A 112810-nucleotide genomic window follows, 5' to 3' on the forward strand; every position below is an offset into this window, starting at 1 on the left:
CTTACGTGGTTGCGTCCTCCGGCCGCATCCGTGCCGGTGTCAGTGCTCGATCGGGTGCATGACGGCGACCGGGCTGTGCGCGTGGTGGGCGAGGGTGAGGCTGACCGAGCCGAGCAGCAGACCGGCGAACCCGCCCCGGCCCCGCGAGCCGACCACGGTCAGCGCGGCGCCCTGGGAGGCCTCGACCATGCTGTGCTCGGGGTTGAGGCTGCGTACGGCGCGGGTTTCGATGCCGAGGCCGGGGTGCTCGCTGAGCAGGCGGCTGGTCGCGGCGGCCAGCAGCCGCTGTGCGCCTTCCTCGGCGGCGCGCTCGGCCTCGGCCTGCTGCGCTTCGCCGCCGGGGCCGAGGTGGAACCACGGCTGCGGCCAGTAGACGTGCACGATGATCAGGGGCACGTCGCGGCCGGCCGCCTCCTGCGCGGCGAAGATCAGTGCGGCCTGCGCGGCGGGAGATCCGTCGATGCCGACCACGACGGGTCCGGCCGGCTCCGGCTGCACCGGCGCGGCCTCGTCGTCGGAGCCGGTTCCGGCGGGGCGTACGACGATGACGGGCCCGTGGGCGTGTGCGGCGACCTGGGCCGACACCGAGCCGAGCAGCAGTTCGGCGAAGCCGCCGAGGCCGCGGCAGCCGACGACGGTGACCGCCGCGGTGCGGGACCGCTCGATGAGCGCGGCGGCGGGGGTCTGGGTGAGCTGCTCGGCGTACACCTCGCCGAGCGAGGGCTGCTGCTTGCGCAGCGTCTCGACCAGTTCGGCGAGGTCCGCGTCGATCGCGGCACGGGTCGCGGACTCGTCGAACCAGGCCTCGGCGAGCGCGACGGTGCCGTACCCCCACATCGGGCTGACGTAGCAGTAGAGCAGGTGCAGGGGCGCCTCGCGGCGGGCGGCGAGGGCGGCGGCGTGGTACGCGGCGGCGTGGCTGGACGGGGAGCCGTCGACGCCGACGATGACGGGCCGGTGGGTGCTCATGGGAGGGCTCCTGTTCCGCGAGGGTGTGTGCCGTACCCCCAACCCTGTCGCTCGCGGGGCGGCCCGGTCAGTGCCGCCAGGCCCGCGTGGGCGGGCCCTTGGTCCCGTCCGGTCGTCTCACGGGAGGCGGCGTCCGGGCCGGACGGCGCCGGTGAGGACCGCGGTCACGGCCCGGTGCACGGCCTCGGTGGTGGGCGGGGTGCCGGTGCGGTCGGCGTGCAGCAGGTGCACGGTGCCGATCAGCATCGCGGCGAGGGTGTCGGTGTCGACATCGGAGGCGAGGCGGCCGAGTTCGCGTTCGGCGGCCAGGTAGCGGCCGATCATGATCGCGGCGTCGGTGAGCACCGGGACGCCCGCCGGCCAGGCGTCGCGCAGCCGGGCCCGCAGCTCGTCGCGGTAGCTGACCAGGGCGACGATCGCCACCGCGGCGGAGCGGAACAGGCCGGTGAGGGCCGCGGTGAGGTTGGCGTCGACGGTGTTCGTGCCCGCCGTTTCGAGCAGGGCCGCGGCCTGCGGGTCGAGCCGGCCGATGCGGTCGAGCACGAAGGCGGCGAGGAAGTCGTCGAAGTCGGCGAAGTGGCGGTGCAGCACGCCCTTGGCGACCCCGGCCTCGGCGGTGAGGGCGCGGCTGGTCAGGGCGCTGGGTCCGTCCCGCAGCAGGATGCGCTCGGCGGCGTCGAACAGCTGCTCGCGGATGTCGCGCAGGGCCACTCCGGTCGGTGCCACCGGTTCTCCTTCGGGTTGACGAGTGGGCGCTCGCCCACTCATAGTGGGCACATGCCCACTCTACCGCCCGAGCCCTCGTCCGACGCCCTGCGCCAGGTCGCTCAGTCGTTCGGCACCGACGCGGCCCGCTACGACCGGACCCGCCCGCCGTACCCTGCCGAGCTGATCGCCCGCATCGTCGCGGCCAGCCCCGGACCGGCGGTTCTCGACGTGGGCTGCGGCACCGGCATCGCCGCCCGGCAGCTGCGCGACGCGGGCTGCACGGTGCTCGGCGTCGAGCCGGATCCGCGCATGGCCGAGACGGCCCGCGCCGGAGGCATCCCGGTCGAGGTGGCGACGTTCGAGCAGTGGGAACCGGCCGGCCGCGTGTTCGACGCCGTGGTCGCCGGGCAGGCCTGGCACTGGGTCGACGCCGAGGCCGGAGCCGCCCAGGCCGCACGGGTGCTGCGGCCCGGCGGCCTGTTCGCCGCGTTCTGGCACGTGTTCCAGCCGCCACCGGCCGTGGGCGAGGCCTTCGCTGCGGCGTTCCGGCAGGCGGCGCCCGCGGCACCGGTCGACGTGTCGCTGCTGAGGCAGCCCGCCGACGCGTACCGGATGATGTGCGACCGGACCGCCGCCGGGCTTCGCGCCGCGGGCGGGTTCAGCGCGCCGGAGCGGTGGCACTACCACTGGGAAATGCCCTACACGCGCGACGAGTGGCTCGCGCTGCTGCCCACGCAGGGACTGATGACCAGGCTCGCGCCCGAGCAGGTGGCGCGCGTGCAGGCGGACGTCGGGGCCGCGATCGACGCGATCGGCGGCGGTTTCACGATGGCGTACGAGACCGTCGCGATCGCCGCGAGACGCGAGGCGGCCTGATCGCGCTCTCGCTCATCCGGGTAGGGTGAGGGCAGGTGTGCCGGGAAGTCTGGTCGGCGATTCCGTCAGCCTGACCGGAGGAGCCCGGCCGTGAACGCACCCGCCCGCCGCAAAGTCATCTTCGGACGGGGCTCCTGGCCCGAAGCCCGCCGCCTGGCCGACATCCTGCGCCTGGAGACCGTGGGCGGAGCGCTCCTGCTGGCCGCCGCCGCCGTCGCCATGATCTGGGCCAACTCCCCGTGGGCACCCGCCTACGAGGCGCTGCGCGAGTACGAGATCGGCCCCGCCTCGCTGCACCTGCACCTGCCGCTCGGCGTGTGGGCCGCCGACGGGCTGCTCGCGATCTTCTTCTTCGTCGCCGGGCTGGAGCTCAAACGCGAGTTCGTCGCCGGCGACCTGCGCGAACCCGCCCGCGCGGCCGTTCCGGTGGCCGCCGCGGTGGGCGGCGTGCTGCTGCCCGCACTGATCTACACGCTGGTCAACCACGGTGACCCGGCCGCCCGCGCCGGATGGGCGATCCCCACCGCCACCGACATCGCCTTCGCGCTGGCCGTGCTCGCCGTCGTCGGCCGCAACCTGCCCACCGGCCTGCGTACGTTCCTGCTCACGCTCGCGGTCGTCGACGACCTCATCGCCATCGTGATCATCGCCTTCGTGTACACCGAGACCCTGCACCCGCTGCCGCTGGCCGCCGCGCTGCTGCCGCTGGCCGCGTTCGGGGTCCTCGTGCAGCGGCGGATCAGGTCGCCGTGGCTGCTCGTCCCGCTTGCCGTCGCCACCTGGGCGCTCGTGCACGCCTCGGGGGTGCACGCGACGGTCGCGGGGGTGCTGCTCGCGTTCACCGTGCCGGTGCTGCCGCGCGACCCGGAGGGCGGTGCCCACCAGGGGCTCGCAGCGCGGTTCGAGCACCGGTTGCGGCCGGTCTCGGCAGGGCTGGCGGTGCCCGTGTTCGCGCTGATGAGCGCCGGGGTGGCGCTGGGCGGCGCCGCCGGGCTGGCCGCGTCCCTGTCGTCGGGGGTCTCGGTGGGCATCGTCGCGGGCCTGGTCCTGGGCAAGGTCGCCGGTGTGCTGGCCGCGACCGCGCTGGTGGCCCGGTTCACCGCGGCGCGGCTCGACGACGGTCTGGCCTGGATCGACATCTTCGGCCTGGCGATGCTCACCGGCGTTGGGTTCACCGTGTCGCTGCTGGTGACCGACCTGGCGTTCGGCCCCGGGTCAGCGGCGGCGGGCGACGCCACGATCGCCGTGCTGGCCGGGTCGGTGGCCGCCGCCGTCCCCGCCGCCGTGGTGCTGCGCCTGCGCGACCGGGCATACCGCAAGCTGGCCGAGGCCGAGCGGGTCGACGCCGACCACGACGGCATACCGGACGTCTACCAGGTTCGGGCAGCTGAGCTCCCAGAACGCTCCGAGCCGGCGTAGAGCCAGGTTCTGTCTTGCGGCTCATGGGCGCGCGGCGCGACCGTGCAGCCGTGGATCCGCGGCTGCACGACGGACGGCGGTGCCGTGACCACCATCGATACAGTGCCGAACATGGCAGACACAGCGGTGACGATGACCGTCAAAGTGGGTGCGTTCAGGCACTCGTGGCACGCCCTGCACGTCACCGCCACAGTGATGACCGGCGGGTGGTGGTTCGCCGTATACGTGCTGCACGCCGTCCTTTGGACGCTGAACCGGGCCAGCGTGACACTGGAGATCCCGCGGGGCGGCCGGATCGAGTACCGCGACGGCTACCCCAACGTCCTCATGGAAGACGAGTACTTGACGCCGCGCTCAGCAAGGGAGCGGTTCATCACGTACGGCCCGTGGGTCATCCCCGCGGTGGTGGTCGCCGGACTCGTCACCATGCAACTGGCAAGCGGCTGAGCATTGCCGCAAACGAAGAACGTCACGGCGTCGACCACCAGCCCGTCCACCAACCAGGCGATTCATGACAACGGCAGGCGTGCCTACGGTTCCTCGCCGGCCGCGACGCGCAGCAGCACGTCGGCATGGCAGGGCACGGGGTTGCCGTAGGCGTCCGTCAGCGGGCACCAGCAGGCCAGGTCACGGCCGTGCAGGTGCTGCCGGATGGGCGGGATGAGCAGCGCCGGGTAGCGCAGCAGGTGCGCGCGGAACAGGCCGACCGCGTCGGCCCGGTCGGCTACGGGCCGGATCTCGTAACCGCCGGGCCGGTCGGCGTCACCGGGGTACACCCCGGGCGGAGCGCTGCCCTCGTACGGCTTCGCGTACCCGCCGGGGAACTGCTGCACCATCGCCCCGACCTCGAAGGGATTGCCCCACCGGGTCGGCCTGGTCACGATGACCGCGCCCTCAGGCAGCTGCCAGCCCTTCACCCGCCGTCGCTGGATCCGCTGCGGTGGCGTGCCGTCCTCGACTCCCATGTGTCCCCCCGCCGCCACCGTAGTCACGACACGGGCGCGGCCGCCACCGCATGCACCGTCCCAACATGTAATTCCTACTTGACCGATGGGATTTATAGGCTCACGATCTTCACGTGTCCGACCACTCCCCCGCGACCGCGCGGCGCGCCCGCACCATCCTGCTGCGGCTCGGCGCCGTCGTGCTGCTCGTCGCGGCCTGGTGGGCCGTCGCCGCCGCCGAGATCTGGCCGCAGGTCTTCGTGCCCGCTCCGCAGGCGGTCTGGCAGCAGTTCCTCGACACCGCGGGCCTGAGCGACACCGCCCGCCCCGGCTGGGCCGGCTACTCCCTGGGCGAGCACCTCACCGCCAGCCTGCGGCGCATGGCCCTGGGCTGCGCGTACGGCATCAGCGGCGGCCTGGTCCTGGGCCTGCTGATCGGGCTCGTCCCCGCGATCGACGCGGCGCTCGGCCCGGCGGTCACCTTCCTGCGCACCCTGCCGCCACTGGCCTACCTGAGCCTGCTGGTGATCTGGTTCGGCATCGACGAGGCGCCGAAGGTGTGGCTGCTGATGCTGGCCGCGCTGCCGCCGGTCGCGGTCGCCACCGCCGACGCGGTCCGCGGCGTCCCGGCGGACTACCTGAACGCGGCCCGCTCGCTGGGCACCCGGCGGCTGCTGCTGCCGTGGCGGGTGCTGCTGCCCGCCGCGGCGCCCGAGATCCTCACCGGGATCCGGCTGGCCGTCGGCGTCGCGTACACCACCGTGGTGGCGGCCGAGACGGTCAACGGCGTGCCCGGCATCGGCGGCATGATCCGCGACGCCCAGCGCTACAACCAGACCGACGTGGTGGTGCTCGGCATCATCCTGATCGGCCTGTCCGGCCTGGCCTTCGACAGCCTGCTCCAGCTCGCACAGCGGCGGCTCACGCCCTGGCGCGGGCGCATCTGACCCACCCATGAAGAGAGGATTCCTGTGAACCATTCTGTCGACCGCCGGCGCCTGCTGCTGGGCGCCCTGGGCCTGGCCGCCGCACCGGTGCTGGCGGCCTGCACCGGCGACGACGCCGAGCCCGCTGCCGGGAGCAGCGGCGGTGCGCCGAAGCAGCTGCGCATCGGCTACCAGCTCATCCCGAACGGCGACCTGATCGTCAAGGATCTGGGCTGGCTGGAGGCGGCCCTGCCGGGCACCACGGTGGTGTGGAGCAAGTTCGACTCCGGCGGCGACGTCAACACCGCCATCCTCGCCGGGAGCCTGGACATCGGCCTGGCCGGGAGCAGCCCGGTGGCCCGCGGACTGGCCGCGCCGCTGAACATCCCGTACGCGGTGCCGTGGATCTTCGACGTGATCGGCGACAACGAGGCGCTGGTCGTGAAGCAGGAGATCGCCGACCTGGCCGGGCTGGCAGGCAAGAAGATCGCCACACCGTTCTCGTCCACCTCGCACTACAGTCTGCTGGCCGCGCTGGCCGGGGCGGGCGTGCCGGACGGCAGCGTGAAGATCATCGACCTGGAGCCGCCGGAGATCCAGGCGGCCTGGCAGCGCGGCGACATCGACGGCGCGTACGTGTGGACGCCCGTCCTCGCCGAGCTGCGCAAGACCGGCAAGGTGCTGGTCACCAGCCGCGAGCTGGCGGGCAAGGGCAAGCTCACCGCCGACCTGGCCGTGGTGCGCACCGAGTTTCTGCAGCAGTATCCGCAGGTCGTCAAGGCGTGGATCCAGCAGCAGGACCGCGCCGTGAAGCTGGTCCGCAGCGACAAGACCGCCGCCGCGCAGGCGATCGGCCGCCAGCTCAACCTGGACGCCGACGAGGCGGGCGCCCAGCTGTCCGAACTGGTCCTGCTCGACGCCGCCGAGCAGGCGGGCGCCGACTACCTCGGCACCCCGGCCGCGCCCGGCAAGCTCGCCGAGAACCTGCACAACGCCGCGCAGTTCCTGGTCGGGCAGGGCAAGCTGCCGTCCGCGCCGGAGCTGGGCGTGTACCAGAAGGGCCTGGCCGTCCAGGCGCTGGCCGATGCCGCCGCGGCCTGACCTGCTCGCCGCACCCGACAGCGCCACCGCCACCGCGGTGGCGCTGTCCGGCGTACGGCACGAGTACCGCTCCGGCGGGCGGCGCATCCTGGCCCTCGACGGGATCGACCTGCGGCTGGCGGCGGGCGAGTCGCTGGCCGTGGTCGGCCCGTCCGGCTGCGGCAAGAGCACCCTGCTGCGCATGATCGCGGGCTTCCTGCGCCCGTCGCACGGGGAGATCCGGGTCGGCGGCGAGCCGGTGACCGGGCCGGGGCCGGATCGGGGCGTGGTGTTCCAGCAGCCCCGGCTGTTCCCGTGGCTGTCGGTGCGCGGCAACGTGGCCTACGGCCTGCGCGAGGCCGGCTGGGCGCGGTCCCGGCGGCGCGAGCGGGTCGAGCAGCTGCTGGAGCTGGTCGGGCTCGGCGACGTGGGCGGGCTGCGGCCGTACGAGCTGTCCGGCGGCATGCAGCAGCGGGCCGCCATCGCGCGGGCGCTCGCCCCGGATCCGGCGATCCTGCTGCTGGACGAGCCGTTCGCGGCGCTGGACGCGCTGACCCGCGAGCGGCTGCAGGAGGAGCTGCGCGGCATCTGGCTGCGTACGGGCAAGACTCTCGTGCTGGTGACGCACAGTGTGGACGAGGCGGCGCTGCTGGGCAGCCGGGTCGTCGTGCTCAGCCCGCGGCCGGGCACGGTGGTGCTGGACGAGTCCTCGGCGCTGCCACGGGTCGAGCAGGCGCGCGAGACGCCGGAGTTCGGCGCGCTGCGGACCCGGATCCTGCAGGCGGTGCGCGGCGAATGACGCTGCCCCCACCTCGTCTCCGTCCCTGGGCGAGGTGGGGGCAGCGGACCCGGGCGGCTCCGCTCCGCCCGGGAGTCCAGCGGGTCAGGTCCGGGCGACGCGCAGCACGCCCGTGACGTTGCCCTGGTAGTAGACGCCGTTCAGCGCCGTGCCGGCCGTCTGGATCGGGTTGACCAGCGCCGAGCCGAGCAGCACCTTGTCGGACACCGCGCCGGTGCGGGCGTCGACGGCGGCGAAGTAGAACGGGTCGAGTTCGCCGAGCACGCCGTCCTGGATCGCGGTGTAGAGCTTGCCGTCCGCCGTGGACAGCCGCGGCAGCGCGGCCGAGCGGGTCGCGGTCTCCCAGGCGACGTCGCAGCCGCTGCCGTCGGCACGCACGTCGACCCGGACGAGGCCGCCGGTGAACGTGGCGTCCTCGGGCACGCTCGGGCCCGCGTCCGGCGGCAGGGCCGGGTAGTCGTAGCCGTAGGTATTGGTGAGGAAGACGCTGCGCCCGGCGGCGACGGGCGCGTTCTCGGTGCCGCTGGCGGCCTGGGCGGTGAACAGCGGGCGGGTGCACACCGGTGCGCCGTCGGCGGTGCGCAGCACGATCAGGTTCATGCGCGGGACGGCGTTGTCGGTGATGGTGACGTACTCGGTGCCGGTGGCGGGGCCGAAGAACACGGGGGTGGCGCCGCTGCCCCAGCTGAGCTGGCCGGGTTTGCGGGCCGGGCCGCGGTCGTAGGCGTGGCGCCAGCGCAGCACGGGTGTGCCGGGGGTGTTCGCGTCGAACAGGTAGAGCGCGTGGTCGCTGGTGACGGCGACGCCGCCGGGCACGGTGGACAGGCTGTTGGCGATGCGCTCGCCCGCGGGCAGGCGGTACGCGTGCACGCCGCCGGTGGCCGGGTCGTAGACGCCGACGCCGCCCGCGGCGGTGACGAACCAGACCCGGCGGTCGTATCCGGCCAGCACCCCGACCACCGAGTCGGCGGCGTCCACGGCCGCGGCCAGCGAGACCTTCTCCACCACGCGCAGCGTCCAGATGCCGAACAGGCCCCGGCTGTGGGCGATGCGCAGCAGGTCCCGGTTGCCGTCGACGACCACGACCCGGTCGGCGTCGTCGAGGTAGGCGTAGACGCCGCCGAGCAGGTTGCCCCTGGCGATGGACAGGCGGGCCAGGGAGTTGCCACTGCCCCGGTCGAGCAGGTGCAGCGCGGGAGCCTGGCCGAGGATGTCGGTGCACAGCGCGAGCAGCTGCCCGTCGCCGCGGTGCAGCAGGGTCGGGCAGGCGGCCAGCAGGGTGGCCCGACTCGCGGCCAGTGGCGCACCGGCGGGGCCGGGCTGGGCGAAGGTCTTGGCGGAGGCGCTGTCGCCGTGGGTGCTGGCGCCGCCGGCCGGGGCGGTGGCCGGGTTCTGCGGGGCGGCCGGGCCGAACTCGGGGTATGCCCCGGCGGCCGGGGCGCCGGTGAGGGCGGCGGCCAGCAGCACGCCGATCACCAGCGGCGCGGCCGGGCGGGTGAGTCTCCGGCGCGAAATGGGGGTCAAGGTGCTGCTCCTGGAGTCGGCGGTCCATCCAGTGCGGACGGTCATCTCCTACTATCCACATAGACACAGTAGGAATACAAGACTCGTTGCCGAAATACCACTTATCCGATAGGATTTATAGCTATAGGGGTGATGGCCGTTCCGTCCGAACAGGAGTGCGCGGACCGTGCACATATCGGCGAGACACGACTACGCGATGCAGGCGATGCTGGCCATCGCCGCGGCCGGCGGCCGGCTGGTGAACACCAACGAGCTGGCCGCCCTGCAGGGCATCCCCGCGACCTACCTGCCCCCGCTGCTCTACGACCTGCGCCGCGCCGAGCTGCTGAGCAGCCGCCCCGGCAACGTCGGCGGATACAGCCTGGCCCGCGGCGCCGACCGGATCACCGTCGGGGACGTCATGCGCGCCGTCAGCGGCGAGCTGAGCAGCATCCGGGGCCGCCCGGCGCAGTCGGTCAGCTACGTCGGCGCCGCGCGGGCCCTGCCCCGGCTGTGGCGGTCGGTGCACTCGCTCACCGCCGAGCTGCTCGACGGCATCACCCTGCGCGACCTGCTCGACGAGCTGCCCGAAAGCGCCGCCGGGAGATGAGCGGCGCGGCCGGACCACCCGCGGGGCGGACGGTGGGCGATTCCGACGTCCACCGTCTCCCCTGCGGGCCCGCCCGGCCGCGCGACGTGCCTCAGACGGCGCCGACGACCTGCGACCGGCTCTCCGCCCCCGCGACCTCGGGCGCGACCCGCACCTGCACCTCGGACCCGGCGTGCAGGCCGAGGGCGAGGAACTCGTTGCGGTTGAGGGTGACCGTGACGGTCTGCTCCCCCACCGCCACCTCCACCCGGATCTCGAAGCCGATCCGCGTGATCCGCTTGACCAGCCCGGACGCCGCGCCCGGGTCGCTGCCGGGGGGCAGCAGCTGCAGGTCGTGCGGGCGTACGAGCCGGTCGCCCAGCTCCGTGACCGGGCCCAGGAAGCGCATCACGAAGTCGTTGGCCGGCCGGTCGTAGAGCTCGTCGGGCGAGCCGATCTGCTCCACCCGGCCCTCGTTGATCACGACGATCTCGTCGGCGACCTCCAGGGCCTCCTCCTGGTCGTGCGTGACGAAGACCGTGGTGACGTGGACCTCGTCGTGCAGGCGGCGCAGCCAGTCGCGCAGCTCTTTGCGGACCTTGGCGTCGAGCGCCCCGAACGGCTCGTCCAGCAGCAGCACGCTCGGCTGCACGGCCAGCGCGCGGGCCAGGGCCATGCGCTGGCGCTGGCCGCCGGACAGCTGCGCGGGCAGCCGGTCGGCGAACTGGGACAGGTGGACCAGCTTGAGCAGCTCGTCGACCCGCTCCCGGATCTCCGCCTTGGGCTTCTTGCGGATCTCCAGTCCGAACGCGACGTTGCGCGCCACCGACAGGTGCTTGAACGCCGCGTAGTGCTGGAACACGAAGCCGACGTTGCGCTTCTGCGGAGACAGGTTGGTCGCGTCGACGCCCTCGATCTGGACCCGGCCGGTGTCGGCCGTCTCCAGCCCGGCGATGATGCGCAGCAGCGTCGACTTGCCGCCGCCGGACGGCCCGAGCAGGGCGGTGAGCCCGCCGGACGGGATGCTGACGGAGACGTCGTCGAGGGCGACGAAGTCCCCGAACCGCTTGGAAACTCCAGTGATCTCGATGCTCAACGGTCTTCCTTAGGGCGGAGGGCGGAGACGACGATGATGCAGGCCACGGCGACCAGGGCGAGGAGGAAGGCGGTGGCGTACGCGCCGCCCTTGTCGAAGTTGAGGTACTTCTCCTCCACGACCAGCGTGGCGGTGCGGGTGTCGCCGAGCACGTTGCCGGAGACGACCTTGACCGCGCCGAACTCGCCCAGCGACCGGGCGAGGCTGAGCACGACGCCGTAGATGACGCCCCATTTGATCGAGGGCAGGGTGATGCGCAGGAACGTCTGCAGGGCGTTGGCGCCGAGGCTGCGCGCCGCCTGCTCCTGCTCCTCGCCGACCTCCTCCAGCACCGGCACGACCTCGCGGATCACCAGTGGCAGCGCCACGAACACGGTGGCCAGCACGATGCCGGGGGTGGAGAAGATGACCTGGATGCCGGCGTCCTCCAGGGTGGGGCCGAACCAGCCGGTGCGCCCGCCGTAGACGAGCACCAGCGACAGGCCGACCACGATCGGGGACACCGACAGCGGCAGGTCCAGCAGCGCGGACAGCCACCGCTTGCCGGGCAGGTCGTAGCGGACCAGCAGCATGGAGATGCCGACCCCGAACACCGTGTTGATCACCACGGCGATCAGCGCCACCTGCACGGTGAGGCTGAGCGCGTGGATGACGTCCGGGTCCTCCAGGATGCCGTTCAGGTTCTCCATGCCGTCGGCGAAGGTGTTCTTGGCGACCAGGTACACCGGCCACGCCACCAGGAAGAACAGGTAGACGATGACCAGCAGCCGGACCAGGTAGGCGCCGGGGCCGCGCTTGTTGCGCGACAGTGCTCGCTCAGCCACGCCGCACCAGCCTCCGCTGCAGGTAGTCGACCAGGATCAGCACCACGAACGAGATCACCAGCAGGATCGTGGCGACCGCCGCGGCGCTGTCGAGGTTGTCGTTCTCGATGCTGCTGAGGATGCGCACCGAGGTGACCTCGGTCTGGTTCGGCAGGTTGCCCGACAGCAGCACCAGCGAGCCGTACTCGCTGACCCCGCGGGCGAACGACAGCGCGGCGCCGGCCGCGATGGCCGGCGTCAGGCTGGGCAGGATGATCCGCCGGAACACGGTGATCCGGCTCGCGCCCAGCGACATGGCCGCCTCCTCGACGTCGCGGTCCAGTTCGGCCAGCACCGGCTGCACGGTGCGGACCACGAACGGGAGCGTGACGAAGAGGAAGGCCAGGAAGACCGCCTGGCGGGTGTTGGCGATGTCGATGCCGAGCGGGCTCTTCGGCCCGTACAGCGACAGCAGCACCAGGCCCGCGACGATGGTCGGCAGGGCGAACGGGATGTCGATGATGATCTCGAGGATGCGCTTGCCGAAGAAGCGGTCCCGGACCAGCACCCACGCGATCATGGTGCCGATGACGATGTTCACCAGCGTCACGGCGAAGGCGGTGCCCACGGTGAGCTCGATCGCGGCCAGCGTCTGCTCGGTGGTCACCGCCTCCCAGAAACCGGCCCAGCCGCCCGTCGTCGCCGTGACGACCACGGCGGTCAGCGGGATCAGCACGAGCAGGCTGAACCACAGCATCGCCACGCCGAACCCCAGGCCGGAGACCCGGGTCAGGGGGCGTCCATGCCGGATCGGCCGGCGGGTGACCGCCGGCCGATCCGAGGTGAGCGTCGTCGTCACTTAGCCTTGCCCGAGGCTGCGATGATCTTGACGATGATGCCCTCCTTCTCGTCGAAGAACTTCTTCGACAGCGCCGACCAGCTCTCGAAGTCCTTCGACACGGTCAGCAGCTTCTGCGGCGCCGGGAACGGGTTGTTAGGGTCCTTGGCACCCTCGACGCCCTTGGTGTCGACGCCCTCGATGATCGGCCGGAAGCCCTTGAGCGCGAACTGGCGCTGGCCGTCCTTGCTGAGCACGAAGTCCAGCCACTCCTTGGCCTTCGGGTCGGCGTTGGTGAGGATGGCGCCCGGGTTCTCGATCAGGATCGTGGTGTTCGGCACGACCCAGTCGAACTTCTCGCCGGCCTGGGTGGCCAGGATCGCCTCGTTCTCGTAGGCGAGCAGCACGTCGCCGGTGCCGCCGAGGAAGGCGGTGGTGGCGTCACGGCCGCTGCCGGGCAGGGCGACGACGTTGCCGAACAGCTTGGTCACGAACTCCGTGGCCTGGGCGTCGGTGCCGCCGTTGGCCGCGATGTGGCCCCACGCCGCCAGCGCGTTCCAGCGGGCCGCGCCCGAGGAGGCCGGGTTCGGCGTGACGATCTGGATGCCGGGCTTGACCAGGTCGTCCCAGCCCTGGATGTTCTTCGGGTTGCCCTCGCGCACCGCGAGCACCACGATCGAGGACGACACGATGCCCTTGTTCGGGCCGGCGTTCCACTCCTTGGCCACCAGGCCGGCGTCGACCAGGCGGGTCACGTCGCTGGAGACCGAGAAGTGCACGTAGTCGGCCTTGAGGCCGGCCACCACGGCGCGGCTCTGGTCGCCGGAGGCGCCGTAGGAGGTCTGGAACTTGACGCCCTTGCCCGCGTCGGTCTTGTTCCACTCGGCCGCGATCGCCTTGTTGGCCTGCTCGGGCACTGCGAACCCGACGATGTGCAGCGTGGCGTTGGAACCCGGGGTGCCGCTTTCCTCACCACCACCGCCGCAGGCCGACAGCGCCAGCACGGCGGCGACGGCGAACGCGGCGGTTGCTCTGATCCGGTTCTTCATGGGGAACCTGTCCTCCTCAGGGCGCTTTTGGGCGCACCGAACCCCGCCGGGGCCACCGGCGAGATCGGCAAACTTCGATGTAAGGGGGTTTGGCTATCTGGATATGACAGGGTCAGCCGGTATGCCTACGCAGCATCTATGCGGCGAATCGAATGCTTTCGGCACCCGGGCGGCATGGTCCGGCTCGACCACGAAACGAATATCCCACTAAACCGCTAGACTTTCAAGACTTTGTCAGCGCGACGACGTCGCCGTCCCGTCCAGGTCTGCCGAGCCGTCCAGCCGACCCCACCCGCCCGTCCGGACATCCCTGCTGCGTAACGGCTTTGCCCGCACGGCGCCGTCCACTCCCGACAGCGATGGCGCCGGGGTGCGACCCCGCGAATGTGATCGCCGTCTCGGCCAGGTCGGGACCTTTGCCCTGCTCACCGCCCCTGCCGTGGACGCGCGATGCCCGTTACGCCCCGGCCAGCCGTGCACGCTGTGCCAGCTCGACGTCACCGGCCCAGGATTGCCCGCTCGTCTACCTGGTCATGTCCGATGACGAGCTGCGCGACGGCGTACGCCGCGGCGGCGAGGCGGACTGAGCTTCAGCGCCACGGCTCCTCGGCGGCGCCGGGCTGCCGGTCGTGGTGGTCCAGCAGCCTGGACAGCAGCCCGATCAGCTGCTCGCGCTCCCCGGGCGCCAGCGGCGCGAGCAGCTCCTCCTGGCGCACGGCCAGCTCCTTCTCCAGCAGCCGCAGCTGCCGCCTGCCCTCGGCGGTCAGCGAGACGATGTTGCGCCGCCGGTCGGACGGATCCGGGGCACGCTGAACCTGGCCGCGCTCGGCCAGCTCGTTGATCGCCGCCACCATGTCGCTGAGGTGGATGCCACTGCGGCGGCCAAGCGCGGCCTGGCTGGCCGGGCCGTGTTCGGCCAGCGTCGCCAGCAGCCGGTAGTGGTAGCCGCGCGCGCCCACCGCAGCGAAGCCGTCGCCCACCAGGCGCTGCGCGTGACCAGCCGTCTGGCTGAGCAGCCAGCTCGGCAGGCTTCGCCAGCTCGGTGGATTCTCGTCGGCTCTGTCGTCCATGTGAGGAGTCTAACGAATCGTTCGGAAGCCGAACGATCGTGATAACGTTCAGAGCACAAACGTTAGTACGACAAACGTTTTGAGGCTGAACGACTTCAGGAGACGCCATGATCACGCCGTTTCACATCGACATCCCGCAGGCCGACCTCGACGACCTGAACGACCGGCTCGCCCGCACCCGCTGGCCGAACGAGGTCGCCGGCACCGGATCGCACTACGGCTTCCCGCTGGAGCGGCTCAAGACGCTGGCAGAGTACTGGCGCACCGGGTACGACTGGCGCGAGCACGAGGCCGGGCTCAACGAGCTGCCGCACTTCACCACCGAGATCGAAGGCCAGCGCATCCACTTCGTCCACGTGCGCTCGGACAACCCGGACGCCCTGGCGCTGATCCTCACCCACGGCTGGCCCGGCTCGTTCCTGGAGTTCCTGGACGTGATCGAGCCGCTGCGGCGCGACTTCCACCTGGTCATCCCGTCCATCCCGGGGTACGGCTTCTCCGGGCCGACCCACGAGCGCGGCTGGGACATCGTGCGGGTGGCGCGGGCCTGGGCCGAGCTGATGCGCCGCCTGGGGTACGGGCGCTACGGCGCGCAGGGCGGCGACTTCGGCTCGGGCATCTCGCTGGCCCTCGGCGCCATCGCGCCCGAACAGGTCGTCGGGGTGCACGTCAACTACCTCCCGACCCGCCCGGACCCGGACGCCGGAGTCGTGCTGTCCGCCTCCGACGAGGCGCGGCTGGACAAGGTCCGGCAGCTGATGGCCAACCGCCCGGCATACCAGGCGCTGCTGGCGACCACCCCGCAGACCATCGGGTACGCGCTGACCGACTCGCCCGTCGGCCAGCTCGCCTGGATCGCCGAGCGCTTCGCCCAGTGGACCGATCCGCGCACGCCGGTCGGCGACGACCGGATGCTCACCGACATCTCGCTGTACTGGCTGACCGCCACCGCGGCCTCCTCGGCGCGGCTGCACCGCGACGCTCCGCGCGGGATCCCGGCCTGCCCGGTGCCGGTCGGCGTGGCGGTGCTCCCCCACGACATCACGCAGTCGGTGCGGCCGCTGGCCGAGCGGCTGTACGACATCCGGCACTGGTCGGAGTTCGAGCGCGGCGGCCACTTCGCCGCGATGGAGGTGCCGGACCTGTTCGCCGCGGACGTCCGGGAGTTCTTCGGCAGGCTCGCCTGATCGGTCAGCTTTCGAGAAGCGCGGCGCAGGTCGGCGCGGTTAGCGTGACGGCCTGTCGCCAACCGAGGAGGGTCCATGAACTGGAACAGAGGCATCCGGCAGTTCCACCGCTGGACGTCGGTCGTCTTCACGCTGACCGTCATCGCCACCTTCATCGCCCTGGCACAGGAGGAGCCCTTGGTGTGGGTGTCCTACGTGCCGCTGCTGCCCCTGTTCCTGCTCCTGTTCAGCGGCCTCTACCTGTTCGCGCTGCCGTACGTCGCCAGGTGGCGGGCCGGGCGCTCGGCGGCCGCGAGCTGACCGGCGCGCCTCAGCAGACGGCCTTCTGGAACGGGGCAGGCATCGGCGGCGCATGGTCCGGGGTCATGTGCGCGGCGATCTGCCGGAACAGCAGGTCGCTGGCGTTGGGATAGTTGCCCTGGCAGTCGAAGGCGCCCGGCAGGTAGGTCACCGCGACCGAGATGCCGACCTTCTCGGCGGGCAGGAACGCCTCGGTCGCGCTGTAGCCGCCCAGCAGCGGGTTCTGCAGCAGCCAGCCGCCGGAGCGGACCACGCCCAGGCCGTAGTTGTACCCCTCGACCTGGGTGAAGCAGGAGGGTTTGCAGTTGTCCTGCGGGTGACCGAAGCCGAGCAGGTTCGGGTCGGTCATGGCGCGGTAGCTCGCCTCGGACAGCAGCGTTCCCTCCCCCACCGCGATCGCGGTCCGGGCCATGTCGTCGATGGTGGTGGTCTGGCTCGCGCCGTTCGGGGTGCCCCAGTCGGCGTTCCAGAACGTCGCCTCCTCGTAGAACCCGGTGCCCGCCGGGACGCCCAGCGCCTGGCGGCGCTCGGAGCTGAACGAGTGCAGCACCGGCTCGGGGATGGCTCCCGTGTTGTTCGCGACGGTCTCGCGCAGGCCCATCGGTCCCAGCACTTTCTCGCGCAGCAGCACGTCGAGCGGTTTGCCGCCGATCTTCGCGAGGATCTCGCCCAGGATCATGAAGTTGGTGTGCGCGTAACTCCAGTTGCTGCCGGGCGGGAACTGGACCGGCCGGGAGAACGCGTACTTCATCCGCTCCTCGAAGGTCCAGGACTGGAAGGGGTCGGCGTTGAAGGCCGCGTTCCAGGCCGGGTCGGTCTCGAAGTCGGGATACCCGCTGGTCTGGTTGGCGAGCATCTTCAAGGTGACCTTGCCCGCCTCGGGGAGGGCGGGCATCCAGCGCTCGACCGGGTCGTCGAGCTTGGCTTTGCCCTCCTCGGTGAAGAGCAGGAGCAGCGTGCCGAGGTACGCGAACGCGACGGCGCCGTTGCGGAACCGCATCGCGGTGGTGGCGGGCACGCCGTCCAGCGACTCGCCGAACGCCTGGCTGGTGATCACCTGGTCGCCCTTGGTGACCTTGAAGACGGCGGCCCTCAGCGAGCCGGCGGTCATACCGTCGCGGACGATCTTCGCGACCGCCTCCGCCTGCGGGCTGGGCGCCCCGGTCGCCTGGGTCGCCGCACCGGCGGGCGCCGTACATGCCCCGAGCAGGAGGGCGGCCGCGAGCAGCAACCGCGAATGAAAGTTCACGATTGAGGATATCTGCGCATTCGGCCCTAACGGGTGACAACCGGCGAAACGGATTCATCTCCCCGCTGGGGGTGTCCGCGCATGTCAGAGGCGTCAGGTCTACTGACCGGACGGCGCGGCGCCCTGCCGCCGTCCGATGTGTGAGGGGATCAGCGGTGGCCGACCTGAAAGACAACATCAACGACGCGAGCATCGCCCGGCTGGCGGCCGCCGTCAGCCGGGTGCACCCGGCGTTCCCGGCCGCGGGCTTCGCCGCCGCGGCCGCGACCGGGCTCGCGCCGCTGGCCCTCAAGCAGCGCGTATCCGTGGTCGCCGGCGCGCTCGCCGCACACCTGCCGCAGCCGTTCCCGCAGGCCGGGCGGGTGCTGCGGGAGACCGTCGCGGCGACCCCGCTGGACATGTGGAGCGCCTGGCCCGCCACCGAGTACGTCGCCGTGCACGGGCTGGGCCACCCCGACGACGCGCTCGACACCCTGTCCGCGCTGACCTCGCATGCCACGGCCGAGTTCGCGATCCGCCCCTACCTGGCCGCGCACCCTGAGCACACGCTGCGCCGCCTGCACGTCTGGGCCGAGGACCCCGACCAGCACCTGCGCCGCCTGGCCTCCGAGGGCTCCCGGCCGCGCCTGCCCTGGGCCTCGCGCGTGCCGCTGCTGGCCGATCCGCAGGTCACCATCCCGCTGCTGGACCGGCTGCACGACGACCCCGAGCCGTACGTGCGCCGCTCGGTGGCCAACCACCTCAACGACATCACCAAGGACCACCCGGACACCGCCCTGGCCACCGCGCGCCGCTGGGCCGCCACCGGCGGCGGCGCCGCCTGGGTGGTCCGGCACGCGCTGCGCTCCCTGGTCAAGCAGGGGCACCCGGAGGCCCTGGAGCTGCTCGGCTACGACCACGGCGCGGACGTGGCCGTCACCGGCCTGACCGTCACGCCCGGCACGCTGCCCATCGGCGGGCAGGTCACCATCGCGTTCACGCTGACCGCCGGGGCCGGGGCGCGGGCCGCCGTGGACTACGTCGTGCACCACGCGGGAGCCCGCGGGCCCCGTGCGCCGAAGGTGTTCAAGCTGACCACGGCCGACCTCGCGCCCGGCGTGCCGCGCGAGATCACCCGCCGCCACACCTTCCAGCACGTCAGCGTCCGGCGCCTGCACCCTGGCCCGCACCGCATCGACATCCAGGTCAACGGCCGTGTCCTGGCCGGAGCCTCGATCACCCTGCTCGACGGCGAGTGACCGCCGTTGCTCAGCCGGAGCAGCCGCCGCCCGGGTCGGCGGGCACGGCGAACGGGTTCACGGCGATCGGCTGCCGCCCGGACCGCTCGCGCAGGTCCGGCTGCGGCTCGTCGGGGGAGCTGAACACCAGCGTCGTCTGCAGGCGCACACGCGCCGGACGGTCAGCGGCCACGGCTGTCAACTCGGGCTCCTCGGTGGTCGGTCGGTGCCGCGCCCGTCTCGGTGCGGCTGGACGCGACCATACCCACCGGATGCGACAGATAACTCGGCTTTTTCGACCATCGGACGTCCGGCGGCCGGAGTTTGGGTTCCGTACCCTCGGGTAGGCGCCAGCCACGGCCGGTCCCTGTCCGCACCGGGACGGCCCTCTTGCGCGCGCCGCCCCCGGGAGTCAGCATGCCCACCTCCGACATCGCCCCGCCACCGACCTCCGAGGCGCTCGCCGAAGCCCGCTGGCAGGCGGGCCTGCGCTCGGTGCAGCAGCGGCTGCGCGCGGGCCGCGACCGCACTCCCCTGGTGCTACCGGACTTCGGCGACCAGCACGAGGAGGAGACCCCGGCCGACGCCGACCAGGCGGTCCCCTACTGGCTGCGCCTGGCCGGCGCGTGGGGCTGGCGCTTCCTCGTCCTGGCCGCCGTCGGCTGGGTGCTGCTGTCGCTGGCCGCGCGGCTCGCCCAGGTGCTCGTCCCGCTGGCCATCGCGCTGCTGCTGGCGGCGCTGCTCTCCCCCGCGGTGCAGGTCCTGCGCCACCGGCTGCGGCTGCCCGCCTCCCTGGCCACCGCCCTCGTGCTGTTCGGCGGGGTGCTCGGCGCCGTCGGCCTGGTCACGCTGCTCGTCACCCAGCTGATCGACGGCACCCCCGAACTGAGCGAGAACGCCTCGGCCGGCCTGCAGCAGATCCGCGAGTGGCTGCGCACCGGGCCGCTGCACCTGTCCACGCACCAGCTCGACACCGCCGTCGACGCCGGCGCCGCCTGGGTGCGCGACAACCGGCAGAACCTCACCAGCGGGCTGTTCGCCACCGCCGGCGCGAGCTTCCAGATCCTCGTCACCGCGATGCTGATCCTGGTCGTGACGTTCTTCTTCCTGCGCGACGGGCGGCGGCTGTGGCACCTGGCGATGATCGCCGTGCCGCGGCGCGCGCGGCGGCCGGTGCTGGAGGCGGGCAACGCGGGCTGGCTGACGCTGGTCGCGTACGTGCGGGCCACCGTCATCGTCGCGTTCATCGACGCGCTCGGGATCGGCCTGGCCCTGGTCCTGCTCCGGGTCGAGTTCGCGTTCGTGCTGGCCGCGCTCGTGTTCCTGGCGTCGTTCATCCCGATCCTCGGGGCGACCGTGTCCGGGGCGGTGGCGGTGCTCGTCGCGCTCGTCGACCAGGGGCCGGTCACCGCCGTGATCGTGCTGGCCGCGGTGATCCTGGTGCAGCAGCTCGAAGGCCACGTGCTCCAGCCGCTGATCATGGGGCGGGCCGTGTCGATCCACCCGCTGGCGGTGATCGTGGCGCTCGCCGCGGGCGTCGCCATCGCCGGCATCGTCGGCGCGCTGGTCGCGGTGCCGATCGTCGCGGTGCTCAACACCGCGCTGCGGCACCTCATGCAGGGCCGCCAGCCCGCCCCCGACGCCGTCGTCGTCAGCGCGGACCCGACCCCCTGACCCGGCCCGGCCACGCCCGGCCGGGCGGGGGCGAAGATCGCTGTCTCGTGTCGAAATGCTGAGTTCAGCCTGAGGTTTGGACACGGGACAGCGATCTTGCCCGGTGGGTGGGTGCCTTCGCCGCCGCAGCGGCGGGCCTGGTGTCAGGCCGGGTTCGGCCGGGTACGAGACCTGGCATGAGCGAACCGACTTTCACGCCGCCCGCGGAGGACTTCGAGCCGCCGCCCGAGGCGGAGCCCTTGCCCGAGCCCAAGGGCGGCGACCTGCCCGAGCACGCCCACGACCAGGACGGCGCGCAGGCCCGCGCCGAGTCCCCGAGGCGTGACCCGCAGGTGCCGGATGACCGGGACACGCCACCGCCGGGCATGGACGACTACGGCACCACGCCGGGCGGCCAGCGGCGCAGCGACACCCTGGACGACCGCCTGGCCCGCGAGGAGCCCGACTCGGTCGGCGAACCGCCGGACTGATCCCGCACATACGACGAGGGTGGCCCCGCCGGAGCAGGGCCACCCTCTCTCATCGCAGGCTCAGCGCGTGGCGCGCCTGCCGACCAGGTACGCCACCAGCACGGCCGCGGCGCCGACGGCCCACGGGGTGGGGTTGGCGCGGATCCGGTCGCGCAGGTCGCGGCCGAGGGCCTCCCACTGCTCGGTGCTGCGGGGCATCCGGTCGGCCAGGTCGTGCGCCAGCTCGGCGGCGTGGTCCTTGACCAGGCCCGCCGTCTCGACGGTCCGGTCCTTGACCGCCAGCGCGGCGGTGCCCGCCTCGTCCTTGAGGGTCGCCGCCTTGTCCGCGATCTCCCGCCCGGTGGCGGTCAGCGTCTGCCTGACCTCGTCCGCACGCTCGGCGACCGCCGCGCCGGCGTCGGTGGCACGCTGCGTGACCTGGTCGACAGCGGCCTCTACGTTCTTGTCCTTCGGTGGCATGACGTCAAGTTCCCTTCGCAGACTGTGGTGCGAACCCGATACCCGCCGATCGGGGCGCTAATCACCGGGCGGGCCACCAGCTCACGGTCCGGATTAGGCGCCGCCGCGGCGCGGTATGTAGCCGCCATGTCAGACCACCCCGAGACCTCCCCCTCCACGCCCCCGCCACCGGACGCGGGGCCCCGCAGCCCTGCGCAGTTCAGCCTGCGTTCCTGGTGGGCGGTGCTGCGCCGCACCGCCAAGGAGGCCGACACCGACAGCCTCCAGGTATGGGCGGCCGCGCTGACCTACTACGGCGTGCTGTCGCTGTTCCCCGGCATCCTGGTGCTGGTCGCCGTCGTCGGGCTCATCGACGACCGGCTCGTCGACGACGTGCTCGGCGAGGTGTTCCCGATCATGCCCGGCGCGGTGCAGGAGATCTTCACCGCCGCACTGGAGAACGTGCAGGCCAACGATGCCAAGGCCGGGATCGCCGCGCTCATCGGTCTGGCCGTGGCGATGTGGTCCGCGTCCGGCTACATCGACGCGTTCATGCAGGCGTCCAACGCCGTCTACGACGTGCCGGAGGGGCGGCCGCTGTGGAAGCGGCTGCCCCTGCGGCTCGCCGTCACGCTGGTCACCGGCGTGCTGCTGGTCGCCAGCGTGCTGATCGTGGTGCTCAGCGGCCGGCTGGCCGAGGCCGTCGGCGACGTGCTGGGCCTGCCCGGACCGGCCGTGACCGCCTGGCAGATCCTCAAGTGGCCGGTCCTGGTGATCCTCATCGGAGCGATGTTCGGGCTGCTGTACCGGGCCTCGCCCAACGCGCGGCAGGGCGGCTTCCGGTGGATCACGCCGGGCTGCGCGGTCGCGGTCGTGCTGTGGGTGGCGGCGTCGGCCGGTTTCGGCTTCTACGCCGCGCACTTCGGCTCGTACGCCGAGACCTACGGCAGCCTCGGCGGCGTCATCGTGTTCCTGATCTGGCTGTGGCTGTCCAACCTGGCGCTCCTGCTCGGCGCCGAACTCGACGCCGAGCTGGAGCGCCAGCGGGCCATCGCCGCCGGGCACCCGGCCGGGCAGGAGCCTTACCTGCAGATGCGCGACAGCAAGGCCGTCGAGCCCGGCGACAAGCAGCACCTCTGACCCGCCCGCCGGACCGCCCTAGCTCTCCCGCCGGGGCGGCTCGGCCGCGGGCCGCTCCGACTCGGCCGCGGGGACCGACTCGGCCGCGGACACCGGCTTGGACCGGGACATCGGCTTGGACTGAGACACCGGCTCGGGCTCCGACACCGGCTCGGGCTCGGACACCTCGGGCTCGGGTTCCGGCTGCCGCTGGTGCACGACCTTGCGCACCCGCTCCAGACGGCCCCGGCCGCCGACCGCCTCCATGACGGTCAGCAGCGCCGGGGCCAGCACCGAGCGCACCACGAACGCGTCCAGCAGGATGCCCACCGACAGCGCGAACGCCAGCTCCCGGAACGGCCGCAGCGGCACGATCGCGAGCAGGCCGAAGCTCACCGCGAGGGTGAACGCCGCGGTGCGGATGGCCCGCGCCGACTGCGGCAGGGTGATCGCCAGCGCCTCGCGCAGCGGCCGGTGCCGGGCCTCGTTCCAGGCCGGGCCGATACCGAAGATGTTGTAGTCGGAACCGAGCGCGACCAGCAGCACCGCGGCGGCGAACGGCACGTAGAAGGTCAGCCCGTCCGCGCCGAGGTGCTCCTGGAACAGCCAGGTGGTCGCACCGAGGGTGGCCCCGATGGCCAGCACGCTGCACGCCAGCAGCGCCAGCGGCGCCCACAGGGCCCGCAGGTAGAGCATCAGGAACAGCAGGTTCGCGGCGAGCGCTGCCAGCGCGATCCGGCCCAGGTCGGACATGGTCTGGTCGACGATGACCTTGGCGATGGCGGTGTCGCCGCCGAGGCTGAACCCGGTGCCGCCGAGCCCGGCGGCGTCCAGCAGGCCGGGCAGGTCCGCGTCCAGGCTGGTGAGGGTCCGCACGGCGGTCGCGCCGAGCGGCTCGTCGTCCAGCACGAGCAGGTAGCGGGCCGCGCCGCCGTCGGGCGACCGGAACAGGTTCAGCTCGGACGGGATGGCCCGGTCGGCCGGGCCGATGACGGCCGCCACCCCGGTCCGCTTCGACAGCTCCTGCTGCAGCCGGGTCAGCTGCTCGGTGCGGGCGGCCACGCCGTCGCCCTCCAGCAGCAGCTCGGTGGGCGACAGGATGCCCGCGGCGAAGCCCGCCTCGGCCTCGGCGGCGGCCTTACGCGCGGGATGGTCCGCCGGGAGGGCCTCGACGAACGAGACGCCCAGGCCCATGTGCCGGGCGGGCAGCGCGGCGGCGACCAGGCCGCCGACGCACAGCAGCAGCACCGGCAGTGCCACCAGGGGCCGGGTGAGCAGCCGGGCCCACCGGCCGCCGGTGTGCTCCGGCTGCTCGGCAGGGTCGGCGGTGGCCGCCCGGCGGCCCGGCGCCCACAGCGCGGCGCCCCCGAGGATCGCCAGCAGGGCGGGGACCAGCGTCACCGACACGAGCATGCCGATGAGCACGGCGACGGCCATGCCCGGCCCGAAGGCCCGGAACGCGGCCGAGTCCGCCACGATCAGCGCACCGGTGCCCGCGGCCGCGGTCGCCCCGGCGGTGGCGATGATCGGGGTGAACCGGGAGGCCGCCTGGCGGGCCGCCTCCAGCCGCCCCTCCCCCGCCGCCAGGCGCGTACGCACGCCGGACAGGTAGAACACGACGTAGTCGGTGACCACGCCGAGCAGCAGCGCGACCAGCAGCGGTTGTGTCTCCTGCGGCACCGGCACGCCGAACCGGCCCGCCAGCTCGCCGCCGACGTGCAGCGTCAGCATGATCGCGATCCCGGCCACGCCCAGTGCGAGCAGCGGCGCGACCAGTGACCGGAACGCCACCGCGACGATGACGAACACGGCCACGACGGTGATCGCCTCCAGCCACGGCAGCGACGACAGCACGATGCCGCCCTGCTCGACGCGGGCGGGCACGGAGCCGGTCACGCCGACCACGGCGTCGTCGGCGTCGTACTGCTCGGCGGCGAACTTCTGCGCGGCTTCGAGCTGTTCGGCGAAGCTGGCGTCGGGGGCGGTGAACAGCATGGTGATCACCGTGGTGCCGTTCTCGCGGGCGCCCGGCAGCAGCTTCAGCGTGTTCGCGACCGGGATCGCGGCGAGGATCGCGGTGTCCGCGAGCTTGCCCTCGCTGACCGCCTGGGCGCGGGCGACGGCGTCGGCCTGCACCGAGGCGGGCAGCCCGTTCGGGTCGCGCTGCACGATCGAGATCCGGCTCAGCAGCGGCAGGCCGAACCGTTCGAACGAGCGGACCTCGCTGCGCACCGCCGGGTTGTCCACCGACACGAGCTGCCCGAGGTCGCTGCCGCCCTGGCCGAGCGCGGGCAGGTACACCATCGCGGCGGCCGTGGCGGCCAGCCAGGCCAGCACGATCACCCAGCGCAGCCAGACCACGATCTCGGCGTACCACTCCAGCAGGAAGCTGGGCCGCCACCGGCTGCGCGGCATCGGTTCGGTGCTCATCGGGCGGCTCCTCGTGGCATGACAGTCCTCCCCACCGCGGCCCGGCCCACGCCGGTGCGGTTCTGTGCGAATAGAAGGCGGGCCGGCGGTACACGGCCCGCCGATGTCACTGCGGTGCCCGGCCGGGAGCCGGGCAAACGTGCCGCCCCGGCGGGCGGCGCGGAATCCGGGCGCGGACGCGATGGAGCCCGTGCCCCGCAGGGAGGCACGGGCTCCGCGACCCGGCGGGTCAGTCGGGCCAGCGGCCCGTCAGCGACTTGACCGCGTGCGCACCGCCGCGGTCGACGGCCGCCTTGACCAGGCCGAAAATGGCGCCCTGCACCGCCGCGGCGACCAGGATCTCGGCCATGCCCTTGGTCCGGTCGGTGGCGTGGGGCGCCTCGCGCGACCCCGAAGCCACCCGCCAGACCTGCTTGAACGCCGCACCCGCGATCGCACCGGCGAGCACGCCGCCGACGATGCCGATCGGCTTGTACATCACCGTCTGTTTGTTCATGGCGCGCCCATACCCGCCTGGCCCGGGTTCAGTCCACCCGGCCGCAGTGGACGATCATCGGCCAGGTTTCGCCCGGCAGCGGTCCGGGAAGTCGAGGGTCAGCATCAACGACCGGACGGAGCTGAACATGGGTGCGCTGGACGAGGCGAAGCACAAGGGCCAGGAGCTGCTCGGCAAGGCCAAGGAGAAGGTCGGCGACCTGACCGACAACCACTCCCTGCAGGCCGAGGGCCTGGCCGACCAGGCCAAGGCGAAGGTCAACCAGGCCGGTGACGAGGTCCGCGACGCGGTTCGCGGGCGCGACCGCGACGAGGACGACCTGCGCTCCGAGCGCTGAGCCCGGCCTTCCGCCACACGTGGCCCGCCCCTCGCCGGGGCGGGCCACGTTGCTGTTTGCCGGGTACTCGTGACGATCGGCGCGAAACGTCACGGGCGGCGGGCGGGGCGGGCCGCCGCCGGGTTTACCGGCGCGCCGATCGGGAGAAGTTGCCCGTACAAGATTCATCTGCCTGTGGAGGACATCATGCGACTCAACGAAGACGACATCGTCGCCTCGCAGGGACCCGGCGGTGAGGGTCCGGCCGACGCGGGCGCCGGTGAGCCGGCCGACCCGAGCGAGCACGACGGCGGCGCGGACGGCGGCGCGGAGACCGAGGGTCCGGAGGACGCCGGTGCCGGTGACAGCGTGGACGCCGACGAGCACGACGGAGGAGCAGACGGCGGTGCCTGAGCTGCTCGGGTACGCAGCGCCGGGCTCGCCGAGCCCGGCGCTGCGGCGCTGCGTGGGCGACCCGGACGGCTTCGCCCGGACGTACTGGGGACAGCGGCCGCTGCTGCGGGACACGGGCGGCTTCGCCGACCTGCTGGACCTCGACGCGGTCGACGAGCTGCTCAGCGTCCGCGGGCTGCGCACCCCGTTCCTGCGCGTGGCGCACGAGGGGCAGCTGGTGCCCGCCGCGCGGTTCACCGGCGGCGGCGGGCTGGGCGCCGAGGTGGGCGACCAGGTGCGCGACGACCGGGTGCTGGACCTGCTGTCCGCCGGGGCGACGCTGGTGCTGCAGGGCCTGCACCGGATCTGGCCGCCGCTGCAGGAGTTCTGCCTGGACCTTTCCGCGGAGCTGGGGTGCGCGGTGCAGGCCAACGCCTATTTGACCCCGGCCGGCAACCAGGGCTTCGCCACCCACTACGACACCCACGACGTGTTCGTGCTGCAGGTCGCGGGTGTCAAGCACTGGCGGGTCCACGAGCCCGTGCAGCCCGATCCGCTCGAACGCCAGCCCTGGGGCGGCTTCGCCGACGAGGTCGCCGCGACGGCGTCCGGCCCGGCCCACCTGGACCACGTGCTGTCGCCCGGCGAGCTGCTGTACCTGCCGCGCGGCTGGCTGCACGCCGCCGCCGCGGTCGACGCGACCAGCCTGCACATCACGCTGGGCCTGCGCCGCCCGACCCGGTACACCATCGCGCAGGCTCTGCTCGACCTGGCGTGCGCGGACCCGCAACTGCGCGCCGGGCTGCCGCTGGGCCTGGACCTGACCGACCCCGCGCAGCTGGCCCCGCATCTGGCCGCGACGGTGGAGGCGCTGCACGACATGGCGCGCAAGGCCGACCCGGCGGACGTCGCCCGGGCCCTGCGCACCGGGCAGTGGACGGCGCACCGCCCGGCCCCGGTGCGCCCCGTCGCGCAGGCCGCGTTCGCCGCCGGGCTGACCGACGGGGACCTGGTGCGGGTCCGCCCCGGGCTGCGCTTCACCTGTGTGGACGGACGGCTGGAGCTGCCCGGTGGCCGGACGCTGACGTTCCCAGCCGGCTGCCAGGAGGCGCTCGCGGCGGTGCTCGCGGGTCCGCCCGTACGCGTCGGCGAGCTGCCCGGCCTCGACGACACCGAGTCCCGGCTGGTCCTGGTGCGGCGGCTGCTGCGGGAGGCGGTCCTGGTCCCCGCCGGAGGCTGAGGCCGGGTTTGCCCGTCCCGGCGAGCGGGGATCCGGATGCCATGCATCTGCCCATCAATCACCGGCTCCGGCCGCACTGGCGCCTGCTGGCCGGGCTGTGCGGCGCGTACCTTCTGGCGTTCGGCGTGCTCGGCGTGGTGGCCACGGCGGGCCTGCCGCTGTTCGACCGCGCGGACACGCACGTGCTCGGCCTGCGGGCGAACCCGGCGTTCGCCTGGCTGTCGCTGCTGGCGGGCGGGGTGGTGCTGCTCGCCGCGATCGTCGGGCGCGACCTGGCCCACTGGGTGAACCTGGGCGCGGGCGGCCTGTTCCTGCTCGTCGGCCTGGCCATGCTCGCACTGCTGCAGACGCCGCAGAACGTGCTCAACTTCGAGGTGGCGACCTGTGTCGTGGCCCTGCTGATCGGCACGGCGCTGCTCACGGCGGGGCTCTACGGCAAGACCGGCACCCCGCGGGAGTCGGCGGCCGAGGAGGTCCTGCGCCACAGCACCCGGCCCGGTGACAAGTTCACCGTGCGCCCGGAGTCCGGCGCGTAGTCACTGCTGCGGCACGGGGCGGCGGATGGGCGACCATCCGCCGCCCGTTCCTTTTCCGCGGCAGAGGCACCCGGCCGCGAACCGATCGAGATATGAAAGATCACGTGTGGCGGGATGGTACGGCGGCGGACCTACAATTCGTGCACATCGCCGCACCACCGGTGCCCCGCGCCCGTCCGGTGCACTGCCCGCTGAGGTGAAGCTTGCCCGTCCACTTCGACCTGCTCGGCCCGCTGACGGTGTCGCGTGACGGCCGGCCGGTCCCGCTCGGCTCGACGAAACAGCAGCTCGTCCTTGCCGTGCTGCTGCTGCACCCGGGCGAGACGGTGACCGTCCTGGAGCTGACGGCGGCGCTGTGGAGCGGCGATCCGCCCGACTCCGCGGCGGCCAACATCCGCACCTACGTCCGCGGCCTGCGCCAGGCCCTCGACGGCGGCCAGGACGGCCGGATCCACACCACGGCCGGCGGCTACCTGCTGCGGGTGGACCCGGGCGAGCGGGACCTGGACCGCTTCGACGCCGCCGCGGCGCGGGGCCGGGCCGCCCTGGCCGCGGGTGACGCGCGCGGCGCCGCCGCGGCCATGGCCACCGCTGTGAGCCTGTGGCGCGGACCCGCGTTCGCCGGGCTTCCCCTGCCCCGGCGCATCGACGCCCGCGTCGCGCAACTGGCCGAGCGGCGGCTGCTGGCCGAGGAGGACCACGCCGAGGCACGGCTGGCGGTCGGCGAGCCGGCGGCGGCGGTCGCCGGGCTGCGTACGCTGCTGCACCGGCATCCGCTGCGCCAGCGCGCCTGGGCGCTGCTCATGCGCGGCCTCTACCGCACCGGTGACGTGTCCGGCGCGCTGGCGGCGTTCCGGCAGGCTCGGCTGGTGCTGGCGGAGGAGACGGGCATGGACCCCGGCCCCGAGCTGACCCGGCTGCACGACGACGTCCTGCACCACCGCCTCGACACGCACCCCGCCGGTCCCGGCCGCGGCGCGGCAGCGCGGCCGGTGTCGGGGCGCCCGCAGCAGCTGCCGCTGGCCGTGCCGGGCTTCGTCGGCCGCAGCGCCGAGCTGGCCCTGCTCGACGGGTTCCTCACCGGCCCGGCAGACCGCCCGGCCGGGGTGGACATCGCCACCGTCAGCGGCATGGCCGGCGTCGGCAAGACCACCCTGGCCCTGCACTGGGCACACCGGACGCTCCACCGCTTCCCCGACGGCCAGCTCTACCTCAACCTGCGCGGCTACGACGACGGCGACGCGGTCAACCCCGCCGACGCCCTGGTCACCTTCCTCGAGGCGCTCGGGGTGCCGATCGGCCGCATCCCGAGCAGCACCGACGCCCGCACCGGGCTCTACCGCAGCCTGCTCGCCGACCGCCGCATGCTCGTCGTGCTCGACAACGCCCGCGACGCCGCCCAGGTGCGCCCGCTGCTGCCCGGCGCGGGCCGGTGCGCCGTCCTGGTGACCAGCCGTGACCAGCTCGCCGGCCTGGCCGCCGCCGAGGCCGCCCGGCCGCTCACCCTCGACGTGCTGACCGAGCCGGAGTCCCGCAACCTGCTGCGCGGCCGCCTCGGGCCGGAGCGGCTCAGCGCGGAACCCGGGGCGGTCGCCGACATGATCGAGCTGACCGGCCGCCTGCCGCTGGCGCTGTCCATCGTCGCGGCCCGGGTGGCCGCCCGGCCGTCCTTCCCGCTCGACGCCGTCGCCGCGCAGCTGCGTACGTCCGAGGACCGGCTCGCCGCCCTGGCCGACGGCGACCTCCGCCGGGTGTTCTCGTGGTCGCACCGGGCGCTGAGCCCCGACGCGGCACGGCTGCTGCGGCTGCTGGGCCTGCATCCGGGACCGGACCTGACCGGCGCGGCCGCCGCGGCGCTGTGCGGGCGGTCCCGGGCCGAGATCGGCGCGCCGCTGCGCGAGCTGACCCGGCTGCATCTGCTCACCGAGCACCTGCCGGGGCGCTACCACCTGCACGACCTGCTGCGCACGTACGCCGCCGAGCTGGCCCGCGACGGCGAGCAGGAGGCGGAACGGCACGCCGCCCGGGGCCGCATGTACGACCACTACCTGCACAGCGCCCGCCCCGCCGCCGTGCTGCTGCAGCCGACGTGGACGCCGATCGAGCCCGAGCCCGCCCGGCAGCCGGGCACGTACGTGCCGATCGCCGACCGGGCCGCGGCCACGGCCTGGTTCAACGCCGAGCATCCGGTGCTGCTGCGGGTGCTGCGCCAGGCCGCCGAGACCGGCCACGAGCGGTACGCCGGGCAGCTGGCCTGGACGCTGGCCGCCTACCTCGCCCCGCGCGGCCTGTTCCAGGACCAGCTCACCGCCCAGCAGACGGCGCTGGCCGCGGCCGAACGCATCGGCGACACCGAGGCGCAGGCACTGGCCAGCCGGATGCTCGCGCGAGCGCTCATGCGGCTCGGCGACCACGACGCGGCCGAGCACCACATCCGGCGCGCGCTGGACCTGTACGGGCAGCTCGGTGACCTGGCCAGCATCGCGCTGGTGCTGCGGCAGTACACCGAGCAGTGCACGCGGCGCGGCCGGCTGGACGAGGCGCTGGCGCACAGCGCCGAAGCGCTGCGGGTGTCCCGGCTGATCGGCAACGACTACGCCGAGGCGCGCGCCCTGAACACGAAGGGCTACCTGCACGCCCTGAACGGCGACTACGTGCAGGCCGTGGCCGACTGCACGGAGGCGCTGGCCCGGCAGCGGCGGATGGGCGACCGGGTGGGCCAGGCCGCGACCCTGGACAGCCTGGGTTTCGCGTACCACCGCCTGGGCGATCCGGCCGAGGCGGTGGCCTGCTTCGAGCAGTCCATCGAGCGCTTCCGCGAGTCGGCGAACCGCTTTCACGAGGCCGAGACCCTCACCCGGCTCGGCGAGGCGCAGGAGGCGCTGTCCGACCTGCCCGCGGCGGTGGAGGCCTGGCGGAGGGCGGTGCGGATCTACGACGAGCTGGGCGACGCGGCGGCCGAGCCCGCGCGGCGGCGCCTGGCCGAGCTGACCGGGGAGGAAAGTGTGGCGCAGATCACCACACTCAGGTCCTCAAACGAGGGATAGACCTCGCCGCCGACATGTCGTGATCGCCCTCATACCCACCCTGGAGCGCCTTCCACCCCGGCCCTCGATCCCCCCTGAGCAGAGTGCCGTGTTCGGCCGCAGGAAAGGCCCCAGCACCCTTTTGATCTTGAATGTGTACGGGCGGCCGGACCGCGGCATCGTCACTACGGTGGCCCGCATGCCAGAACTGATCCTGCCCACCACCCGCCTGCATGCCGAGTTCCTGGAGTGCCACCAGGAGTGGGGTCCCGGCCTGCACGAGGACGGCTTCGGCCTCGGCCCCGGCGACGACGTGCACTCGCCCGAGGGCTTCGCCGCCTGGGTGCACGAGCGGACCCGGCTCACCCACCCCGCCGGAGCGCCCTGCCCGGACGAGCCGCACGGCTCACCCCGCTGGCTCGTCGAGCACGGCCGGGTGCTCGGCGGTTTCGCCCTGCGGCACCGGTTCGACCCGCTGCGCGGCCACATCGGCTACGGCGTACGCCCCTCCGCACGCCGCCGCGGCCTGGCCGCCTGGGCGCTGGGCGAGATGCTCGGCGAGGCGCGCGCCGCGCTCGGCGTCGACCGGGTGCTGCTGGTCTGCGCCGTGGACAACGTCGCCTCGGCCCGCACCATCGAGCGCAACGGCGGCGTCTTCGACGACATCCAGGACACCGAGCTCGGCTCGATCCGGCGCTACTGGATCGATCTGGTCCCGACCGCGTGAACGCCGGAGGCCGGGCCGCGCGGGCGGCCCGGCCCCGGCAGCGGTCACTCCGCCGGCGGCAGCGTGATGCGCAGGAACCGGGTGCCGGCGCCGCCCGGCGCGGTGCCGCCGGCGGCGATCCACACCGTGCCGCCCACGCCGGACGCGGCCGTGTACAGCTGCCCGTAGGTGCCGACCAGCACCGGCTGCACGTCGGCGATGTCGTCACCGTCGAGCGAGATCCGGTAGAGTCGGGCACCGGTCGCGCACGCGACGTAGACGACGGTGCGCACCACGGCCAGGCCGCCGCAGCCGCCCTCCCCGGCCGGGAACATGTACTTGGGCGCGACGAGGCTGGACGACGCACATCCGGCGCCCGACCTCGACTCGGTGCCCTCGCACATCGGCCAGCCGTGGTTGCCGCCCTTCACCACGAGGTTGGTCTCGTCCTCGACGGTGTCGCCGTACTCCTGCATCCACAGCTTTCCGCGCGCGTCGAAGGCGAGGCCGCGCGGATCGCGGTGCCCGTAACTCCAGATGTAGCCGCCGAACGGGTTGCCCGACGGCACCTTGCCGTCCGGGTTGAACCGCAGCACCTTGCCCGCGAGGCCGGCCATGTTCTGGGCCAGGCGCGGCACCCCGGCGTCGCCGGTGGCGACATACAGCTTGCCGTCCGGCCCGAACCGCAGCCCGCCTCCGTTGTGGACCTTGCCGCGCGGGATGCCCACGACCAGAGACTCCATCGAGCCCCCGTCCAGCCCTGCGGCGCGCAGGCGCAGCCGGACGATCCGGCTGTCCGTCGCCGTGGTCTGGAAGGCGTACACCCAGCGGTCCTTGGCGAAGGTGGGCGCGACGGCCAGGCCCAGCAGCCCGCTGTTGCCGGTGCCCACGGTGCCCGGCACCGTGCCCAGCGGCTTGGACTGTCCGGTGCGCGGATCCAGCAGCACGACCTCGTGCTGGTCACGCCGCGCGAACAGCACCGTGCCGTCGGGCAGCGGCGCGAGCGCGGAGACCGTCGCGGCGTCCTCGGCGACGACGCCGACCTCGCACAGCATCGTGCAGGACTTGCCCGCGGTCACCTCTATCCCCGCGCTGGGGGCCGACAGGTTGCCCTGCCCGTCGCGGGCGCTCACGTGGTAGCGGTGCCTGCTGTCCGGGGGCACCCCGAAGTCGGTGAAGCTGAACCGGTCGCCCGCGCTGCCCGCCACCGTGCCGACCTTGCCGCCGTCGCGGAACACGTCGTACGCCGTCACCCCGACGTCGTCGGCGGCCGCCTGCCAGGTCATGGTGACCGTGGTGCCGTCGGCCGTGGCCTTCACCCCGCCCGGCGCGGCGGGCGCCTTGGCGTCCGATCCGCACTCCGGCGGCGTCACCACGAGCGTCTCGCTCGGCGGCGACACGTTGCCCGCCTCGTCCTGCGCCTTGACCTGGAGCTGCCACTGCTGCGCGGGCGCCGCCTCGATCACCGCCGAGGTGTGCTCAGCGTCGATCTCGGCGAGCACCTGCCCGTCCCGGAGCACCGCATACCAGGTGACCTCGCGGTCGTCGGAGGAGGCGGCCCAGCTCACCGCGGCCGAGCGGCAGGTCGTCTCACCCAGGCTGACCCCGCCCGGCGCGGTCGGCGGCTGGACGTCCGGCGGCGGCTCCGGCCAGCGGACGATCAGGACGGCGAGCCCCACGACCGCGAGTACGAGCAACCCGGTGAGCAGCCGGGAGCCACCCGAGGAGGAGGCGATGGGCGACGGGGCGACGGGCGTCATGTCGGGAATGTAGCGAGGCCGGGACCCTTACACCAGACCCGCGAACGACCTTGCGGAAACGGATTTTCCGCCTCCGAAACCGGCGGGATACGCGCTGGTCAGGCCCCGTCCGGCCGTCCGAAGAGGAGCTCTGCGGCGGACTCCCACTCGGCCACCAGATCCGTCGAGCCGGGCGCGCGCAGCCACAGGATCTGCAGACCGTCCATCATCGCCGTGATCTGGCGCGCCAGCGACCCCGGCCGGTCGGTCAGCCCCTCGGCCAGCTCGGTGAACACGGCCAGGATCTGGTCCTGCCGGGCCACGAAGTAGCCGTGCGCGGGGTGACTCGGGGTCAGCGACTCGGCCTCCAGCACGGCGAACAGGCGCACGATCTCCGGCTGCGCGGCGTTGCGGCGGACCAGGGCCGCGCACATGCGCCGCAGGTCGACGCCCCGCCACCGGCGCCGGTCGCCACCGGCGAGCTGCCGCTCGTCGAGGCCCAGCTCGGCGGCCAGGGAACGGGCGTCCTCGGCGTCGCGGTGGTCGAGCACGGCGACGAGCAGGCCGTCCTTGGAGCCGACGTGGTGCAGCAGCCCCGGCACGGTCAGCCCGCAGCCGTCGGCGACGTCCTGCATGGACAGGCCCCAGAAGCCGCGCTCGGCGATCAGCCGGGTCGTCACCTCCATGATCTGGCGGCGGCGCTGCTCGGCGGGCAGGCGGGGGCGGTCCCTGCGGTAGGTCGGCGCGGCGTCGGCCACGGTCGCGGCACCATCCCTCGGCTCGGCTCTTGTGCGGCGGTATCGCCGTGGTTAGGTTACCCCATGGCTACTACCTACTAGGTACTAAGTAAGCCCGGAGAGGAACCCGCATGAGCCACGACCCGCGCCTGGCCCGCCTGAGCACCGCGGAGAAGGCCGCACTGACCAGCGGCAGCAACTTCTGGCACACCACCGCCGTGGGCGACGTGCCCTCGATCCTGGTCACCGACGGCCCGCACGGCGTACGCAAGCAGCCCGCCGGGGCCGACCTCGACCTGGGCGCCAGCGAGCCCGCGACCTGCTTCCCGCCCGCCGTCGCCCTCGGCTCGACGTGGGACGCCGAACTCGTCGGCCGGGTCGGCGCCGCGCTCGGCCGCGAGGCCCGCGCCATGGGCGTCTCCGTGCTGCTCGGGCCCGGCGTCAACCTCAAGCGCACCCCGCTGGGCGGCCGCAACTTCGAGTACTACGCCGAGGACCCGCTGCTCACCGGCGTGCTCGCCACCGCCTGGGTGCAGGGCCTGCAGAGCCAGGGCGTCGGCGCCTCGCTCAAGCACTTCGCGGTCAACAGCCAGGAGACCGACCGGATGCGCGTCAGCGCCGACGTCGACGAGCGCACCCTGCGCGAGCTCTACCTGCGCGCCTTCCAGCGGGTGGTGCGGCAGGCGCAGCCGTGGACGGTCATGTGCGCCTACAACCGGATCAACGGGGTGTACGCCGCCCAGCACCGCTGGCTGCTCACCGAGGTGCTGCGCGGCGAGTGGGGCTTCGAGGGCCTCGTGGTGTCCGACTGGGGCGCCGTGGTCGACCGCGTCGCGTCCGTGCACGCCGGGCTCGACCTGACCATGCCCGGCCCCGACGACGCTGGCGACCGCGCCCTGGTCCAGGCCGTCGAGCAGGGCGAACTCGACCCCGCCGACCTCGACACCGCCGCCGCCCGGGTCCTCGCGCTGGTCGACAAGGCCGTCGCCGCGGCCGACCCCGGAGCCACCTACGACCAGCAGGCCCACCACGCGCTGGCCCGCGAGGCCGCCGCCCGCGGCGTCGTCCTGCTCAAGAACGACGGCGGCCTGCTGCCCCTGCCCCGGCAGGGGGTCTCGCTCGCGGTCATCGGCGAGTTCGCCCGCACCCCCCGCTACCAGGGCGGCGGCAGCTCGCAGATCAACCCCACCCGGCTCGACGACGCGCTCACCGAGATCACCACGCTCACCTCGGCGCCGGTCGTCTTCGCAGCCGGCTACCAGCCCGACGGCACCGCCGACGACACCCTGCTCGCCGAGGCCGTCGCGGCCGCCCGCGGCAGCGACGTCGCCGTCGTCTTCGTCGGCACCGCACACGAGACCGAGGGCCGCGACCGCGACGACCTCGACCTGCCCGCCGCGCACCGCGCCCTCGTCGAGCAGGTGGCCGCCGCCAACCCGAACACCGTCGTCGTGCTCAGCAACGGCGCGGTCCTGCTGACCTCCCCCTGGGACCGGGCCGTGCCCGCGCTCGTCGAAGGCTGGCTGCTCGGGCAGGCCGGCGGCGGCGCACTGGCCGACGTGCTGTTCGGCGTGGTCAACCCGTCCGGGCGGCTCACCGAGACGGTCCCGCTCCGGCTCGCCCACCACCCGTCCCACCTCGACTTCCCCGGCGAGGCCGGGCACGTGCGCTACGGCGAGGGCCTGCACGCCGGATACCGCGGCTTCGACGCCCGCGAGCAGGAGGTCGCGTACCCGTTCGGGCACGGCCTGTCCTACACCACGTTCGGCTACGGGCAGGCCACCGCGACCGTGTCCGGCGACGTGATCGAGGTGCGGGTGCCCGTCACCAACACCGGCGACCGGGACGGCCGCGAGGTCGTGCAGCTGTACGCGAGCCTGCCCGGCTCGCCCGTCCGCCGCGCCCCGCGCGAGCTGAAGGGCTTCACCGTCGTCGACGTCGCCGCCGGGCAGACCGCCGAGGCCGTGATCCGCGTCGACCGCGCCGACCTGGCGTACTGGGACCCGCGCCTGGGCCGCTGGGCCGTCGAGGGCGGCGGGTACCTGCTCGCCGCCGGCGCGTCCTCCCGCGACCTGCGCGCCTCGGTGACGGTCGAGGTCACCGGCGACGACACCCGCGCGCCGCTGACCGGCGACTCGTCGCTGGGCGAGTGGCTGGCCGACCCGCAGGGCGCCGCCGTGCTCGGGCAGGCGCTCGCCGCGTCCGCCTCCGGCAACAGCGCGCTGGCGGCGATGGCGGCGGACCCGGGGGTCTCGCTGTTCCTGGCCAGCCTGCCGCTGAGCCGGCTGGCCAAGTTCCCGGGCAGCACCTTCGGCCCCGACGCGATCGAGCAGCTGGTCGCGGCGGCGAACGCGTAGGCCCGTTACCTCCCCCGGGTGAGGTCCGGGACGGAAAGCCGACTCAGCGGGCATGCGCCCCGGTCCGAGCGATAAGGCTGTTTTGTACACAGCCGGCGCCGTCCGGCCGGGAGCGTGCGGCCGCCTCCACCCTCGCGCGACGGGGTGGAGGCGGCCGGCACACCGTCGGCCGCCGGCACCGGCCCGGACGGGGGAGGGCATGTGAGCGGCTTGCTCGTCGGCACCGGCTGGGGCGGCCTGATCCGCCGCCGGGTGCGCGACTCCGCCGAGATCGCCGCGGTCCGGCGGGACTGGCCGGACCTGCATACCCACGAGTTCGTGGCCCCGCGCCTGACCGAGCAGGACGCCGTGCAGGCCGCCCGCGCGGAACTCGCGTACTGGTGGCGCAGCCCGCTGCGGCCCCGGCTGACCGTGGTCCGCATCAGCGCCAACGACTTCCGCATCCACCGCCACCGCCGCGACTGCCGCGCCCCCGACTGCCCCGTCTCCACCCGCCGCCCCACCCCCCGCTGACACGGGTCCCACCCGCCTCGCCCCGCACGCTTGATCGTCCGACTTGCCTGGCGAGCGGGCGTATCTTGCGCGCGCATTCGCCCATGTGCCTGGCAAGTCGAGCGATCAAGGCGCCGCGGCCGCGGGGCCGGCTCGGCGGCGGGCTGTCAGCGCCACGGTGGGGCTCAGGGCGATTCTGTGGTGTGGGTATGCGGGCGGCCGGGTGACTTTCCCCCGGCGGCCACGGTTCCAGCTGGACATCCGATGGCGTGACCGCGAAACTACTGTTAGTGAAAACGATTGTCAGTGCTACCGGCTCCTGCAGCTCGCGGCCTGACAGCCCGTTGGGCACGGTCGTGGCCGGACAGCGGTCACCCCGGCCCGGAGAGGGGCGGCGTCATGGCAGACGAACCGGAGCACGAAGGCATCGCCGACGTCCCCGCGGGCACCTGGATCGTGGTGAGCGGCGAGCAGGTCGGCGTCGGCGACGCGGTGACCGTCGACCTGGGCGAGCCGACGCGCGGCGTCATCTGCGACGTGGACAGCACCCGGGGCCTGCCGATGGTGCGGGTGCAGGGCGCCGCCACCACCGACGAACCGCTGGTGATGACCCCCGGCCAGATCATGGGCCGGGCCACCGACGGCGGCCGGTCCGGGCGTGGCTGACCCGTTCAGGCCGGATAGTCGGTGGAGACGGTGACGTCCGCCCAGGCCTCCGTCTCGGCGAGGCGGGCGTGCTCCGCCTCGCGGGCCCGCTGGAGGGCGTCGGTGCCGAGCAGCAGCCGCCGGGGCGGCTCGGCGGCGTCCACCAGGTCGATGAGGACCTGCGCGGCCCGCACCGGATCGCCCGGCTCGCTGCCCTGGTAGGACTCCCGGAACTGCAGGAACCTGCCCACGGTGGCCTGGTAGTCCGCCCCGACCGGCGCGGCCGTGCGCCCGGCCCCCGCCGACCACTGCGTCCGGAACCCGCCCGGCTCGACGATGGTCACCTTCACCCCGAACGGCGCGACCTCGCTGGCCAGCACCTCGGAGAACCCCTCCACCCCGAACTTCGCGGTCTGGTACGCCGCCAGCCCCGGCGTGCCGCCGACGCGCCCGCCGATGGAGGAGAACTGCAGCACGTGCCCGCGCCGCTGCCGCCGGAGCACCGGCAGCGCCGCCCTGGTCACGTTGACCACGCCGAACAGGTTCGTCTCCAGCTGCGCCCGGAACTCCTCGTCGGGTGTCTCCTCGATGGACCCGGAGACGGCGTACCCGGCGTTGTTGACGAGCACGTCCAGCCCACCGAAGGCGTCGACGGCCACCTGCACGGCGTCGCGGGCCGCGGCGGCGTCGGTCACGTCGAGGGCCACCGCTCGGACCCGCTCGCCGTGTTCGCGTACCAGCTCGTCGAGGGTCTCCGGGCGGCGGGCGGTGGCCACGACGTTGTCGCCGTGCGCCAGCACAGCCTTGGCGAGTTCATATCCGAACCCGCTGGACGTGCCGGTGATCAGCCAGGTCCTGGCCATGGTCGTCCCCCTTTCGCTCAGGTTCTAGGCTGGCCCAGGGAGGCCGTCGCGGGGCGGGATCGGCGATCTCTCCCAACCGGACGGGCAACTTTCCCGGAAATGGTGTCCATTGTCCATTTCGACGGGCTCCGCTGTTGGTGGATCTCTACAAAATTCGCTGTGCAGAGCTGATACGCACAGCGGTTACCTACTGGCGAGTAAGTGCGAAGGTTTAGAACAGGGACCCCGCCCCTGAATGGGGTCCCTGTTCGGTTCTTGGAGGCATACCCGGTGTTCAGTCGCATCGCCATCGTCAATCGCGGAGAGGCCGCCATGCGGCTGATCCACGCTGTCCGCGAGATCAACGCCGAGACAGGGGCGCCGCCGATCGAGACCATCGCGCTGTACACCGAGGCAGAGCGCACCGCCTCCTTCGTACGCGAGGCCGACGACAGCTTCTGCCTCGGGCCCGCCTCGGCGCGCCCGTACCTCGACCACGCCCTGCTGGAGCGGGCCCTGCTGGAGACCCGCGCGGACGCGGCCTGGGTCGGCTGGGGCTTCGTCGCCGAGGACCCCGCGTTCGCCGAGCTGTGCGAGAAGATCGGCGTCACCTTCATCGGCCCGAGCGCCGAGGCCATGCTCAAACTCGGTGACAAGATCGGTTCGAAGCTGATCGCCGAGGAGGTCGGCGTGCCGGTCGCGCCGTGGAGCCGCGGCGCCGTGGAGAGCCTGGACGCCGCCAAGCGCGCCGCCGCCGAGATCGGCTACCCGCTGATGCTGAAGGCGACCGCCGGTGGCGGCGGGCGCGGCATCCGCGTGGTGCGCAGCGACGCGGAGCTGGACGACGCGTACGACCGCACCAGCCTGGAGGCCAAGCGCGCCTTCGGCAGCGGCATCGTCTTCCTGGAGCGCCTGGTCACCGGCGCCCGCCACGTCGAGGTGCAGGTCATCGCCGACGGCCAGGGCACCGCCTGGGCGCTGGGCGTGCGCGACTGCTCCGTGCAGCGGCGCAACCAGAAGGTCATCGAGGAGTCGGCCTCCCCCGTGCTCGCCCCCGAGCAGATCAAGGAGGTCAAGTCGGCCGCCGAGCGGCTCGCCCTGGCCGTGGGCTACAAGGGCGCGGGCACGGTCGAGTTCCTCTACCACCCCGGCGACAAGATGTTCGCCTTCCTCGAGGTCAACACCCGCCTGCAGGTCGAGCACCCGATCACCGAGGCGGTCACCGACTTCGACCTGGTTAAGGCGCAGATCCACGTCGCCGCGGGCGGCCGGCTGGGCGACCGCGTGCCGACCGAGATCGGCCACGCCGTCGAGGCGCGGCTCAACGCCGAGGACCCGGACCGCGACTTCGCCCCCTCGCCGGGCCGGATCGTGCGGCTGACCCTGCCCGCCGGCCCCGGCGTCCGCGTGGACACCGGCGTGGCCGAGGGCGACGTCATCCCCGCCGACTTCGACTCCATGATCGCCAAGATCATCGCGTACGGGCGCACCCGCGAGGAGGCCCTCGGCCGCCTGCGCCGGGCCGTCGCCGAGACCACGGTCATCATCGAGGGCGGCGCGACCAACAAGAGCTTCCTGCTCGACCTGCTCGACCAGCCCGAGGTCATCGACGGCAGCGCCGACACCGGCTGGATCGACCGGGTCCGCGCCGAGGGCCGCCTGGTCTCCACCAAGCACTCCGGCATCGCGCTGGCCGCCGCCGCCATCGAGGCGTACGAGGACGAGGCGCTGGTCGAGCAGCAGCGGCTGCTGTCCACCGCGCACGGCGGGCGCCCGCAGGTGCAGCACAAGAGCGGCCGCCCGATCGACCTCAAGCTGCGCGGCACCGCCTACCGGGTGACCGTCGCGCAGATCGCCCCGCACCGCTACCGGGTCGGCATCGACGACAACTCCACGGTGGACGCCGAGGTCGAGCGCTTCGACGAGCACACCGGCCGGATCATCGTCAACGGCCGCCGCTTCCGCCTGGTCACCGACACGCACGGCCCGATCCACCTGGTCGAGGTCGACGGCGTCACGCACCGGGTGAGCCGCGACGAGGGCGGCGTGGTCCGCTCCCCCGCCCCGGCGCTGGTCGTGGCCGTGCCGCTGGAGGTCGGCGCCGAGGTCGAGGCCGGTGCGCCGGTGCTCGTGCTGGAGAGCATGAAGATGGAGACGGTGCTGCGCGCGCCGGTGAAGTCCCGGGTGCGCGAGTGCCTGGTCACCGTCGGCAGCCAGGTCGAGACCGGCGCCCCGCTGCTGCGCCTGGAGCCGGTGGGCGACGACAGCGCCGCCGAGGCCGCCGAGACCGACACCGTCGACCTCGACCTGCCGCAGGAGCCGGCCGGCCTGTCCGCCGAGGCGCGGGTCGCCCGCGGCATCGCCGACCTGCGCAGCCTGCTGCTGGGCTACGACCTCGACCCGCGCGACGAGCGCCGCGCCCTGTCGGCGTACCTGGCCGGGCGCGCCGAGCTGGGCCACCGCCCGATCGAGGCCGAGGTCGGGCTGCTGCAGGTGTTCGCCGACCTGTCCGAGCTGAGCCGCAACCGGCCCGCCGGTGAGGAGAGCCGGGCCGACACCCGGGTGCACAGCCCGCGCGAGTACTTCCACGCCTACCTGCAGAGCCTGGACGTCGACCGGGCCGGGCTGCCGGACACGTTCCGGCAGCGGCTGGCGCGGGTGCTCGCCCACTACGGCATCGAGAGCTTCGACCGTACGCCCGCGCTGGAAGAGGCCGTGTTCCGGATCTTCCTGGCGCAGCAGCGGTCCTCGGCCGACGTGGCCGTGATCGTGGCGCTGCTGCGGCAGTGGCTGACCGACCCGATGCCCGGCGACGAGCAGCGCGAGATGGTCAGCCAGGCGCTGGAGCACCTGATCTCCGCCACGCAGGTCCGTTTCCCGGTGGTCAGCGACCTGGCCCGCAGCGTCGTGTTCCGCTGGGCCGCCCAGCCGATGCTGCGCCGCAAGCGCGCCGAGGTCTACAACGACGTCCGCGCGCACCTGCGCCACCTCGACCGCAACCCGCACTCCGCCGACCGCGCCGAGCGCATCGCGCAGATGGTCGCCTCCCCGGAGCCGCTGGTCCGGCTGCTCGGCAAGCGCATCGGCCGGCCCGGCGCCGACAACGGCCCGATGCTGGAGGTGCTCAGCCGCCGCTACTACGGCACCCGCGGCGCCGACGAGGGCCGCTGCTTCGAGCAGGCGGGCCACACCTTCTTCACCAGTGACCACGAGCGCGACGGCGAGCGCTTCCGGCTCATCGCCACCGCCACCGACGTCAGCGCGCTGCCCGCGGCCCTGGAGGAGGTCAAGTCGCTGGTGGCCAACGGCACCGTCGCCGACGTCTACGTGACCTGGGCCGACCAGCCCGACACCGACACGATGGCGGCGAGCCTGCAGCAGAGCATCGACCAGGCGGGGCTGCTGGACGTGCTGCAGCGGGTCACCGTCTCGGTGGCCGGGCCGACCGGCACCGCGATGCACCACCACTTCACGTTCCGGCCGGGCGAGGGTGAGGACCGGGTCATCCGCGGCCTGCACCCGATGATCGCCCAGCGCCTGCAGCTGCCGCGGCTGGCGAACTTCAACCTCACCCGCCTGCCCTCGGCCGACGAGGAGGTGTACGTCTTCCGCGCCGTCGCGCCGAGCAACCCGGCCGACGAGCGCATCGCCGCGATGGGCCAGGTCCGCGACCTGACGCCGCTGCGCGACGCTGACGGGCGCGTCATCGCGCTGCCCGCGCTGGAGGGCATGCTCGACGGCTGCCTCGACGCGATCCGCCGCGTGCAGGCCCAGCGCCCGGCGCGCAAGCGCCTGGACACCAACCGGATCACCCTGTACGTCTGGCCGTCCAGCGAGCTGACCCAGGAGGATCTGCACGGCGTCATCCAGCGGGTGCTGCCGCGTACCGCGGGGGCTGGGCTGGAGCAGGTCCTGGTGCTCGGCCGCCAGCGCAACGCCGCCACCGGCCAGGTCGAGGACGTCGCGGTCGAGGTCTCGCTCGACACCGGCATGCGCATGTCGGTCACCGCGCCGACCACCGAGCCGATCGAGCCGATCGACGACTACCGGCAGAAGGTGCTGTCGGCCCGCCGCCGCGGCACCACCTACCCGTACGAGCTGACCGGCCTGCTGGCGGGCAAGGGCGGCACGTTCACCGAGCACGACCTCGACGACACCGGCGCGCTGGTGCCGGTCGAGCGGCCCAAGGGGCGCAACAAGGCGGGCATCGTCGCCGGTGTGGTGAGCACCCCGACCGAGCGCTACCCCGAGGGCGTGCAGCGGGTGGTGCTGCTCGGCGACCCGACCAAGGCGCTGGGCGCGCTGGCCGAGGCCGAGTGCGCCCGGGTGATCGCGGCGCTGGACCTGGCCGAGCGGATGCAGGTGCCGGTCGACTGGTACGCCCTGTCGGCGGGTGCCCGGATCTCGATGAGCTCCGGCACCGAGAACATGGACTGGGTGGCCGCGGCGCTCAAGCGGATCGTCGAGTTCACCCAGGACGGCGGCGAGATCAACATCGTGATCGCCGGGATCACCGTCGGCGCCCAGCCGTACTGGAACGCCGAGGCCACGATGCTCATGCACACCAAGGGCATCCTGGTGATGACGCCGGACTCGGCGATGGTGCTCACCGGCAAGCAGTCGCTGGACTTCTCCGGCGGCGTGTCGGCCGAGGACAACTACGGCATCGGCGGCTACGACCGGGTCATGGGCCCCAACGGCCAGGCCCAGTACTGGGCGCCTGACCTGCGGGCCGCCCAGGACGTGGTGATGGCCCACCACGCCCACGCGTACATCGCCCCCGGCGAGTCCGCGCCGCGCCGCGCCGTCACCACCGACCCGGCCGACCGCGACATCTCGGCGTACCCGCACTCGGCGCCCGACAGCGACTTCACCACCGTCGGGCAGATCTTCTCCAAGGAGCACAACCCCGACCGCAAGAAGCCGTTCGACATCCGCACGGTGATGCGCGCGCTGGTCGACCAGGACCACCGGATCCTGGAGCGCTGGGCGGGCATGGCCGACGCGGACACCGCGGTCGTGCAGGACGTGCACCTGGGCGGCATCCCGGTGACGCTGCTCGGCATCGAGTCGCGCTCGGTGCCGCGGCACGGGTTCCCGCCCACCGACGGCCCCGACACGTACACCGCGGGCACCCTGTTCCCGCAGTCGTCGAAGAAGGCCGCGCGGGCCATCAACGCCGCCAGCGGCAACCGGCCCCTGGTGGTGCTGGCGAACCTGTCCGGGTTCGACGGCTCGCCGGAGTCGATGCGCAAGCTGCAGCTGGAGTACGGCGCCGAGATCGGCCGGGCGATCGTCAACTTCCAGGGCCCGATCGTGTTCTGCGTGATCTCCCGCTACCACGGCGGCGCGTTCGTGGTGTTCTCCAAGGCGCTCAACCCGAACATGACCGTGCTGGCCGTGGACGGCTCGTTCGCCTCGGTGCTCGGCGGCGCCCCTGCGGCGGCCGTGGTGTTCTCCGCGGACGTCGACACGCGTACCGCCAAGGACCCGCGCGTGTCCGAGCTGGAGGCGCGGGTCGCGGTCGCGAGCGGCGGCGAGCGGGCGGCCCTGGCCGCGCAGCTGGTCGACACCCGGGCCACGGTCCGGGCGGAGAAGCTGGGCGAGGTCGCGGCCGAGTTCGACGGCGTGCACAGCATCCAGCGGGCGGTCCAGGTCGGCTCCGTCGACGCCATCGTCCGCCCCGAGGAGCTGCGCCCGCAGATCATCGCGGCCATCGAGCGCGGGCTCGCCTGACCGCCTGACCTGACCGAAGCTCCCGCCATGCCGTTCCAGCAGCATGGCGGGAGCTTCGTTCGCGGACGGCCCCGCGCTGTCGGAGTGCCTCTTTAGACTCCGCGGCCATGGTGACGGTGACCTTCGTCGACGAGACGACCGCGGGCGAACGCGGCACAGCATGGCATCTGGAGATCTTCGAGGAGCGGCTCACGCTGCGCGAGATCATCAGGCGGCGGGTGTTCCAGGAGGTGGCCGAGCACAACGCGGCCGGTGCCGAGGTGTTCCGCGGGCTGATCCAGCCCGGCGACACCGAGCGCGCCCTCAACGGCCTCGAGGCGAAGACCCACCGGCGCGTGGACGCGGAGAAGCAGTTCGCGCGGGCCGTGGAGGCGTTCTCCCGCAACGGGTTCGTGGTGCTCGTCGACGATCGGCAGGTCGAGGAGCTCGACACCGAGCTGCACCTCGGCCGCGACACCGAGGTCACGTTCCTCAAGCTCGTCCCGCTGGTGGGTGGCTGATGGCACCGACGGCGCAGCACCCGCAGCAGGTCGCCGAGCTGAAGCGGCGCCTCACCTCCGGCGACAGCGTCGCGGTCATGGAGCAGCTGGTGGTCCTCGCCGAGGCGAGCCACGGGGCCTGGGGATTCGGCGGTCCCTCGGTCAAGGACGTGTTACACCCGCTGCCCGGCCCGCGGAAGCAGGAGCTGCTCGGCCAGCTGCTCGACCAGGCCCGCACGGCACGCGGCGCAGCCGGCGCGGACCACCTGTTCGAGCTGGCCGAGTGGCTGGTGCGGCGGCTGTCCCTACCTGACCCCGGCGACGCAATAGCGCTGGTGCTGGAGGTAGAGGGGCAGCGGTGGATGTGCCATGATCCGAGCCTGGTCAGCACCGCCTGGGGTCTGCTCGACCTGGGCCGGGAGCTGCCCGCCGACTTCCTGGCGATGATGCGCCGCACGGTCACCGGCAGCTACCGCCCGAAGGAGTTCCCGGCGCTGCTCGCCAAGGTCCCCGCCCAGCCGCTGCTCAACCTCGGCGAGGCCTGGTCGGACCGGGTGCTGGCCGACGTGGCGGAGCTGGGGCAGCCGTGGTACGACCTGGTCGCGCATGCCGCGACCGCGACGTCCACGAAGATCACTAAGGCGTTCGAGGCGCGTGGCCGGGCACTGCTCGACGCCGTCGGCATGGACAAGGCTGCCGTCGTGCTGACCGGCTGGCTGTCCCTGGTCGGCCGCCCCCGCACCCGGCCCGTGGTGCGCCGCCATTACGACAGCGACGTCAACGAGCTGTTCGACCCGGTCAACGCGACCGTGCTGCGTGGCCTGATCTGGCTGGCGGGCCTGCTGCCGCCGCAGCCGGACCTGGCCCGGCTGCTGGGCGCGATCGTAGACACCTCGCTGCGCAAGGCGGCCGGGGTCGGCCCGCGCTCTCCGAAGATCGCCAACACGGCCGTGCACACCCTGGCCCGTGTCGACTCCGACGACGCGCTGGCGCAGATCGCGCGGCTCGCCGCCCGCGTCACCTTCAAGGGCACTCTGAAGGAGCTCAACACCGCGCTGGACACCCGCGCGGCCGCCCTCGGGCTGAGCCGCGCGGAGGTCGAGGAGCTGGCCGTGCCGACGTACGGGCTGACCGAGGTCGGCCTGCGCGTCGACCACTTCGGCGACGTGCGCGCCGAGACCACGGTCGGCGCCGACGGCGTACGCACCACCTGGTTCGCCGCCAACGGCCACCCTGTGAAGGCGGCGCCCGCCGCGGTGCGCCGCGACCACGCCGACGAGCTGCGCGAGCTGAAGGCGGCCGGCAAGGACATCGACAAGATGGTCACCGCCCAGTCGGAGCGGCTCGACCGCCAGTTCCTGGCCCAGCGCACCTGGACCTACCCGGCCTGGCGCGCCCGCTACCTCGACCACCCGCTGCTGGGCACGCTCGCCCGCCGCCTGATCTGGCTCGTCGGCGAGCAGGCCGTCGCCTGGTCGGACGGCGGCCTGACCACGGTGGACGGCACCGCCGTGACCCCGGGTGACGGGGCGGAGGTGCGGCTGTGGCACCCGATCGGCAGGCCGGTCGAGGAGGTGCTGGCGTGGCGGGAACGGCTGGAACGCGACCTGGTCGTGCAGCCGTTCAAGCAGGCCCACCGCGAGGTTTACCTGCTCACCGCGGCGGAGGAGAACACCCGGACCTACTCCAACCGGTACGCCGCGCACGTCCTGCGCCAGCACCAGTTCCATGCGCTGGCCGCCATCCGCGGCTGGCGCAACCGGCTGCGGCTCATGGTCGACGACGAGTACCCGCCGGCCACCCGGGAGCTGCCCGAATGGGGTCTGCGCGCCGAGTTCTGGGTCGAGGGCCTCGGGCAGGAGTACGGCGACGACACCACCGAGAGCGGCGCGTACCTGCGCCTGGCCACCGACCAGGTGCGCTTCTACGCCGCGGACGCGCCCGAGCACAGCGCGCACGCGGGTGGCGGCGGCTACCACCTGGGCTGGCGCGGCCGGCCCGGCGACGGCATCCCGCTGGAGCAAGTGCCGCCGCTGGTGTTCAGCGAGGTGATGCGCGATGTGGACCTGTTCGTCGGTGTCGCCAGCGTCGGCAACGACCCGACCTGGCAGGACGGCGGCCCCGACGGGCGGTTCGCCGACTACTGGGCCTCGTACAGCTTCGGCGAGCTGACCGCGACCGCGCAGACCCGCCGTGACCTGCTGCGGCGGCTCGTGCCGCGGCTGGCGATCGCCGACCGCGCCACCGTCGAGGACCGCTTCCTCGTGGTACGCGGTGACCTGCGCACCTACCGGATCCACCTGGGCTCGGGCAACATCCTGATGAGCCCGAACGACCAGTACCTGTGCATCGTCCCGAACCAGCGTGCCGACTCCGGGTCCGGCGGGGTGTTCCTGCCGTTCGAGGGCGACCGCGTGCTCGCGGTGATACTCAGCAAGGCGATGCTGCTGGCCCGCGACACGGCCATCACCGACCCCACCATCACCCACCAGCTCCGACGCTGACGTGCCACCCGAGCCGGGGCCGCACACAGCGAGCCCCGGCTTGACCGGAACCCGAGTCCGGAGTGGACGATGCCGTGTGGCCTGATCGGCGCCCATGTGGCGGACGCTCCATGATCGAAGTTCCCGCCATGCTGTCAGAACAGCATGGCGGGAGCCTCGATCAGGTAAGGGCGGGTGTCAGACAGGGCTGGTCGTGGTGGAGCGGGCCAGCAGGACGGAGCCGATCAGGGCGGCGTCCTGGGCGAAGGGCGACACCGAGACCTCCGGCACGTACGGCAGCACGGGCGTGATCCGCTCCACCAGCAGCCGGCGCACCAGGTCGCTGCGGGCCACGCCGCCCACCAGCACGATGCGCTGCGGGTCGAGCAGCAGGCAGCAGGTGACCACGTGCCCGGCCAGCGCCGCGACCCGGTCGAGCAGCGCGTCGCGCGCCACGCCGGGCCGCTCGGCCGCCTCGCACAGCCCGGCCGCGCCGCCGGGGATGCCCAGCGACGCCGCCAGCTCGTCGAGCGCGTGGCCGGAGAAGCGCCGCTCCAGCGACGGCTGCGGTGAGCCCGGCCAGTCGCCGCCGGTCGGCGCGTACGCGATCTCCCCGGCCGCGCCCTGGAAACCGGGCACGACCCGGCCGTTGACGGTCACCGCCGCGGCCACGCCGGTGCCCAGGCCGATCACCAGGCCCGGGTCGGCGTCGACGAGCGCGCCGCGCTCCAGCTCGGCGGCGGCGGCGGCGTTGAGGTCGTTGGCGACGCGGACCCGGCTGATGCCCAGCCGCGCGCGTACGGCCTCGGCCAGCCGCAGGTCCTCCCAGCCCGGCACGTTGGGCGCGAAGTCGATGCCGTGCTCGCGGACGATGCCGGGGGTGGCGATCCCGGCCGCCACCAGGGTGCCGCCGGTCTCCAGCACCATCCGCTCGGCCTGGTCCAGCGCCCGGTCCAGGGCCTGCGCGGCGCCGCGCGAGGCCAGGGTGGGCAGCCGGTCGGTCAGCAGCAGCCTGCCGTCGCCGGTGCTGACCCCCACGGCCATCTTGGTGCCGCCGAAGTCGATGCCGAGCAGGCGTTCGTGCTCGCCGGGCCCGGTGCTGATCGTCATCGTCACCGCCCGGCCGTCTCCGTCACCACGGCGGCCAGCGTCGCCTCGGCCGCGCGGATCCGCTGCCGCAGCTCCCGCGTCCGCGCCTCCACCCGCTCGAACGAGCCGCGCAGCAGCCGCACCTGCGCCCGCACCGCGTCCTGGCCGGGGCCGTCGGGCTGGGCCCGGCGCAGCACCAGCTCGGGGCGGTTCGCGGCGTCGATGAGGTCGGCGATCGCCGCCTCGGTCACGCCCTCCTGCACGCCGACCGCGTCGGCCGCCGCCCGCACCTTCTCCGGGGTCCAGGTGCCGGGCTCGCCCTCGCGCACCAGCCGCCCGACGATCGAGTGGCCACCCCGGAACGGCACCCCGTGCCGGGCGAGCGCGTCGGCGGCGGCGGTCGTCGTCGCGCCGCTGCGCACGATCTGCTCCGCGGTCGGCGTACGCAGCGGCTCCAGCTGCTGGAAAAGCCCGTCGAGCAGGCTGAAGAAGCGCTGCGCGCGGTCGTTGCTGTCCCACAGCCGCACCTGCACGTCGGTGGTGGCGTTGTTGGAGTCCTCCCACCACGCCGCGCCGACGTTGTTCAGCACCGACGCCGCGTCGGCGGCCGTCGCCCCGGCCATGGAGACCAGGTGCTCCAGCACCACCGGGTTGCGCTTCTGCGGCATGATGCTGCTGCCCTGGGTGAAGTCCGGCGGGGTGACCACCCACTCCCAGCTCAGCCAGTCCATCAGGGTGCGGGCCAGCCGCGCGCCGGTGGCCAGCGCCTGGGCGTTGAGGGTGCCGTTGCGCATCAGGTGGTCGGCTCCGGCGACGGCCTCGTACGAGTTGACGATGACCTCGTCGAAGCCGAGCAGCTCGGCCAACCGGCCCGAGTCGATGTCCAGGTCGGTGCCCGCGAAGGCGCAGGACCCCAGCGGCGAGCGGTTCAGCTCGTGCAGCAGGTCCAGGTAGGCCTGTGCCTGCCCGGCCAGCGCCTCGGCGTAGCCGGCCAGGGCGTGCCCGATGCTGGTGGGCTGCGCGGGGCGGCGGTGGGTGTACCCGATGATCACGGTGTCGGCGTACGCGTCGGCCCGGTCCAGCAGGACGGCCCCGGCGCTGGTCAGCGCGTCGAGCACGGCGAGCACCTGCTCGCGCAGGATCATCCGGAACACGCCCGCGTCCAGGTCGTTGCGGCTGCGGGCGAGCTGCACGTTCAGCTCGCCGGTGCTGATGCCGCAGGCCTCGGCCAGGCGCCGCTCCAGGGTGTAGTACACGTCCTCGACGCTGCCGTCGTACCCGAACTCCGCGGGCCGGTCGCCGTCGAGCACCAGCAGCCCCCGCAGCAGCTGGGTGGCCGAGGCGGCGGGGATGAGGCCCTGCTCGGCGAGCATCACCACGTGCGCCTTGCTGGCGTGCACCATCGGTCCGTACAGGTGCGCGGCGTGGTGCTCGAAGGCGACGCGGAGGTGATGCCGCTGGTAGACGGTCAGGTTCGGTTCCATCGGTGGCCTTCCGTTGAGGTTGCGGCGAGTGGTCAGTCGGCGCCGGGTGCCGTGGGCAGCGGCGCCGCGACCCACGCGGTGAGCAGTTCGGCCAGGCGCGCGGCGGCGAGCTGCCGCACCCGCGTCCCGGCCTCGGCGCCCGCCAGTGAGACGTGCCCGGACCAGCCCTGCCAGGGCTCGGGCCGGGATTCGATCAGGACGTAGGGGTGCGGGGTGTCCAGCCGGGGGCGCGGCGGCAGGTCGGCGGCCGCGTCCAGGTGCACCGCCTGCGGGTCGAAGCCGAGCACGGCGGAGGTCTCGTACGCGCCGCCGTGCCCGCGGGAGATCTGCTCGCCGAACAGCTCGGCGGTCTCGGCCGGGGTCACCAGCTGGAACCAGTTGGCCAGCAGCAGGCTGGCCAGGCGGCGGCCGGAGACCCACTCCATCGCGGCGCGCACGGTGGACATGTTGGCGTCGTGGCCGTTGACCACCAGCACACGCGGGAACCCGGCGGCCACGACGCCTTCGATGACGTCGCACAGGTAGCCGAGGGCGACCTCGGGCCGGATCGCGATGGTGCCCGGCCACGGCCGGGTCTGTCCGGGGCACGCGGCGTACGGCACGGCCGGGAACGTGACGGCTTTCAGCGGCGAACCGGCCAGCTCGGCGGCGAACCCGTCGGCGAGGATGAGGTCCGTGCCCAGCGGCAGGTGCGGGCCGTGCCACTCGACCGCGCCGACCGGCAGCACGGCGAAGTCGGCGGCGGCCGCGACGCGGGCCAGCTCGTGGCCGGGCAGGCGGGTGACGGGCAGCAGCCCGCCCCCGCGCTCCCAGGCCGTGATCAGTTCGTCCATTGCTCCGCCTGCCGTCCGCCGTTCTCCAGCCTGCTGGAGAACCACATCACCACGAAGATCAGGACGATCTGGAGCATGCCGTACGCGGCGGCGGTGCCCAGCTCGAAGGAGTACATCCGGTTGTTGATCGCCACCGAGATGGGGACCGTGGACGAGGTGTAGATGAGCACCGAGGCCACGAACTCGCCGACGCCGTGCACGAACGCCAGCAGCGCGCCGACGATGACGCCGGGCAGCATCAGCCGCAGCGTGATCGTGCGGAAGGCGCGCCACCAGCTCGCGCCCAGGTTGCGGGCCGCCTCCTCCAGCGTGGGGTCGACCACCGCCAGCGCCGCCGAGCTGGACCGGAACACCATCGGCAGGAAGCGCACGAAGTACGCCAGCGGGATGATCCAGAAGGTGCCGATCAGGGCCTGGCCGAGGCTGAACGTGCTGCCGGTGCTGAACGCCGAGATCAGGTTGATCGCGACCACGGTGCCGGGCAGCGCCCACGAGATCATCACGGCCATGTCCAGCAGGGCCCGGCCGCGGAAGTTCAGCCGCCGCACGGCGTAGGCGATGAGCACGCCGATGACCACGCAGCCGACGGTGGCGATGAGGCTCATCTGCACCGAGTTGAGGATCGGCTGCAGCGACTTCGGGTCGGTGAAGATCGTGATGAAGTTCTCCACCGTGTACGCGCTGGGGATCACCTCGCTGGTCCACGACCCGTCCTCGGAGAACGCCACCAGCGCGATCGTCGCGACCGGGGCGAGCAGGACCAGCGTGGCCAGGATCGAGGCGGCCAGCGCCAGCCAGCGCCCGAACGGGTTGAGGATCTCGCGCCGCTGGTGGGCCACGCCCTTGGACTGCGACCGGTAGCTGCGCCGCCCCTCGTACCACCGCATCAGCAGCAGGAACAGGATCGACACGATGCCCAGCACGGACGCATAGGTCGAGGCCATCGGCAGGTCGCCGTTGGTGCGGTTGATGTAGATCTGCATGGTCATGGTCTGGCTGACCCCGAACAGCAGCGGCGCGGTGTACGAGGCCAGCGACGTCATGAACACCAGCAGCGACGCCGACACCATGGCCGGGGTGAGCATGGGCAGCAGCACGGTGCGCCATACCCGCAGCCGTCCGGCGCCCAGGTTGTAGGCGGCCTCCTCGACCGACGGGTCCATGCCGGCCAGGGCCGCCGACGCCGCCAGGTAGAAGAACGGGTACATGGTGAACGTGTGCACCACCAGCACGCCCGCGATGTCGTCGAAAGCGAGCACCGGCCGCTCGGCGCCGAACAACTGCTGCAGCGCCCGCGGCAGGATGCCGATGTCGCTGTACAGCAGCTGGAACGCGATCGCGCCGATCAGCGGCGGCAGCGCGGCCGGGACCAGGATGAACGCCTCGATCAGGCGCCGCCCGGGGAAGGCGAACCGCTTGAGCAGGAACGCCATGCCGACCCCGACCACCCCGCACAGCAGCACGCTGGCCAGCGAGATGAACAGGGAGGTGAACAGCGACGCGCGGGCCACCCCGGACGAGGAGAAGAACACGGCGTAGTTGGCGGTGCCGTCCTCGCTGACGCTCTCCACGAACGTCGCCAGCATCGGCTGCACGACGTATCCCCACAGCACCAGCGCCAGGGGCGCCACGAGCAGGTACGGGAACCACGCCGAGCCCGCGCCCTCCCTGAGCCTGCGGTTCAGGTTCACGGCGAGCGCGCTCACGGCTTGACCACCCACAGCCGGTGCGGCGCGAGCAGCAGGCCGACCTGGTCGTCGATCTTGATGCCGTCGGGGGCGTCGACCACCGACACCATCAGCTCGTCGCCCGCGACGTCGACGGTCAGGTTGGTCGCCATGCCGGTGAACTCGATGCCGGTCACCTTGCCGGGCAGCGCGCCGTCGGCCGTCGGGCCGGCCAGCCGGACCTGCTCGGGCCGGGCCGACACCAGCGCGGTGTCGCCAGACTTGAGGCCGTGGCCCTCGGGCGCGCCGATGCCGATCCGGGCGCCGCTGGGCAGCCGCAGCTCCAGCCCGTCGGCGGAGGCCTCGGCCACCGGCAGCTCCAGCACGTTGCTGCGCCCGATGAAGCGGGCCACGAACGCGTTGGCGGGGCGGTGGTACACCTCGTGCGGGGTGCCGACCTGCTGCACCTTGCCGCCGTACATGACCGCGATCCGGTCCGACATGGCCATCGCCTCGGCCTGGTCGTGCGTGACGTACAGCGCGGTGGTGCCGGCCTCGCGCTGGATGCGGCGGATCTCGGAGCGGGTCTCCTCGCGCAGCTTGGCGTCGAGGTTGGACAGCGGCTCGTCGAGCAGTAGGATGCGGGGGCGGATGACCAGCGCGCGGGCCAGCGCGACGCGCTGCTGCTGGCCGCCGGACAGCTGGTCGATGCGCCGCGTGCCGTAGCCGGCCAGGTGCACCTGGGCCAGGGCCTGCTCGATCCGCTCGGCGGACGCGGCCCGGCCGATCTTGCGCACCTTGAGGCCGTAGGCGACGTTCTGCGCCACGGTCATGTGCGGGAACAGGGCGTAGTTCTGGAACACCATGCCGGCGTCGCGCTTGTTGGGCGCCAGCCTGGTCACATCCTGGTCACCGAAGTGGATCTGGCCCGCGGTGGGGAACGCGAAACCGGCGACCATGCGCAGGGTGGTGGTCTTGCCGCACCCGCTCGGCCCGAGCAGGGTGAAGAACTCGCCGGCGGCGATGGTGAGGCTGACGTCGTCGACCGCGGCGGCGTCGCCGCCACGGGAGAAGCGCTTGCTCACCGATCTCAGCTTGACGTCGATCATGGGGGTGGTCTCCTGCCGAGCGGGGCTGGACCGCCGCCGTGGGGGGACGGCAGCGGTCCAGCGGGGGGTGTTGAACCGGTCAGCCCTTGTTCTTGATCTCGGCGTTCCAGTGGTTGATCCAGGCGGTCTCGTTGGTGCCGATGACGGCCCAGTCGACGTCCATCGGCTTGAGGCCGAGCTTGGTCAGCCACTCCGGCTCGCCGGAGATCGCCACGGCCGGGATCTGGAAGAAGTCCTTGGCCAGCTCCGCGCGCAGCGCGTTGTCGTACAGGAACTCCAGGAACAGCTTGCCGCCGGTACTGTTGCCGCCCTTGACCAGCGCGACGCCGTCGACCAGCACGGGGGCGCCGGAGGCCGGCATCACGTAGCCGAACGGCATCTTCGACTGCTCCGACTGCAGCAGGATGTCCTGCAGGTTCCAGGCGCTGACGACACCCTGCTCGCGGGACATCTTCAGGTACAGGTCGGTCGGGTTGGCCGCGTACTCGACGGTGTTGGCGTCGAGCTTCTTCAGCCAGTCGTAGCCGGGCTGCGGGTTGGAGCCGTCCTTCGACAGCCGCTGGATCATGGAGGAGTAGATCGATCGCATGGTGCCCGAGGCGGCCACGTCACGGATGATGATCTTGTCTTTCCACTGCGGCTGGATCAGGTCGTCCCAGTCCTTCGGCGCCTGGTCGGGGGTGAGCGCCTTGTTGTTGTACATGATGACCTCGGGCAGCAGGATCTCCCCGAACCAGCGGCCCTGCGCGTCCTTGTACCGGGCGTCCATCTGCCCGGCGAAGGCTGGCTGCCACGCCTCCAGCAGGTCCTCGCCGGCACCGGCGGACAGACCCTGCTGGGTGCCGCCCCACCACACCGAACCCTGCGGGTTGCTCTTCTCGGCGCGGACCCGCTCGAGCACCTCCTGGGCGCCCATGTTCAGGACCTCGACCTTGTTCTTGTACTCCGGGTACTTGGCCGTGAACTTCTCGACCACGAAGTCGGTGACCTTCTTGTCCCGGGCGCTGTAGACGGTGAACTTCTCCGCCGCGGCACCGGAGGGCGACGCCTCCGGCTCGCCGCCTCCGCAGCCGGCCAGGCCGACGGCGACCACGGTGAACGCGACGGCGAGTGCCGTACGACGCTTCATGTAAACCTCCACGAGGGGAGCTGCCGAGGCAGCAGTGGATGGGATTCAGTTGGTTGCGGACTGGCGCACCGCCGCGGAAAGGGCGTAGCTGATCGCGCCGTGCAGCACCGCCTGGCCGCCGAGCACGGCCCGGCGCACCTCGGTGGGTGCGGGGACCTTCGCGGTGACCAGACCCTGCAGCTGAGCCAGGGCCGCGTCGTCGAGCTCGGCCGCGGCGCCGCTGAGCAGCACCCGGCCCGGATCGACGACACACGCGCAGGAGATGATCAGCCTGGCCCAGGCGTCGAGCACCTCGTCCAGATATGACCTGGCCGCCGCCGACCGTGCCGCGAGCTCTACCAGCTCGCGTACGGGCGACTCCGGCCGCCGGCCCGGGTTGAGCGAGACGAGCCGCTCGGCGATGGCGTTCGCCGACCAGAGCGCCTCGAACGGGCCGACCCCCCCGTAGGATCGATCGGCCGCGGCGAACAGGGGCATGAACCCGACTTCGCCGGCCGCGCCGCTCTTGCCGCGGCGCACCTTCCCGTCGAGGATCAGCCCGGCGCCGATGCCGTCGGCGACATGCAGGAGCAGCAGGTCGTCGACGTCCTTGCCGGCGCCGGCCACCTGCTCGCCCGCGGCCATGAGGTTGACGTCGTTGTCCACGACGACGGGAACCCCGAGGTTGCGCTGCACGGACTGCCCGATCGGCAGGGCCTCGACCAGGCCCACCGAGGGCGCGAGCCGGACGGCTCCGTCGGCGGAGACGCCCGGCACCGCGATGGCCACCCCGCACAGGGAGGGCCTGCTGCCGGCGACCAGTTCGAGAACGAACTGGCAGACCGTCTCCACCACGTCGCCGCCCATCCGCGCCGTGCGGTGGGCGATGACCACGCCGTTGCTGTCGGCGATCTCGCAGCTGATGCGCGGTGCCTCCAGGGACACCGCGGCCACGAGCTCGGCCCGCGGGTTGAACTCCAGCATCGTGCGCGGCCGGCCGTTGGTGCTGGCGCCCGGGCCGCGCTCGATCAGGTAGCCCTCTGCGATGAGGTTCCTCACGAGGGCGGTGAGAGTCGCCGGCGGCAGCCCGGTGCGCTCGGCCAGGTCGACCCGGGACAGCACCCGAGCCTCCCGAGCAGCCGATATAACCGACTGCCGCTTGATTTCACGCGAACGTTCCCGGCTGACCGGGCTCGTCGGCACCTTCTCCACGGCGATCACCGTTTCTTTCTAGAGATAAGAAAGTCCTGCGTCAAGTAACGAAAAGATCACGACCGCGGCGCCACCCGCACGCGCCCTGCCAGTGCAGGAGCTTCAGGGACCGGCCACTGTCGCGAAAGGAGCGTAGTGGCAGGGGTCTGCGGCGCGCAAAGGCTCACAAACAGTGCACATCAGCCGACGCACCGTCGCCCGATTTTTATCATCGCGAAAAAAGTACGACGCGAAGTCTTGACTCCGATTCGAACGGATCTCTAGCGTATCGCCGCAGAGACGCCCCCAGTCTCCGCACTTCTAGGCACAGGTACCACTCGCGTCTGTCCCATCTGGACGGACGGGCCACCCCTGCGTGGCAGTCACTGATTCTCGTAAATTTCTTATGAGAATTAACTGTTGGCTCCGTACCGAAGAGGTAACCGCCCATGCAATGGCGCACCAAAGCCATGTTCGCCGTCAGCGGCCTGCTCGCCCTAGGCCTGGCCGGCCCGGTCTACGCCGGCCAGAGAGCACCGCACAACCCCTCCCCCATCGACCTCGACGTGATGTTCATCGGGGCGCACCCCGATGACGAAGCCGGCCAGCTCGGCATGTTCGGGTACTGGAACGAGACGCACGACATCAAGGCCGGGGTCATCACGATGACCCGCGGCGAGGGCGGCGGCAACGCCGTCGGCCTCGAGGAAGGCCCCGACCTCGGCATCCTGCGCGAAGCGGAAGAGCGCAAGGCCGTCGGCTGGGCCGGGGTCGAGAACATCTACAACCTCGACGCCCTCGACTTCTACTACACCGCCAGCGCGCCGCTGTCGGAGCAGATCTGGGGCTACCACGAGTCGCTGTCGCGCATCGTGCGCGTGCTGCGCACCACCAAGCCCGAGGTCATCATCACGATGAACCCGTCGGCGACCCAGGGCAACCACGGCAACCACCAGGAGGCCGCGATGCTGGCGGTCGAGGCGTTCTACGCCGCGGCCGACCCGACCGCGTTCCCGGAGCAGATCACGCAGGAGGGCCTGCGGCCGCACCGCGTCGCCCGCCTGTTCCAGGCCGGTGGCAGCGGCACCGGCGCGAGCGGCCAGGCCTGCGAGACCTCGCCGTTCACCCCGGCCGAGCCCACCAACGTCGTCTTCGGCACCTGGACCGGCTACGAGTCGGCCCGCCACGAGGGCACCCGGTGGAACCAGGTCAACGTCTGGGCCCGCCGCGAGTACGTCTCGCAGGGCTGGGGCAACAGCGCCGACGCCACCACCAACCCGGCGAGCATCGGCTGCAACCGCATCACCATGATCGACAGCCGGACGCCGTACCCGGACCCGACCGCCGGCGGCACCGCGGCGCTGCAGGGCACGAGCATCCGCGCGCAGGGCGGCCTGCCGCTCGGCACCGAGCTGCACGTACGGCCGGGTTGGGAGGTCCTGTCGGGCGTCCCGTTCCAGGTCGACGTGAACGTCCGGGCCGGTGACACGCTCACCGGCGCGAAGGTGGACCTGGAGGTCCCGGCCGGCTGGTCCGTCACCGGCGGCCACACGTACGCCAAGCTGAAGGCCGGCCAGGAGAAGGTCGCCACCTTCACCGTGACCCCGGCCGCCGACCTCACCGTCGGCCGGCGCTTCCGGGTCAAGGCCACCATGACCACCGACAACGCCGGTTCCGGCAGCAACACCGGCCTGGTGCAGGCCACCGCGCCGGTGCGCGGCACGCTGGAGCCCCTGCCGGAGGTCGGCAACTTCCGCGAGTGGACCGTGGAGAACAACGTCCAGTCCCTGGACGCCCTGATCCCCTCGATCCTGCCCATCCCCAGTGGCGGCACCCGCACCGTGCGGGTCGACCTGAAGAACTACAGCAACGCCGCCCAGTCGGGCACGGTCGCGCTGCAGCTGCCCGCAGGGTTCACCGTCGCGGAGCCGTCGCGCTCCTACAGCGACCTGGCGGCGGGCGCCACGACGTCGGTGTCGTTCACCGTCACCAACTCCGACGCGTCCCTGCCGACCGCCAACCGGGCCCCCAACGACGGCGCGTACCAGGTGCGCATCGCCACCGGGTTCAACGGCGGCAGCGCCACCGAGAACGGCGTGTTCAACCTGGTGCCCGTCACCACCGTGCCCAAGGCCGCGACCGCTCCGGCGGTGGACGGCACGGCTGGCGCCGGCGAGTACACAGGTGAGGTCATCGACATCTCCACCCGCTGGGAGGGCTCCGCGGTCACCGCCGCCGACCTGTCCGGCACCGCCCGGGTGACCTACACCGACGACGCCCTCTACTTCCTGGTGGACATCACCGACGACGTGATGGGCAAGCCGCTGCTGGGCATCGACTGCAAGCGTCCGCGCCGCGCCGACAGCGTCGAGATCGGCATCGACCCCCGCAACGGCTCGGCGAACACCTCCACGGTGTTCAACGTGGCGGTCTTCCCGATCACCGACGACCCGGCCAACGGCAACCCGCCGTGCTTCGCCCGCGAGCGCGACAACCGCCAGGGCGGTCCCGCGACCGCACCCGGCCTGCAGGTCGCCTCGCACGTCAGCAGCCCGTACACCGGTTACCGGGTCGAGGTGAAGGTCCCGTTCAGCGTCCTGCCGGACAACGTGGACCCCGCCAAGATGGGCCTGAACATCCTGGTCAACGACTCGGACACGCAGGACCTGTCGACCCAGTCCCGGATCGGCTGGTCCACCTTCAGCGGCGTACGGGCCGACCCGTACCGCTGGGGCGTGGCGACGCTGCCCGGCCTGCCCGGCCTGGCCTCCGCGCCGCAGGCGCCGATCATGCCGGACACGGCCGCGCGCAGTGTGAACTCGCCGCAGACGATCCTGCAGTCGGCCGCCGACGGGGTCGCGCCCGGTGGCTGGACCGAGCTGGACGCCAAGACCCTGCGGATCGAGAAGGTGACCAAGCGCACCGGCTCGGTCGACGTCGAGCTCAAGTCGAAGGCCGCCGGCACCGCCCGGATCTTCATCTGGGACGGCTCGCAGGTCCTGGCCTCCGACGTGGTCACGCTCGGCCGCAACGCCAAGGCCACCGTGCGGCTGACGCTCGGCGCGGCCCTGCCTGCCGGGGCGACCCTGCTGGTGTCCTACGAGTCCGGCACCGGCACCCTCGGCGCCGCCGCCAAGCTCTGACGGCGCCTGACCAGCCACACCACCGATGAACGAAGCGCCCGTCATGCTGGCAGAACAGCATGACGGGCGCTTCGGCCGTGACAGCGCAGGTTCGCCTGGCCGCGACGTTCAGCGCGTCGTCACTCGCACCACGTACGACGAGGCGCTGTCGACCACGACGCGGTAGGTGATCTCCTGAATCTGGCTGTCGTCGTGGTACAGGGAGAATCCCGCCAACTCGCCAAGGTGGGTGAGATCGACCCCTTGACTGAGCTTCCTGCCCTGCAGAACATCCGCGATGCCACCCAGGAAGTTGGTCGCATCGCCGGGCGGCCGTGTCGGCGAGCGCACCGTCACATCGAGTTCGACCTCGTCCTGAACGCAGGTCCAGCCGGCCCGCTCCGCCGCTGCGGCGGCTGCTTCCAGTAGGCGCACCACCCGATCACGCTGCCGATGTTCTGCAGCGAACAGCGACTTCGCCTCGTTCTTCAAAGGCGGAAGGCCGCTGACGGCGAACATGACGGCCGGACGGTCCCCGGCACCGTCCGTGCCGGTGCGCTCCGCGTTCCACACGGCGTGATCGACCATCCACGGGGTCACCGGCCGGTGGAGCAGCACCGTGAGCTCATCCGCCACCCGGGTCACCAGATGACGAGCTTCCCTGGCATCGACGTGGCAGCCGTGCCGCGCGAGCCAGCGAAGGACCATCCGGTCTGGCTTGATCACGTCGTCGCGCCCGCAGAGCATCCACAGGTAACCCCGCCGCACGCCGTGCTGACCGTCGCCTGGGACATCGGCCAGCGCCCGCTCCACGCTGTCCCAGCGGGCCTGATCGGCCATCATCTCGGCTACTGCGGCGAGATCGCAGACGTCGTGGTCCACGAGTTTCCGGGCATACCTGAGGACAGCGTCCGCCTTCGGGATGCCTCCCCTGGCCGAGGTGAGCTGCCCGTTGGTGACCTGACGCAAGGCCGCCGCGGTGGAATAACGGGTCAGCAGAACCGGCAGAGGCAGCGGATCGGGCGGCAGAGGCTCGGCAGCACCGACCACTGGCCGCTCGTCACCGTTGGCATTCGCCACCCGGCGCACAAGCGGTTCCACAACCTCGTCATACCGGCTGGCGATCGACCAGACCGCGTCGATCACGCAGTACGAGAGGCTACGCCAACGCCGGTGTCGCGGAGCGGGATCAAGAGCGGCCACCGCAGTGACGACCTTGTCAAAGGACATGTCAGGCAGGATGCCCGAACGGCCACCTCGGCGGCATCGGCCACCAGGGCCCGGGTTGCTGACGCACCGATGCACTTGACAATGATCCTCCTCCACAGTGGACGATTGCCGTCGTGAGAATCCTTGTGATCGGCGGCAGCGGCCTGATCGGCGCACATGTGGCGGACGTGCTCAGCGAGCGCGGGCACACCGTCTCGACCGTGGCGCGCACCGCCCGGCCGGGCGTCGACCACGTGCTCGACGTGGAGACGGCGCCGGTCGAGCAGCTCCGTCCGCTGCTGGCGGGCCTGGACGGTGTGGTTTACGCCGCCCGCACTGACGAGCAGCGGCCACTGCGCAAGCCGATCCACCCCGCCTTCCGGCGGGACATGGTCGATCCGCTGGTACGCCTGTTCAGTGCCGCGCGCGAGGAAGGGCTGACTCGCGGCGTCGTCATGGGCTCGTACTACACGTACTTCGACCGGCTGCACCCGCAGTGGCGCCTGGCCGACCGCCACGTCTACATCTGCTGCCGCCTGGAGCAGGCGCGCGAGGCACGCGAGGCCGCCGGCCCCGGGCTGCCTGTCGCGATCCTGGAGCTGCCGTTCGTGTTCGGCCGGGCCGGTGACCGGCTGCCGAACTGGGCCGGTCCGCTGGACGGCTGGGCCAGGTCGCGAGCGCCGCTTGCCGCGCCGACCGGCGGGACCGCCGCGACCTCGGCGCGGAACGTCGCCGAGGTCGCTGTGGACGCGCTCGAACGGGGCAGCGGCGAGGACATCCCCATCGCCGACGAGAACCTCACCTGGCACGACATGATCAGCCGGATCGCGTCGGCCGCGGGGCGTCCCCGGCCGGTACGCCGCCTGCCGGGCTGGCTGGTCCGGGTGTCCATGCGGCTCGGGGCCGTGCAGCAGGCGCTCGCCCGTAAGGAGTCCGGGATCAACCCGGCCCACTTCGGCGATCTGCTGCTCAGCCCGCTGTTCGTGGAACCGGTGACGGGCCGCTCGCTGGACACCGCGATCCACGAGACGTTCCCCGAGAAAACACCACCCGCGTAGCGAGGCAAGACATGCGACCATTTTCGCCATGCAGCTGTTCGACGAACGAATCGTGGCACCGCGGGACCTCATGATCAGCGAGATCATGGTCAACAACAGCTGCTACTTCATCGAGCTTGAGCAGGCGTTGTTCGTGCGCAAGGGCGAGACACTGTGGCTGGACCACCTTCAGCCGGTCGTCGAGCGCCGGGACGGCACGGTGGCCCGTCCCAGGTCGACGTGGTCCACGGTCAAGTGGGCGTACAAGCTCCTGTGACCGCTGGCCGAGGTCGTCCCGGCCGGGGGCAGTACTTCGATCACGGGTGATGGGATACTCCCCCGATGACCGTTCCCGCGCGCCTCAGCATCGTGACGCTCGGCGTGACCGACCTCGGCCGCTCGACCGCGTTCTACCAAGCGCTCGGCTGGCCGCTGTCCGCCCGCTCGTCCGGCGAGATCAGCTTCTTCCGGACGGGCGGCGCGCTGCTGGCCCTCTATCCCACCGCGGAGCTGGCCGCCGACGCGCTCCTGCCGGCGCAGGACGTCACCGGCTTCCGGGGCAGCACCTGCGCCATCAACGTGGGCTCGGAATCCGAGGTGGACGAAGCGCTCGCCGTCGCCCTGGCGGCCGGAGCGGAGCTGCTCAAGCCCGCGCAGAAGGTCGAGTGGGGCGGCTACTCGGGCTACTTCGCAGACCCGGATGGGCACGCCTGGGAGGTCGCGTACAACCCGTTCTGGCCCCTCAACGACCAGGGTCTGCCCGAACTGCCGGAGCCTGCCCAGCCCGCGTGACCGCCCGTCCCGCCGGGCACGGGCTCAAGCCCGCCGACGCGCTCGCGCTGGAGCAGGGTGCGGTGATCCCGGCAGCTGAGCGGTGCGTGCGTGGCCGCCCCCGGCCCAGGCGCCGGGGCCGGCCACGCACGTGACGCAGGTCCGCCCTGTCAGACCGCGTCGCCCGCCAGCACCGTGCCGGGCCGCTCACCGGTTTCCGCGGACGGCGCCTGCTCGATGCGCGAGGAGCCCTCGTCCCCCTGCCAGTGGCGCAGCGCTTCCGACAGCGCGCCGAGCGCGTCGTGCAGGCGCCGCGCCCTGGCCCCCGGCTCGGCCAGCACCGCCTTCAGGGTGAGTCCGCTCTGCTGGGCGGACAGCACCGCCGCCGGGGGCGCCCCGTATCCGTCCTCGTACGCGTAGACGGCTTTGACCCGCTCACCGGCCACGACGGTCTCGCCGGCCCATACCACCATCTCCCGCCGCAGGACCGGCTTGAGCCACGGGAAGCCGGCCAGCCACCTGTTGTCGAACGCGATGGCCGCCTGCCGGTCGCCCTCCGTGGGCTGCGCGGCGGGCCGGCCCGCCGCGAGCACCGCCTCGGTGGCCCTGCCCAGCGCCGCGCTGATCGGGCTGGTGCCCTTGCGCAGCTGCACCGACCGCGGGGAGATCCGCAGCATCTGCCGGTGCCCGCGCAGGAAGAGGTGGTGACCCTGCCGGGTCAGACCGTGCTCGTCCAGCGCCAGCGACGACAGCACCAGGTCGTGGGCGTATCGGCCGTCGTTGACCAGCGCGTGGCCGGTGTGGTGGTCGCCGCCGCTCAGCTCGGCGTACCCGTTGGGGTGGTGGCTGTGCCAGAGCCCCAGGAACTCCACGTCCGGATGCTCCTGGATCAGCCGCTGGTACACCCGGAACTGGTACTCGTTGTCGGAGTAGTGGTGCACCGCCGACCGGTCCGCGAGCGGGCCGTCGTCGATGAAGCCGCCGACGACGATCCGCAGCTTCGCCAGCTCGCGCCGCCAACTGCGCGACGAGGCGTCGAAGTCGCCCTCGATCCACCCGACGAACTTGCCGCCGACCTCGTAGTCGGGGCTGGCCCCGATCTCGTCGCGGACACGCTCCAGCACGTCCTCGTAGAACTCCAGGATCAGCTCGCTCATGCCGCGCCCTCCGGCGTGGCGTCCTCCGGCGTGCCGCCGCAGTCGAGGTAGCAGCTGCGCTGGGGCTTCACGAGGACCCGGGTCGTCGCGTAGTGGTGCGCGAAGACGTCCTTCTCCGGCCGGATCCCCACGGTCAGCCAGTTGAACGACAGCCGCGGCACGTACGACGACCTGCCGCCCATGAGCACGCTCCAGGCCATGTGCGCGTGCAGTCCCGCCACGATCGCGATGTCGACGGGCAGGCCGGAGGTCACGAAGTCGGCGTTGCCGATGCCGTAGCGCTCCCGCCGCTCCTCGCTGGTGAGGTCGAGCGCGTTCTCCAGGTTCAGCTGGTTCGCGTCGGCGACCATCTGCATGCACGCGAAGCAGCCGGTGGCGCCCGGCGCGTACAGGTAGATCTGGCCGCCCACGCCCGTGCGCATCACCGAACCGGTCAGGCAGGGCCGCCGCAGCCGTACGCACTCGGCGTTGATCCAGCTGCGCACGGCGGGGTTGTCCACCGCGCAGATGACCAGGTGCGACCCGGCGGCCGCCGCCTCGAAGGCGTCCGACTGCTGCACGTCGGCGGCGTGCGCGTCGACCACGGCCGCCGGGTTGCGGTCCATGATCCAGTCGTGCAGCACGTCGACCTTGGGCCTGCCCAGGTCGGCGCGGCGGCCGGGGTGCTTCACCAGGTTGACCGGCTCCAGGACGTCCGGGTCGAACAGGTGCCAGCGGGCGATGCCGGCCATCGCCAGCGGCTGGAGCAGGGTCGCCCCGCCGCTGCCGAGACCGACCACGGTGACCGCCAGCTGGTTGACCGGCGAGTCCTCGAGCAGGTGCGCGATCCGTGCCGTGTCGAGCTTCTCCATCGTCGATCAGTGCCCCTGTTCGGTTCCGGGCCAGTAGCCGTTGTGCCGGTACACCTCGTACTTGTTCAGCCAGATCGCGGCCTTGGCCACCGCCACCGCCACCGAGTAGATGGGCCGCCACTGGTCGGGCCGCATGATGCACATGTTGCCCTCGACGTAGGCGTGCGGGCAGCTCTCGATCGCCCAGCCGTTCGGGAAGATCTTGGGCAGCCGGTGGGGGTAGTCCGACGGCAGCGCGACGTAGATCGCGTACTGCCGCCGCAGGTTCGTGGTGAGCTTGCCGTGCACCTGATAGGTGTTGCCGGACGCGGCCCACCGGAACTGCGGGAACGCGTTCGCGAGCCGGGCCTGCTCGACCGCCCACCGGTTCCTGCCCCGCAGGTCCTCGCCCAGGATCAGCAGCCTGCGCGGGATGACGAAGTCGACATTGGACATCTCACATGTCCGCTCGGTAGTCGCCCTGCACGTCTACCATCGCGAGACCGCGGGCGTTCGGATCGGAAGCGGGCTGGATCGTGCCGTCCTCGTTGATGATGATCGGCGTATCGTCCAGCTGCTCGTCGAGGAGCCGCTCGAGACGCTGCGTCTCGTTCATGTATTCCTCCTGAGGCTAGCTCCGGCCTCCCCTGCTGCCGGAGACGCGTTCGGCCTGAATGACTGCGCACACCCGGGCCACGGCGGCGGCCCCGCTCGGCCGGGCGCCGGGATCCTTCGCGAGCAGCTTGGCAATCAGCCGGTCCAGTGGGCCCGGCACCTCACGTCTGACGGACAGGACCCGGATCGGCGTCGCCGAACTGCTCCGGCGCCATGCGGGGAAGCGTGCCCAGCGCCATGTGCGGCGCGGTCATCGGGGAGAGCAGCCCGAGCCGGTCAGCCCAGCGCGGCGGACTTGCGCAGCAGCACCGAGCGTTCACGCAGGTTGCCGCACAGGCGTGCCGCCAGCTCCAGCTCGGCGCGCGCCTCGGCGGTGCGCCCGAGCCTGGCCAGCAGCTCCCCGCGCACGCTCGGCACCAGGTAAGACCCCGGCAGCCGGCCGGTCACCACCAGCTCGTCGACGATCTCCAGCGCCGGGCCGGGCCCCGCGGCCATCGCGACGGCCACGGCCCGGTTCAGCTCGACCACCGGCGACGGCGCCACCCGGCCCAGCGCCTCGTACAGCAGCACGATGCGCTCCCAGTCGGTGTCGGCGACCGACGGCGCCGACGCGTGGCACGCGGCGATCGCCGCCTGCAGCCCGTACGGCCCCAACCCGCGCCCGGCCGCCGAGGCGCGGCCCAGCGCGGCCAGCCCACGGCGGATCGCCGACCGGTCCCACAGCCGCCGGTCCTGGTCCTCCAGCAGCACCGGCTCCCCGTCGGGCCCGGTCCGGGCGGGGAACCGGGCGGCCGTCAGCTCGCACAGCGCCAGCAGCCCCGACACCTCCGGCTCGGCCGGCAGCAGCGCGGCCAGGGTCCGGGCCAGCCGGATCGCCTCATACGCCAGATCCCGGCGCAGCAGGCTGTCCCCGGCCGTCGCCGTCGAACCCTCCGTGAAGATCACATAGAGCACGCTCAGCACACTGCCGAGCCGCTCACGCCGCTGCTCGGCGGCGGGCAGCTCGAACGGCACGTGCGCCGCGGCGATCGTCTTCTTGGCCCGGGTGATCCGCGCCTGCACGGTGGGCACCGGCACCAGGAACGCCCGCGCGATCTCCTCGCTGGACAGTCCGCCGACCGCGCGCAGCGTCAGCGCCACCCGCGCCTCCGGCGCCAGCACCGGATGGCACGCGATGAAGATCAGCGAGAGGATGTCGTCGTCGATCCGGTCCGGGTCCCACAGCTCCCCCGACCGGTCGGCGGGCACCGTCACGCCCGCGCTGTGCTCACCCTCGCCGAGCCCGCGGGCCAGCATCGCGTACCGCTCGTCGCGGGCCGACCGCCGCCGGAACACGTCGATCGCCCGCCGCCGCGCGGTGGCCAGCAGCCAGCCCACCGCGTCCCGGGGCGCACCGTCGCGCGACCAGGACACCAGCGCCTCGGCCACCGCCTCCTGCGCGACGTCCTCGGCCAGCGCGAAGTCACCGGTGTAGCGGGCCAGCGCCGCCACGATCCGGGCGGACTCGATGCGCCAGACGGCCTCGACGGCCCGCCGCGCCGACTCGGCGATCAGCGGGCCGTCGGTGGCGGCGTCCATCAGAGCTGACCGGTCCGCTCGCGCCACGCCCGCTCCCGGATGATCCACTCGTTGTCCTGCGGGAACTCGTCGATGGTCGGCACCCGGCGGATCTCGCACTTCGAGCCGGCCGTCGCGGGCATCCGCTTGGCCCACTCCACGGCCTCCTCCTTGGTGGCCACGTCGATCAGGTAGAAGCCGCCGAACAGCTCCTTCGTCTCGCCGTACGGGCCGTCGGTCACCACCGGCGTCTCGCCGCTGTAGTCGACCACCACACCCTGGCCCGCGTCGTCCAGGCCCTCGGCGGCGACCAGCACACCGGCCCGGATCAGCTCCTCGTTGAAGCGGCCGACCGTCTCCAGCATCTCCTCGAACGGGGTCTCCATCATCTTCGCGAGCGACTCGTCCGTCGCGCGCATGATCAGCATGTACTTCGCCATCTCGGTTCTCCTTGCCGTTCGGGGCCGTCTTTCGACCCTCTCACCCCGAGGTCGAACAGGCCTCCCGCAGATCGACACGTCGCCCGGATTATTTTCGGGAGACTTTCCGCCCCGCCGTTTCCGCTGGTAGCGGCGCTGCAGTCAGCTCGGGGCCGCCGCGCCGACCAGCCGCGGGTGCATGTCCGGGAACGAGCCGTCACCGAACATGATCCGCGCCGCCGCGGCCCGCCCGGCGCCCGTTCGCAGGAACGCCACCGCGGCCTCCGCCGCCGCCACGGAACGGATGCCCGTGGACAGGCGGCGCAGCAGCAGCCGCCCCCGGAACCGGGCGCGCAGCGCGTTGCCGTCATACCGGCGCAGCACCTGCTCGTCGCCGGTGCGCAGGTAGTCGGCCGTGACCGCCGCGGCCAGCTCCGACATCCGCAGGCACGGGTCGAGCCCACCCGCCGTCAGCGGCGACACCGCACCGGCCGCGTCGCCGACCAGCAGCCCACCCGGGCAGGCCAGCCGCCGCAGCACCCCGCCCACCGGGATCGGGCCACCCCGGCGCTCGACCGGGCCGACCGGCGCGGCCCGTCCGGGTGCGGTCTCGGCGAACTGCTCCAGCAGGTGGCGTACGCCGCTGCGCATTGCCTCCGGGTGACCCGCGACCCCGACGTGTGCGTGCTCGCCGTCGTCGATGACCCAACCCAGGTAGCCGGGCGCGACCCTCGGGTCCAGCACGCAGTGAAACGCCGGCGACGTCGTGCCGGACGCGATGGGGTGAACCAGCTCGGCGCCCACCAGAAACCGCCGGTTGACGTCCAGCCCCAGGTCACGGGCCACCCGCGAGCGGGCCCCGTCCGCGCCGACGACGAACCGGGCCGCCACCGGCTCCGCACCCTCCAGCCGCACTACTCCCCCAGCCGTCCCGTCATAGCGCACGCCCAGCAGCACCTGCACCCCGGCCGCCTCCGCCGCGCGGTGTGCGTGCTCGTAGACGGCCGCCATGTCGGCCACCCGGTACTCGTCGCGGTCGCTGGCCAGATGCACCGGCGCTCGCCGCGACGGCGGGTAGAGCAGCACGTCGCGGACACCGGGCCCGAGCAGGTGGCCGGGCAGGTCGAAGTCGTCGAGGGTACGCCGCACGAAGATCCCCGTCGTACGGATGCCCGCCGCCAGGGACCTGCGCCGGTCCACCACCATCACCGTCAGCTCGCGTCCGGCGAGCAGCCGGGCCGTGTGCAGCCCGGCCAGACCCGCACCCACCACGAGCACATCCACTGTCCGCATGCCCAGCGACGGTAGGTGCGGCGACGGCCGTCAGCGGCGGTCAGCACGCTAACGGCCCGACATCTCCACAGCTCCGCCACAACCCGAAAAACGGATGTCACACCAGCTCAGGAGGCATGCGCTGCGGGCGCTCCCAGGTCACCGGCGATGCCGTCCCGGCCGGGCCGTCACCCGTTCGCGACGTCGTACGGCCCGCCAGCCGCGAGCAGGCGCTGCGCGCCGGGGTGGCCGTTCGCGGCGGCGGCCATGAACCACGGCTTCGCGGCCGCCAGGCCATCGGTCTCCTCGACCAGGCGGCCCAGGTCCCACTGGGCGCTGGTCAGCCCCGCCTCGGCCGCCTGCTGCAGCCACCGCCGCGCCCCGTCATGGTCGCGCCGCATCTTGAAGCCCAGGCCGAGGGCGTACGCAGCCTGCGGGTTGCCCGCCTCGGCCTGTGCCCGCAGCATCGCCTCGTGCCGGGCCGACCAGCGGTCGACGATCGCGGGCAGGGCGAAGCTCCACTTTCCGGTGGCCCAGATCGCGAGCAGGCCCGCGAACAGCCACAGCGCCCGGCCGACGGTGCCGGCCGTGCTGTCGACGCCGGTGAAGAACATGATCAGTCCGGCCACGATGAACAGCAGCAGGCTCACCAGCATCACGAGTGAGCTGGCATTGGCCCCGGGCGCCGAGTTGAAGGTCGCCGTCCTGCGCAGCACCCACCAGAACACCGGCCCGCCGAGGATCATCACCAGGGTCAACAGCATGACGGTGTCCATGGGGCTCCCTTTGACGTATGCCTGTTCAGACCGGACGACACCGGCCTGTGGAGAATCGCGGCAGGCCCTAGATTAGTGCTTGTCATCAATTTGCAACCAGCGAAGTGATCGTCCTTTTCGGCTGTGATGCCGCCGAGCCAACCGTGGCCACAGGCCCTGCCACCATGAGGACCGAGCAGCAGCGTTCGCCGTGTCGAACAGACCACGATATGCACTAACAGTTCTGACCAGCACGGACGCACCTCGGCCCGCTGAACGCGGTTGCCTGATCGGGATCTTGATGGCGAGGTATCCGGGTGACCAACGAGCAGTGGCCTCCGGAGTGGTGCCTGACCGCGACGCTGCCGCCCTACCCGTACCGCCCGGACGGCCCGTAGGGACACCTGCGCAGCCAGAAGATCTTCCCCGCCGGGGCGAAGCTCTATGTGATCGGGTTCGCGGGCATGGGCGAGACGATGATCGTCGTCGGGTACGCCCACGACCGGCACAGCCCGGTATGTTCGCACATCAAGACCAGGTATCTCGGCGGGCTCGGCTGGTCTACCGGCCCGCCGTCCTGCGGGCAATCCGGGTGGCGGAGATCGAGCATCCACGCGCCACCGACCGCTGGTGGGTCGACTTCCGTGGCGGGCCACCTACCAGACCGCAGACCCGGCATACGGCGAGCACCTGGCCCGGATAACGGCAAGATTGCAGCGAGCGCAGCACGGCCCGCCGGTGCCGCCGTCGGGCGAACGGTAGGCTGCGGCGGCGCCATGGTGATCGACGGCCTTCGCCGGTGCCGTGAACGTGCGGAATTGATCGCTGGCTTCAACCCGAGGCAAGCGCGGTGCAGAGGTGGGCTTCGGCCTTAGGGAGGGCAGCCCAGGACACGGAGCGGCACTGTCGTGCTAGGAGGACGTGATGGCGCGAATAACGCCGGGATGAAAAACCAAGTGTAGTAGTCCTCCCAGTAAAACACTCAATGTGAAGTAGATGACGAATCCACGCACACCCGTGTAGAACAAGTAGTTGAATAAGGCTATAAGGGTCGTGGCAGATATTATCAGCGTCAGGATTCCCAAGAGCCTTGTAGGACGCACTATCCACATAATGTGAGGCAGCGCGTAACCGGTAATTAGCCCGAGAGCGAACCCGCCGAGATGGAACGACGGAAAGCCGCCAACCTGAAATTGTGGCAGCTGTATGCGTCCTGCCACCGTAACGACATACAGTGCAAATACGACCAAGCCTGCCCAGAATCCTGCCCATCCCGACACTTTCGACTCGTGGTTCTTCGCACCACCTGGAAGCAGCAGAGCGATCACAAACAGCGCAAAGAGGATGCAAGGGATTATCCCCAGAATTACGATTCCGTAGACGACTTCCAACATCGCGCTCCAAGATTTGTGCCGCCCGGATTGCGTCATGTTTCCTACTGGCGCGCCCGAGACGTTCTGCCGGAATTGTATCCATCAGCGGTGTTGGTGCAGCGCAAAACAGGCACATGGGGCAGTGGCGGGCGGGTACCACGTTGTGCTATCGGGATTGATCAGTACAGCAGTTACAGCTCGCGGCCCGAACCCTCGCGCTCTGCCGTCAAACTTCATCGACAACCTGGTCCGACGGCGGGCCGTTGATGTCGTTTCCTGCGCTACTTCACACTCTGGACCGCCTGACCGAACCGGACGACGCGCACGACTACAGAGCAGCTGATCACCGGCAAGGTCTGGTCACGCGCGCAGCTCACCCGCGTCACGGGCGCGCTCGGGGTTCGTCGACGCCGACCTATTGTCATCGAGGCTCGACTGAGTGACAGTGGACCGCTGCGCGATTAAGGCTGCGCCCTGGTTGCACGCAGTGGACCAGCGCCGTGTTCAAGAATGTCGCCTGGAGAACTGCCGCTGGCGCTACGCGACCTTCACCGGGCTGCACGCCGCGGCAGACATCGCGCCGATCGGCTGTTTCCTGGCCGAAACCGTGTTCGACCGATGCAGCTATAAGTGCTGGGCATTTGACGGACGCCGACCCAGCGCGCTCGCAGTTGACCCACCCCCAGACGCATAGCGAGGGCGGCTGCCCCGTGACGGCAGCCGCCCTCTTCCCCCTTACCTCAGCAGGCGCCCTGGTCTGACCAGACCGCCCAGGACCCGGGCGCTCCCGGCTCGGCACCGGTCGACCACCAGGTCGCCTTCCACCGCCGCCCGTTGTGCGAGACGAGGTCGTCTGGCACATACGCGGTGGTGGAGCTCCATGCGGGCAGGCTGCCGCAGCCGCCACCACCGCCGGTCACGGTCAGAGTGAAGGTGGCGGTACGCGTCGCGGAGCTGCCCGCACCCGTCACCGTCAGCGTGTACGTCCCCGGCGCCGCGCTCGCCCCGACGGCGACCGACAGCGTCGCCCCGGCGCCCGAGGTCACCGACGACGGGCTGACCGACGCGGTCACCCCGGTCGGCGCGCCGGTCACCGACAGGTTCACCGTCTGCGCGCTGCCCGAGGTGGTCGTGGTGCCCACGCTCGCGCTGGTGGAGCCGCCGGCCGCGACGGTCGCGGAGGCCGGCGACAGCGACACGGCGAAGTCGTCGCCACCGGGCACGGTGGTGACCGTGACGGTGTACGTCGCCGTGTGCGTGGCGTTCGGCCCGGTGCCGGTGACGGTGACCGCCGCCGAGCCGGTCGCCGCCGAAGCGCTCGCGGTCAGCGTCAGCGTGCTGGACCCGCCGGAGGTGACCGACGACGGGCTGAAGCTGGCCGTCACCCCGGACGGCAGGCCGCTCGCGGTCAGGCTGACCGTCTGCGCGCTGCCGGAGGTGGTGGCGGTGCTGACGGTCGTGCTGACGCTGCTGCCGCGCTGCACCGTACCGCTGCCGGGGCTGACCGTCAGCGAGAAGTCGTTGCCCGGCGCAATGCTGCACTGGGCCTCACCGGACTGCGCGGGCACGCTGACCGCGTCCCAGGCCGCCTTCACCGTGCGGCACTCCGCCGACGACGCGCCGAACAGGTTCACGGCCGCGCGCAGCGTCGCCGTGCGCACGTTGACGTAGCGCCAGCTCGACGTCTTCAGGTTGAGCGCGGCCATGTAGATCTGGCCCGCCTTCTGGATGCCGATGCCGGTGACCGTCGAGCCGTTGCAGGTCGGGCTGGCCGGGTTGCCGCCGCCCCCGGCCGAGCCGATCGCGGTCAGGTAGAACCAGTGGTTGTTCGGGCCGGCCGCGGCGTGCACCTCGGTGTTCGGGATGGCCGAGCTGTAGCAGTTCGGGTCGCCGAGCGCCTGCGGGTTGTACATGTTGCGGATCGGGCCCTGCCCGACGAGGTTGACCTCCTCGCCGACGAGGTAGTCCGGCGGGTCGTTGGGGTTGTTGGCGTACGCCTCGGTGAGCGCGCCGAAGATGTCGCCCGTGGACTCGTTGATGCCGCCGTTCTCGTTGCCGGATCCGGCGCCACCGGGGGTGGTCTGGAAGATCGCGTGGCCGTACTCGTGCGCGACGACGTCGATCGGGGTGGCCTGGCCGGTGCCCGCCTGGTTGCGGCCGAAGTTGGTGTAGCTGCCGTTCCAGTACGCGTTGACCTCGGCGAGGCCGACCCGGGCGGGGAAGCCGCCGCCGCTGCCGTTGATGCCGTTGCGGCCGAGCCAGGAGCTGAGCATGTCCCACTCGCGCTGCACGGCATAGAGCGCGTCGACGCAGGCGGTCTCCAGGTTCGTGCCGGAGCCGTTGCCCCAGTTGTCGTCGGTGCCGGTGTACGCGGCGCCGTTCTGGCCGCCGCAGCGGATGCCGGGCCGGGTGTTGTCGGTCATCGACCAGGAGCTGCCGGAGCCGCTGGTGGTGATGCTGACCTGGCCGTTGTAGTAGCCGTTGCCGGTGCCCATGCGCACGTCGTCGCGCACGTCGAGCACGGCGGCCGTGTGCGCGTCGACGACGACGTGCAGGCGGCTGGGCGCACCGGCCTTGACGCCTTCGAGCACGACGGCGTACGCGAGCCGGTCGCCGCGCTCGCCCGCGTGCACGGCGAGCTGCGCCGGGGTGAGCTGCCGGACCTTGTCGAGCTGCTTGCGCGCGACGGTCTCGGCGCGCGCCGCGGTGATCTTCGGGGTGGTCGTGGTGAGGGTGACGCCGCGGCCGAGCGCGGAGGCGGTGTCGCGCACGGCGCCCTTGGCGTCGGTGACCACGACGGCGTCGCCGCCGAGCACGGGCAGGCCGCGGTAGGTGCGCTCGTAGGACACGTACTGGAAGCCACCCGAGCCGGACACGACGTCGCGGCGCAGGAAGGATTCGTCGGGGCCCTTGGCGAGGGCGTCGTAGCCGCTGTTCGCGGCGCGGTCGGCGGCGGCCGCCGCGAGCACGGCCGGGTCGGCGGCCGGGGCGGGTGCGGCGGCGGGACTGTCGATGGCGCCGGACACGCCCGGGATCACCAGGGCGAGGCCCACGGCCGCGGCGGTGGCCGCGAGCGTGATCCGTATGCCGATGGACTTCACGAGGACGGACTCCTTAGGAAGGGGTGTGCGGGGGGTGGTGGCCTGGGCGTTTCTCCAGGACGCCCAGGCCACCTGATGGGGAGGAACGCTTGCTAGCAGGAGCCCTTGTCGGCCCAGACGGCCCAGGACCCGGCCGCGCCGGGCTCGGCGCCGGTGGACCACCAGGTGGCCTCGTAGCGGCGGCCGTTGTAGGAGACGGTCGCGCCGGGCGCGTACGCCGTGGTGGCGCTCCAACCGGGCAGCCCGCCGCAGCCCGGCGGCGGGCCGGTCGGGCCCGCGGTCGGGGTGGGGCCGGTGCTCGGCGGGGTGCCGCCGCTGACGGTCAGGGTCAGGCCGTAGGTCTGCAGGATCTCGTTGACCGGCTGGAAGTAGGTGGTGCCGCCGGAGCTGCAGTTGCCCGAGCCGCCCGAGGTGACACCCTGCGCCTGGTCACCGGCGATGAGCGAGCCGCCGGAGTCGCCGGGCTCGGCGCAGACGTTGGTCCGGATCAGACCGGACACGGTGCCCTGGGAGTAGGTCACCGAGCTGTTGAGAGCGTTGATGGTGCCGCAGTGCCAGCCCGTGGTCGAGCCCGAGCGGCACACCGACGCGCCGACCCCGGCCGCCTGCGAACCGGCCACGGGCACCGTGCCCGAGTAGCGGTTGACCAGCGCGCGGGGCGTGTTCCCGGCGGCGGTGCGGACCCAGGCGTAGTCGTTGCCCGGGAAGCTGGACCCGGCGAAGCTGCCGCTGGGCTGGGTGGTGCTCGCGCCGGTGCTGCCGCAGTGCCCGGCGGTGACGAAGCCGCCGGTGACCGCGAAGCCGACCGAGCAGCGGGTGCCGCTGCCGATGTAGTACGCGTTGCCGCCGATGATGTCGATCAGCGGGCGCGGCTGCTCGGTGCTGACCTCGTAGCGCACGCTCGCGGCGTCGAGGCCGGCGGCGGCGGCCCAGGTGCGGGCCGCGTCGAGGGCGCCGTCGTGGTACATGACGACGACCTTGTTGGTGCGCACGTCCGGGTACCAGCCGGGCACCTGCTTGGGCGCGGCGGCGGCGCGGCGGTCGAGGCGGGCGGCCGCCGCGGCGAGCCCGGCCTCGCTGCGCTCGACGACGACCGGGACAGCACCGGCGGCCCGGACCCGGGCGCTGTCGGCGCGGCGGGTCACCGCGACGGTGAGCTGGGAGGCGTCGGTGTTGAGGTACGCGCCGCCGAAGCCGTCGCCGAGGACCCGGCGCAGGCCGTCCTCGGTGCGGGCGAACGCGGCCTCGCGGCCGAGCCGGGACAGCGCCTGCTCCGGGCTGACGCCCAGGGTGCGGGCGAGCTCGGCGACCATGCCGCGGTCGGCGTGCACGGGTGCGGCAGCGGGGGCGGTGCTGCCGGCCATCGCGGTCGGCGCGACGAGCAGGGCCGCGGCAAGCCCTGTCGCGGCAAGCACGGTAGTGATCAAAGTGGATCTGTTGGCCATGCCTGGAATCTAGGAAGACCACTGTTAACTTTGTACTATCGAATAGCTCATATTGTTTACGGTAAGTAAACCGGTGGACAGCCCTGACCTGCGCATCGATGATCGCGAGCATGCGACATGAGGACGTATGGGACGCCGAGGCCGCGCAGCGCTACGACACCCCGGGCACCGGCATGTTCGCGCCCGAGGTGCTGGAGCCCACCGTGGACCGCCTGGCCGCGCTGGCCGGTGACGGTGCCGCGCTGGAGTTCGCCGTCGGCACCGGGCGGGTGGCCCTCCCGCTGGCCGCGCGTGGCGTGCCCGTCTCCGGCATCGAGCTGTGCCAGCCGATGATCGAGCAGCTCCGCACCAAAGCGGACGAGACGGCGCTGCCCGTGGTGCACGGCGACATGGCCACCGCCGTCGCACCGGGCCGGTTCACCCTGGTCTACCTCGTCTACAACGGGATCTCGAACCTGCTCACCCAGGCCGAGCAGGTCGCCTGCTTCCGCAACGCCGCCCGCCACCTGGTCCCCGGCGGCCGATTCGTGATCGAGCTGTGGGTGCCCGACCTGCGCCGCCTGCCCCCGGGCCAGCCCGGCATGATCTTCGGCAGCGAGCCCGGGTACATCGGGCTGGACACGTACGACGTGCTGCGACAGCAGGTCGTGTCGCACCACTTCCGGTTCAGCGAGGGCCGCCAGGCCCGCGTGTTCCGCAGCCCGCACCGCTACGTCTGGCCGGCCGAGCTGGACCTGATGGCGCAGCTCGCCGGGTTCGAGCTGGAGTCACGGCACGCCGACTGGGCCGGGACGCCGTTCACCGCCGACTCGCGCGACCATGTCTCGGTGTACCGCCTCTCGCAGGCTGTCACAGGCGGCTGACATCATTCTGGGATGGGCAAGCTGATCTATTCCATGATCACGTCGCTTGACGGTTTCGTCAGCGACCGCGACGGCAACTTCGGCTGGGGCGCGCCGGAGCCCGAGACGCACGCCTTCATCAACGAACGCGCCCGCGCCTTCGGCACCTACCTGGTCGGACGCAAGATGTACGAGGTCATGTCGTACTGGGAGACCGCCGACGCCGAGCCGGACCAGCCGCCGCACATCCTGGAGTACGCGAAGATCTGGCAGGCCGTCGACAAGATCGTGTACTCGACCACGCTCGCCGAGCCGTCCACCCGGCGCACCCGGATCGAGCGGACCTTCGACCCGGACGCGGTGCGCGCGCTCAAGGCCGAGTCCGACCGCGATCTCACCATCGACGGCCCGACCCTCGCCGCGCAGGCGATCCGCGCCGGGCTGGTCGACGAGTACCAGCTGTTCGTCGGCCCGGCGATCGTCGGCGGCGGCAACCCCTTCTTCCCCGCCGACGTCCGTGCCGAGCTGGACCTGCTGGAGGAGCGCAGGTTCGCCAACGACGTGCTGTTCCTGAGGTACGCCGCCAAGCACGGAGGTTGACCACCTCATCCGGTGCCGGCGGCTGCCCGCGCCGGATGAGCTAGAGGTTGTCGATCCAACCCGGTCCCGAGGGGCAATGAACGCATGCATCGAGCCGGCAGGCGTCGATGAGGCCACGGTGGCGCTCGTCGGTCCCCGGGCAGTCCGGTTCGGCACACGTACCGGTGTCGTCCTCGTGCACCAGCACGGTCCCCTCGCACCGCACCGGGATCGGCGTTCCATCGGCCATTCGTCCCATTGAACGGCTCCTTCCCGCCGGATGCGCTGATCATCCCAGACGCGAGTGGTGCCCACCGCGACGAAGCCCTCGACTGCGCGACGCGCCATCGGCGGGCCGCCTACTGCCCCGACGCCCACCGTCAGGCGGGCGGGACGACCACGCTCCAGCCGATGGCACGGGCCGAGGCGACGCTGCTGGTCGCGGTCACTCCGGGCCACGTTCCAGCGGCCACGCCGCCGCTGTCGCCCGCGACGGTGGACAGCAGCCCGCCGCCGCTGCCGGTGGTCGAGGTGCGCGGGGTGACCGTGCCGGGCACGGTCCACGACCCGGTCGAGCTGAGCTTCTGCACCCAGTAGCTGACCACCGTCGAGCCGCCCGCGGCCACGGCCACCGCCGCGGTCGGGTGCGTGGTCTTGGTGGCCGTGTCCTCCAGCGACCCGGTGACGGTGACCGGACCGGCGCCGGAGTACGCGACCAGCACCAGGCTGGCCTTGGTGAAGGCGTCGAGCGTGGTGCTCACCGCCGACCCGGCCGTCCCGGCGGCCGCGGTGCGGGTGAACACCCAGGACCGCAGGTCGGTGCCGTCGCTGCGGGTGCCGAGCAGGGTCCACCCGGCCGGGGTGGTGGTGGTCGCGGCGCGGTTGCCGGACAGGAACAGCACCAGCGTGTCCCCCGCCTGCACGCTCGCGGGCACGGTCACCGTCGGGGTCATCGTGTTGGCGTCGCTGCCCACCGCCGCCCGGAAGGCCACGTTGCCGGTCGGCGGCGTCGCCGTGACGGTGACCGTGCGGGTCAGGCTGCCGGTGAGCCCGTCGTCGTCGGTCACGGTGAGCGTCACCGGGTAGCTGCCCGCCGCGTCGTAGGTGTGCGAGGTGCTCGCGCTGCTGCCCGTGGCGCCGTCGCCGAACGTCCAGGCGTATCCCGTCACGACACCGTCCGGGTCGGACGAGCCGCTGCCGTTGAACGTGCAGGCCAGCGCGGTGCAGGAGAAGCTGAACGCGGCGGTGGGCTCCTGGTCCGGCGGAGGCGGCCCGTTCGGGACCAGCACCGCCGAGTACGCCTGGCCGCCGCCTCCCGCCACGGTCACCCCGGTCAGGCCGGTCGCGGTGACCGCGCGGGTCCGGCTGGTGGTGGTGCCGTCGCCGAGCTGGCCGCTGGCGTTGTAGCCCCACGTCATGACGGTGCCGTTCGCCATCGCGGCGATGCCGTGGTCACGTCCGGACGCGATGGACACCGCGGAGGTCACCCCGATGACGGAGACCGGCCGGGTGCGGTCGGTGGTGGTGCCGTCGCCCAGCTCGGAGCGGTAGTTGCGGCCCCAGGACAGCACCTGCCCGTCGGCGCGCAGCGCGTAAGAATGGTGCGCGCCGCCGATGACCTCGGTGATCCCCGACGCGATGATCTGGACGGGTGACGTCCGGTCGGTGAGGGTGCCGTCGCCGACCTGGCCGTACTCGTTCCAGCCCCAGGCCCACAGCGAGCCGTCGGACAGTTTCGCCAGGCCGTGGTTGCGGCCGCCCGCGATCGACTCGACGCCGGTCAGCGAACCCACCCGGACCGGAGTGCTGCGGTTGGTCGTGGTGCCGTCGCCGAGCGCGCCGGTGTCGTTGAGGCCCCAGGCCGCCGCCCAGCCGTTGGCGCGGATGGCGTAGCTCATGTCCCGCCCGGCGGCGATGCGCACCGCGTCGGTCAGGCCCGACACCAGCACCGGCGAGCGCCGGTTGGTGGTGGACCCGTCGCCGAGCTGGCCGGTGGTGTTCAGGCCCCACGTGTAGACGGCGCCCGAGGCGGTGCGGGCCAGGGAGTGGTCGTGGCCGGACGCGACCTCGACGATGACGGGCAGGCCCGGCACGATCACGGGCGTGGACCGGTTGGTCAGGTCGCCGAGGCCGAGCTGCCCGAACGCGTTGCCTCCCCAGGTCCACACCCGGCCGGACGCGTCGAGCGCGACGACGTGGTCCCGTCCCCCGGCGAGCTGCACGAGGTCGGTGACGGCGGTGACCGGGCCGGCCGTGAGCCGCGACGTGGTGGTGCCGTTGCCGAGCTGGCCGAGGCTGTTGCCGCCCCAGGTGTACGCGGTGTAGGTGACGTCGGCGGCGTCGGCCGCCGTGGCGGCGGGCAACCCGACCGCGACCAGCACCCCGACCAGCACCGCACCCAGCTGTCTACGCATGCACGACTCCCGCCCCATAGGTCTGCGCGAATGCAATCACGCGCGGGCGGCCGGGCGGCAGCGTCGGTTCAGGTGGTCTTTTCGTCCGTGCATCCGGGACGGTCGCGTCGTCGGGCCGACCCGGAACGAGCGATCCGGTCCACTCCGGATGGACCGGACCGCCCGGCGGCGCTCAGCCGCGCACCAGCTCCCGCACCCGGGGCACGACCTCCTCCGTGAACCGCTGGAGCTGGTCCAGTTCGGACATCGCGGGCCAGAACACGAACGTGTCGAAGCGCAGCTCGCGTGCCCATCCGGCCAGAGTCTGCGCCCAGACCTCGGCCGGGCCGAACAGGCCCTTGCCGCGGTGGCCGCCGCCGATCAGGCCCAGCACGTTGTACAGGCGGCGCACGTCACCGGTCCCCCTGCCCGCGGCGACGGCGGCCCGGTCGATGAGGGCCTGCTTGGCGGGCACCTCCTCCGGCGGCACGTAGATGTTCAGCGGGCAGATCCAGCCGTCGGCCAGCTCGCCGATCAGGCCGAGCATGCGCGGTCCCTGCGCGCCCACCCACACCGGCACGCGGTGCGGCGGGACCGGGCCGGGCTGGTATCCGCCGACGCGGTGGTGCCGCCCGTCCAGCCCGATCGGGCCGTCCGCGTCCAGCGCCGCGCGCAGCAGCGCCAGCGCCTCGGCGGTGAACTCGACGGCCTGCCCGCCGCGTACGGCGTGGCCGCCCATCCCGGCGACCGCGTCCGGGAAGCCGCCGGAGCCGACGCCCAGCTCGACCCGGCCGCTGGTCAGCACGTCCAGCGAGGCGGCGGCCTTGGCCAGCATCGGGGCCGGGCGCAGCGCCAGGTCGGCCACGTCGGTGAGCAGCCCGATCCGCTCGGTGCGGGCGCCCAGGTGGGTGAGCGCGGTCCAGGTGTCCAGGTGCCCCGGCTGGTACGGGTGGTCCTGCACCGCGATCAGGTCCAGCCCGGCCCGGTCGGCGGCCTGGGCCAGCTCGGTCATCGCCGCCGGGTCGTGCGCGCCGGGGGTCACCGCGACACCGAAACGCAGCTGCTCAGCCATGGTGCGGCCACCTCTTCCAGGTCGCCAGCACGGGCGCCAGCGACTCCTCCTCGAACGCCAGGTGCTCCAGCAGGTGATCGGAGAGCGTGCGCAGCGCCGCCACCAGCTTCTCGCGTACCGCCCGGTCGTCGCCGCCCAAGGCGCGGGCCGCGCCCTCGACCTGGTCGAGCAGCCCGGAGACCAGCCGGTGGTCGGCCTCCAGGCGGTCGACGGTCTCCTTCAAATGGGGCGCAGAGCGGCGCACCGCGGGAAACAGCAGCGCGCTCTCCAGGCTGTGGTGGTGGTGCACCACCTGGCAGTAGGACAGGCAGTTGGCCTTGAGCTGGAACAGGGGGCCGCTGGACTGCAGCCGCCGGAGACCCTCCTGCAGCGCGGCGGCGGGCGCCCCGGCGGCGGCCTCGTCGGCCAGCCGGCGCACAGTCGCCAGATCGCGGCGCAGCATGTCGTGGATCCAGCGCAGCTCCGCCAGCAGCGGGCTCTCCGTTGATCGTGTTTGACTCACCGCCCCAGCTTGTCGTCGGCCCCGGCGCTGGGCAAACCGCTGGTTAGCTACTTACTATAGGTTAGTGACCACGGCTCAGCACTCCCCCGGCCTGCACCTCGACCACCCCAGCGACGCCGCCTGCCGCTCGTTCCAGCCCGTGCTGGAGCTGCTCGGACGCCGCTGGGTCGGCATGGTCCTGCTCGCCGGGCAGCGCGGCGCCCGCCGCTTCGGGCAGTACCGCGCCTTCGTGCACGGCATCTCCGACCGGGTCCTCACCCAGCGCCTGCGCGAGCTGGAACAGGTCGGCCTGCTCGAACGCCAGGTGATCCCCAGCACGCCGGTGCAGATCCTCTACGCGCCCACGGCCCGGGGCACCGAGCTGATCGACGCCATGCAGCCGCTGTTCGAGTGGACCGCCCGCAACCCAGGCGCCCTCGACAAGCTGCCGTGACGCCTGTCAGCCGCTGACGCGCCGCCCCGCCGGCGCCCGGGAGTAGGTTGCCGGGGTGACCGGCATCGACAACGGACAGTTCGCCACGCTGCTGCACGCCTACGGCCGGGCGGACGACACCCCGGCGCACCTGGCCGCGCTCGCCGAGCGCGACCCGGCGGGCCGCAGCGCGGCGCTGAACCACCTCTGGTCGGCAGTGCTTCACCAGGGGACGCCGTGGACGGCGACACCACCGGCCGCCGTCGCGATCGCCGGACTGGCCGGCGACCCGCGGCTGGCCGGCACCGAGGATGCCGAACTGCGGGCGGAGCTGATCCGCTTCCTCGCCGCCGTCGCCGAGGCCGGCCTGGTCCGCAAAGACCTCGACGAGCTGGCCCCGCCCGCCGGCTTCGACGTGAACGCCGCGCTGGCGGCGGCCTTCGGCGCCGACGACGAGGAGGCGATCTACGGCGACGAGATCCTCGGCAACGCCGTGTACGGCCGCGCGATCCAGGGCTGCCGCGACGTGGTCCCCACGCTGCTCACCGCGGCCACGACCGCGCTGGCCGACCCCGATCCGGGGGTACGCGCAGCGGCAACCCATGCCGTCGGCGCCTGCGGCAAGGTGCTGGACGCCACGAGGCAGGGTCGGCTGCTGGAGCAGCGCCTCGACACGCTCGCCGCGGCAGCCGGGCCGGACGAGCGCGCCGCGCTGGTGCTGGCCATGGGCGACCTCGCCCTCGAACCACGCGCCTACCTGGACGATCCGCATCCCGGCGTGCGCGCGTGTGCGGCGCTCGCGCCCATGCTCGCCGACGACCCGGCCGCCACCGCCGAGCTGCTCGCCGCGCTGGCCGACCCCGCCGCGACCGACACCTGGTTCGCGCACCGGCCGCCGCAGCTGCGCGGGCGCATCCGGTTCGCCCTCGTGCAGGCCGTGCTCGAACGGGTCCACGACGCGGACCGCCTGCTGCCGGTGGCGCTGGCCATCGCGCCGGTCGCGAGCCCGTACACCGTCCGCGAGGACTGGGGCCCGCTGCTGCGCGCCCTGTTTCCCGCCGGGACCACCGGCGAGCTGTCCCCGGTGCAGCGCCGCTACCTCGGCGCGCTCGTCCAGAACGCGGACCTGTGGGTTCCCGGCGACGGGACCGTCGGCCTGGAGATGCGCGACGCGGGCCTGCCGTACGACCGCGACGCGTGCCGACGCCTGGTTGAGGGCGGGGCACTCGGGTCGCCGCCCGGTTAGGTCGTCAGTCGCCGGTGCCGGAGCCGTCGAAACGTGCCTCGGCGGTCACCCGCGCCGCCGGAAACAGCGACTGCCAGTGCTCCTTGGCGCCCTCGACGGGGCCCGTGGTGGTGAATTCACTGATGCGCCGGCACCGGTAGGATCGCCCGCCGCGCAGTTCGAGGGTGAGGGTCGTCCGGTAGGACCGGAAGGCGATGTCCGGATCGTAGGGTGAGATCCTGGTGAGAAGACGGATGTTCCCGACATCTGCCACGGCGACCTGGTCCACGCGGCCGGTTACCGTACGCAGGCGAAGCTCCGGCGCCGTGCCGCTGACCGACCGGATCTCGATCACCTTCCGGCGGTCCCCTAGCCAGTAACCGAACCCGAGCAGCCCGACGAGCACTGCGCCGCCCGCCACCACCGAGCCGTGGACCGGCCAGCCGGTTACGGCCGCCAGCAGGCCGCCCACGGCGACGAGCGCGGTCACGGTGGCCCGCAGGATCCAGCGTCGCCAGTTCCGGCCCTGGTCTTGGGCCTGCCACAGCACTCCATCGGTCAGCGTCATTCGCCCATGGTCGCGAATGGAGTCAATCCGCCGCCGCCCGTGCATTCGGTGGCGCAGGACACGCGTGATCACCCGGGGCGGTGCCGCCGTCGCTCGGCGGGCATGTGTTCCAGCGCGACGGGCGGCACGAACTCGTCGACGAGGGTGCGGTGCCAGCGGTCGCCGGTGGCCCGCCGCTCGGCCCGGTCGGTGAAGCGGTAGCGGTACAGCAGCGCCCGCACGTAGGTCGGGGGCGCGTCGGGGAACGGGTTGTGGCGCAGCAGGCGCAGCACCGGCCGGTCGTCGGCCAGCAGCCGCCCGAGCAGCGTGAGCAGCCACGGGTGGGCGTGCAGCGGCGACATCGCGGCGAACCACATCAGCCAGTCCAGGCGCAGGTGGTACGGCGCGACCTGGGGTGGCAGCCGGCGGGGGTCGCCGGGTTTGCCCTTGAAGCCGTACTCCTGCCAGACGGTGTCGGGGCCGGGGAGGCGGTCGCGGGTGCCCTCGATGACGATCTCGTGCCGGACCTTGGTCACGCTGCCGAACGCGCCGTAGGTGTTGACCAGGCGCAGCGAGTCGAAGCTGGTGTTCATCAGCTGGTGCCGGGAGAACAGGTTGCGCGCCGGGCGGTAGCTGAGCACCAGCACCAGCACCACGACGGCCGCGACGAGGGCCACGAACCAGACCGGCCCGGGACCGGCGGCCGGGGCCGCACCGAGCAGCGGCGAGTAGTCGATCACCGACGCGGCCAGGATGATCGCCATCCAGTTGAGCCAGGAGAAGTTGCCGGAGGCGACCAGCCACAGCTGGGTGACCAGGATGATCGTGGCGGCCACGCTCGCCACGGGCTGCGGCAGGAACAGCCCGAACGGCACCACCAGCTGCGTGAAATGGTTGGCCAGCACCTCGGCCCGGTGCAGCGGGCGGGGCAGCAGGTGGAACAGGCGGCTCAGCGGGCCGGGCATCGGCTGGGTCTGGTGGTGGTAGTAGAGGCAGGTCAGGTCGCGCCAGCACCGGTCGCCGCGCATCTTGATCAGTCCGGCGCCGAACTCCAGCCGGAACAGCAGCCACCGCAGCAGCCACATCACCGCCACCGGCGCCCCGACCGAGGCGTTGCCCAGGAACACGGCGAGGAATCCGGCCTCGACCAGCAGGCTCTCCCAGCCGAAGGCGTACCAGAGCTGGCCGACGTTGACGATCGACAGGTACAGCGCCCACAGCAGCAGCCAGAGCGCCATCGCGAGCCACAGTGGAACGTGGTCGCCCGCCCCGGCCAGTAGGGCCGCCGACACGGCCACCCCGGTCCACGCCACCACCGCCAGGAAGCGGTCGGAGTAGTGCAGGTAGAAGACGCTCGGCGCCTGCCGCCACGGGATCCGGGCCAGGAAGCGCGGCACCGGGGTGAGCCCGTGGTCGCCCAGCAGCGCCCGGAACTGGTTCACCGCCACCAGGAACGCGACCAGGTAGATCGCGGCGAGGCCGCGCTGGAAGACCATCCGGCCCCACCACTGGTCCTGTGCGGTGAACCAGTCCATGGCTCAGCCGTCCGCCGGGGCCCGGATGCCGAACACGCGCCGCAGCGCCACCCGGGCGGCGTGGTAGCCGCACATGCCGTGCACGCCGGGGCCGGGCGGGGTCGCCGACGAGCACAGGAACACGGCGGGGTGGGCGGTGGCGTACGGCACGGGCGCGAGCGTCGGCCGCAGCAGCAGGTGCAGGCCGTCGCACCGGCCACCGGCGATGTCGCCGCCGAGGTAGTTCGGGTTGCGCCGCTGCACCTCGGCGGGCCCGGCGACCGCGCGGGCGAGCACCAGGTCCCGGAAGCCGGGGGCGAACCGTTCCAGCTGCGCCTCGATCGCGGCGGTGAGGTCGCCGTCCCAGCCGTTCGGCACGTGCGCGTACGCCCAGAACACCTGCTGCCCGGCGGGGGCGCGGCCGGGGTCCCAGCGGCCGGGCTGCGCGGTGATCAGGAAGGGGTGGTCCGCGGTCCTGCCCGCGCGCACGGCGCACAGTGAGGCGTCGATGTCGGCCATGCTCGGCCCGAGGTGCACGGTGCCCGCCTCGCGGCAGGCGGGCGCGGTCCACGGCACCGGGCCGGACAGCGCGTAGTCGATCTTGAATACGGCCGGGCCGGGTTGCAGGGCGCGCAGCCGCCGCCGGTAGCCCTCCGGCAGCATCCCCGCCGCCAGCGCGGCCAGGTGCCGCGGCACCACGTCCAGCAGGTACGCCCGCGCCCGGGGCAGCTCGTCGAGATGGCTCACCGGGCAGCCGGTCACCACCTTCCCGCCGAGTTCACGCAGGTACGCCGCGAGCGCGTCGGACAGCCGCTGCGACCCGCCCCGGACCATCGGCCAGCTCACGGCGTGCGCGGCCAGCGCGAACATCAGCGCGACGCCACCGGTCCCAACCGTGCGCAGCGGCGTGGGCACGTGCGCGGCCAGCCCGGAGACCAGCGCCCGCGCGTGCCGGCCGCGGAACCGGTGCGCCAGCAGCGCCGCCGGCAGCGCCCCGGGCAGCCCGAACCGGGCCAGCAGCAGCGGGTGGCGGGGCGGGACCGCCAGCGGCGGGCGCATCACGTCCACCGACAGCTCGTCCCAGCGGCCCAGGAACGGCCCGACCAGCCGCCGGTACGTGGGCCCGTCCATCCCGAGGGAGGCGGCCGTAGCCGCGACGGAGCGGGCGAGCGTCGCCGCCGTGCCGTCGGGGAACGGGTGCGCCAGCGCCACGTCGGGCTCCACCCAGTGCAGCCCGTGGCGCTCCAGCGGCCAGGCCCGGAACACGGGCGAGCCCGCGCCCAGCGGGTGCACCGCCGAGCAGGGGTCGTGCCAGAAGCCGGGCAGGGTCAGCTCCTCGGTGCGGGCGCCGCCCCCGACGGTGTCACCGGCCTCGTACGCGATCACGCGCAGCCCCGCCCGGGCGAGCGTCACCGCGGCGGCGAGCCCGTTCGGGCCGGTGCCCACCACCACCGCGTCGACGTCGAACCTGCCGGCAGCGCCCACCACGCTCCGCTCCGCTACGAGTGCCCTCGGTCCAGCCCTTTACCCGCGGCGTCCGGCTTTGACACCTGCGTTAGCCCGGCTCCGGCGCGCACACGCGGTTCCGGCCGGCGCGTTTGGCGTCGTAGAGCGCCCCGTCGGCGCGCTCGACCAGCTCCCCGGCGGTCCGCCCGTGCTCGGGATAGGCGACCACCCCGAAACTCGCGGTGACCGCCACCGACCGCTCCTGGTACACGGTGGCCATGCGCGCGATCGCCTGGCGCAGCCGCTCGGCGATGGCCATCGCCGCCTCGTGTCCGGCGCCGGGCAGCAGCACGCCGAACTCCTCTCCGCCGAGCCGGGCGGCCACGTCGTCGGCCCGCAGCTCCCGCTGCAGCACCGCGCCCACGTGGCGCAGCACCGCGTCGCCGCCGAGGTGCCCGTACTCGTCGTTGATCGCCTTGAAGTGGTCGAGATCCATGATCAACAGGGCCAGCGCGTCGCCGCCGCGTTCGGCACGGGCCAGGTCGCGGGCCAGGCTGGTGCGGAACGCGCGCCGGTTGTGCAGGCCGGTGAGCGCGTCGGTGGTGGCCAGGTCGGTGAGGACCGCGCGGCGCTCGGCGATGCGCTCCGCCATCGTGTTGAACGCGGCGGCCAGCTCGCGCACCTCACCTCGGGAGGACACCTCCGCCCGCACGTCGTACTCGCCCTCGGCGTAGCGGTGCGCCACCGCGGTCAGCCGCCGCAGATCGTGCACCAGGCCCCGGGACAGCGCCCAGCCGAGCGCCAGCGCGACGGCCATGCCGCCCAGCGCGGCGATGATCGTGTTCCGCCGGGCGGTCGCGCCCGAGTCGAGCAGGTCATGGGTGAGGTCGGTGTAGTCCAGCAGCACCGCGCCGACGATGCCGGCATCGGTCCGGATCGGCACGACCACCAGGCTGAGCACCTCCTGGCCGGCGTCGTGGCTGATCACGCGGGGCAGGCCGTCGCGGATGGTGGCCGCGATCTGGCCTCCGGCGTCCGCGCCGAGCTGCCGCGACTGCGCCTCGGGCATGGTCGCCGCCAGCACGTTGCGCCGCAGGTCGACGATCTCGATGTCCCCGCCCACGTGGGCCCGCAGCTCTTCCAGGTGCTGCCGCAGCCGGGCCGGGTCCGTCTCCTGCCCGCCTGCCGCGTCCTCGCCGACGTCGTGCGCGATCACCTCGGCCAGTTGCTGCGCCTCGGCCCGCGCCCCGCGGACCCCGGCAGCGCGCTGCTCCCGCTCGGCCAGCAGGCCCAGCAGCGGCAGCAGCGCCGCCAGCACCACGATGAGCAGGGTGAGCCGCGGGCCGACGCGGGCGAACCGGTCGCGCACGGTCGACGGCCGCGATGTGCCCGGAGACCAGGGCAGCCGGGTGAAATAGCGCCTGATGTCCGTTCTCATCGCGGGGTCCCCACCGCCGGGCACCGCGCTGAACAGCGCATACGGCAACAGTAGCGACCCGGCCGGACCCCGGCGCCCGGAGCGCCGGACGGATGACGCGCGCCCCGCCGGTGGTTACCCTTCGTGAGGGTCAAGCCGTTCCCGGTGGGAGGTGACGACCATGGGGGCTGCCGGTGTCAGGCGGGCTCGGGACGCGGCCCGTCCGGCGGCGCCGCCGGTCCTGATCGAACCCGGGCACGTCACGCCGCATCCGCCGGGTTGATCTACCGGTTAGGAGGTCGGAAGTCCCGGTCGCGGCGGGCACTTCGCTCCTGGCGACAGGAGCCGCCGTCGCGTGCACTGGAGCCACAACGTACGGAGGGACCGATGACCACATCGCACGGCGCACCGGGCGCCGCGTACGCGCAGGCCGCGGAGGCGGCCGGGCGCGCACCGTCGATCCACAACACCCAGCCGTGGCACTGGTCGGTCCACCCCGACCGGCTCGAACTGCGCACCGACCCCTCGCGCGCGCTGCCCGGCACCGACCCCGACGGCCGGATGCTGACCGTCAGCTGCGGCGCCGCGCTGCACCACGCGGAGGTCGCGCTGCGCGCCGCCGGGCATGACGTCGACGTGCGAATGCTGCCCGACCCCGCCGATCCCGGCCTGCTGGCCGTGCTGACCTCGGCGGCCGGGGCACCGGTCACGCCCGAGGCGATGCGGCTGATGCAGGCGCTGCGGCTGCGGCACACCGACCGGCGGCCCACCGTCGGCGTCGCGGTCACCGCCGAGCAGGTCGACGAGCTGCGCGAGATCGCCGGGCAGTACGGCGTGCACCTGCACCGGCTCAACCCCGACCAGGTCACCGACCTGGTGGTCGCCGTGTCGCGCGCCGAGGACGCGGCCGCCGCCGAACCCGCCTGGCAGGCCGAGACGGCGCGCTGGACCGGGCCGGACCGTCCCGCGGGGGCGGGGCTTCCGCCCGAGGTCATCCCCGACCGGCGGCCCGAGACCGACGTCGGCGAGCGCGACTTCGGCACCCGCGGCACCCTGGAGGTCGGCGGCGGGCACGACAAGGCCTCCACCTACGTCGTGCTGTTCGGCGACGACGACGACCGGGCCGCGTGGCTGCGCGCCGGGCAGGCCCTGTCGGCGGTATGGCTGCACGCGACCGCGCAGGGGCTCGCCGTGCTGCCGTTCAGCCAGGTCGTCGAGATCGACGGCACCCGGGCCATGATGCGCCGGATCCTGTCCCAGCTCGGGCACGCGTACATCGTGCTGCGGCTGGGGGCGGCCGACCCGGAGCACGGGCTGCCCGGCCGCACCCCGCGGCTGGCGTTCGACGAGACCACCAGCGTGGACGCCGGCGACTGAGCGGACGGGCGCGGTGTCAGCGCAGCGGGCCGTACACCGTGTCCCACGGCGCCGCCAGCAGCTCGCGGGCGGCTCCGTCCACGAGCTGCGGCGCACCGTAGGCGAGCGCCGCCTCGCGCAGCGCACCGAAGGCGGAGTCCCACGGCTCGGCCACCACGTGCTCGCCGTCGCCGTCCACCACCCACGCTCCCGGCCCGCCGCGCAGCCGGGCACTGGCCTGGAGCACCGTGCCCAGCAGCCCGAGCCCGGATCCGACGGGTGAGTGCAGCCCCCACCCGCGTGGCTGTTCCGACCACCGCCGCCACGCGGCCGTGTACGCATGCCCGGCCTCGGGGCTCCGGGCCGCGGCCAGCCGGTGCGCCGTCGGCTCGTCCAGGGCCTGCCCGGCCTCGACGACCCGCGCCACCGCGGCGCCGTGCGCGCCGAACGGCAGCGCCGGGGACACCTCGGCCACCACCTCGACGCAGCTCGCATGGGTGTATCCGGCGCCCGGCACGATCCTCGCCGTGATCTCGGCCAGCGCCGCCACCTCCGGCTCCGGCTCCGGGGGCACGATCTCCACCTGCCACAACCGGCCCGGCCAGCGATTCACCAGCACACGGTCGGGCGCCGTGTACACCACCAGCCACGGCGGCCGGGGCGACGGCATGCGCACCAGCCCACCGGCCGCGGCCGAGCGCGCGTGGTCCGGGGCCGACTCGTCGATCCACAGGTAACCCGACACCATCCGCGCCTCCTCCGTCTCCGCCGACCCTAGGGAGCGGGGGTGATCCGCGCTATCCGTTTGCAGGTCGCGGCAGACGCGGCGTATCTTGGTCGGCGATGTGAGCCACTGACGCCATCCCGCACCCGCGACCGAGGCACCGCCCGGCGGGTGATCGAATCGACCTCGTCGGTGGTGTCCCATGTCTCATGCTCCCCTGCTCGCGCACGACCTCGTCCGTACGCTCGGCACCCGCCGCGTGCTCGACGGCGTCTCCCTCACCGTCGCGCCCGGCCGCCGGATCGGCCTGATCGGCGAGAACGGCGCCGGCAAGTCCACCCTGCTGCGGCTGCTCGCCGGCACGGACGAACCCGACTCCGGCAGCGTCACCCGCCCGGCCGACCTCGGCTTCCTGCACCAGGAGATGCCGTTCGACGCGGCGGCGACGATCGCCGACGTGCTCGCCGACGCGCTGCGCGAGGCCCGGCACGACCTGGCCGAACTCGACCGGCTCACCGGGGAGCTCGCCGACGCCGCACCGGACTCCCCCGGCTACGGCGAGCTGCTGGCCGCATACGGCGAGCGTCTCGACCATGCCCAGGAGCACGACGCCTGGGACGCCGACCGGCGGGCCGGGCTGGTCCTGACCGGACTCGGCCTGGGCGCGATCCCGCACGACCGCACGCTGGGTTCGCTGTCCGGCGGCCAGCGCGGCCGCCTCGCGCTGGCCGCGCTGCTGGTGCGGCGCCCGTCGGCGCTGCTGCTCGACGAGCCCACCAACCACCTCGACGACGCCGCGGCGGCGTTCCTGGAGGAGCAGCTGCGCGGCCTGCCCGGGGTGGTCGTGGTGGCCAGCCACGACCGGGCGTTCCTCGACGCGGTCTGCACCGACCTGGTCGACCTCGACCCGGCCGTCGACGGCCCGCTGCGCTTCGGCGGCAACTACAGCGCCTACCAGGCCGAACGGGTCGCCGAGCGGGAACGCTGGCAGCGCCGGTTCGAGGAGGAGCAGGAGGAGCTGGCCGAGCTGCGCCGCGCCGTGTCGGTGACCGCACACCAGGTCGCGCCCGGCCGTGCGCGCCGCGACAACGAGAAGATGGGCTACGGGCACACCACCGGCCGGGTGCAGAACCAGATCTCCCGCCGGGTCCGCCACGCCGCCCGCCGCCTCGACGAGCTGGAACGTGACCAGGTGCGCAAGCCACCGCAGCCGCTGCGGTTCCAGGCCCCGCTGGCGGCCGTGGCCGCCGACGGCACCCTGCTGTCGCTGCGTGAGGTACGGGTGCCCGGCCGGCTGGCCCTGGACCGGCTCGACGTGTCGGCGGCCGACCGGCTGCTGGTCACCGGCCCGAACGGGGCGGGCAAGTCCACGCTGCTCGCGGTCCTGGCCGGACGGCTGGACGCGGCGGGTGAGGTGCGCCGCCGCCGCGGCCTGACGGTGGGCCTGCTGGCCCAGGACACCGTGTTCGACCGTCCGGACCGGACCGCACAGGACACCTACGAGCAGGTGCTCGGCCCCGTACGGGCGGAGGCGGTGCCGCTGCGGTCACTGGGCCTGCTCGCCCCGCGCGACCTCGGCACCGCAGTCGGGGACCTGTCCGTCGGGCAGCGACGCCGGCTGGCCCTGGCCCTGCTGGTCGCCGACCCGCCCGAGCTGCTGCTGCTCGACGAGCCCACCAACCACCTGTCGCCCCGGCTCGCCGACGAGCTGGAGGAGGCCCTGGGCACCGGCCCCGGCGCGATCGTCGTCGCCAGCCACGACCGCTGGCTCCGCGACCGCTGGCCCGGCCGCGAGCTGAGCCTCGGCACGCCTTGATCGAAGCTCCGCCACGCCGTTTCGGCAGCGTGGCGGGGCTTCGATCCACAAGGCAGGTCAGCCGGCGGCGCGCTGGTAGCGGTCGGCGAGGCGGCGCAGGGCGGCGGACAGCTCGGGCGCGTCGTGCACGGTGAAGTCGGCGTCGAGCAAGCCGATCCACATCGCCATGGTCTCGGCGGTGTCCGCGCCGGTGGTGACCGCGCACGTGTGCTCGTCGATCACCTCGACCGAACCGGCCGTGGCGGGCAGCCGCTGCGCGATGACCTCGGCGGGCGCGTGCACCACGATGCGCGCCCGGTAGTGCCAGGTCGCGGTGGACACACCACGGGAGACGTAGGCGGCGAGGTCCTCGGCGGGCAGCGGGCGCGGTGCGAACCGGGGCCCGCCGGGCGTACGCGGCTCGATCCGGTCCACCCGGAACGTGCGCCAGTCGCCGCGCTGCACGTCGTAGGCGACCAGGTACCACTTACGCCCCCAGTTGACCAGGCGGTAGGGCTCGGCCTCGCGGCGGGTCGCGGTGCCGTCGTGGGCGCGGTAGTCGAACCGGACCCGCTCGTGGTCGCGGCAGGCCGCCGCCAGGGTGGTGAGCACCTGCGGGTCCACCTCCGGCCCGCGCCGCCGGGCCGGCACCGCCACGGTGTACGTCTGCAGCGCGTTCACCCGCCGCCGCAGCCGCACGGGCAGCACCTGCTCCACTTTGGCCAGCGCCCGCAGCGAGGTGTCCTCCACCCCGGCGATGGAACCGGCCGCCGCGGTGCGCAGCCCGACCGCGACCGCCACCGCCTCCTCGTCGTCGAGCAGCAGCGGGGGCAGGTTCGCCCCGGCGCCCAGCCGGTAGCCGCCGACGGCGCCACGGGTGGCGTGTACCGGATAGCCGAGGTTGCGCAGCCGGTCGACGTCGTTGCGCACGGTCCGGGTGCTCACCTCCAGGCGCCCGGCCAGCTCGGTGCCGGACCATTCGCGCGGGGTCTGCAGCAGGGACAGCAGTTTGAGCAGGCGGGCCGAGGTCTCCAACATGTTTTCGATTCTGCCGTACGCATTAGGAACGTACCGTTCCTAATGGCCTGACAGGGTCTACGGCATGGAGAACATCAGCAACGGCCGCCGCTGGCTCGGCCTCATGGCGATCCTCGCCGCGACCCTCATGAACCTGCTCGACTCGACGGTCGTCAACGTCGCCGCCCCCGCCATCCTGGCCGACCTGCACGGCACCTACGTCGATCTGCAGTGGATCGCCGCCGGATACACCCTCGCCCTGGCCGTGGGCCTGCTCACCGGCGGGCGCCTGGGCGACATGTTCGGCCGCCGCCGGGTCCTGCTCGTCGGGGTCGTCGGCTTCGTCGCCGCGTCCGCGCTGTGCGCTGCGGCCTGGTCGCCCGAGTCGCTCATCGCGGCCCGCATCGTGCAGGGCCTGTTCGGCGCCGTGATGATCCCGCAGGGCTTCGGGCTGATCCGGGACCTGTTCGGCCCAGCGGAGGTCGGCAAGGCGTTCGGGGTGTTCGGCCCGGCCATCGGCCTGTCCACCATCCTCGGCCCGGTGGTGTCCGGCCTGCTCGTCGACGCGGACGTGCTCGGCACCGGCTGGCGCATGGTGTTCGCGATCAACCTGCCGCTCGGCGCGTTCGCGCTGATCGCCGGGCTGCGTACGCTCCCCGCCGGGCGCGGCGTGATGCGGCCGCGGCGGCTGGACGCGACCGGGGCGGTGCTCGCCGCGGTGGGCATGTTCCTGCTGGTGTTCCCGCTGATGCAGGGCCGCGAGCTGGGCTGGCCGGCCTGGATCTGGGTCATGCTGGCCGCCTCGGTGGTGGTGCTCGCGCTGTTCACCGCCCACCAGCAGCGCCGTCGCGGCGCGGGCCGTACGCCGCTGGTGGAGCTGAGCGTGTTCGGCAAGCGCTCGTACACCTCGGGTGCGCTGTTCGTCCTGGTCTTCTTCGGTGCCATCGTCGGCTTCTCGCTCGCGGTCGGCCTGTTCCTCCAGCTCGGCCTCGGCCACAGCCCGCTGCGGGCGAGCGTGACCATGTCGGCGTGGGCGATCGGCGCGTTCCTCGGCTCCGGCTTCAGCGCCGGGGCCATGGCGAAGCTCGGCCGGCGCATCCTGCACCTGGGCCTGACCCTGATGACCGTGGGCCTGATCCTGCTCTACGCCGTGTTCACCCAGTACGGCCTGGGCGTCGGCGGCTGGACGCTGGCGCTGCCGCTGCTGGTGTACGGCCTGGGCATGGGAATGATCTTCGTGCCGCTGTTCGACGTGATCATGGGTGAGATCGCCGACCACGAGGTGGGTTCGGCCTCGGGCATCCTGGAGTCGATCCAGCAGCTCGGCGCCTCGCTGGGGGTCGCGGTGCTGGGCACGGTGTTCTTCGCCGCGGCGGGCACGACCGGCCAGGCGGCCGGGTTCCTGCTGGCCTCCGAGCGGGTCACCCTGGTCGCCATCGCGCTGACCGTGGCCGCGTTCGGCCTGGCATTCCTGCTCCCCCGCCACGCCCGCCGACCCGAGCGGCCCGCCGCGGCCGTCGCGGAGGAGCCGGTGGTCGCCGAGCTGCCGGAGCGGGAGCCCGCGCTGGTCTGAGTGCTGCGCTCACCGTGGGGGCGGCCCGATCGGGCCGCCCCCACGTCATTCCACCGGCGTATTCCGTGCGCCTGATCCTCCGCATACGATCTTCGCCGTGCTGACCCTCCCGATGCCGCATGCCCCCGCGCGACCGACGTCCGACCTGCTCGCGTGCTACCCGGACATGGCGCCGCTGAGCCAGGCACTCAAGGCCCGCGACTGGGCCGCGGTGGAGTCGTACTTCGAGCAGCTGCCCGCGGAGCACGACCCGTCGATCTCAGTGGGGCTCGTCGCGGGCACCAAAGGCGTCGAGACGTTCCTGCAGCAGCAGAGCTTCTCGCCGTTGCAGGGCACGCTGCTGGGAGCCCGCCTCGTCCGCCAGGGTTGGCAGGCACGCAGCGCCGCACGGGCCGCGCTGGTCACCCGGGCTGAGTTCGTCGTCTTCCACGAGCACCTGCATCGTGCCGACGCGCTGCTTTCGCAGGTGACCAAGGAGCAGCCGGGCAATGTGGCGGCCTGGACCGAGCGGGTGCGCATATCCCGCGGCCTGGGGCTGGGCATCAAGCAGACCCGGGCCCGGTACGAGTGGGCGGCGCAGGCCCGTCCGCACCCGTACATGGCCCAGACACAGCTGCTGCAGCAGCTGTGTCCCAAGTGGGGCGGGTCTCTCGCCGCGATGCACGCTTTCGCCCGCGAGTGCGCCGAGCAGGCACCCGGCGGCTCGCTCAACGCGGCGATCATCGCGGAGGCGCACTTCGAGCACACCGGCGAGGTACGCAGCAGCCGAGTGCTGCGGGATCAGGAGTACGTCGACCGCGTGCTCTGGGCGATCGCCCGGTCGGCGGGGCACCCCGACTTCCAGCCGGTGCACGGGTGGGTGAGCGCGCTGGGCTACCTCACCGCTGCGGCCTCGCTGGTGGGGCGGCACCGCGAGGCGGCGGAGCTGTTCAGCGCGCTGGGCAACCGGGTGAACCCGCACGCGCTGGACACGTCGACCTTCCGCATGTCCAGCGCCTGGGCCCGGATGCGGGGCCGCCGGCAGGGCGCGCCGCTGGTGGCCGTGTCGCCGCACCGCCCGGCCCCGCCCGTGCCCGCCGAGCAGCCCGTACCCGAGCAGGATCTGCCGGTGGGCCTGGCGCGCCCTGGTCGTGCCGTCGCGATCGAGGTCGCCCTGCTGACAGCATTCCTCATCGGCGGCGGCTGGTATCTGGGCAGCGCTGCGGGCGCGTGGACCCCCGAGGACGGCAAGACCGCGCAGTACGCTCTGGTCGCGCTGATGATCGCGCTGGCGGCGGGCGCGCTGCGCGTCTTCTTCGTCTTCCTGCTGCGCCTGCACCGCGGCCACTGGTGAGCCAGGCGCGGCTCAGACCGGGATGGCCAGCTCCGCAGCCAGGTCGTTGAGGTCGAGGTCGAGGACGCGGGCCAGGTTGGCAACGGTGAAGAAGGCGGGGGTCGCGATGACGCCCTGCTCGATCTTGCGCAGGGTGTCCAGCGAGATGCCCGCCAGCAGCGCCACCTCGGCGGCACTGCGGTCGCCGCGGGCGCGTTGCAGCGTGCGGCCCAGCGCCAGCCCGCGGCGGCGCTCCTCCTCGGTCAGCGGTGTGCGTACCATGGCACCGATTCTAATCATGGTATTAAAATACCACCCATGGTCATCCTGAGAACCGCCGCCGAGATCGCCGCCATGCGCGAGTCCGGCCGCATCGTCGCCCGCACCCTGTCCGCCGTCTCCGCCGCCGCCCGGCCGGGGGTACGCCTCGACGAACTCAACCTGCTGGCCGCCGACCTGATCGCAGCCGAAGGCGCCAAGCCCTCGTTCCTCGGCTACCACCCGCGCTGGGCGCCCATGCCCTACCCCGCCGTGGTGTGCCTGTCGGTGAACGACCACATCGTGCACGGCATCCCCGGCCGCCACGTGCTCGCGGAGGGCGACCTGCTCTCCGTCGACTGCGGCGCCCACCTCGACGGATACCACGCCGACGCGGCGGTCACCGTCGGCGTCGGCGCGATCGACGAGCACGCCCGCGCTCTTAAGGAGACCGCGGAGCGGGCGCTCGCCGCGGGCATCGCCGCGGCCGTGCCGGGCAACCGGATCGGCGACATCTCCCACGCCGTCGAGACCGCCGCCCGCGCCGCCGGTTACGGCCTGCCCGAGGGCATGGGCGGGCACGGCATCGGCACCCGGATGCACGAGGACCCGTCGGTGCCGAACACTGGCCGGCCGGGACGCGGTCTGGTGCTGCGGGAGGGCCTGGTCATCGCGATCGAGCCGATGCTGGTGGAGAGCGGCAGCGACGACTCCGTGACCGCCGCCGACGGCTGGACCATCCGCACGGCCGACGGCAGCCGCGCCGCGCATGCCGAACACACCATCGCGGTGACCACCGACGGTCCGGTCGTGCTCACCACTGCGTGAGCACGGCATACCTCGTTTGGCCGACAAGTTTCCCTGGAGTAGCTTGAGCGGACACGATCACGCTGGACCGGCGTATACGACGGGGTAACCGCACCAGCGGAGTCAGGCTTGGAGGCCGCAACATGACTTCGTACACCGTCACGATCACCCCCGACGACCCGGAGCTCGCCGTCACCACCGTCCGCCTCGACCTGGTGGACGGCGCGGCGACCGTACGCGAGCTGCGCCTGCAGCCCGGCAGCGGGGGCGGCCTGCGCCCGGGCGACCTCCCCGTCCTGGACCTCAACCAGCTGGTGCAGACCGTCATCGCCGCGACCGGCGGCTCGGCGGCGGCGCCCGCACCGGCCCCGGCAGGGCGGACGGCGAAGGCGCAGTCCGCAGCGGCTGAGGCCACGCAGACGGGCACCGCGCAGGCACCCGCGAGCGCGGCTCCGGCCAAGGCCACGACGACCGGCCGGGCCCCGGCGAAGGCAGCCAAGGCGGCCCGTTCCGAGGCCGCCCCCGCCAAGGCAGGCCGGGCTCCGGCCAGGCGGGCCCCGGCGGCCGGGGCGGCGGCCGAGGGGCGGGCGAAGGCCGACGCCGCGATGGCCGCCGTCACCAAGGCGAGCGCCGCGAAGGCGTCGGCGCGCCGCACCGCCCGGACGGCGGACAGCCCGGCGAAGGCCACCACTGCCAAGGCCGCTCCGGCGAAGGCCACGGCCCGCAGTGCGGCACCGGCGAAGGCCACCCGCAAGGCGGTCGCGCCCGAGGCGTCCGGCAACGGCGCGGGCACCGGCGCGGGCAGCCGGACCTACCGGCGGCTGCCGGACGACTTCGCCGAGGTGCTGCGCCAGGCCGGCAGCAGCGCCAGCGTCATCGCCGACCACTACGGCGTGCCGCGGCACACCGCGTACGGCTGGATCCGCACCGCGGGCCGCAAGACCACCGCTGCCTGACGCAACCGAATTGACGCCCGGCGGGTCGGGAAGTCGTCTCCCGGACACTTCCCGCACCCGCCGCCGGCACCGAATGGTAATAGTGCACACAACCGCCGTGGCCTCGTTCACAGCGCGCCGGCATCCGCACTGTCCAGGGACGACGCTGTAATACATCCGTCATCGAAGAACGATCGGCGGAGCTGCGGATATTCAAGAGACTTCACGGCCGCGCACCTTCCAGAATTCCTTTCACGCGCCACCGTGGCGCTCCCGAAAGGGCATACCGCGAAGGAATGGAAGTGCGGAACACCACCAGGCGGCTCGCGATCACGGCGACCACCGTCGTCGCATCGCTCGCCCTCACCCTGACCCCGGCCGCGGCCGGCGGCCCACAGGCCGATTCCGTCCAGGGCAGCCAGCTCGCCGCCACCGCGACCGAACTGATCACCAACCTCGACGCGATCGGCTGGCCGGCCGAGCGCGCCTACAACTACTACGGCACGCCGAGCCGCGTCACGCTCGGCACCCCGAACCAGCCGACCACGTACCTCAACGTGAGCCAGTGCGCCACGTTCGTGCGGCGGCTCATGTCGCACCGGTTCGCCTGGGCGACCAGCTCGTGGTTCACCGCCGAGTTCGGCGACAGCTTCCCCGACAGCGCGGAGTTCCACGACGCGTTCGCCGCCGATCTCGACCGGACCGACGACATCCCCGACATCCGGGGCTTCGAGCTGCACGTCTTCCCGTACTTCAACCTGGAGGCCGGGGACATCATGGCGATCCGGTACGACGACGGCTCGTCCGGCGGCAGCGGCCACATGGCGATCATCGGCACCGGCAGCCACCTCGTCGACGACACGCACCCGAGCTACCGCGAGTGGGCGATCCGGGTCATGGACAGCACGTCGTCGCCGCACGGCGTGCCTGCCGCGGGCCACGACTTCCCGGACACCCGCTTCTACCTCGACCCGCAGACCGGCCGCTGGACCGAGGCCGACGGCGCCGGGGCGGGCTGGATGTTCATCCGCACCGCCCGCGCCGACGGCGCGATCATCTCGCACAGCTGGAGCGCGGACGACGACACCTGGCACACCGTGGCCGACCGCCCGATCAACTTCGGCCGGATCGACCTGTACGCCTGACACACACAAGCGCCCGCCATGCCGTTGCAGCGGCGTGGCGGGCGCTCGCGCACGGTCACCCCTTGGCGCGTGGCGGCCTGCCCACCGGCATGATGGTGGCCAGCATCGTCGCGACGTGGCGCTCCTTGCCGTCCTTGACCGCGTACACATCGGAGCTGGCGATCACCAGCCGCGACGACGCCCGGATCACCCGGCCGCGCCCGACCAGCCTGTCCCCGATCGCGGGGGCGAGCAGGTGCAGCTTGTACTCCGCGGTCACCACGTCGCCGACGACCGAGGCCGCGGCCCAGGCGCACGCGTTGTCGGCCACGCACCCGACCACCGCGCCGTGCGCGAAGCCGTGGTGCTGGGTCAGCTCGGGGCGGATCGGCAGCTGCAGCTCGGCGATCCCCTTGCCGCACTCCAGGATCTCCGCGCCGAGCAGCGCGTTGAACGGCGAGGCCTTGATGACCTCGCGCATGATCTCCAAGGTGGCGACAGGGCGGTCGTCGATCGGTTCCATCGGTCCTCCGGGCAGGTCGAGGGGCGGGTTTGCAGGGTCAGGCCGGGGCGGGCGCGCGCGGCGCCCACAGGTCGAAGTCGGCGTCGAGGTAGCGGCGCCGGGCCGCGGCCCGCATGATCTTGCCGCTGCTGGTCTTCTGCAGCTGGACGGGCTTGGTCAGCACGATGTCGCCCAGCGCCACGTCGTGCTCGCGGGTCACCGCGGCACGGATCGACGAGACGACATCCATCCGGTCAGCTTCCCACAGCTGCTCGCGCCGGACCTCTTGAACCACGACCAGCCGCTCCCCGTCCGGCCCGGGGACCGAGAACGCCGCACAGCCGCCCTCCTGCAGCGCCTCGTGCGCGGCCTGGACGGTGAATTCGATGTCCTGCGGGTAGAGGTTGCGACCCCGAATGATGATCATGTCCTTGAGCCGGCCCACCACGTACAGCTCGCCTTCGAGCAGGAAACCCAGGTCTCCGGTACGCAGATACGCGTCCTCGTCACCCGCGAGCCGGCCGTGGAACGTCGCCGCCGTGGCCGCCTCGTTGCGCCAGTACCCCTGGGTGACGTTGCCGCCGCTGACCCAGATCTCGCCGATGTCGCCGTCGCCGCACGGCCGCCCGGTCTCCGGGTCGACGATGCGCACCCGCTGCCCCGGCGCGACGGTGCCCGACCCGACGAGCGTCTGGCCGCGACCGGGCTCGGCGGGCTCGTAGCGGCGGGCGGCGAGGGCGTCCACGTCGGCCTCGCACGTCCGCGCACCGCGTCCCGGACCCGCACCGGCGACCATCAGCGTGGCCTCGGCGAGCCCGTAGCAGGGGAAGTGCGCCTGCGCGCGGAAACCGACCGGCGCGAACGTCTCGGTGAACCGCCGCAGGGTGTCGTGCCGCACCGGCTCCGCGCCGTTGAACGCGATCCGCCAGCCGCTCAGGTCCACGTCCGGCAGGCCCTGCTTCTGGGCGCGGGCGACGCACGCGTCGTAGGCGAAGTTCGGGCCGCCGCTGGTGTGCGCGCGGTATCGGGAGACGGCCGTCAGCCAGCGCAGCGGCCACCGGATGAACACCAGCGGCGACATCAGCACGCTGGTCGAGCCGACGTAGAGCGGGTTGAGCACGTTCCCGATCAGGCCCTGGTCGTGGTAGAGCGGCGCCCAGCCGACGACGGTGGAGTCCGCGTCGTGGCCGAAGGCGCGCGTCATGTGCTCCTGGTTGGCGATCAGGTTGCCGTGGCTCACCATCACGCCCTTGGGCGCGGCCGTCGAACCGGACGTGTACTGCAGGAACGCGATGTCCCCGGCGTCGCACGCGATCGGCTCGAAGCCGCCGCCCGGGGCCGGGTCCAGCCGGTCCACCTCCAGCCAGGCCGCCGACGCGGCCAGCTCCGGCAGGTTGCGGCGGGCCGATTCGGCCAGGGTGCTGTCGGTGAGCACCACGGCGGGCGCGCAGTCGGCGATGACGCTGAGCGTGGCGTCCTGGATGCGGTGCTTGCGCGGCCGGTTGACCGGCACGGCGATCACCCTGGCCAGCAGGCAGCCGAAGTATCCGACGACGAAGTCCAGCCCCGGCGGGAACAGCAGCAGCGCCCGGTCGCCCGGCGCGCACAGCCCGGTCAGCCGCTCGGCCACCGCCAGCGCCCGCCGGTGCAGCTCGGCGTAGGTGAGCGCGGCCGCCTCGGTCTCGTCCTCGCCGAGGAAGACGTACGCCCGGCGGTCCGGCGTCCGCGCCGCGCGGGCGGCCAGGATCTCAGGAAACAACGGTGGCACGCGCACGGATCCCTTCGGCGATCGTCGCCGCGATCGCGACCCGGTGCTGCTGGTGGAAGAAGTGGTCGCCGGAGAACGTGTGGACCCGGAACGGGCCGTCGGTGTGCTCACCCCAGGCGTGCACCTCGTCGGCGTCGACCACGGGGTCCTCGGTGCCGACGAACGCGTCGACCGGGCAGCCGAGCCGGGGCTGCGGCCCGAACACGTACTCCTCGGTCAGCTCCAGGTCCGCTTTGATCAGCGGGACGGCGTACCGCAGGAAGGATCTGCTGCCCCCGCCGCTGAGGGTGCCGCCGGAGGTCTCCAGCGCGGCGGCGAACTCGTCGTCGGGCAGGCGGTGGATCTGCGGGCGGCGGGCGGGCAGCTGCGGCGCGCGGCGTCCGGACAGGAACAGGTGCACCGGCGGGGTGCCCGCCGCGGTCAGGTGCCGGGCCAGCTCGAACGCGATGATCGCGCCCATGCTGTGCCCGTAGAGGGCCAGCGGCCGGTCGAGTTCCGCGCGCAGCTGTGCGGCCAGCCCGGCCACCGCCGCCTCGACGGTACGCAGCGCGGGCAGCGCGGCCAGGTCCTCCCGGCCCGGCAGCTGTGCCCGCACCGGCAGCACCGACGGCGGGAACAACCCCAGCCAGCGGCTGAACGACCCGGCGCCGCCACCCGCGTGGGGCAGGCACAGCAGCGCGACGGGCGCATCGGACGGCTCGTAACGCAGCCAGCCCTTCATCGGCCGCCCCGCACGGTGACGGGCAGCGCCTTCAGGCCGCGGATGATGAAGCTCTGGTCCTGCCAGTCGAGGTCGCCGGAGGCGAGTTCGAGGTGCTCCGGACGCCGGTAGAGGGTCTCGAACACGACGGCGGCCTGCGCCTCGGCCAGCAGGCCGCCCAGGCAGCCATGCATGCCGTGGCCGAAGGCCAGGTGCCGCCGGGCGTCGCGGGTGATGTCGAACTCGTCGGGCCGGGCGAACACCTCCGGGTCGCGGTTGGCCGCGCCCAGGCACACCAGCACCTGGTCACCCGGTGCGATGCGCTGGCCGCCGAGTTCGACCTCGCGGGTGGCCAGGCGCTTGGTCTGCTGCAGCGGGCAGTCGTAGCGCAGCGCCTCGTCGACCATGCGCGGCACCAGCTCCGGCTCGCGGCGCAGCAGCTCATCCTGGTCCGGGTGCTGCAGCAGGGCCAGCAGCGCGTTGCCGATCAGCGACTTGGTGGTCTCGTTGCCCGCGACGAAGCACATGACGCAGACGAACACCAGCTCCTCGTCGGTGAGCCGGTCACCGCCCGCGGTGGTCGTGGCGAGCAGCCGGCTGATCAGGTCGTCGCCGGGCTCGGCGCGGCGGGCGGCGACCACCTCGTCCAGGGCCTTGGCGAAGGTGGCGACGACCTCGCGGACGTGCGCGAAGTCCTCGCTCTTCATCAGGCCTGGTTCGAGCAGGAAGCGCACGTCGTGGGTCCACTGCCCGACCTGGGCGCGCAGGCCGTCCGGCAGTCCCATCCAGTCGCACATGACGTCGACGGGCAGCCGGGCGGCGACGTCGGCGACGAAGTCCCCGCCGCCGTTTCGCCATACCCCGTCGATCAGCTCCGCCGCGCGGGCGGCGATGCGCGGGCGCAGCTGCGCCACGGCGGGGGCGGTGAAGACCCGGTTGACGATGCCGCGCAGCCGGGCGTGCTCCGGGTTGTCGGTGAAGACCAGCGACTTCTCGCCCAGCCGTTCGAGCTGGCCGACGTCGTCGTAGCCGAAGCGGGCGGCGTGCTGGCGGACCAGGCTCGGGATGAGCCCGGCGCCGAAGGTGCGGTCGTGCAGCACCTCGCGCACCTCGGCGTGCCGGGTCAGCACCCACATACCCATCGTCCGATGCACCGGTTTCGTTTCGCGCAGCTGCCGGTACGCCGGATACGGGTCGCGCCGGAACTCGGCGCTGAACGGGTTGAACCGGGCCTGGGCCGCCTGCACGCTCATCGTGGCGTCACTCCTCGCGCGTCGAACAGCCTGCCGCTGTACGGCCGGAACACCAGGCGCAGCAGGCACAGCTTGCCCATCCGGAAGCCGAGCGCGGACAGCTTGAGATAGCGCGTGTACCGGGCGACCGTCTCCGGCCCGGCCACCTCGACGGCCAGCTCGCGGTTGGCGCGCAGCCGCCGCCCCCACTCCTCCAGCGTGCGCGCGTAGTCCAGCCGCCCGTTGCTCACCGACTCGATCTCGAACACGCCCTCGGCGGCCTGCGCGATCTCGGCGAACGTGGGCAGGTCGGCGTTGGGGAAGATCTCCTGCTGGATGAAGCTGCTCGCATCCGAGGGCGACATGTTGGCGTACGCGATGGTCTGCAGCGACAGGGCGCCGTCGTCGTGCAGCCAGCCGCGGCAGCGCTCGAAGAACTCGCGGTAGATCCGCGCCTTCTCGGCAGGGGACTCGTCTGGCCGGGCGAAGTGCTCGAACGCGCCGATCGAGATGATGCCGTCGTACTTCTCGGCCGGCTGGTGGTGCATCCAGTTCTCGATGCGGACCTCGACGCCGGGCAGGCCCTGCGCCCGCACGTACGCCGCCTGCTCCTCGCTGAGGGTCAGCCCGACCGAGCGAGCGACGCCGTGCGTGGCGGCCAGCCGGTCCAGGATCGCGCCCCAGCCGCAGCCGATGTCGAGCACGTTGCGGGCCCGGGGCGCGCGCACCGCGTCGAGGTGGTGGCGCAGCTTGCGTTCCTGCGCCCGCTCCAGCGTGTCGTCCGGGCCGTCCCACAGCGCGCAGGAGTAGCTCAGCGAGTCGTCCAGCCAGAGCCGGTAGAAGTCGTTGCCGACGTCGTAGTGGTGCCGGATCGCGGCCGCCGCCTCGTCGGCGCGCTGCGCCTGGGTCTGCACCGCCACGGTCACTGCTCGCGTTGCTGCTGGATGGCCGTGTGCAGGTAGGCGCTCACGGCGTTGAGGGTCGGGTTCTCGAACAGCGCCTCGGGCGGCAGGTCGACGCCGTAGCGCTCCTCGATGTCGATCAGCAGCGACACGGCCAGCGCCGAGTCGAGGCCGAGCCGGTCGAAGTCGGCGGCGGGGTCCACGTCGGCCACCGGGATCTCCAGCAGCTCCGCCACGGCCTGGCGGCACCACGCGGTGAGGTCGTCCTGGGTCAGGCTGGCGATGTCGCTTGTGGTCATCTGCGGGTTCCTTACGCTGCGGCGTTGGCGGAGGCGGCACGGCGGTCGAGGCGCTTGGCCACCCGCCGGTCCTTGGTGGGCAGTTTCAGATCGGTGGCCAGCCCGGCCACGGCGAGCATCCGGATCACCCAGTAGCCGGGGTCCAGCCGATACCAGTCCAGGCCGAACGAGGGCGAGTCGGGGAACGCGTGGTGGTTGTTGTGCCAGGACTCGCCGAGGGTGAGCAGGGCGAACACGCCGCCGTTGCGGCTGTTCTCGCGGGATTCGTAGGCCTTGGTGCCGAACATGTGCAGGAAGGAGTTGATCGCCCAGACGATGTGCTCCAGGATGAAGATCCGCGCCAGGCCGCCCCAGAGCAGGCCGCTGACCGCGCCCTGCCAGCTCATGAAGACCAGGCCGCCGATGACGCCCGGCAGGACCAGGCCAAGCACGACCCAGTAGTAGTACAGCCGCGCGACGCGGATCAGCGGCTTGTTCTTCAGCAGGTCCGGTGCGTAGTGGACGATGTTCGGGTACTCGTGGCGGCGCATCCACAGAAAGTGCGAGTGCATCAGGCCGCGCAGCCGGCCCGTGAACCCGCCGCCGGACAGGTTGGGCGAGTGCGGGTCGCCCTCGCGGTCGCTGCACTCGTGGTGGCGGCGGTGCAGCGCCACCCAGGAGACCATGCCGCCCTGCCCGGCCATCGAGCCGAGGATCGCCAGCGCCGCGGCCACCCAAGGCTTGGCCCGGAAGGTGCGGTGGGTGAACAGGCGGTGGTAGCCGACGGTCACGCCGATGCCGGTGAGCAGCCACATACCGAACAGCAGCAACAGCTCGACGACACCGAACGGGTGGACCCAGAGGAACGCGATCGCGGCCGCCATCCCGAAGAACGGAAGGACGTCGAACAGGAGGAAGTGACGCCTTTGCAGGCGATGGATATAAGGATTGCTGATTGCTTTCTTACGATGGTCCGCCCCGCTCTCGACCACGAAGTCGGCATTGTGGGTGGCGAACACCGAACCGTCCTGCGCCATCTCAACCCCCGTCCCTGAGGCAGCCTTGAATATTGAGATGTTTCAGTGCAACAGGGAGCCATGCTAGGCGAGCCGTCCGGGCACCGCAAGACGATGTAGGGCCCTCGGCGTGCAAAAATGTCGTGAACAAACTCTCACGGGCGGCCTACAACCATAGACGCGAGCTGATGTAGTGCCTGGTCATGTGGCGTGTCGGCGGCGCCGCGCGAAGGCACGGTAAACCATCCGACACCGACCGTCCACGTTGGACCCGTGATTCACGCGGAATTCACCGGAGTGGCGATCCGGGCCGTGGTTCCCCGGTCGGTGAATCGTCACATGCGCATACGGTGGGCGCTATTCGAAACGGGACGGGTCCCCGGCCCCGACGCGCAGGATCTCCGGCTCGCCCTCGGACAGGTCGACCACCGTGGTGGGCTCGGTGCCGCACTCGCCCGAGTCGATCACCGCGTCGACCTGGTGGTCGAGGCGTTCCTTGATCTCCCAGCCCTGCGTCATCGGCTCCTCGTCGCCGGGCAGCAGCAGGGTGCTGGAGACCAGCGGCTCGCCCAGCTCCTCCAGCAGCGCGAGCGCGACCGGGTGGTCCGGGATGCGCACCCCGACGGTGTGCTTCTTCGGGTGCAGCATGCGCCGGGGCACCTCCCGCAGCGCCGGCAGGATGAACGTGTACCGGCCCGGCGTAGCCGCCTTGACCAGCCGGAACACCGAGTTGTCCACCTTGACGAACTGGCCCAGCTGCGCGAAGTCGCGGCAGACCAGGGTGAAGTGGTGCCGCTCGTCCAGCTTCCGGATGTCGCGGATGCGGTCGAGCCCGGCCTTGTCGCCGAGCTTGCAGCCGAAGGCGAAACAGGAGTCGGTGGGGTAGGCGATCAGCCCGCCCTCGCGCACGATGTCGACGACCTGACGGATCGCACGGGGTTGCGGGTTGTCCGGGTGCACGTCGAAATACCTGGCCACACGCCGAGAGTAGTACGCCGAGCCGCTGATGCGGGCCGCACACGCGAAGCGTCTTCAGCGCACCAGCGGCAGCACGTGCTCGCCGACCCGGCGCGCCTCCTCCAGGTGCGGCCACGCGGACAGGATGAACTCGTCCACGCCCAGCGCGGCGTACTCGCTGAGCCGCTCGGCGACCTCGGCGTAGCTGCCCACCAGCGCGGTGCCCGCGCCCTCGCGGACCAGGCCCACGCCCGCCCACAGGTTCGGCGCGACGACCAGGCTGTCGGCCCGGCCGCCGTGCAGCGCGGCCATGCGCGCCTGGCCCACCGACTCCATCTTCGCGAACCGCTGCTGGGCGGCGGCGATGCGCGCCGGATCCATTCCCGACAGCAGCCGGTCCGCCTCCGCCCACGCCTCGTCGGCGGTCGGCCGGGCGATGACGTGGATGCGCAGGCCCAGCCGCAGGCTGCGGCCCGCTGCGGCGGCCAGCGCCCGCATCCGGGTCACCCGCTCGCCGATCGCCGCGGGCGGCTCGCCCCACATCAGGTACACGTCCGACAGGCGCGCGGCGACCTGCTCGGCGGCCGGTGACGCACCGCCGAAGTAGATCGGCGGCGCGGGGTCCAGCGGGCCCGCCAGGCCGCCCGCCTCGACCCGGTAGTGGCTGCCCCGGTAGTCGAACTTCTCCCCGGCCCAGCAGCGCCGGATGACCTCCAGGCAGTCCGCCGTGCGGTCGTAGCGCTCGCCGTGGTCGAGGAAGTCCCCGTACGCGCGCTGCTCAGCCCCGTCGCCGCCGGTCACCGCGTTGAGCGCGAGCCGCCCGCCGGACATCGCCTGGAACGCCTCGGCCTGCTGGGCGATCAGCGTGGGCAGCGCGAAGCCGGTGCGGAACGCGACGAGCAGTTTCAGCCGCTCGGTGTGCTGGGCCACGGCCGCGCACACGATCCACGGGTCCGGGCAGGCCGCGCCGACCGGGGTGAGCGCGGCCGTGAAGCCGGAACGCTCGGCGGCGCGGGCCACGTCGGCGAGGTAGCCGATGGACGCGGTGCGGGTGTGCCGGGCCGCCCCGGCGGCGACCGTCGCGGACCCGACCTCGTGACCGTCACCCGAGGTGGGCAGGAACCAATGGAACTGGGTCATGGGACGGTCTCCTCGCTCAGCCCGGCACGCCATTCCTATATTTCCGACCGGCACGATAGCTTATGCGGCGCCCGGCGGCGACGACAGACCGCCCGGCGCTTGCAGCTCGTCCTGGCACCCCTGCGGCCCGGTCGCGAATGAAGCACAAGACAGTGCCTTCCGCTCAGATACCGCTTATTGGTGAACAGCACCACCAATGCCGCGGCTCACATCGGATACGCGCTAGAAAACGGACATCGAGCGCGGTACGTCGGAGACGGTTGACCGTCGATGCGGCGACCTGCATGGATACGCGGCGAAAGCCGGACGGCGGGACGCTGACCAGGGAAAACCTTTTCCAGAAGTCGTTAGCCTGGGATACGACCCCGAACCTGAGGAGGGACCGTGCCCCACGCTTCCCCACTCGACATGCTGGCCCGCGAACTCGCGGTGATCGACGCGAAAGCCGGCTGCGACCGCCTCGCCGCGATCCTGCGGCCCGACCCGCAGGCGACCTCGGTCGCCGTCGCCCACGGTGACCGGCTGGGCCTGGTGATGCGCCACCGCTTCGACGCCGCGGCGGCGGCCGGGCGGGCGGGCGCCGACGTGCCCGCCGCCGCCCTCGCCTACTGGCACCCCCTGCGGCTGCCCGGACGGACCACCGCCGTCGCCGCCTCGGAGCAGGTACACGCCCGCCCTCGCGAGCACCGCTATGACGACGTACTGGTCGACCTGGAGGGCGGCGGCCTCGGCGTGATCCCGGCGGTCCGGCTGTTCGACGTCGTCGCCACGCAGTTCGCCGAGCGCGCCCACTACGACGACCTCACCGGCCTGATCAACCGCGCCAAGTTCCTCGACCTGCTGATGGCCGCCTGCGCCGCCACCGAGCAGGACGGCGACGAGGTCGCGGTGGCGTTCATCGACCTGGACGGCATGAAACGCATCAACGACCGGCTCGGGCACCGCCAGGGCGACGCCGCCCTGGCCCAGGTCGGGCGCCGGCTGCGCGAGGCGACCCGGCCCGGCGAGGTGGCCGCCCGCCTCGGCGGCGACGAGTTCGCCGTGCTCTCGCGGTTCCCCCGCGACGGCGACCCCGCCGCCGTCGCCGAAGACCTCGGCCGTAGGTGCCTGCTGGCCATCACCGCCCGTGACGGCCGCGCGGACGCCGTGCCCCGCATGCGGGCCAGCATCGGCGTTGCGGTGACCGCACGGTGCGCCGATCCGCAGGCCCTCGTCGACACGGCCGACGCGCTGATGTATCGGGCCAAGCAGGCCGGCGGCAACCGCGTCGAACTCGAGGCGGAACCCTGCGCGACGCCGGCCCGCCCGTCGGCGGCCGCGGGCCGCGACCGGCTGGCCACCGCGCTCGAACAGGGCGAGCTGCGGCTGTACTACCAGCCGATCGTGCGGCTGAGCGACCACCGCGTCCAGTCGATCGAGGCGCTGATCCGCTGGCAGCATCCCGAGCACGGCCTGCTCAGCCCGGGGCGCTTCCTGCCGGCGGTGCACGAGGCCGGGCTGATGCCGCAGCTCGACGAGTGGGTGCTGCGGCGTGCCTGCACCGACCTGACCGGCCTGATCGCCTCGCTGGGCCATGCCGCCGCGCCCGACCAGGTCAACGTGAACCTCTCCACGTCCACCCTGGCCACTGCCTTCGACGACACGGTGCTCGCCGCGCTGCACGAGACCGGCCTGGCGGCGCACCGGCTGCGGATCGAGCTGCCGGAGGACGCCGAGCTGGAGGCGCTGTCGGCGGCCCGCGCACGGCTGGAGCGGCTGACCCGGCACGGGGTCCTGCTCACCCTCGACGACATGGGCGCGGGCTCCACCAACCTGCGCTACCTGTCCTCGCTCACGGTGCAGGGCATGAAGATCGACCAGGGGTTCGTGGGCGGCATGCTGCACAACTCCCGCGACCACGCGGTGGTCAAGCTGCTCACCGACCTCGGCCACGGCCTCGGCATGCGGGTGACCGCCGAGGGCGTGGAGAACGGCGAGCAGCTCGCGGCGCTGACCGAACTCGGGGTGGGCTTCGCCCAGGGATACCACCTGGGCATGCCGCAGCCGCTGCCGGAGCTGCGGCAGCGGCTCGCCCGCGAAGCCGCGGCGTCAGGTCCAGCGGTCGCCTAGCAGCAGGCGCCTGCCCCAGTCGTCGTACGGGATCGACTCGCCCGTGTACAGCGGATGGAACCACGCGAACGCGAGCACCACCAGCAGCACGTACGCGCCCGCGATGACCGCCCCGGCCAGCCGCCGGTTCTCGTCCGGCGGCCGGCCCGGCGGGTTCGTCATGATCGCGCCGAGCACGAACACCACGGCCAGGATCAGGAACGGCTCGGCGGGCATGGCGTAGAAGTAGAACATCGTGCGCTGGGGGTAGAAGAACCACGGGATCAGCGCCGCGCCCGCCATCGCCAGGATCGCCGCGGCCCGCCAGTCGCGGCGGGCGATGCCGAACCAGAGCGCCGCGCCCAGCGCGGGCAGGAAGCTCCACCACAGCAGCGGCGTGCCCAGCAGCAGCACGTCGGCCATGCACTTGTCGGCCCCGCACAGCGCGTCGCCGTTGCGGTAGAACAGCACCGGGCGGCCCAGCAGCAGCCACTGGATCGGCGCCCACTCCCCCGCCGACTGGTAGGCGTGCGGGTTGGTGGCCGTCGTGATCGCCTGGTGCGAGCCGTACGCCAGCTCGTGGTACTGCATGAGGTTGCGCAGCGCGCCCCAGACGGGCGGCTCGTCCTGACCGCTGTCGCGCAGCCAGTGCCGGGCGTAGCCGCCGTCGCCGGCCAGCCAGCCGCTCCACGACGACAGGTACACGGCCAGCATGATCGGCAGCCCCGCCAGCAGCCAGCCGATCTCGTCGAGCAAGGTGTCGCGGATCGGGTTGCGGACCCCGACGCTGCGCCGCGCGCCGACCTCCCACCACAGGATCAGTACGACGAACACCGGCACGAACGCCAGCGCCGACCACTTGACCGCCAGCGCGCAGCCCAGCAGCGCGGCGGTGGCCAGCCGCCACCACGGCACCGCGTGCGGCGGGCGGCTGCCGCGTCCGCGCCCGGCCGGGTCGCCGCCGCTCTCGACGAACCGCAGCCACCTGGCCCGGCGCTGGTCCCGGTCGCGCAGCAGCGCGCCGAACGCGGCGAGCACGAAGAACATCAGGAAGATGTCGAGCAGCGCGGTGCGCGACAGCACGAAGTGCATGCCGTCGAAGGCCATCAGGACGCCGGCCGCGCAGCCCAGCATCATCGAGCCGAACAGGCGCATCGCGATGCGGGTGAACATCAGCACCGAGACGGTGCCGAAGACGGCGGCGGCCAGGCGCCAGCCCGCCTCGTGGTAGCCGAGGACCTGCTCGCCGAGCCCGATGATCCACTTGCCGAGGGGCGGGTGCACCACGTAGCCGGCGGTGTTGTCCTTCTCGTTCCACTCGAAGCCCTTTTCCCACAGCCAGTGGGCGTCGGTGGCGTAGTAGGTCTCGTCGAAGATCTTGCCCGGCGGCTTGGCCAGGTTGTTCAGCCGCAGCAGGCCGGCGAGCAGGGTCACCAGGAGCGCGGCGGGCCAGGCGTACGGGTCCAGCACCGGTGGCGCGAGGCGGCGGCGCAGCACATCGGACACGGGCGTCGCGGAGGTGCCCGCCTGTCGGGGGCGCGGCAGCAGGACCGTACGGGGCATGGCCGCATGGTAGGCGCTCGTGATCCCGCCCGCCGCCCGGCGTCTCCCGGCGGAGGATAGAGAACGGTTACGCCACACGGCTTGTGTGATCGCCGACGCCTGCACTATGTTCTGTGCACTCAGCGGGGGGAACCGTTTACGAAAGATCGATGCAGCTCTGCCGTAAAGGACCGCGACAATGACCCTGTCCCGCCGTCGCCTGCTGCAGGCAGGTGGCGCCACCGCCCTCGGCACGCTCACCATTCCCGCCCTGGCGATGCCCGCGCACGCCGCCGACGAGTTCGACACCCTGCGCCTGCGCTACCGCGACTCCATCACCGGCACCGGATACGACCCGGCGAGCGAACCCTTCGCCTCCCGGCTGGCCGTCATCGGCGAGGTCGCCGCGCAGCGCCGGGCCGCCATGACGCCCGGCGCCGCGGCCCTCTGGCCCGACCTGCCGCTGAACGTCTCGTCCTCGCTCACCGCGAGCTACTCGCGGCTGCGCGCGATGGCCCTGGCCTGGGCGCTGCCGGGCACCGGCCTGACCGGGAACACCACCCTGCGCGGCGAGATCATCGCCGGGCTGGACCAGCTGCACGCGGCCGTCTACAAGCCGTCCACCACCTGGTTCGGCAACTGGTGGGACTGGAACATCGGCACCCCGCAGACGCTGCTGGACGTCATGGCCCTGCTCTACGACCACCTCACCGCGACGCAGATCGGCAACTGGCTCGCCGCCGTGGACACCTTCACCCCGGCCGTCGCGCCGCTGCTCAACGGCGGGGCGAGCACCGGGGCGAACCGGTCCGACGTGTGCCTGGTCATCGCCCGCCGGGGCATCGTCGGCAGGAACGCCGCGAAGATCGCCGCCGCCCGCGACGGGCTGTCCCCCATCTTCGAGTACGTGCGCACCGGCGACGGCTACTACGAGGACGGCTCCTTCATCCAGCACACCGTCGTGCCGTACGCGGGCACCTACGGCGCGGCGCTGCTGTCGGGCCTGGCCGGGCTGTTCGGGCTGCTGGCCGGATCGACCTGGGCGGTGACCGACCCGCGCCGGCAGATCGCGTTCGACGCGATGACCCGCTCCTGGGCGCCGTTCGTCTACAACGGCCTGATCATGGACTGCGTCAGCGGGCGCGGGGTCAGCCGCGGCCTGTCCGTCGGCGACGCGCTCGGCGTCCAGGGCGACGACCACGTACGCGGGCACGGCATCACCGCGAGCTTCGTACGCATGGCCGACGCCGCCTCGCCCGCCGAGGCGACTGCCTGGCGGGCCATGGCCAAGGGCTGGATCCAGCGCGAGTACTGGGGCAACCTCGCCGACGACCCGGTGCTGAGCCTGCCCTCGCTGGCCGCCTGCCTGGCGGTGCGCGACAACGCCGCGATCACCGCGGCCCCCGAGCCGGTCGAGCACCGGCTGTTCGCCGCGCAGGACCAGGCGGTGCACCGCCGCGCGGGCTGGGCCGCGGCGATCGCGATGTGCTCCAAGCGCACCACGTACTACGAGACCGGCAACGGCGAGCACCTCAAGGGCTGGCACACCAACAACGGGATGCTCTACCACTGGGGCTCCACCTGGGGCAACGGGCAGTACTCGGACGCGTTCTGGCCGACCGTGGACCCGTACCGGCTGCCGGGCACCACCACGTCGAAGAAGGCGCTGGCCGACGGCGCGGGCGGGACGTGGGGCGCGCCCGACCCGGGCACGAGCTGGGTGGGCGGTGCGAGCGACGGCGTGTTCGCCGCGCTCGGGCAGGACACCCGTGGCCTGCAGTCGACCCTGCAGGCGAGGAAGTCGTGGTTCTGCCTCGACGACGGCATCGTCTGCCTCGGCGCGGGCATCAGCTGCACCGACGGCACGCCCGTCGAGACCATCGTGGACAACCGCAACCTCGGCGCCGGCACCGGCGTCCAGCCGCTGACCGTGAACGGGACCGCGCAGCCGACCACGATCGGCTGGTCGGCGACGCTGACCGGGGTGAGCTGGGCGCACAACTCGTTCGCCGGCATCGTGTTCCCCGGCGGTGCGACGGTCAAGGCGCTGCGCGAGAACCGCTCCGGGAGCTGGTCGCAGATCAACACGGGCGGCACCACCGAGATCCTCAGCCGCAAGTACCTGACGCTCTACGTCGACCACGGCGTCGACCCGACCGCGGGGTCCTACCGTTACATCCTGCTGCCGGGCGCCGACACGGCCACCACCGCGGCGCGGGCCGCCGCGCCGACCGTGACCGTGCTTGCCAACACCGCGAACGTGCAGGCGATCAGCGACACCGCGACCGGTGTGACCGCCGCGAACTTCTTCACCGCGGGCACCGCCGGGCCGATCACGGTCAGCGCACCCTGCTCGGTGCTGATGCGGGAGTCAGGCGGGCAGCTCAGGGTCACCGTGGCCGACCCGACCCGGGCCGCCACCACGATCACCGTGACCATCGCCCGCAGCGGCTACGGCACGGCCTCCGGCGACGGGCGGATCAGCGTCACCGGGCTCAGCCCGATCACGCTGGTGGCCGAGGTCGGCGGGGCGCTGGGCGGCAGCCGTACCATCACCTTCGGCAGCGGGGCCGCGGTCACCGGCGGGCAGCACCTGTCGCTGTCCCCCACCGCCGACGCCTACGTCCGCGACGGCGGCTACGCCACCGTCAACTACGGCGCGGACAGCACACTGGTGGTCAAGAACGACGCCGCCGGGTATGCCCGCCGCGCGTACCTCAAATTCGACCTGACCTCGCTGCCCGCCGCGCCGAAACGCGCCGTGCTCTGGGTCAGCGGCAACACCTCCGACTCGGCCGGCACCCACACGACCGTGTCCGCGTACGCCGTCAGCGCCGACGGCTGGACCGAGGGCGGCGTCACCTGGAACACCGCCCCCGCGCTCGGCAGCCTGCTGTCGACCGCGCCGCTGTGCCAGGTCGCCGACTGGATCCCGCTGGACGTGACCGCGTTCGTGCAGGCCCAGCACGCGGGCGACCGGACCGCCACGATCGCGCTGTGGCAGGCCGCCCCCGGCCGCGCGACGGTCCTCAACAGCCGCACCAACTCCACCCGCCCACCGTTCCTGCAGGTGGTCACCGGTTGAGCGGTGCCGGCATGCCCGCCCTCCCACCTGCGGGACGGCGGGCATGCCGATCGGTCAGGTCGTGGCGACGCGCTGCGGCTGCGTACGCCGCGAGGGCAGCAGCGCGAGCGCGAGCCCGAGCAGGGCGCTGGCGCAGCCCGCCACCAGGAACAGCGAGAACACCGGCTGGCCCAGCCACTCCCACAGCGGATGCCAGCGCGGATGCGGCTCGCCGAGGTGGTGTTCCACCATGAACGGCACCGTGAAGAGCACCGGCAGCCACCACAACCCCATCGTCACGCCGAACAGGACGTTGACCGGGACGCGCACCGGATGCGGGGCCTGCGTGCGGCGGCTCGCCCAGCCGAACAGCAGCCAGCCCATGGCCGCGCCGAGCAGCCCTCCGACGACGGCGGCGGGCCACACGGCGGCCGGGGTCGTCCGGCTCAGGCTGACCGCCAGGTAGGTGCTGTCGGCGTGCTGCTGGGGGTAGAGCTCCAGCTCCAGCGTCGTGTTCCCGCGCTTGGCGAACAGCCTGGTGTCCTGCGGGATCGTGGCCGGATCGCACGGCGGGCCGGCACACCCGTACATGTCGTTGTGCGTCGCCGGGTACACGGTCCAGCCGCCGTCGCGCAGCCGCTGCTCGGCCAC

99 protein-coding genes and 1 pseudogene (1 of these 100 cut by a window edge) are annotated in these 112810 nt (G+C 72.7%); 43 read left to right on the top strand and 57 right to left on the bottom strand.

Annotated elements, in window-relative coordinates:
• Positions 1-39 precede the first annotated feature (39 nt).
• Positions 40-969, bottom strand: coding sequence for a universal stress protein (locus Cba03nite_RS27345; protein WP_203752022.1), 930 nt, complete (start codon positions 967-969; stop codon positions 40-42).
• 117 nt (positions 970-1086) lie between these two features.
• A complete protein-coding gene (locus tag Cba03nite_RS27350; RefSeq protein WP_239126046.1) occupies positions 1087-1695 on the bottom strand; it encodes a TetR/AcrR family transcriptional regulator in 609 nt (202 codons plus the stop codon).
• A 51-nt stretch (positions 1696-1746) separates the two neighbouring features.
• Between Cba03nite_RS27350 and Cba03nite_RS27355 the strand changes: the two genes are divergently transcribed.
• The 3 genes from Cba03nite_RS27355 (at position 1747) to Cba03nite_RS27365 (ending at position 4419) form a co-directional block, all read left to right on the top strand.
• Positions 1747-2553 (top strand): class I SAM-dependent methyltransferase, encoded by an 807-nt coding sequence (locus Cba03nite_RS27355; RefSeq protein WP_203752028.1) that lies wholly within the window; start codon positions 1747-1749, stop codon positions 2551-2553.
• A gap of 90 nt (positions 2554-2643) precedes the next feature.
• On the top strand, positions 2644-3972 hold the full coding sequence (gene nhaA / locus Cba03nite_RS27360) for a Na+/H+ antiporter NhaA (RefSeq protein ID WP_203752030.1): 1329 nt from the start codon (positions 2644-2646) through the stop codon (positions 3970-3972).
• Between the two features lie 84 nt (positions 3973-4056).
• Positions 4057-4419 carry a hypothetical protein gene (locus tag Cba03nite_RS27365; protein ID WP_203752032.1) on the top strand — a complete coding sequence of 121 codons (363 nt, stop codon included), beginning with the start codon at positions 4057-4059 and terminating at the stop codon, positions 4417-4419.
• Between the two features lie 83 nt (positions 4420-4502).
• On the opposite strand, the gene Cba03nite_RS27370 is transcribed toward Cba03nite_RS27365, so the two are convergent.
• Entirely contained in the window at positions 4503-4937 is a 435-nt protein-coding gene (locus tag Cba03nite_RS27370) for a DUF4326 domain-containing protein (RefSeq protein WP_203752034.1), read from the bottom strand.
• Positions 4938-5050: 113 nt separating this feature from the next.
• On the opposite strand from Cba03nite_RS27370, the gene Cba03nite_RS27375 reads away from it, so the two are divergent.
• The 3 genes from Cba03nite_RS27375 to Cba03nite_RS27385 are packed head-to-tail and all read left to right on the top strand — an operon-like array spanning position 5051 to position 7721.
• A complete protein-coding gene (locus Cba03nite_RS27375; protein WP_203752036.1) occupies positions 5051-5863 on the top strand; it encodes an ABC transporter permease in 813 nt (270 codons plus the stop codon).
• Between the two features lie 24 nt (positions 5864-5887).
• Entirely contained in the window at positions 5888-6943 is a 1056-nt protein-coding gene (locus Cba03nite_RS27380) for a taurine ABC transporter substrate-binding protein (RefSeq protein ID WP_239126047.1), read from the top strand.
• A complete protein-coding gene (locus Cba03nite_RS27385) occupies positions 6927-7721 on the top strand; it encodes an ABC transporter ATP-binding protein (RefSeq protein WP_203752040.1) in 795 nt (264 codons plus the stop codon). The genes Cba03nite_RS27380 and Cba03nite_RS27385 overlap by 17 nt, the downstream gene beginning before the upstream one ends.
• A gap of 84 nt (positions 7722-7805) precedes the next feature.
• On the opposite strand, the gene Cba03nite_RS27390 is transcribed toward Cba03nite_RS27385, so the two are convergent.
• The gene (locus Cba03nite_RS27390; protein WP_203752044.1) at positions 7806-9245 is read right to left on the bottom strand and encodes a hypothetical protein; all 1440 of its coding nucleotides are present in this window, start codon (positions 9243-9245) and stop codon (positions 7806-7808) included.
• A gap of 166 nt (positions 9246-9411) precedes the next feature.
• Here Cba03nite_RS27390 and Cba03nite_RS27395 point away from each other — a divergent pair, with 166 nt between their 5' ends.
• Positions 9412-9834: an RrF2 family transcriptional regulator gene (locus tag Cba03nite_RS27395; RefSeq protein ID WP_203752046.1), complete on the top strand. Its 423-nt coding sequence runs from the start codon at positions 9412-9414 to the stop codon at positions 9832-9834.
• A 91-nt stretch (positions 9835-9925) separates the two neighbouring features.
• Here the strand turns inward: Cba03nite_RS27395 and Cba03nite_RS27400 are convergent, their stop codons facing one another.
• Genes Cba03nite_RS27400 through Cba03nite_RS27415 form a run of 4 tightly spaced genes read right to left on the bottom strand, consistent with a single transcriptional unit; the run spans position 9926 to position 13599 of the window.
• A complete protein-coding gene (locus Cba03nite_RS27400) occupies positions 9926-10909 on the bottom strand; it encodes a sulfate/molybdate ABC transporter ATP-binding protein (RefSeq protein WP_203752049.1) in 984 nt (327 codons plus the stop codon).
• Positions 10906-11733: a sulfate ABC transporter permease gene (locus Cba03nite_RS27405; RefSeq protein ID WP_203752052.1), complete on the bottom strand. Its 828-nt coding sequence runs from the start codon at positions 11731-11733 to the stop codon at positions 10906-10908. Before Cba03nite_RS27405 ends, Cba03nite_RS27400 begins: the two co-directional genes overlap by 4 nt.
• On the bottom strand, positions 11726-12571 hold the full coding sequence (gene cysT, locus Cba03nite_RS27410) for a sulfate ABC transporter permease subunit CysT (RefSeq protein ID WP_203752055.1): 846 nt from the start codon (positions 12569-12571) through the stop codon (positions 11726-11728). The genes Cba03nite_RS27405 and cysT overlap by 8 nt, the downstream gene beginning before the upstream one ends.
• Positions 12568-13599 carry a sulfate ABC transporter substrate-binding protein gene (locus tag Cba03nite_RS27415; protein ID WP_203752058.1) on the bottom strand — a complete coding sequence of 344 codons (1032 nt, stop codon included), beginning with the start codon at positions 13597-13599 and terminating at the stop codon, positions 12568-12570. Before Cba03nite_RS27415 ends, cysT begins: the two co-directional genes overlap by 4 nt.
• 439 nt (positions 13600-14038) lie before the next feature.
• On the opposite strand from Cba03nite_RS27415, the pseudogene Cba03nite_RS40685 reads away from it, so the two are divergent.
• Positions 14039-14186, top strand: a pseudogene (locus Cba03nite_RS40685) (DUF6767 domain-containing protein).
• A 3-nt stretch (positions 14187-14189) separates the two neighbouring features.
• Here Cba03nite_RS40685 and Cba03nite_RS27420 read toward each other — a convergent pair.
• Complete coding sequence (locus Cba03nite_RS27420; RefSeq protein ID WP_203752061.1) at positions 14190-14669, bottom strand: MarR family winged helix-turn-helix transcriptional regulator; 480 nt, start codon at positions 14667-14669, stop codon at positions 14190-14192.
• A 107-nt stretch (positions 14670-14776) separates the two neighbouring features.
• Between Cba03nite_RS27420 and Cba03nite_RS27425 the strand changes: the two genes are divergently transcribed.
• Both Cba03nite_RS27425 and Cba03nite_RS27430 read left to right on the top strand, forming a co-directional pair.
• A complete protein-coding gene (locus Cba03nite_RS27425) occupies positions 14777-15856 on the top strand; it encodes an epoxide hydrolase family protein (protein WP_203752064.1) in 1080 nt (359 codons plus the stop codon).
• 75 nt (positions 15857-15931) lie between these two features.
• Entirely contained in the window at positions 15932-16156 is a 225-nt protein-coding gene (locus tag Cba03nite_RS27430; protein WP_203752066.1) for a hypothetical protein, read from the top strand.
• 10 nt (positions 16157-16166) lie between these two features.
• On the opposite strand, the gene Cba03nite_RS27435 is transcribed toward Cba03nite_RS27430, so the two are convergent.
• Positions 16167-17405, bottom strand: a complete 1239-nt coding sequence (locus Cba03nite_RS27435; RefSeq protein WP_203752068.1) for a serine hydrolase domain-containing protein — start codon at positions 17403-17405, stop codon at positions 16167-16169.
• A 155-nt stretch (positions 17406-17560) separates the two neighbouring features.
• Between Cba03nite_RS27435 and Cba03nite_RS27440 the strand changes: the two genes are divergently transcribed.
• Positions 17561-18643, top strand: a complete 1083-nt coding sequence (locus tag Cba03nite_RS27440) for a DNA alkylation repair protein (RefSeq protein ID WP_203752070.1) — start codon at positions 17561-17563, stop codon at positions 18641-18643.
• 10 nt (positions 18644-18653) lie between these two features.
• Here the strand turns inward: Cba03nite_RS27440 and Cba03nite_RS27445 are convergent, their stop codons facing one another.
• Positions 18654-18815 carry a hypothetical protein gene (locus tag Cba03nite_RS27445; RefSeq protein ID WP_203752072.1) on the bottom strand — a complete coding sequence of 54 codons (162 nt, stop codon included), beginning with the start codon at positions 18813-18815 and terminating at the stop codon, positions 18654-18656.
• A 224-nt stretch (positions 18816-19039) separates the two neighbouring features.
• Between Cba03nite_RS27445 and Cba03nite_RS27450 the strand changes: the two genes are divergently transcribed.
• Together Cba03nite_RS27450 and Cba03nite_RS27455 are read left to right on the top strand one after the other, a co-directional pair.
• Complete coding sequence (locus tag Cba03nite_RS27450; protein ID WP_203752074.1) at positions 19040-20296, top strand: AI-2E family transporter; 1257 nt, start codon at positions 19040-19042, stop codon at positions 20294-20296.
• A 176-nt stretch (positions 20297-20472) separates the two neighbouring features.
• A complete protein-coding gene (locus Cba03nite_RS27455; protein ID WP_203752078.1) occupies positions 20473-20766 on the top strand; it encodes a hypothetical protein in 294 nt (97 codons plus the stop codon).
• Between the two features lie 60 nt (positions 20767-20826).
• Here Cba03nite_RS27455 and Cba03nite_RS27460 read toward each other — a convergent pair whose 3' ends face one another.
• A complete protein-coding gene (locus Cba03nite_RS27460) occupies positions 20827-21225 on the bottom strand; it encodes a hypothetical protein (RefSeq protein WP_203752080.1) in 399 nt (132 codons plus the stop codon).
• A gap of 126 nt (positions 21226-21351) precedes the next feature.
• On the opposite strand from Cba03nite_RS27460, the gene Cba03nite_RS27465 reads away from it, so the two are divergent.
• On the top strand, positions 21352-22344 hold the full coding sequence (locus Cba03nite_RS27465; RefSeq protein ID WP_203752081.1) for a YihY/virulence factor BrkB family protein: 993 nt from the start codon (positions 21352-21354) through the stop codon (positions 22342-22344).
• Between the two features lie 18 nt (positions 22345-22362).
• On the opposite strand, the gene Cba03nite_RS27470 is transcribed toward Cba03nite_RS27465, so the two are convergent.
• Together Cba03nite_RS27470 and Cba03nite_RS27475 are read right to left on the bottom strand one after the other, a co-directional pair.
• Entirely contained in the window at positions 22363-24753 is a 2391-nt protein-coding gene (locus Cba03nite_RS27470) for an MMPL family transporter (RefSeq protein ID WP_203752083.1), read from the bottom strand.
• A gap of 229 nt (positions 24754-24982) precedes the next feature.
• Positions 24983-25249, bottom strand: a complete 267-nt coding sequence (locus Cba03nite_RS27475) for a DUF4235 domain-containing protein (protein ID WP_203752085.1) — start codon at positions 25247-25249, stop codon at positions 24983-24985.
• 127 nt (positions 25250-25376) lie between these two features.
• On the opposite strand from Cba03nite_RS27475, the gene Cba03nite_RS27480 reads away from it, so the two are divergent.
• The 6 genes from Cba03nite_RS27480 (at position 25377) to Cba03nite_RS27505 (ending at position 31487) form a co-directional block, all read left to right on the top strand.
• Positions 25377-25586 carry a CsbD family protein gene (locus Cba03nite_RS27480; RefSeq protein ID WP_203752086.1) on the top strand — a complete coding sequence of 70 codons (210 nt, stop codon included), beginning with the start codon at positions 25377-25379 and terminating at the stop codon, positions 25584-25586.
• Between the two features lie 186 nt (positions 25587-25772).
• The gene (locus tag Cba03nite_RS27485) at positions 25773-25979 is read left to right on the top strand and encodes a hypothetical protein (RefSeq protein WP_203752088.1); all 207 of its coding nucleotides are present in this window, start codon (positions 25773-25775) and stop codon (positions 25977-25979) included.
• Positions 25972-27198 (top strand): cupin domain-containing protein, encoded by a 1227-nt coding sequence (locus Cba03nite_RS27490; protein ID WP_203752090.1) that lies wholly within the window; start codon positions 25972-25974, stop codon positions 27196-27198. The genes Cba03nite_RS27485 and Cba03nite_RS27490 overlap by 8 nt, the downstream gene beginning before the upstream one ends.
• Positions 27199-27239: 41 nt before the next feature.
• Positions 27240-27734, top strand: coding sequence for a DUF4383 domain-containing protein (locus tag Cba03nite_RS27495; RefSeq protein WP_203752092.1), 495 nt, complete (start codon positions 27240-27242; stop codon positions 27732-27734).
• A 203-nt stretch (positions 27735-27937) separates the two neighbouring features.
• On the top strand, positions 27938-30781 hold the full coding sequence (locus Cba03nite_RS27500; protein WP_203752095.1) for an AfsR/SARP family transcriptional regulator: 2844 nt from the start codon (positions 27938-27940) through the stop codon (positions 30779-30781).
• Between the two features lie 178 nt (positions 30782-30959).
• Positions 30960-31487: a GNAT family N-acetyltransferase gene (locus tag Cba03nite_RS27505; protein WP_203752098.1), complete on the top strand. Its 528-nt coding sequence runs from the start codon at positions 30960-30962 to the stop codon at positions 31485-31487.
• A gap of 44 nt (positions 31488-31531) precedes the next feature.
• On the opposite strand, the gene Cba03nite_RS27510 is transcribed toward Cba03nite_RS27505, so the two are convergent.
• Complete coding sequence (locus Cba03nite_RS27510; RefSeq protein ID WP_203752101.1) at positions 31532-33226, bottom strand: PQQ-dependent sugar dehydrogenase; 1695 nt, start codon at positions 33224-33226, stop codon at positions 31532-31534.
• A 98-nt stretch (positions 33227-33324) separates the two neighbouring features.
• Complete coding sequence (locus Cba03nite_RS27515) at positions 33325-33963, bottom strand: TetR/AcrR family transcriptional regulator (RefSeq protein ID WP_239126048.1); 639 nt, start codon at positions 33961-33963, stop codon at positions 33325-33327.
• A 110-nt stretch (positions 33964-34073) separates the two neighbouring features.
• Here Cba03nite_RS27515 and Cba03nite_RS27520 point away from each other — a divergent pair, with 110 nt between their 5' ends.
• The 3 genes from Cba03nite_RS27520 to Cba03nite_RS27530 all read left to right on the top strand — a co-directional run bounded on the left by Cba03nite_RS27520 (position 34074) and on the right by Cba03nite_RS27530 (position 37457).
• The gene (locus Cba03nite_RS27520) at positions 34074-36299 is read left to right on the top strand and encodes a glycoside hydrolase family 3 C-terminal domain-containing protein (RefSeq protein ID WP_203752104.1); all 2226 of its coding nucleotides are present in this window, start codon (positions 34074-34076) and stop codon (positions 36297-36299) included.
• Positions 36300-36500: 201 nt separating this feature from the next.
• On the top strand, positions 36501-36812 hold the full coding sequence (locus tag Cba03nite_RS27525; protein WP_203752107.1) for a hypothetical protein: 312 nt from the start codon (positions 36501-36503) through the stop codon (positions 36810-36812).
• A gap of 378 nt (positions 36813-37190) precedes the next feature.
• Positions 37191-37457: a hypothetical protein gene (locus Cba03nite_RS27530; RefSeq protein ID WP_203752109.1), complete on the top strand. Its 267-nt coding sequence runs from the start codon at positions 37191-37193 to the stop codon at positions 37455-37457.
• Positions 37458-37462: 5 nt separating this feature from the next.
• Here Cba03nite_RS27530 and Cba03nite_RS27535 read toward each other — a convergent pair whose 3' ends face one another.
• Entirely contained in the window at positions 37463-38299 is an 837-nt protein-coding gene (locus Cba03nite_RS27535) for an oxidoreductase (RefSeq protein ID WP_203752111.1), read from the bottom strand.
• A 270-nt stretch (positions 38300-38569) separates the two neighbouring features.
• On the opposite strand from Cba03nite_RS27535, the gene Cba03nite_RS27540 reads away from it, so the two are divergent.
• The 3 genes from Cba03nite_RS27540 to Cba03nite_RS27550 all read left to right on the top strand — a co-directional run bounded on the left by Cba03nite_RS27540 (position 38570) and on the right by Cba03nite_RS27550 (position 46997).
• Positions 38570-44014: an ATP-binding protein gene (locus Cba03nite_RS27540; RefSeq protein ID WP_203752114.1), complete on the top strand. Its 5445-nt coding sequence runs from the start codon at positions 38570-38572 to the stop codon at positions 44012-44014.
• Positions 44015-44121: 107 nt separating this feature from the next.
• Positions 44122-44514: a hypothetical protein gene (locus Cba03nite_RS27545; protein ID WP_239126049.1), complete on the top strand. Its 393-nt coding sequence runs from the start codon at positions 44122-44124 to the stop codon at positions 44512-44514.
• On the top strand, positions 44514-46997 hold the full coding sequence (locus Cba03nite_RS27550) for a DUF4132 domain-containing protein (RefSeq protein ID WP_239126050.1): 2484 nt from the start codon (positions 44514-44516) through the stop codon (positions 46995-46997). Before Cba03nite_RS27545 ends, Cba03nite_RS27550 begins: the two co-directional genes overlap by 1 nt.
• Before the next feature lie 177 nt (positions 46998-47174).
• Here the strand turns inward: Cba03nite_RS27550 and Cba03nite_RS27555 are convergent, their stop codons facing one another.
• The 7 genes from Cba03nite_RS27555 to Cba03nite_RS27585 all read right to left on the bottom strand — a co-directional run bounded on the left by Cba03nite_RS27555 (position 47175) and on the right by Cba03nite_RS27585 (position 55487).
• Complete coding sequence (locus tag Cba03nite_RS27555) at positions 47175-48086, bottom strand: ROK family protein (protein ID WP_203752294.1); 912 nt, start codon at positions 48084-48086, stop codon at positions 47175-47177.
• Between the two features lie 2 nt (positions 48087-48088).
• Positions 48089-49549, bottom strand: coding sequence for an argininosuccinate lyase (locus Cba03nite_RS27560; protein WP_203752116.1), 1461 nt, complete (start codon positions 49547-49549; stop codon positions 48089-48091).
• Between the two features lie 32 nt (positions 49550-49581).
• A complete protein-coding gene (locus Cba03nite_RS27565) occupies positions 49582-50382 on the bottom strand; it encodes a creatininase family protein (RefSeq protein ID WP_203752118.1) in 801 nt (266 codons plus the stop codon).
• Complete coding sequence (locus Cba03nite_RS27570; protein WP_239126051.1) at positions 50370-52088, bottom strand: ABC transporter permease; 1719 nt, start codon at positions 52086-52088, stop codon at positions 50370-50372. Before Cba03nite_RS27570 ends, Cba03nite_RS27565 begins: the two co-directional genes overlap by 13 nt.
• The gene (locus tag Cba03nite_RS27575; protein WP_203752123.1) at positions 52085-53158 is read right to left on the bottom strand and encodes an ABC transporter ATP-binding protein; all 1074 of its coding nucleotides are present in this window, start codon (positions 53156-53158) and stop codon (positions 52085-52087) included. Before Cba03nite_RS27575 ends, Cba03nite_RS27570 begins: the two co-directional genes overlap by 4 nt.
• A gap of 79 nt (positions 53159-53237) precedes the next feature.
• Positions 53238-54287, bottom strand: a complete 1050-nt coding sequence (locus Cba03nite_RS27580) for an extracellular solute-binding protein (RefSeq protein ID WP_203752126.1) — start codon at positions 54285-54287, stop codon at positions 53238-53240.
• 45 nt (positions 54288-54332) lie between these two features.
• Positions 54333-55487: an ROK family transcriptional regulator gene (locus Cba03nite_RS27585; protein WP_239126052.1), complete on the bottom strand. Its 1155-nt coding sequence runs from the start codon at positions 55485-55487 to the stop codon at positions 54333-54335.
• 419 nt (positions 55488-55906) lie between these two features.
• Between Cba03nite_RS27585 and Cba03nite_RS27590 the strand changes: the two genes are divergently transcribed.
• Positions 55907-58600, top strand: a complete 2694-nt coding sequence (locus Cba03nite_RS27590) for a sugar-binding protein (RefSeq protein ID WP_203752128.1) — start codon at positions 55907-55909, stop codon at positions 58598-58600.
• A 108-nt stretch (positions 58601-58708) separates the two neighbouring features.
• On the opposite strand, the gene Cba03nite_RS27595 is transcribed toward Cba03nite_RS27590, so the two are convergent.
• Positions 58709-59809, bottom strand: a complete 1101-nt coding sequence (locus Cba03nite_RS27595; protein ID WP_203752132.1) for a DUF8548 family protein — start codon at positions 59807-59809, stop codon at positions 58709-58711.
• A 113-nt stretch (positions 59810-59922) separates the two neighbouring features.
• Here Cba03nite_RS27595 and Cba03nite_RS27600 point away from each other — a divergent pair, with 113 nt between their 5' ends.
• From Cba03nite_RS27600 to Cba03nite_RS27610, 3 genes are all read left to right on the top strand, one after another.
• Positions 59923-60846: an NAD-dependent epimerase/dehydratase family protein gene (locus tag Cba03nite_RS27600; RefSeq protein WP_203752135.1), complete on the top strand. Its 924-nt coding sequence runs from the start codon at positions 59923-59925 to the stop codon at positions 60844-60846.
• Positions 60847-60874: 28 nt separating this feature from the next.
• Positions 60875-61102: a hypothetical protein gene (locus Cba03nite_RS27605; protein WP_203752138.1), complete on the top strand. Its 228-nt coding sequence runs from the start codon at positions 60875-60877 to the stop codon at positions 61100-61102.
• Between the two features lie 65 nt (positions 61103-61167).
• The gene (locus tag Cba03nite_RS27610; RefSeq protein ID WP_203752141.1) at positions 61168-61617 is read left to right on the top strand and encodes a VOC family protein; all 450 of its coding nucleotides are present in this window, start codon (positions 61168-61170) and stop codon (positions 61615-61617) included.
• A 149-nt stretch (positions 61618-61766) separates the two neighbouring features.
• Here Cba03nite_RS27610 and Cba03nite_RS27615 read toward each other — a convergent pair whose 3' ends face one another.
• The 11 genes from Cba03nite_RS27615 to Cba03nite_RS27665 all read right to left on the bottom strand — a co-directional run bounded on the left by Cba03nite_RS27615 (position 61767) and on the right by Cba03nite_RS27665 (position 74090).
• Positions 61767-62753: a hypothetical protein gene (locus tag Cba03nite_RS27615; protein WP_203752144.1), complete on the bottom strand. Its 987-nt coding sequence runs from the start codon at positions 62751-62753 to the stop codon at positions 61767-61769.
• Positions 62750-63604: a HesA/MoeB/ThiF family protein gene (locus Cba03nite_RS27620; RefSeq protein ID WP_203752146.1), complete on the bottom strand. Its 855-nt coding sequence runs from the start codon at positions 63602-63604 to the stop codon at positions 62750-62752. Before Cba03nite_RS27620 ends, Cba03nite_RS27615 begins: the two co-directional genes overlap by 4 nt.
• Positions 63605-63610: 6 nt before the next feature.
• Positions 63611-64039: a type II CBASS E2 protein gene (locus Cba03nite_RS27625; RefSeq protein ID WP_203752148.1), complete on the bottom strand. Its 429-nt coding sequence runs from the start codon at positions 64037-64039 to the stop codon at positions 63611-63613.
• A gap of 1 nt (position 64040) precedes the next feature.
• A complete protein-coding gene (locus Cba03nite_RS27630; protein ID WP_203752150.1) occupies positions 64041-64199 on the bottom strand; it encodes a hypothetical protein in 159 nt (52 codons plus the stop codon).
• 275 nt (positions 64200-64474) lie between these two features.
• The gene (locus Cba03nite_RS27635) at positions 64475-65776 is read right to left on the bottom strand and encodes an RNA polymerase sigma factor (RefSeq protein WP_203752298.1); all 1302 of its coding nucleotides are present in this window, start codon (positions 65774-65776) and stop codon (positions 64475-64477) included.
• Positions 65776-66195 (bottom strand): YciI family protein, encoded by a 420-nt coding sequence (locus Cba03nite_RS27640; protein ID WP_203752152.1) that lies wholly within the window; start codon positions 66193-66195, stop codon positions 65776-65778. The genes Cba03nite_RS27635 and Cba03nite_RS27640 overlap by 1 nt, the downstream gene beginning before the upstream one ends.
• A 141-nt stretch (positions 66196-66336) precedes the next feature.
• On the bottom strand, positions 66337-67467 hold the full coding sequence (locus Cba03nite_RS27645; protein ID WP_203752153.1) for an NAD(P)/FAD-dependent oxidoreductase: 1131 nt from the start codon (positions 67465-67467) through the stop codon (positions 66337-66339).
• A 167-nt stretch (positions 67468-67634) separates the two neighbouring features.
• Entirely contained in the window at positions 67635-68222 is a 588-nt protein-coding gene (locus Cba03nite_RS27650) for a tetratricopeptide repeat protein (protein WP_203752155.1), read from the bottom strand.
• Between the two features lie 890 nt (positions 68223-69112).
• On the bottom strand, positions 69113-69595 hold the full coding sequence (locus tag Cba03nite_RS27655) for a hypothetical protein (RefSeq protein WP_203752157.1): 483 nt from the start codon (positions 69593-69595) through the stop codon (positions 69113-69115).
• Between the two features lie 719 nt (positions 69596-70314).
• Positions 70315-72675: a M4 family metallopeptidase gene (locus Cba03nite_RS27660; RefSeq protein ID WP_203752159.1), complete on the bottom strand. Its 2361-nt coding sequence runs from the start codon at positions 72673-72675 to the stop codon at positions 70315-70317.
• Between the two features lie 92 nt (positions 72676-72767).
• The gene (locus Cba03nite_RS27665) at positions 72768-74090 is read right to left on the bottom strand and encodes an alpha-lytic protease prodomain-containing protein (RefSeq protein ID WP_239126053.1); all 1323 of its coding nucleotides are present in this window, start codon (positions 74088-74090) and stop codon (positions 72768-72770) included.
• A 140-nt stretch (positions 74091-74230) separates the two neighbouring features.
• On the opposite strand from Cba03nite_RS27665, the gene Cba03nite_RS27670 reads away from it, so the two are divergent.
• Together Cba03nite_RS27670 and Cba03nite_RS27675 are read left to right on the top strand one after the other, a co-directional pair.
• Complete coding sequence (locus tag Cba03nite_RS27670) at positions 74231-74983, top strand: class I SAM-dependent methyltransferase (RefSeq protein WP_203752162.1); 753 nt, start codon at positions 74231-74233, stop codon at positions 74981-74983.
• A 12-nt stretch (positions 74984-74995) separates the two neighbouring features.
• Positions 74996-75562: a dihydrofolate reductase family protein gene (locus tag Cba03nite_RS27675; RefSeq protein ID WP_203752165.1), complete on the top strand. Its 567-nt coding sequence runs from the start codon at positions 74996-74998 to the stop codon at positions 75560-75562.
• 359 nt (positions 75563-75921) lie between these two features.
• Here the strand turns inward: Cba03nite_RS27675 and Cba03nite_RS27680 are convergent, their stop codons facing one another.
• The 3 genes from Cba03nite_RS27680 to Cba03nite_RS27690 form a co-directional block, all read right to left on the bottom strand.
• On the bottom strand, positions 75922-77955 hold the full coding sequence (locus Cba03nite_RS27680; RefSeq protein ID WP_203752168.1) for an RCC1 domain-containing protein: 2034 nt from the start codon (positions 77953-77955) through the stop codon (positions 75922-75924).
• Between the two features lie 172 nt (positions 77956-78127).
• Positions 78128-79006, bottom strand: coding sequence for an LLM class flavin-dependent oxidoreductase (locus tag Cba03nite_RS27685; protein ID WP_203752171.1), 879 nt, complete (start codon positions 79004-79006; stop codon positions 78128-78130).
• Positions 78999-79508: a hemerythrin domain-containing protein gene (locus tag Cba03nite_RS27690; protein ID WP_203752173.1), complete on the bottom strand. Its 510-nt coding sequence runs from the start codon at positions 79506-79508 to the stop codon at positions 78999-79001. The genes Cba03nite_RS27685 and Cba03nite_RS27690 overlap by 8 nt, the downstream gene beginning before the upstream one ends.
• 64 nt (positions 79509-79572) lie before the next feature.
• On the opposite strand from Cba03nite_RS27690, the gene Cba03nite_RS27695 reads away from it, so the two are divergent.
• On the top strand, positions 79573-79941 hold the full coding sequence (locus tag Cba03nite_RS27695; protein WP_203752176.1) for a winged helix-turn-helix transcriptional regulator: 369 nt from the start codon (positions 79573-79575) through the stop codon (positions 79939-79941).
• Between the two features lie 55 nt (positions 79942-79996).
• The gene (locus tag Cba03nite_RS27700; RefSeq protein WP_203752179.1) at positions 79997-81166 is read left to right on the top strand and encodes a hypothetical protein; all 1170 of its coding nucleotides are present in this window, start codon (positions 79997-79999) and stop codon (positions 81164-81166) included.
• 4 nt (positions 81167-81170) lie between these two features.
• Here Cba03nite_RS27700 and Cba03nite_RS27705 read toward each other — a convergent pair whose 3' ends face one another.
• The 4 genes from Cba03nite_RS27705 to Cba03nite_RS27720 all read right to left on the bottom strand — a co-directional run bounded on the left by Cba03nite_RS27705 (position 81171) and on the right by Cba03nite_RS27720 (position 86090).
• A complete protein-coding gene (locus tag Cba03nite_RS27705) occupies positions 81171-81713 on the bottom strand; it encodes a hypothetical protein (RefSeq protein WP_203752182.1) in 543 nt (180 codons plus the stop codon).
• 68 nt (positions 81714-81781) lie between these two features.
• Positions 81782-83227 (bottom strand): lipase maturation factor family protein, encoded by a 1446-nt coding sequence (locus Cba03nite_RS27710; protein ID WP_203752185.1) that lies wholly within the window; start codon positions 83225-83227, stop codon positions 81782-81784.
• Positions 83228-83230: 3 nt separating this feature from the next.
• Entirely contained in the window at positions 83231-84694 is a 1464-nt protein-coding gene (locus Cba03nite_RS27715) for a phytoene desaturase family protein (RefSeq protein ID WP_203752188.1), read from the bottom strand.
• Between the two features lie 67 nt (positions 84695-84761).
• Positions 84762-86090 carry a GGDEF domain-containing protein gene (locus tag Cba03nite_RS27720; protein WP_203752191.1) on the bottom strand — a complete coding sequence of 443 codons (1329 nt, stop codon included), beginning with the start codon at positions 86088-86090 and terminating at the stop codon, positions 84762-84764.
• Positions 86091-86456: 366 nt separating this feature from the next.
• On the opposite strand from Cba03nite_RS27720, the gene Cba03nite_RS27725 reads away from it, so the two are divergent.
• Entirely contained in the window at positions 86457-87446 is a 990-nt protein-coding gene (locus Cba03nite_RS27725; RefSeq protein ID WP_203752193.1) for an Acg family FMN-binding oxidoreductase, read from the top strand.
• Positions 87447-87462: 16 nt separating this feature from the next.
• Here Cba03nite_RS27725 and Cba03nite_RS27730 read toward each other — a convergent pair whose 3' ends face one another.
• Positions 87463-88173 (bottom strand): hypothetical protein, encoded by a 711-nt coding sequence (locus tag Cba03nite_RS27730; protein ID WP_203752195.1) that lies wholly within the window; start codon positions 88171-88173, stop codon positions 87463-87465.
• Between the two features lie 178 nt (positions 88174-88351).
• Between Cba03nite_RS27730 and Cba03nite_RS27735 the strand changes: the two genes are divergently transcribed.
• Complete coding sequence (locus Cba03nite_RS27735) at positions 88352-89965, top strand: ABC-F family ATP-binding cassette domain-containing protein (RefSeq protein WP_203752197.1); 1614 nt, start codon at positions 88352-88354, stop codon at positions 89963-89965.
• 57 nt (positions 89966-90022) lie between these two features.
• Here Cba03nite_RS27735 and Cba03nite_RS27740 read toward each other — a convergent pair whose 3' ends face one another.
• Complete coding sequence (locus Cba03nite_RS27740) at positions 90023-90982, bottom strand: helix-turn-helix transcriptional regulator (RefSeq protein ID WP_203752199.1); 960 nt, start codon at positions 90980-90982, stop codon at positions 90023-90025.
• Positions 90983-91046: 64 nt separating this feature from the next.
• On the opposite strand from Cba03nite_RS27740, the gene Cba03nite_RS27745 reads away from it, so the two are divergent.
• On the top strand, positions 91047-92534 hold the full coding sequence (locus Cba03nite_RS27745; protein ID WP_203752201.1) for an MFS transporter: 1488 nt from the start codon (positions 91047-91049) through the stop codon (positions 92532-92534).
• A 97-nt stretch (positions 92535-92631) separates the two neighbouring features.
• Positions 92632-93867, top strand: coding sequence for a hypothetical protein (locus Cba03nite_RS27750; RefSeq protein ID WP_203752203.1), 1236 nt, complete (start codon positions 92632-92634; stop codon positions 93865-93867).
• Between the two features lie 12 nt (positions 93868-93879).
• Here the strand turns inward: Cba03nite_RS27750 and Cba03nite_RS27755 are convergent, their stop codons facing one another.
• Positions 93880-94128 carry a helix-turn-helix domain-containing protein gene (locus Cba03nite_RS27755; RefSeq protein WP_203752206.1) on the bottom strand — a complete coding sequence of 83 codons (249 nt, stop codon included), beginning with the start codon at positions 94126-94128 and terminating at the stop codon, positions 93880-93882.
• A 36-nt stretch (positions 94129-94164) separates the two neighbouring features.
• On the opposite strand from Cba03nite_RS27755, the gene map reads away from it, so the two are divergent.
• The 3 genes from map to Cba03nite_RS27770 all read left to right on the top strand — a co-directional run bounded on the left by map (position 94165) and on the right by Cba03nite_RS27770 (position 96991).
• A complete protein-coding gene (gene map, locus Cba03nite_RS27760) occupies positions 94165-94932 on the top strand; it encodes a type I methionyl aminopeptidase (RefSeq protein ID WP_203752208.1) in 768 nt (255 codons plus the stop codon).
• Between the two features lie 122 nt (positions 94933-95054).
• Positions 95055-95867 (top strand): hypothetical protein, encoded by an 813-nt coding sequence (locus Cba03nite_RS27765; protein WP_203752210.1) that lies wholly within the window; start codon positions 95055-95057, stop codon positions 95865-95867.
• A 281-nt stretch (positions 95868-96148) separates the two neighbouring features.
• On the top strand, positions 96149-96991 hold the full coding sequence (locus tag Cba03nite_RS27770) for a hypothetical protein (RefSeq protein ID WP_203752211.1): 843 nt from the start codon (positions 96149-96151) through the stop codon (positions 96989-96991).
• A 55-nt stretch (positions 96992-97046) separates the two neighbouring features.
• Here Cba03nite_RS27770 and Cba03nite_RS27775 read toward each other — a convergent pair whose 3' ends face one another.
• The 9 genes from Cba03nite_RS27775 to Cba03nite_RS27815 form a co-directional block, all read right to left on the bottom strand.
• On the bottom strand, positions 97047-97493 hold the full coding sequence (locus Cba03nite_RS27775; RefSeq protein ID WP_203752213.1) for a PaaI family thioesterase: 447 nt from the start codon (positions 97491-97493) through the stop codon (positions 97047-97049).
• Between the two features lie 37 nt (positions 97494-97530).
• On the bottom strand, positions 97531-99240 hold the full coding sequence (locus Cba03nite_RS27780; RefSeq protein ID WP_203752215.1) for a fatty acyl-AMP ligase: 1710 nt from the start codon (positions 99238-99240) through the stop codon (positions 97531-97533).
• Positions 99221-99961 (bottom strand): thioesterase II family protein, encoded by a 741-nt coding sequence (locus Cba03nite_RS27785; RefSeq protein ID WP_203752217.1) that lies wholly within the window; start codon positions 99959-99961, stop codon positions 99221-99223. The genes Cba03nite_RS27780 and Cba03nite_RS27785 overlap by 20 nt, the downstream gene beginning before the upstream one ends.
• Positions 99958-101193 carry a cytochrome P450 gene (locus Cba03nite_RS27790; protein ID WP_203752220.1) on the bottom strand — a complete coding sequence of 412 codons (1236 nt, stop codon included), beginning with the start codon at positions 101191-101193 and terminating at the stop codon, positions 99958-99960. The genes Cba03nite_RS27785 and Cba03nite_RS27790 overlap by 4 nt, the downstream gene beginning before the upstream one ends.
• Positions 101190-102092, bottom strand: coding sequence for an SAM-dependent methyltransferase (locus tag Cba03nite_RS27795; RefSeq protein WP_203752223.1), 903 nt, complete (start codon positions 102090-102092; stop codon positions 101190-101192). The genes Cba03nite_RS27790 and Cba03nite_RS27795 overlap by 4 nt, the downstream gene beginning before the upstream one ends.
• 2 nt (positions 102093-102094) lie before the next feature.
• Positions 102095-102373 carry an acyl carrier protein gene (locus tag Cba03nite_RS27800; RefSeq protein WP_203752226.1) on the bottom strand — a complete coding sequence of 93 codons (279 nt, stop codon included), beginning with the start codon at positions 102371-102373 and terminating at the stop codon, positions 102095-102097.
• Positions 102374-102384: 11 nt separating this feature from the next.
• On the bottom strand, positions 102385-103236 hold the full coding sequence (locus Cba03nite_RS27805; protein WP_203752229.1) for an acyl-CoA desaturase: 852 nt from the start codon (positions 103234-103236) through the stop codon (positions 102385-102387).
• Between the two features lie 489 nt (positions 103237-103725).
• Positions 103726-104346 carry an L-threonylcarbamoyladenylate synthase gene (locus tag Cba03nite_RS27810; RefSeq protein WP_203752231.1) on the bottom strand — a complete coding sequence of 207 codons (621 nt, stop codon included), beginning with the start codon at positions 104344-104346 and terminating at the stop codon, positions 103726-103728.
• Positions 104347-104400: 54 nt separating this feature from the next.
• Positions 104401-105465, bottom strand: a complete 1065-nt coding sequence (locus tag Cba03nite_RS27815; RefSeq protein ID WP_203752234.1) for an LLM class flavin-dependent oxidoreductase — start codon at positions 105463-105465, stop codon at positions 104401-104403.
• 384 nt (positions 105466-105849) lie between these two features.
• On the opposite strand from Cba03nite_RS27815, the gene Cba03nite_RS27820 reads away from it, so the two are divergent.
• The gene (locus tag Cba03nite_RS27820) at positions 105850-107574 is read left to right on the top strand and encodes a putative bifunctional diguanylate cyclase/phosphodiesterase (RefSeq protein ID WP_203752237.1); all 1725 of its coding nucleotides are present in this window, start codon (positions 105850-105852) and stop codon (positions 107572-107574) included.
• Here the strand turns inward: Cba03nite_RS27820 and Cba03nite_RS27825 are convergent.
• On the bottom strand, positions 107554-109116 hold the full coding sequence (locus Cba03nite_RS27825) for a dolichyl-phosphate-mannose--protein mannosyltransferase (RefSeq protein ID WP_203752240.1): 1563 nt from the start codon (positions 109114-109116) through the stop codon (positions 107554-107556). The two genes, Cba03nite_RS27820 and Cba03nite_RS27825, sit on opposite strands and share 21 nt — an antisense overlap.
• 178 nt (positions 109117-109294) lie before the next feature.
• Between Cba03nite_RS27825 and Cba03nite_RS27830 the strand changes: the two genes are divergently transcribed.
• Positions 109295-112180: a polysaccharide lyase family 8 super-sandwich domain-containing protein gene (locus tag Cba03nite_RS27830; protein ID WP_203752243.1), complete on the top strand. Its 2886-nt coding sequence runs from the start codon at positions 109295-109297 to the stop codon at positions 112178-112180.
• 54 nt (positions 112181-112234) lie between these two features.
• Here the strand turns inward: Cba03nite_RS27830 and Cba03nite_RS27835 are convergent, their stop codons facing one another.
• On the bottom strand, positions 112235-112810 hold the 3' portion of the coding sequence (locus tag Cba03nite_RS27835; protein ID WP_203752246.1) for a hypothetical protein. Its footprint extends 549 nt past the window's final position; only the last 576 of its 1125 coding nucleotides appear in the window; its start codon lies off the right edge, out of view; its stop codon occupies positions 112235-112237.

Source organism: Catellatospora bangladeshensis (assembly GCF_016862575.1).
In the GTDB taxonomy this organism is placed as follows: domain Bacteria; phylum Actinomycetota; class Actinomycetes; order Mycobacteriales; family Micromonosporaceae; genus Catellatospora; species Catellatospora bangladeshensis.

Bases quoted from the DNA above. Each gene is read 5' to 3' on its own strand.
- Cba03nite_RS27345 (WP_203752022.1), bottom strand. From the start codon at position 969: ATGAGCACCCACCGGCCCGTCATCGTCGGCGTCGACGGCTCCCCGTCC.
- Cba03nite_RS27355 (WP_203752028.1), top strand. From the start codon at position 1,747: ATGCCCACTCTACCGCCCGAGCCCTCGTCCGACGCCCTGCGCCAGGTC.
- Cba03nite_RS27370 (WP_203752034.1), bottom strand. From the start codon at position 4,937: ATGGGAGTCGAGGACGGCACGCCACCGCAGCGGATCCAGCGACGGCGG.
- Cba03nite_RS27385 (WP_203752040.1), top strand. From the start codon at position 6,927: ATGCCGCCGCGGCCTGACCTGCTCGCCGCACCCGACAGCGCCACCGCC.
- Cba03nite_RS27415 (WP_203752058.1), bottom strand. From the start codon at position 13,599: ATGAAGAACCGGATCAGAGCAACCGCCGCGTTCGCCGTCGCCGCCGTG.
- Cba03nite_RS27420 (WP_203752061.1), bottom strand. From the start codon at position 14,669: ATGGACGACAGAGCCGACGAGAATCCACCGAGCTGGCGAAGCCTGCCG.
- Cba03nite_RS27425 (WP_203752064.1), top strand. From the start codon at position 14,777: ATGATCACGCCGTTTCACATCGACATCCCGCAGGCCGACCTCGACGAC.
- Cba03nite_RS27430 (WP_203752066.1), top strand. From the start codon at position 15,932: ATGAACTGGAACAGAGGCATCCGGCAGTTCCACCGCTGGACGTCGGTC.
- Cba03nite_RS27450 (WP_203752074.1), top strand. From the start codon at position 19,040: ATGCCCACCTCCGACATCGCCCCGCCACCGACCTCCGAGGCGCTCGCC.
- Cba03nite_RS27455 (WP_203752078.1), top strand. From the start codon at position 20,473: ATGAGCGAACCGACTTTCACGCCGCCCGCGGAGGACTTCGAGCCGCCG.
- Cba03nite_RS27460 (WP_203752080.1), bottom strand. From the start codon at position 21,225: ATGCCACCGAAGGACAAGAACGTAGAGGCCGCTGTCGACCAGGTCACG.
- Cba03nite_RS27465 (WP_203752081.1), top strand. From the start codon at position 21,352: ATGTCAGACCACCCCGAGACCTCCCCCTCCACGCCCCCGCCACCGGAC.
- Cba03nite_RS27470 (WP_203752083.1), bottom strand. From the start codon at position 24,753: ATGAGCACCGAACCGATGCCGCGCAGCCGGTGGCGGCCCAGCTTCCTG.
- Cba03nite_RS27475 (WP_203752085.1), bottom strand. From the start codon at position 25,249: ATGAACAAACAGACGGTGATGTACAAGCCGATCGGCATCGTCGGCGGC.
- Cba03nite_RS27480 (WP_203752086.1), top strand. From the start codon at position 25,377: ATGGGTGCGCTGGACGAGGCGAAGCACAAGGGCCAGGAGCTGCTCGGC.
- Cba03nite_RS27485 (WP_203752088.1), top strand. From the start codon at position 25,773: ATGCGACTCAACGAAGACGACATCGTCGCCTCGCAGGGACCCGGCGGT.
- Cba03nite_RS27495 (WP_203752092.1), top strand. From the start codon at position 27,240: ATGCATCTGCCCATCAATCACCGGCTCCGGCCGCACTGGCGCCTGCTG.
- Cba03nite_RS27505 (WP_203752098.1), top strand. From the start codon at position 30,960: ATGCCAGAACTGATCCTGCCCACCACCCGCCTGCATGCCGAGTTCCTG.
- Cba03nite_RS27510 (WP_203752101.1), bottom strand. From the start codon at position 33,226: ATGACGCCCGTCGCCCCGTCGCCCATCGCCTCCTCCTCGGGTGGCTCC.
- Cba03nite_RS27520 (WP_203752104.1), top strand. From the start codon at position 34,074: ATGAGCCACGACCCGCGCCTGGCCCGCCTGAGCACCGCGGAGAAGGCC.
- Cba03nite_RS27530 (WP_203752109.1), top strand. From the start codon at position 37,191: ATGGCAGACGAACCGGAGCACGAAGGCATCGCCGACGTCCCCGCGGGC.
- Cba03nite_RS27535 (WP_203752111.1), bottom strand. From the start codon at position 38,299: ATGGCCAGGACCTGGCTGATCACCGGCACGTCCAGCGGGTTCGGATAT.
- Cba03nite_RS27545 (WP_239126049.1), top strand. From the start codon at position 44,122: ATGGTGACGGTGACCTTCGTCGACGAGACGACCGCGGGCGAACGCGGC.
- Cba03nite_RS27550 (WP_239126050.1), top strand. From the start codon at position 44,514: ATGGCACCGACGGCGCAGCACCCGCAGCAGGTCGCCGAGCTGAAGCGG.
- Cba03nite_RS27555 (WP_203752294.1), bottom strand. From the start codon at position 48,086: ATGACGATCAGCACCGGGCCCGGCGAGCACGAACGCCTGCTCGGCATC.
- Cba03nite_RS27560 (WP_203752116.1), bottom strand. From the start codon at position 49,549: ATGGAACCGAACCTGACCGTCTACCAGCGGCATCACCTCCGCGTCGCC.
- Cba03nite_RS27565 (WP_203752118.1), bottom strand. From the start codon at position 50,382: ATGGACGAACTGATCACGGCCTGGGAGCGCGGGGGCGGGCTGCTGCCC.
- Cba03nite_RS27575 (WP_203752123.1), bottom strand. From the start codon at position 53,158: ATGATCGACGTCAAGCTGAGATCGGTGAGCAAGCGCTTCTCCCGTGGC.
- Cba03nite_RS27580 (WP_203752126.1), bottom strand. From the start codon at position 54,287: ATGAAGCGTCGTACGGCACTCGCCGTCGCGTTCACCGTGGTCGCCGTC.
- Cba03nite_RS27590 (WP_203752128.1), top strand. From the start codon at position 55,907: ATGCAATGGCGCACCAAAGCCATGTTCGCCGTCAGCGGCCTGCTCGCC.
- Cba03nite_RS27595 (WP_203752132.1), bottom strand. From the start codon at position 59,809: ATGTCCTTTGACAAGGTCGTCACTGCGGTGGCCGCTCTTGATCCCGCT.
- Cba03nite_RS27605 (WP_203752138.1), top strand. From the start codon at position 60,875: ATGCAGCTGTTCGACGAACGAATCGTGGCACCGCGGGACCTCATGATC.
- Cba03nite_RS27610 (WP_203752141.1), top strand. From the start codon at position 61,168: ATGACCGTTCCCGCGCGCCTCAGCATCGTGACGCTCGGCGTGACCGAC.
- Cba03nite_RS27615 (WP_203752144.1), bottom strand. From the start codon at position 62,753: ATGAGCGAGCTGATCCTGGAGTTCTACGAGGACGTGCTGGAGCGTGTC.
- Cba03nite_RS27620 (WP_203752146.1), bottom strand. From the start codon at position 63,604: ATGGAGAAGCTCGACACGGCACGGATCGCGCACCTGCTCGAGGACTCG.
- Cba03nite_RS27625 (WP_203752148.1), bottom strand. From the start codon at position 64,039: ATGTCCAATGTCGACTTCGTCATCCCGCGCAGGCTGCTGATCCTGGGC.
- Cba03nite_RS27630 (WP_203752150.1), bottom strand. From the start codon at position 64,199: ATGAACGAGACGCAGCGTCTCGAGCGGCTCCTCGACGAGCAGCTGGAC.
- Cba03nite_RS27635 (WP_203752298.1), bottom strand. From the start codon at position 65,776: ATGGACGCCGCCACCGACGGCCCGCTGATCGCCGAGTCGGCGCGGCGG.
- Cba03nite_RS27640 (WP_203752152.1), bottom strand. From the start codon at position 66,195: ATGGCGAAGTACATGCTGATCATGCGCGCGACGGACGAGTCGCTCGCG.
- Cba03nite_RS27645 (WP_203752153.1), bottom strand. From the start codon at position 67,467: ATGCGGACAGTGGATGTGCTCGTGGTGGGTGCGGGTCTGGCCGGGCTG.
- Cba03nite_RS27650 (WP_203752155.1), bottom strand. From the start codon at position 68,222: ATGGACACCGTCATGCTGTTGACCCTGGTGATGATCCTCGGCGGGCCG.
- Cba03nite_RS27655 (WP_203752157.1), bottom strand. From the start codon at position 69,595: ATGTTGGAAGTCGTCTACGGAATCGTAATTCTGGGGATAATCCCTTGC.
- Cba03nite_RS27670 (WP_203752162.1), top strand. From the start codon at position 74,231: ATGCGACATGAGGACGTATGGGACGCCGAGGCCGCGCAGCGCTACGAC.
- Cba03nite_RS27675 (WP_203752165.1), top strand. From the start codon at position 74,996: ATGGGCAAGCTGATCTATTCCATGATCACGTCGCTTGACGGTTTCGTC.
- Cba03nite_RS27680 (WP_203752168.1), bottom strand. From the start codon at position 77,955: ATGCGTAGACAGCTGGGTGCGGTGCTGGTCGGGGTGCTGGTCGCGGTC.
- Cba03nite_RS27685 (WP_203752171.1), bottom strand. From the start codon at position 79,006: ATGGCTGAGCAGCTGCGTTTCGGTGTCGCGGTGACCCCCGGCGCGCAC.
- Cba03nite_RS27705 (WP_203752182.1), bottom strand. From the start codon at position 81,713: ATGACGCTGACCGATGGAGTGCTGTGGCAGGCCCAAGACCAGGGCCGG.
- Cba03nite_RS27710 (WP_203752185.1), bottom strand. From the start codon at position 83,227: ATGGACTGGTTCACCGCACAGGACCAGTGGTGGGGCCGGATGGTCTTC.
- Cba03nite_RS27720 (WP_203752191.1), bottom strand. From the start codon at position 86,090: ATGAGAACGGACATCAGGCGCTATTTCACCCGGCTGCCCTGGTCTCCG.
- Cba03nite_RS27725 (WP_203752193.1), top strand. From the start codon at position 86,457: ATGACCACATCGCACGGCGCACCGGGCGCCGCGTACGCGCAGGCCGCG.
- Cba03nite_RS27730 (WP_203752195.1), bottom strand. From the start codon at position 88,173: ATGGTGTCGGGTTACCTGTGGATCGACGAGTCGGCCCCGGACCACGCG.
- Cba03nite_RS27735 (WP_203752197.1), top strand. From the start codon at position 88,352: ATGTCTCATGCTCCCCTGCTCGCGCACGACCTCGTCCGTACGCTCGGC.
- Cba03nite_RS27740 (WP_203752199.1), bottom strand. From the start codon at position 90,982: ATGTTGGAGACCTCGGCCCGCCTGCTCAAACTGCTGTCCCTGCTGCAG.
- Cba03nite_RS27745 (WP_203752201.1), top strand. From the start codon at position 91,047: ATGGAGAACATCAGCAACGGCCGCCGCTGGCTCGGCCTCATGGCGATC.
- Cba03nite_RS27755 (WP_203752206.1), bottom strand. From the start codon at position 94,128: ATGGTACGCACACCGCTGACCGAGGAGGAGCGCCGCCGCGGGCTGGCG.
- map (WP_203752208.1), top strand. From the start codon at position 94,165: ATGGTCATCCTGAGAACCGCCGCCGAGATCGCCGCCATGCGCGAGTCC.
- Cba03nite_RS27765 (WP_203752210.1), top strand. From the start codon at position 95,055: ATGACTTCGTACACCGTCACGATCACCCCCGACGACCCGGAGCTCGCC.
- Cba03nite_RS27775 (WP_203752213.1), bottom strand. From the start codon at position 97,493: ATGGAACCGATCGACGACCGCCCTGTCGCCACCTTGGAGATCATGCGC.
- Cba03nite_RS27785 (WP_203752217.1), bottom strand. From the start codon at position 99,961: ATGAAGGGCTGGCTGCGTTACGAGCCGTCCGATGCGCCCGTCGCGCTG.
- Cba03nite_RS27790 (WP_203752220.1), bottom strand. From the start codon at position 101,193: ATGAGCGTGCAGGCGGCCCAGGCCCGGTTCAACCCGTTCAGCGCCGAG.
- Cba03nite_RS27800 (WP_203752226.1), bottom strand. From the start codon at position 102,373: ATGACCACAAGCGACATCGCCAGCCTGACCCAGGACGACCTCACCGCG.
- Cba03nite_RS27805 (WP_203752229.1), bottom strand. From the start codon at position 103,236: ATGGCGGCCGCGATCGCGTTCCTCTGGGTCCACCCGTTCGGTGTCGTC.
- Cba03nite_RS27815 (WP_203752234.1), bottom strand. From the start codon at position 105,465: ATGACCCAGTTCCATTGGTTCCTGCCCACCTCGGGTGACGGTCACGAG.
- Cba03nite_RS27825 (WP_203752240.1), bottom strand. From the start codon at position 109,116: ATGCCCCGTACGGTCCTGCTGCCGCGCCCCCGACAGGCGGGCACCTCC.
- Cba03nite_RS27830 (WP_203752243.1), top strand. From the start codon at position 109,295: ATGACCCTGTCCCGCCGTCGCCTGCTGCAGGCAGGTGGCGCCACCGCC.